Below are 111,891 nucleotides of genomic sequence, written 5' to 3'. Positions count from 1 at the left end.
CGAGATGAGTGTTCTGTGGGAGGTGTTCGTGCGGCCGCGGCGGGGGCTGGCGCACGCGCACGTCGGATCGCTGCACGCCGCGGATGCGGAGACCGCTCTGCGCAACGCCCGGGACGTCTACACCCGGCGTAGCGAAGGGGTGTCGCTGTGGGTCGTGCCCGCCTCGATGATCACCGCGAGCAGCCCGGACGAGCAGGACTCGTTCTTCGAACCCGCCGGGGACAAGGTCTACCGGCACCCGACGTTCTACGAGGTGCCGGATGCCGTCGACCAGATGTGAGGACGGGCCCGACGCCGGGACGGCCGGTGCCGCGGCGTCCGACCGGATCTACCTGCTGGGCCTGGCCGACGACGCCCTGATCGCCAGCCACCGGCTCTCGGAGTGGGTGGCCCGGGCGCCCGATCTCGAGGAGGACATCGCCCTGGCCAACATCGCGCTGGACCTGCTCGGACAGGCCCGGATGCTGCTCGGCTACGCCGGCGAGCTGACCGACCCGGTGCTGACCGAGGACGACCTCGCCTACCTCCGGCCGGCCGACGAGTTCCGGAACGCGGTGCTGGTCGAGCGGCCGAACGGGGACTTCGCGGTGACGATCGTCCGACTGCTGCTCCTCGCGGCGTACCAGTACGAGCTGTACGCCGGGTTGCGCACCGCCGCCGACGCGAGGCTGGCGGCGATCGCCGCGAAGTCCGTCAAGGAGGTCGCCTACCACCGCGACCACGCCCGGCTCTGGACGCTCCGGCTCGGCAGCGGTACCGCGGAGTCGAGGCGTCGGATGGAGACCGCCCTGGCCGCCGAGTGGCCGTGGTTCTGCGCCCTCCTCGGTGACGATCGGGCCGACCGGTCCTGCCGGCACTGGGTCGCCGAGGTGCTCGGTACGGCGACCCTGGAGCTCCCCGAGGACCGCGTCGCCACCCCGTCCGGGCGCGACGGCGTGCACACCCCCGACCTCGACGCGATCCTCGCCGAGATGCGCGAGGTCACCGCCGCCCACCCCGGAGCGACCTGGTGAGCGCCGCCGAGATCAGGGAGCGGGTGGCCGCGGTCCTCGACCCGGAGCTGCCGATGGTCACGATCGCCGACCTCGGCATCCTGCGCGCGGTCGAGGTCGACGGCGGGGCCGCCACCGTCCGGATCACGCCGACGTACGCGGGCTGCCCGGCGATGGAGGCGATCGCGGACGACATCGTGGCCGCGCTTGCGCCGATGCCGGTCCGGGTCGAGGTCGTGCTCGCTCCGGCCTGGACGACGGACTGGATCACCGCTGCCGGGCGGGCCGCGCTCGACGCCGCCGGGATCGCGCCGCCGGGACCCGTCGCCCAGGTGTCGCTGGAGCTGGCCGTCCGGTGCCCGAACTGCGGCTCGCTGGAGACCCGGGAGCTGTCCCGGTTCTCGTCGACGGCCTGCAAGGCGCTGCGCGTCTGTACGACGTGCCGCGAGCCGTTCGACCAGGTCAAGCCGCTGTGAGGCCGGACTTCCACCCGCTCCGGATCGCCGCGCTCGACGAGCTGACCGAGGACGCGGTGGCGGTGACCTTCGAGGTGCCCGACGACCTGCGGGACGTGTTCGCCCACCAGGCCGGCCAGCACGTCGCGATCCGGGTCCCCGGGGAGCGGGAGCGCCGGTCGTACTCGATCTGCACGCCGCCCGGCGGTGCCCTGCGGATCGGCGTACGGCGGCTGCCGGGCGGTGCGTTCTCCGACCGGGTGCTCCCGGGCCTGCGCCCCGGCGACGAGCTCGAGGTGCTGACCCCGACCGGCCGGTTCGGAGCGGGGCTCGCCGGGCTGCGCCGGCCGGCGTTCGTCGCCGCCGGCTCGGGGATCACGCCGATCCTGGCGATGGTGGCCGCGGCGCTGGCCGATCCCGCGGTCGAGCTGGTCAGCCTGGTCGACTGCAACCGGTCCCAGCGCGAGGTGATGTTCCTCGACGAGATCGCCGACCTGAAGAACCGCTGGCCGGACCGCCTCCAGGTCGTGCACGTGCTCACCCGCGAGGCTCAGGAGAGTCCGTTGCTGTCCTCGCGGCTGGATCCCGAGCGGCTCGGCGTGCTGCGCTCGACGGTCCTGGGGGAGTGCGACGGCTGGTTCCTCTGCGGGCCGTTCGACCTGGTCACCACGCTGGCCGCGGCACTGGTCGCGGACGGGGTGCCGTCGACCGCTGTCCACACCGAGCTGTTCCACGCGGAGGCCGCGCCGACCGTGACGACCGCCGGTGCCGCGTCGCCGGCGGCTGCGGTCGTCGTACGGCTCGGGGGGCTGGAGTCGCGCTTCACCCTGGAGCCGGGCGAGGCCGTCCTGGACGGGTTGCTGCGGGTGCGGGCCGATGCGCCGTACGCGTGCCAGGGCGGGGTCTGCGGGACCTGCCGCGCCCGACTGTTCGACGGCGAGGTGACGATGGCGGCGACCTGGGCGCTGGAGCCCGACGAGCTCGCCCGCGGCGACGTGCTCACCTGCCAGGCGCGGCCGACCTCAGGTCAGCTCGCCCTCGACTTCGACGTTTAGCCCGTCGACCAGGTCGAGGCGGGCCTCGGCGCCGCAGAGCACGACGCTGGCCGCCACGCTGACCACGAACGCCGCCACCGCGACCGGCCACCAGCCGTCCCGGACCTGGTCGTTGAAGAGCGCGATGCCGACGACCGCCGGGATCGCGGTCTGCAACAGGATCTGCGGGGAGGTCGCCGCGGTGACCGAGGTCCGGTTGAGGGCGACCGAGTACAGCAGGAAGCCCAGGGATCCGAAGAGGCCGATGCTGATCGCCGTGGCCAGGGTGTCCGGGCTGTAGGTGAAGTCGACCAGGGCCCGGGTAGCGATCGGGGAAAGGCCGTACGCCACCCCGGCGAGGGTGGCGATCACGACGCCGCTGTACCGGTGCGTCCAGCGGAAGGCCGTCCAGCCGAGCAGGCTGGTCACCGCGAGGACGGTGTACAGGGCGATCGTGGTGCGGTCGGTGAAGGAGGACGTGCCGATCTCCCCGGCCGCGGTCGCCAGCACGCCCAGGCCGACCACCATCGCGCCGACCGCGACCCAGTGCTCGCGACGCAGCGGCTCGCCCAGCACGAACGAGGCGATCAGCGCGGTCACCACCAGGGAGGCGCCGACCCCGACCTGGGCCAGGTAGAGCGGGAGCTCGGCGATCGCGACCAGGTGCAGCAGCCAGCCGACGAGGTAGGCGACGAGCACGCCGAGCATCGGCTTGGAGAGCAGACCGTGCCGGCGGATCACCGAGGCCTGGATCGCGGCGATCGCTCCGAACAGCGCTGCGGCCAGCAGGGCCGCGGTCATCCCGACGATCACTCCCGGAGTCTGCCACGCTCCTCCGACAGGCGCGCGGACATTACGGCGGCGCTCCCGCCAGCAGCACCGCGACGCAGGTAGGTTGACCTCCATGCAGAGCTACCTCGACCTGGTCCAGCGAATCCTGGACGAAGGCGTCGAGAAGTCCGACCGCACCGGCACCGGCACTCTCTCGGTCTTCGGCCACCAGCTGCGGTTCGACCTGGCCGCCGGCTTCCCGCTGGTCACCACGAAGAAGATCCACACGCGCTCCGTCTTCGCCGAGCTGCTCTGGTTCCTGCGCGGCGACACCAACGTGAAGTGGCTGCAGGACCGCGGCGTGACGATCTGGGACGAGTGGGCCGACGAGAACGGCGACCTCGGCCCGGTCTACGGCTACCAGTGGCGCTCCTGGCCGACCCCGGACGGCCGGCACGTCGACCAGATCGCCCAGGTCGTCGAGCAGCTCCGCAGCAACCCGGACTCGCGCCGGCACATCGTCTCCGCCTGGAACGTCGCGGACATCCCGGAGATGGCGCTGGCGCCCTGCCACACGATGTTCCAGTTCTACGTCGCCGACGGGAAGCTCTCCTGCCAGCTCTACCAGCGCTCGGCGGACGTCTTCCTCGGGGTGCCGTTCAACATCGCGTCGTACGCGCTGCTCACCCAGATGGTGGCCCAGGTCTGCGAGCTCGAGGTCGGTGACTTCGTGCACACCCTCGGCGACGCGCACCTCTACACCAACCACCTGGAGCAGGCCCGGTTGCAGCTGACCCGGGACGTCCGTCCGCTGCCGACGCTGCGCCTGGACCCGTCGGTGTCGGCGCTGGACGCGTTCGACCTCGAGCACATCACGATCGAGGGTTACGACCCGCACCCGGGGATCAAAGCCCCCATTGCGGTGTGAGAGCGGCATTGTGACGCTCACCCTGGTCGCTGCCGTCGCGCGCAACGGCGTGATCGGCGCCGACGGCGACATCCCGTGGCGGATCCCCGCCGATTTCGCGCACTTCAAGGCGCTCACCCTGGGGCACGTCCTGGTGATGGGGCGGGCGACGTACGAGTCGATCGGGCGGCCGCTGCCGGGCCGGACCACGATCGTGCTGACCCGCGACCCGGGCTGGTCCGCCGAGGGCGTGCTGGTCGCCGGCGACCTGGAGGCGGCACTGCGGCTGGCCGAGGAGATCGATCCCGAGGTGTTCGTCGTCGGGGGAGCGAGCGTGTACGCCGAGGCGCTGGCGGTGGCCGACGCCCAGGTGCTGACCGAGGTGCACCTCGCACCCGAGGGAGACACCCGCTACCCGGAGTTCAGCCCGGACGACTGGGTCGAGGAGCGCCGGGAGCCGCACCTCGACGGCGAGACCGGCTACGAGTTCGTCTGGTACCGGCGGGCCTAGAGCCGGCCCAGGCTCTCGGTCGCGATCCGCTCGAAGACGTCGTACGGCGCTGCGAAGTCGCTGTCCGGGATCGGCCAGTGGACGACGATCTCGTCGAACCCGAGATCGCGGTGCCGGCCGGCGAAGTCGACGAACCGCTCGAACGACTGCAACGGTTCGTTGGCCTCCGGGGTGAACCCGGTCAGCAGCACCTTCCGGATCGACGCGGGGTCGCGGTCGATCTCGGCGCAGGCGGCACCCAGCCGCTGGATCTGGCTCGCCAGGGCGGCGTCCGACTCGGCGGCGGTGCCGTTCTCGTAGAGCTTGTCGTCGCCGGTGGTCACCCAGGCCTGGCCGTACCGGGCGGCGAGCGCCAGGCCGCGCGGACCGGTGGCCGCGACCGCGAAGGGGAGGCGCGGCTGCTGCACGCAGCCGGGGATGTTGCGGGCCTCGTGCGCGACGTAGTGCGCCCCGGCGGCGGAGACGTCCGCGTCGGTGAGCAACCGGTCGAGCAGGGCGAGGAACTCGGCGAACCGGTCGGCCCGCTCCTTCGGCGTCCACGCTTCCTGACCCAGCACGGTCGCGTCGAACCCGGAGGTGCCGGCGCCGATGCCGAGGGTGATCCGGCCGCCGGAGATGTCGTCGAGGCTGATCAGCTCCTTGGCGAGCGTCACCGGGTGCCGGAAGTTCGGGTTGGTGACCAGGGTGCCGAGCCGGAGCGTCGAGGTCGCCGTCGCAGCAGCGGTCAGCGTCGGGATCGCGCCGAACCACGGGCCGTCCCGGAAGGTCCGCCAGGACAGGTGGTCGTAGGTGTACGCCGTGTCCAGCCCGAGCGCCTCGGCCCGCCGCCACTCCTCGCGGGCGCCCTCGTGCCAGCGCTGGTGCGGAAGGATGACGGTGCTGAGGGCGAGAGCGTTCATCCCCCGAGGCTACGAGGTCGCGCGGATCAGGCCTTCTCGGCGACCAGCTTCAGCGTGTCGACCACCATCGCCTCGACCTTCTCGGCCGAGAGCCCGGCGCCCTGGATCACGGTGACCTGGACCAGGATGTTGCCGACGTGGACCAGGCCGCCGCCCTGCTGGCTGGAGCCGCCCATCGCCGTACCGGTCTTGACGTAGGCCTCCTCGCCGATGCCGTCGACCGGACCGCCGCCGGTGCCGTCGAGCGTCGCCGAGACACCGGAGATCGCGGCGTCGAACCCGCCGGTGCTCTCGTCGTACGGCGTGGTGTTCAGCGAGATGCCCGCGGCGCGGAGGTCCTCCTGGTTGAAGGTGCAGCCACCGCCGGGGATCTCCTCGCGGGTGATCGGCGCGCCTACGATCGCCTCGATCTCGTCGTCGGTGACGGCCGCGCAGATGTCGCTGGTCGAGGAGTCGGTCTCGTCGGTCTTGTCGTCGGTCGGGGCCACCGTCCCGGTGTTGGGCTTCCCGGAGTCGCTCGACTTGTCGTCGGAGCCGCAGCCGGTGAGCCCGGTCGTCACGGCGGCGAGGAGGGCGAGGGTGGTCAGGGTGCGGTTCGCGCGCATGGCGGCCTCATCAGGGTCGGTGGTGCGCCGGAGCGCAGAACCTCTGACGCTAGGAGGTCGCGGGGTTCGGCGACAGTAGGGTTTCTGCTGGTTCGGGTGCTAGGCGGACCGGGCGGCGAGCGTGAGCAGGCTGACCACCAGCGCCCGGACCTTCGCCCGGGGGAGGCCGGCGCTCTGCGCCACCGTCACGTTGACGAGGCGGTCGCCGACCCGGACCGCGCCGGCGCCCTGGAGGTCGGTGCCGCCGAACGCGGTGCCGGTCACGACGAAGGCGGCGTCGCCGATCCCGGTCAGGTCGACCGGCTCGCCCTCGACCGAGGAGGTCGCGCCGGTCTTCGCGCCGTCCATGCCGCCGGGTGTCCCGGCGAACGAGGTCTCGGCGAAGCTCGCCGCCGGGGCGCTGGGGTTCTTCCGGTTGAAGGCGCAGCCCTTCGGGGGCATCGCCGAACCCGTGACCGCGCCGCCGAGGATCGCGGCGACCTCGCCGGCGTCCAGATCGGCGCAGATCCCGCCGCCATCGGCTGCCGGGGTGTCGTCGCCCTCGCCGTCCCCGTTGCCCTCCGCGGGCCTGGTCGGTGTCCGGGTCGGCTTCGGCTTCCGCGTCGGAGTCGGCGTCGGGGTGGCGGTCGGGGTCGGTGAGGAGCTCACGGTCGGCGTGGTCGGGTCGGCGGCGACCGGATCCTTCTCGGCGTCCTTGCCGCAGCCGGTGAGCACGAGAGTGCCCAGGACGAGGGCGGCCAGGGAGCGCGATGTCGCAGTGATCCTCACCTGCGCGAAGGTACCCGGACGGGCCGGCAGGGTGGGGGATCCGGGCCGGTGTCGGCGTGAACGGGGCAATCGGGTGAGCCGGTGAGGTGGATGACCACTAACCTAGGCCTATGAGTCTTCCCGCAGCCCCGCTCGGTCGTGTGCTCACCGCGATGGTGACGCCCTTCAAGGACGACGGGTCGGTCGATCTCGACGGCGTCGCCCGCGTCGCCGAGTACCTGGTGGCCAACGGCAACGACGGCATCGTGGTCAGCGGCACCACCGGTGAGGCGCCGACCACCTCCGTCGCCGAGGACGGCGAGATCCTGCGCGCGGTGATCGACGCCGTCGGCGACCGCGCGACCGTCGTCGCCGGGATCGGCACCAACCACACCGAGCACTCCATCGAGCTCAACGAGCAGGCCGCCAAGGCCGGGGCCGACGGGGTGCTGCTGGTCTCGCCGTACTACAACAAGCCGACCCAGGCCGGCATCGCCGCCCACTTCGAGGCGGTCGCGGCGGCCAGCGAGCTGCCGATCATGCTCTACGACATCCCCGGGCGCACCGGGGTCACGATTGCGCCGGAGACCTTCGCCCGGGTGGCCGCCAACGAGAAGTTCGTCGCGGTCAAGGACGCCGTCGGCGACCTCTTCCGGGGCACCCAGATCATGGCCGAGACCGGACTGGCCTACTACTCCGGCGACGACGTGCTCAACCTCGGCTGGCTGACCCACGGCGGCTGCGGCGTCGTCTCGGTCGTCGGCCACGTGGCCGGCAACCAGTACGCCGAGATGGTGGCCGCCGTCGACGCCGGCGACCTGGACCGGGCGTTGCGGCTCTACAACGACGTCGCACCGGTGGTCGACGCGATCATGAACCACGCCCCCGGGGTGATGACCGCCAAGGCGGCGATCCAGCTCCTCGGCGTGCACGGCAACCGGACCGTGCGGCTGCCGCTGGTCGAGGCGGACGACCAGCTGGTCGGCGCCGTCCACGAGGCCCTGGCGAACGCCGGCCTCCTCCCGATCACGCCGACCAACTGAAGAGGCTGAGCACCTGATGAGTCACGCGCACCCGGAGCTGTCCGCTCCTGCCCCGCTGCCGAAGGGGGGCCTCCGGGTGATCGCCCTGGGCGGCCTCGGCGAGGTCGGTCGCAACATGACCGTCTTCGAGTACGACGACCGGCTGCTGATCGTCGACTGCGGGGTGCTCTTCCCGGAGGAGAACCACCCGGGCGTCGACCTGATCCTCCCCGACTTCGAGGCGATCCGGGACCGGCTCGACAAGGTCGAGGCCCTGGTCCTGACCCACGGCCACGAGGACCACATCGGCGCGACGCCGTACCTGCTCCGCGAGCGCCACGACATCCCGCTGGTCGGCTCGCAGCTGACCCTGGCGCTGCTGGACTCCAAGCTCCGCGAGCACCGGATCAAGGACACCGTCCGGCACATCGTGGCCGAGGGGGAGACGATCGCCTTCGGGCCGTTCGAGCTCGAGTTCGTCGCCGTCAACCACTCGATCCCGGACGCGCTCGCGGTGGCGATCAAGACCGGTGCGGGCGTCGCGCTGCACACCGGCGACTTCAAGATGGACCAGCTGCCCCTGGACGGCCGGATCACCGACCTGCGGGCGTTCGCCCGGCTCGGCGAGGCTGGCGTCGACCTGTTCCTCACCGACTCGACCAACGCCGAGGTACCCGGGTTCACCACCGCGGAGAAGAACATCGCGCCGGTGCTCGACCGGGTCTTCCACACCCGGCAGAACCAGCGGATCATCGTGGCCTGCTTCGCCTCGCACGTGCACCGGGTGCAGCAGATCCTCGACGCGGCGGCCGAGCACGGCCGCAAGGTCGCGTACGTCGGCCGCTCGATGGTCCGCAACATGGGGATCGCGCGCGACCTGGGCTACCTCAACGTGCCGCCGGACCTGCTGGTCGACCCGAAGGAGCTGGCGACGCTGCCGCCCGGCAAGGTCGTGATGATCTCGACCGGGTCGCAGGGCGAGCCGATGTCGGCGCTGAGCCGGATCGCGCAGCGCAACCACAACTTCGTGACCATCGAGGAGGGCGACTGCGTCGTGCTCGCCTCCTCGCTGATCCCGGGCAACGAGAACTCGGTCTACCGGGTGATCAACGGCCTGACCGCGCTCGGAGCCAACGTCGTCCACAAGGGCAACGCCCTGGTGCACGTCTCCGGCCACGCCAGCGCCGGGGAGCTGCTCTACTGCTACAACATCGTGAAGCCGAAGAACGTGCTGCCGGTGCACGGCGAGATCCGGCACATGCACGCCAACGCGGAGCTGGCCCGGATGACCGGGGTCCCGGCCGACCGGGTCGTGGTGGCCCAGGACGGCTTCGTGGTCGACCTGGTCGACGGCAAGGCCTCGATCACCGGCAAGGTCGACTGCGGGTACGTCTTCGTCGACGGCAGCTCGATCGGCGACATCACCGAGAGCGACCTCAAGGACCGCCGGATCCTCGGCGAGGAGGGCTTCATCTCGGTGATCGTGGTGATCGACTCGCAGACCGGAAAGGTGCTCAGCGGCCCGGAGATCCACGCCCGCGGCTTCGCCGAGGACGACGAGATCTTCGACCAGATCCGCGGCCCGATCGTCGACGCCCTCGACAAGGCGATCAGCGAGGGCGTCAACGACACCTACCAGCTCCAGCAGAACATCCGCCGCGTCGTCGGCCGCTGGGTCTCCGGCAAGCACCGGCGTCGGCCGATGATCATCCCGGTCGTGCTGGAGGCCTGAGATGCCGATGGACGAGGAGGAGTTCGTCTCCTACGAGCAGTGGGGACTGGACTTCTTCGCCGAGGCGGTCAGCCAGGAGCGGATCCTGGGGGCGGTCAACAACATCGCCGGTCAGCCGATCGACTTCGGCCCGATCGGCGTCGGCCCGGGCAAGATCGCGAAGGTCCGCGCGTTCGGCGAGATCGGCGAGGCCAGCGCCGTACGACTGACCGGGCCGCAGATCTCCTACCGCGTCGAGCTGCCGGTGACGCTGACCTTCGAGGTCAACCTCCAGGTCGAGACGCACACCTTCCACGCCGAGCTGCTGGTCCCGCTGACGCTCACCGCCCGCGCGCTGGACGGGGTCCGGATCTTCATCAGCATCGACCCGCCGCGCAGCTCCGACGTCCAGGTCAAGGTCCAGGCCGAGGGCATCCGCGCCACGATCATGCAGCGAGTGGTGAACATCGAGGGCGAGCTGCGCACCTTCGTCGCCAAGTACGTCGCCCGGGAGACCACCAAGCCGCACATCGAGGCCGCCCGGCTGATCGACGTCTCCGCGGCGATCGACAAGGCCTGGGGATCGATCGCCCCGGGGCCGGCCAAGACCACCGTCACCGACGACTTCAACGAGGCTCTCGAGGCCGAGATCCGCGAGAACGAGGACACCTTCCTCGAGATGTGAGCACGATCGTGTATCACCGAGCGGTGCGGGTGCTCTGGGGAGCCATGAGCATCCTGCACTCGTACGTCGAGGCCGCCGTCCGTCGTGACCTGACCCGGGCCCGCCTGCTTCTCACCGCCGGCGCGCGGCTGAGCACGGTACGCCGGCGCGCCATCGCCGAGCACCTGGTCTGGTTGTGCGGCCTCACCGAGCTCGGGACCGCGCTGATCAGCCCGGCAGCGGTCGGGCTCCGGGAGGCGGCCGTGGTCTTCGGTGACACCGGGATGGCGCCGGACCGGGACGACCTGATCAAGCGGCTCGACGTCTTCCTGCGGGTCACCGCGGCGCACCCGGGCAGCTGGACCGCCCCGGACGCGGCCAGGATCGCCTGCCGGAACCTGCCCTGGGTGCTGGACGCCCTCGTGGTCCGCGGGGGACCGGGCCTGGTGCTGCCGCGCATCGAGGCGCCGGAGGTCGCGCGCACCCGGGCAGCGGAGTACCGGCGGAAGCGGTCGATGCTCTGGGGGCCGGTGGCGCTGGCGTCGCCGGAGACGCTCGACGGCGTACCGGGCTGAGCCGACACGCCGGGCGCTCTCCCGGCGTGGGACACGTGGGACTGGTGGGGTTTTCCCGTACATTGCGGACCATGGCGACCCGTACGTCTTCCCCGTCGGCGTCGCGTAGCAGGAGCACCGCTAAGAAGGGCGCTTCGACTTCGCGATCCCGGCCGTCCGGTAGCCAGGGCAAGCGCAAGCCTGCTGCACGGAAGTCCGCCGCTTCGAAGAAGCGGCCGGCCCCGCGAGCAGTCCGCAACGGTCCTGGCCCCATCTCGCGTACCTTCGGCGCGCTCGGCCACGGCGTCGCGGCGGTCTGGCTGGGGGTGGCCGGCGCGATCGGTTCCGGCGCCCGCCGGGTCGGTCAGGGCGCCCGCGACCTGGATCCCGAGCACCGCCGCGACGGCGCCGGGCTGTTCCTGGTCGCGATCGCGGTCGTGGTCGCCGCCTCGGTCTGGTGGCAGGTCCCGGGCGGTGTCTTCGACGCGACCCGGGCCGCGGTCGCCGGCTCGGTCGGCCTGGTCGGCTGGTTCGTCCCGCTGATGCTCGTCTACATCGCCTGGCGCAACCTGCGCGACCCGGAGGCGAACGGCCCGGTCGGTCGCCAGGTGGTCGGCTGGGGAGCGCTGCTGTTCGGCGTGCTCGGCATCATCCACATCGCCAACGGCTCGCCGAAGCCCGCGCTCGGCGACACCACGGATCTGCAGCAGGCCGGCGGCGCCCTCGGGTTCGTCGTCGCCAAGCTGCTCACCGACCTGCTGAGCACGCCGTACGTGGTCGTACCGCTGCTGGTGCTGCTCTCCGTCTTCGGCGTCCTGGTGGTGACCGCGACGCCGGTCTACCAGGTCCCGGCCCGGCTGCGGCTGCTGCGCGACCGGATGCTCGGCCGCACGATCGAGCCCGAGGTCGAGGAGTCGCCGAAGAAGACCCGGCGCAGCCGCAAGGACCTCGTCGAGGACGGCATCGACCCGGACATGGGCGACGTCGCCTACGACAGCCCGGTCCTGGAGGAACGCGAGGTCGCCAAGCGCGGCCGCGCCAAGGAGGTCGAGCCCGAGGTCGAGGAGAAGGTCGAGCTCGAGCCCCCGCCGCACACCCCGCTGCCGGTGCGGGTCGAGCAGCTCAGCCTCTCCGGCGACATCACCTACACGCTGCCCGAGAGCGACATCCTCAAGCCGGGAAGCGCGCACAAGGCCCGGACGCCCGCGTCCGACGCCGTCGTCGAGCGCCTCACCGGCGTCTTCGACGAGTTCGACATCGACGCCACCGTCACCGGCTACACCCGCGGCCCGACGGTGACCCGGTACGTCGTCGAGCTCGGCCCGGCGGTCAAGGTCGAGAAGATCACCAACATCGCCAAGAACATCGCCTACGCGGTGGCCTCGGCCGACATCCGGATCCTCTCGCCGATCCCGGGCAAGTCCGCGGTCGGCGTGGAGATCCCGAACACCGACAAGGAGATCGTCTCCCTCGGCGACGTGCTCCGCTCCAACACGGCTCGCAACGACCACCACCCGATGGTGGCCGGACTCGGCAAGGACGTCGAGGGCGGATTCGTGGTCGCCAACCTCGCGAAGATGCCGCACCTGCTGGTGGCCGGCGCCACCGGATCGGGTAAGTCGAGCTTCATCAACTCGATGATCACCTCGATCCTGATGCGGGCCACGCCCGACGAGGTCCGGATGATCATGGTCGACCCCAAGCGGGTGGAGCTGAACGCCTACGAGGGCGTCCCGCACCTGATCACGCCGATCATCACCAACCCGAAGAAGGCTTCCGAGGCACTGCAGTGGGTCGTCCGCGAGATGGACATGCGGTACGACGACCTGGCGAACTTCGGGTTCCGGCACATCGACGACTTCAACAAGGCGGTCCGGGCCGGGAAGGTGCAGGTGCCGGCCGGCAGCGAGCGCCAGCTGGCGCCGTACCCGTACCTGCTGGTGATCGTCGACGAGCTCGCCGACCTGATGATGGTCGCACCGCGCGACGTCGAGGACGCGATCGTCCGGATCACCCAGCTCGCCCGTGCCGCCGGCATCCACCTGGTGCTCGCGACGCAGCGGCCGTCGGTCGACGTGGTGACCGGTCTGATCAAGGCGAACGTGCCCTCGCGGCTCGCGTTCGCGACCTCCTCGCTGGCCGACAGCCGGGTCATCCTCGACCAGCCCGGTGCCGAGAAGCTGGTCGGCCAGGGTGACGGGCTGTTCCTGCCGATGGGCGCCTCCAAGGCCGTCCGGGTGCAGGGGAGCTGGGTGACCGAGGCCGAGATCCACCAGGTCGTCCGCAAGTGCAAGGACCAGCTGGAGCCGAGCTACCGCGAGGACGTCACGGCCCCGGCCGCCTCCAAGCGCGAGCTCGACGACGACATCGGCGACGACCTCGACCTGGTCGTCCAGGCCGTCGAGCTGGTCGTCTCCACCCAGTTCGGCTCCACCTCGATGCTGCAGCGCAAGCTGCGGGTCGGGTTCGCCAAGGCCGGCCGCCTGATGGACATCATGGAGAGCCGCGGAGTGGTCGGACCGAGCGAGGGCTCGAAGGCCCGGGACGTGCTGATCAAGCCCGATGACCTCGACGCGGTCATCGCGACCTTGCAGGGGGAGCTGTGAGCGACACCGAGACCGACGCGGTCCACGAGCTCGAGCACGACGAGAACCTGCTGGCCGTGCACCGCAACGTCCTGCTCTCCGGCGTGGTCGGCGGGCTGGCGCTGGTGCTCGGGCTGGGCTACCTGATCCGGGGCTCCTCGTTCTTCGACGCGCTCATCGGCCTGCTCCTGCTCGCCGTGGCCGCGCTGAACCTGCCGGCCGTGGTGGCGGCCCGGACGCCGGTCCTGGTCGTCGACGACCAGGGCATCCGGTTCCGGATCGGCTTCAGCTGGCGCGGTCTGCCCTGGCAGGACGTGCGCCAGGTCGTCGTCGAGAGCCCGGAGACGCTGCTGCGCGAGGGACGCCTGGTGATCGTGCCGCGGGACCGCTCGGCGACCGCCGACTACCAGGGCCCGGTCGCGCAGGCGCACCTGCGCTGGAACCAGTACTGGTACGGCGCCCCGGTGGCGCTGCCGCTCGGCATGACCACGGTCACCGACAGCATCGACCTGGCGGCCGACCTCGACGTGCTCGCCGCCGGCCGTACCGAGGTGGTCGGGGTGCAGGGGCGTCAGCTCGCTCCGCTCGACGAGGTCCAGCCGCGACCTGCTGCCGACCCGGTGGCAGTGGCGTCGGCGTACGGTGCCGAGACGGTCGAGGCGCCGGTCCCCGAGGAGCCGGCGCTGCCCGGCCCGGTCCTGCCGCTGCGCGACCTGCACCGGCCGGCCCGAGTAGAGGCGCGACTGGAGGCCCCGGAAGAAGCCCCGGAAGAGGTGCCCGAGGACGAGCCGGTCGTGCCCGACCAGGCTGACGCGGTCCTCGATCCGTCCGCCGAGGACACCGGCCCGGTGGTGCTGGCCATCCCGGAGCAGCGCGGTCCCGATCAGTACGCGCCGGAGCAGCACGTCCCGGAGCCGGTGATCGGCCAGAAGGTGCGGCACGCCCGCGAGATGCTCGACATGAGCATCGACGAGCTCAGCCAGCGCACCCGGATCCGCCCGCACGTGCTCGAGGCGATCGAGCTGGACGACTTCGCCCCCTGCGGCGGCGACTTCTACGCCCGCGGCCACCTGACTGCCGTCTCCCGGGTGCTCGGCCTCAGCCTGGAGCCGCTGATGAAGCTCTACGACGAGCGCTACGCGCAGGCACCGATCAACGCCCGCCGGGTCTTCGAGGCCGAGCTCTCCACTGGGTTGTCCGGAGGCATGCGCGCCACGCTCGGCGGCCCCCGCTGGAGCCTGGTGATCGGAGCGGTGCTCAGCCTGACGATGATCTGGGGACTGGCCCGGATGCTCGCCGGCGACCCGGAGCAGCTCAACGCCGCGCCGGAGGAGACCAGCCAGACCGCGGGGCTCGCGGCCAACCGGACGCCGATCACCTCGGCCCGGATGAAGACCAGCACGATGACGGTCAAGGCGGTGTACGCCGGGACCCGGGTCGTAGTCCGGGACCGCACCGGCAAGATCCTCTGGTCCGGCGACCTGGCGATCCGCAAGCAGCGCAAGATCGTCGGCCTGGCGCCGTTCAAGGTCTCCGCCGACAACGCCGGTGCCGTCGAGGTGACCGTCAAGGGCAAGGCGCTCGGGACCGTGGGGACGGCCGGCGCGGCAGGGTCCAAGACCTTTCGCTGACCGGCGCGGGTTCGCGGGTTCGCTCTGGGTTCGCTCTGGGGCCGTCCGGCCCGTCATACTCGACCCGAGATGACTGCCTCCACCGACGCCACCGAACGCCACACCGTAGCCCTGGTGACCCTGGGCTGCGCCCGCAACGAGGTCGACTCCGAGGAGCTGGCCGGCCAGCTCGAGGCCGGTGGCTTCCTGCTCGTCGAGGACCCCGCCGACGCCGAGACCGTGGTGGTGAACACCTGCGGCTTCGTCGAGGCCGCCAAGAAGGACTCGGTCGACACGCTGCTGGCCGCCGCCGACCTCAAGGAGACCGGCTCGACCAAGTCCGTCGTCGCGGTCGGCTGCCTCTCCGAGCGGTACGGCGCGGAGCTCGCCGAGTCGCTTCCCGAGGCCGACGCCGTCCTCGGCTTCGACGCCTACCCGGACATCGCGGACCGGCTGCGCTCGATCCTGGCCGGCGACCAGCAGCACGCCCACACCCCGTCGGACCGGCGCAAGCTGCTGCCGATCACCCCGACCGAGCGGATCGACATCGACGTGGTGGTCCCCGGTCACAGCTTCGAGGTGGCTGCGCCGACCGATCTCACCGACATCGGCGCCGGTGCGCCGGCGACCGGGCCGCGCTCGGTCCGCCGCCGTCTGGACGGCGGCCCGATGGCCCCGCTCAAGCTCGCGTCGGGCTGCGACCGGCGGTGCGCGTTCTGCGCGATCCCCAGCTTCCGCGGCTCGTTCGTCTCCCGGCGCCCGGCCGACGTCCTCGCGGAGGCCCGCTGGCTGGGCGAGCAGGGCGTCAAGGAGCTCTTCCTGGTCTCGGAGAACTCGACGTCGTACGGCAAGGACCTCGGCGACATCCGGCTGCTGGAGACGATGCTGCCCACGCTGGCCGCCGTCGACGGCATCGAGCGGGTCCGGGTGTCCTACCTGCAGCCGGCCGAGACCCGTCCCGGGCTGGTCGAGGCGATCGCGCGCACCGACGGCGTCGCGGAGTACTTCGACCTGTCCTTCCAGCACGCCTCGGCCGGGGTGCTCCGGGCGATGCGCCGGTTCGGCGACCCGGACTCGTTCCTCACGCTGCTCGCCGACGTACGCCGGAACGCCCCGGAAGCCGGGGTCCGCTCCAATTTCATCGTCGGCTTCCCGGGGGAGACCGACGAGGACTTCGCCACCCTGTGCGACTTCGTGAGCGAGGCCCGGCTCGACGCGGTCGGCGTCTTCGGGTACTCCGACGAGGACGGCACCGAGGCCGAGACGTACGCCGACAAGCTCGACCAGGACACCATCGACGAGCGTGTCGAGCACCTCAGCGCGCTGGCCGACGAGCTGACCGCGCAACGCGCCGAGGAGCGGATCGGCGAGCGGGTGGTGGTGCTGGTGGAGTCGCTCGACGTCGAGGACGGGGCCGCCGAGGGCCGGGCCGCCTGCCAGGGCCCGGAGGTCGACGGGTCCACCACCCTGACCGGGCTGTCCGGCGACTTCGCGGTGGGTGACATGATCGAGGCGACCGTGATCGGTACCGAAGGCGTCGACCTGATCGCCCGACCGGTCTGATCCGTCGGACCTGAGCAGCGAGAGGGGCAGGATGAGCGACCAGAAGCCGAGCAATTGGAACGTGCCGAACGCGCTGACCACGCTCCGGATCGTGATGGTCCCGTTCTTCGGTTTCGCCCTGCTGCACGACGGCGGCGACTCGACCGGGTGGCGCTGGGTCGCCTACGGCCTGTTCGCCGTCGCGATGATCACCGACAAGATCGACGGTGACCTCGCCCGCAAGCACAACCTGATCACGAACTTCGGCAAGATCGCCGACCCGATCGCCGACAAGGCGATCACCGGGATGGCCTTCATCGGGCTGTCGATCATCTACCCGGTGCTCTGGTGGGTGACCGTGCCGGTGCTGGTCCGCGAGTGGGCGGTCACCTTCGCACGGCTCTCGATCGCCAAGCAGGTGGTGATGCCGGCGAACCAGAGCGGCAAGATCAAGACGATGGCCCAGGCGCTGGCGCTCGGCGGTCTGGTCGGTCCGTTCCACTACCTCACCGGGTTCTGGGACGTTCCCGGCGAGATCCTCTGGTGGGCGGCGATCGTGCTGATGGGCGTGGCCGTCGTGCTCACGATGACCTCGGGCTACGAGTTCGCCCGCGACGTCGTCCGACACCGCCGTACGGCGAACGCGCCCGCGCAGGCCTGAGCCGCTAGACCCGGGAGCGCTCGATCACCCGGGCCGCCTGGATCAGCGCCAGGTGGCTGAACGCCTGCGGGAAGTTGCCGGCCATCCGGTCGCCGGTGACGTCGTACTCCTCGCTGAGCAGGCCGACGTCGTTGCTCAGCGCGACCAGGCGCGTCATCAGCGCCTCCGCCTCGGCCGTCCGCCCGACCCGGGCGTAGACCGCCGCCAGCCAGAACGAGCAGGCCAGGAACGGGTGCTCGTCGCCGCTGAGCCCGTCGACGCCGGAGCCGGTCCGGTAGCGCATCAGCAGCCCGTCGCGGAGCAGGTCCTCCTCGATCCGGGCGAGCGTGCCCAGCATCCGCGGATCGCCGGCCTCGACGAACCCGACCAGCGGGAGGAGCAGCAGCGAGGCGTCCACCTCGGTGGTGGCGTCGTGCTGGGTGAAGGTGCCGCGGTCGGCGTCGTACCCGCTGTCCAGGACGGCCGACCGGATCTCGTCGCGGACCCGGCGCCACTCGTCGACCGGTCCGCGGAGCCCGTGCCGCTCGACGCCGCGGATCATCCGGTCCAGGCCGGCCCACATCATCACCCGGCTGTGGGTGAAGTGCCGCTGCGGCCCGCGGATCTCCCAGATGCCGTTGTCGGGGAGGTGCCACGACTCCGCGATCCCGTTCGCCAGGGTGCGTTGCAGGCTCCAGCTGTCGGTGGTCTCGGTGAGGCCGAGGTCGCGCGCGGCGGCGAGGGCGACCAGCACCTCGCCGATCACGTCGCCCTGGCGCTGGCCGACGGCTCCGTTCCCGATCCGGACCGGCCGCGAGCCGGCGTACCCGGCGAGGTGGTCCAGCTCGGTCTCGGGCAGGTGCCGGCTGCCGTCGACGGCGTACATCACCTGCAGGTCCTCCGGGTCGCCGGCGATCGCGCGCAGCAGCCAGTCGCGCCAGGGGCGGGCGCGCTCGGGGTGGTCGTCGCCGATCATCGCCTCGACGGTCAGCGCCGCGTCGCGGAGCCAGGAGTACCGGTAGTCCCAGTTCCGGACGCCGCCGAAGTCCTCGGGCAGCGAGGTGGTCGGCGCGGCGACGATGCCGCCGGTGTCCTCGTCGGTGAGCGCGTAGAGGGTGAGCAGGCTCCGGTTCACGGCGGCGGCGAACGGACCCTGGTCGGGCGCGGCGGCCAGCCAGTCCCGCTGCTCGGCGAGGGTGGACGCGATCCGGCTGTCGAGGTCGAGGCGCGGCGGGACGTCCCGGTGCGACGGTACCCAGGTGAGCGAGAAGTCGAGCACCTCGCCGGCGGAGACCTCGAACTCGTCCTGGTGGTGGCCGCCCACCGCGTCGGGCAGCCGGGGCCCGGCCAGGATCACCTTGTCCGGGCCGGCGACCGCGACGATGACCAGGCCGTCGCCGGTGTCGACCCGGTGCACCCACGGGCGGATCCGGCCGTAGTCGAACCGGATCGTGAACTCGTGCCGGACCCGGACCGTGCCGCGGACCCCGGTGATCCGGCGGACGACGTCGGCGCGGCGGTCGCCGGTCGGCATCAGGTCGAGGACCTGGACCTCGCCGGTCGCGGTGGTGTGCGTGGTCTCCAGGACGTTGGTGCCGTCGAGGTAGCGGCGGGTCGAGGTGTGCTCGCCGGCAGGGCCGAGCAGCCAGCGGGAGGAGTCCGGGTCGCCGAGCAGCCGGGAGAAGCACGAGGCGGAGTCGAAACGGGGGAGGCAGAGCCAGTCCACGGAGCCGTCGAGGCCGATCAGTGCCGCGGTGTGCCGGTCCCCGATGATCCCGTAGTCCTCGATCGGCCCCATGGCCTGACAGTAGCCTTCACCGCATGACCTCTGAGGACCTCGCCGCCCGGGTGCACCAGGCGCTGCTCGCTCGCGGTGAGACGGTGGGCTGTGCGGAGTCGTTGACCGGAGGCGGCCTGGCCGACCTGCTCAGCGGCACCCCGGGTGCCTCGGCGACCTTCGCGGGCGGGGTGGTCAGCTATGCGACCCGGGTCAAGCGCCAGGTGCTCGGCGTGACCGCGGCCCAGGTGGTCTCGGCGGACTGCGCCTCGCAGATGGCCCGCGGTGCCCAGGAGCTGCTCGGCGTCGACTGGGCGCTGGCGACGACCGGGGTCGCCGGACCGGAGAAGCAGGACGACAAACCGGTCGGCACCGTGTACGTCGGTCTGGCCGGGCCGCACGGGGTGACCGTGCACCGGCTGGCGCTGGACGGCGACCGGGGCGCCGTCCGGGACGGTGCGGCGCACGCCGCGTTGGAGGCGCTGCTCGATGTCCTCGGCTGAGCTGCTGGCGCTGGCCGACCGGCTGTACGGCGAGCCGGTGGGTGCCTTCACCGCCGCCCGGGACGCCGCCGCGAAGGCGTCCGGCTCGAAGGAGGCGGCGGCCAGGATCAAGGCGTTGAAGAAGCCGTCGCTGGCGGCCTGGGCGGTCAACCTGCTGGTACGGCGGGAGGCCGAGCAGATCGACCAGGTCCTGGAGCTCGCCGCCTCGCTGCGCGCGGCCGCGGAGTCGCTGGACGGCGAGGAGCTGCGCACCCTGACCCGGCAGCGCCGTCAGCTCACCGCCGCGCTGACCACGACCGCCTCCCGGCTGGCCCGTGAGCACGAGGCCCGGTTGACGTCCGCCGTCGCGGACCAGGTCGAGGGGATGCTGACCGCGGCGATGCTGGACCCGGTGGCCGCCGACGTGGTCCGGTCCGGGCTGGTCGTCACCGCGTTCACCTCGACCGGGGTCTCCGACCTGGACGTGGCCGCGGTCTGCGCGCTGCCCGATGCGCTGGGGTACCGCGCGGAGGTGGTGGAGCCGGCGCCGCCGGTGCTGCACGTCGTACCGGACGACGGGATCCGGCTGGAGGCGGCGCAGGAGAAGGTCGACGAGGCGGTCCTCGCCGTCGCGGCGGCCGACGAGCAGGTGCAGCACGCGACGGCGCGCGAGGAGAAGCTTCAGGCGCGCCGCTTGCAGCTCGGCGGGGAGATCGACGAGCTCCGCCGCCGGCTGGCCGGAATCGAGGACGACGTGGATCGCCTGGACGAGGACATCGAGGAAGCCGAAGCAGAACTCGAGGAGCTCACCGAAGCCCGAGCCGAGGCGGAGCAGGCGCTGGACGAGGCGAAGCAGGCCCTGGCGAAGCTCCGGTGAATCGGGTTCAGGCCCAGTTCTTGGCGCGCTCGACGGCCTTGAGCCAGAGGGCGTAGGCGGCGGCGGTCCGGTCGGCGGCGCGGGGGTCGGGTGCGAACGCGCGGTCGAGCTGCCAGGTCTCGCGCAGGGCGTCGGTGCTGTCCCAGACCCCGGTGCCGAGGCCGGCCATGAAGGCGGCCCCGAGTGCGGTGGTCTCGACGATCCTCGGCCGCTCGACCGGTACGCCGAGCAGGTCGGCCTGGAGCTGGCAGAGCAGGTCGTTCGCGGCGGCGCCGCCGTCCACCGCGACCGAGGTCAGCGCGGGCATCGTGTCGATGACGTCGCGCACCTCGTAGGTGATCGCCTCCAGGGTCGCCCGGACGATGTGCGCCCGGGTCGTGCCGCGGGTCAGGCCCAGGATCGCCCCGCGCGCGTGCGGGTCCCAGTGCGGGGCGCCGAGGCCGGTCAGCGCCGGGACGAACACGACCCCGTCGGTCGAGTCGACGGTGGCGGCGATCGCGGCCGTCTCCGCCGCCGTACCGACGATCTGGAGGCCGTCGCGCAGCCACTGCACGGCCGCTCCGGTCACGAAGATCGCGCCCTCGAGCGCGTAGGTGATCCGGCCGTCGGGGGAGCGCCAGCCGGCCGTCGAGAGCAGCCCGGCGTCCGAGCGGGCGACCTCGTGACCGGTGTTGGTGAGGATGAACGAACCCGTCCCGTAGGTGCACTTGGAGTCGCCGACGTCGAAGCAGGTCTGGCCGAAGAGCGCCGACTGCTGGTCACCGGCGATGCCCGCGATCGGCAGGTCCAGGTCGAGGAACGAGCGCGGGTCGGTGCGCGCCAGCTCGCCCCAGTTGTCGACCACCTCCGGCAGCGCGTCGCGGGGGACGCCGAAGAGCGCGCAGAGCTCGTCGGACCAGGCGCCGCGCTCCAGGTCGAAGAGGAGCGTGCGGGACGCGTTGGAGACGTCGGTGACGTGCCAGGTGCCGCGGGTCATCCGGGCGATCAGGTAGGAGTCGACCGTCCCGATCGCGTACCGGCCGGACTCCACCAGTGCCCAGGTGTTCGGCTCGTGCTCGGCGAGCCAGGCCAGCTTGGTCCCGGAGAAGTAGGGGTCCAGCCGCAGCCCGGTCAGCTCGGCCACCCGCTCCTCGTGGCCGGCGGCCTTGAGGCGCTCGCAGATCTCGGTCGTACGCCGGTCCTGCCAGACGATCGCTCGCCGCGGCGAGCCGAGCGTCTCGCGGTCCCAGAGCAGCACCGTCTCGCGCTGGTTGGTGATCCCGATGCCGGCGAGGTCGGCGGGCTTTCCGCCCCAGGCCCGCAGCGCGGCGCGGGTGGACTCGATGGTCGCCTGCCAGATCTCCTCGGGGGAGTGCTCGACCCAGCCGGGGCGCGGGAAGTGCTGCGCGAACTCCTGGTAGCCCTTGGCCGCGATCGTGCCCTCGGCGGTCACGATCACCGCGGTCACGCCGGTGGTGCCCGCGTCGATGGACAGCACGCTCTTGCTCATGGCGGCATCCTGTCAGTCGGTGGCACCCGGGCGGTGCTCCCGGAGGAGGTCGAGCACGCGCGTGTCGATCCAACTGCCGTCCTCGGCGACCCGCATCTCGTAGTTCTCGGTGCCGACCCACGCGGCCAGGTTCGGGTGCCCCGCGGCCGCGACCAGGGCGGCGATCTCGGACTCCAGCTCCGGGGTGACCGGGACGCGCTCCTCCTCGGTGGAGGCGGTCAGGTAGAGGTCGTTGAGGTCGAGGAGCCGGCCCAGCTCGGTGATCGGCTCGGGGTGGTCGTCGACCCGGAGGTCGGTCGCGACGTCGTCCATACCGCCGTACCCGGCTCCGTCACTGACCACCAGGAGCGCGGCGGACTGGCGGCCGCGCTTGTCGCCACCGGCGGCGTCGCCCGCGGCCAGCGCGGCCAGCAGGCGCCTGCTCAGCTGCTCGCCGGCGCCGGCGTCCCAGGCGACCTTCATCGCCTCGACCACCTCGGGGCCGGTCAGGATGTTGCCCTGGATCGCGACGCCGTCGCCGACGATCCCGCCCGCCCAGTCGAAGCAGGCGCTGCCGGTGTGGGACGCGGCACCGCCGTCGACGTCGACGATCCCGAGCTGGCGGTGGTCGCGCTTGTCGTCCTCCTCGAGCATCCGGTCCAGTGCCACCTCGGCGGTGGCGCCCTCGTCGAGCAGGGCGAGCCCGATGCCCTTCCAGGCGACGTTGGCGTCGGCCTGGGTGGCGAGCGCGCCGACACCCGCGACGGCGGCCGGTACGGCGTTGCCGACGGCGAGGAACTTGGAGGCGACCGCGACACCCCAGCTGGTGCCGTCGCGGCCGACGATCGAGAAGGTCATGGCCAGACCCTAGCGACCTTGGCTAGTGTGGCCAGCGTCACTTGAACGATCCAATGAGGGAGTCAGATGCGCGTCGGAGTACTCACCGGAGGCGGCGACTGCCCCGGGCTCAACGCTGTGATCAGGGCCGTCGTACGGAAGGGCGTGAAGGAGTACGGCGACGAGTTCGTCGGCTTCCGCGACGGCTGGAAGGGCCCGCTCGAGGGGCTGACGATGCCGCTGGGGATCGACCAGGTCCGCGGGATCTTGCCGCGCGGCGGGACCATCCTCGGATCGTCGCGGACCAACCCGTTCTCGATCGAGGGGGGTGTCGAGCAGATCAAGGCGAACCTGGCCGCGGCCGGGGTGGACGCCCTGATCGCGATCGGCGGCGAGGACACCCTCGGGGTGGCGACCAAGCTGCACGACCTCGGCGTGAAGGTGGTCGGGGTCCCGAAGACGATCGACAACGACCTGTCCGGCACCGACTTCACCTTCGGCTTCGACACCGCGGTGAACATCGCCTCCGAGGCGATCGACCGGCTGCACACCACCGCGGAGTCGCACCACCGGGTCCTGGTGGTCGAGGTGATGGGGCGGCACGCCGGCTGGATCGCGCTGCACGCCGGGATCGCCGGGGGAGCGAACGTGGTGCTGATCCCGGAGCGGCCCTTCGACATCGAGGAGGTCTGCCGGTACGTCGAGACCCGGTTCGAGACGAAGTACGCGGTGATCATGGTCGTCTCCGAGGGTGCGGTGCCGATCGAGGCCGAGGACGACAGCGGCATGACGCTGCTGACGGGGGAGAAGGACGCCTTCGGGCACGTCCGGCTCGGCGGGATCGGCGAGCGGCTGGCGAACGAGATCGAGGCCCGCACCGGCAAGGAGGCGCGGGCCGTCGTCCTCGGGCACATCCAGCGCGGCGGGACGCCGACCGCGTTCGACCGGTGGCTGGCGACCCGTTTCGGCCTCCAGGCGATCGGGGCGGTCCACGACGGGGATTTCGGCACGATGATGGCGTTGCGCGGGACGAGCATCGTCCGGGTGCCGCTGAGCGAGGGGACCGCCGAGCTGAAGCTCGTGTCGCCGGAGGAGTACGCCGAAGCCGAAGTCTTCTTCGGCTGAGCCCGCCCCTGTCCAACGGGGCGCGGATCACGGTAGAACGGAGTACCGCACTCGTCACGCCACCGCACGCCGAGGAGGCACCCTTTGTCCACGACCGCCGATGACCAGGACGTGAACGGACCGGAGTCGGACCTCAAGCGGGTGATCGGCCCGGGCCTGCTGCTGCTCTTCATCGTCGGCGACATCCTGGGCGCCGCCGTGTACGCGGTCACCGGGCGGCTGGCGGGACAGGTCGGCGGCATTGCCTGGCTCCCGTTCCTGGTGGCGTTCGCGGTCGCGACGCTGACCGCCTGCTCCTACCTGGAGCTCGTCTGCAAGCACCCGCAGGCGGCCGGGGCGGCGCTCTACGCCCACAAGGCCTTCGGGGTGCACTTCGTGACGTTCCTGGTGGCGTTCACCGTGGTCTGCTCGGGCATCACCAGCGCGGCGACGTCCTCGGGCCTGCTGGCCAGCAACCTCCTGCTCGGCCTGAACGAAGGCATCGACAGCGTGCCGACCGGGGACGGGGCGACGATGGCGGTCGCGCTCGGGTTCATGGTGGTGCTCGCGCTGATCAACCTGCGCGGTGTCGGCGAGAGCGTGAAGTTCAACGTCGTCCTCACCCTGATCGAGATCTCGGCGCTGGCGATCGTGATCGTGATCGGGTTCGTGGCGATCGCGAACGGGAACGGCGACCTCGACCGGATCACCGTCTTCGAGAGCCCTCACGACAAGGGCCTGTTCGCCGCGGTCACCGTCGCGACCGCGATCGCGTTCTTCGCGATGGTCGGCTTCGAGGACTCGGTCAACATGGTCGAGGAGACCAAGGACCCGGGCCGGATCTTCCCGCGGGCGATGTTCACCGGCCTCGGCATCGCGGTGATCATCTACATGCTGGTCGCGGTCTCGGTGGTCGCGGTGATCCCGGCCGGCGAGATCCTGACGCCCAAGGACCCGGAGGCCGGGATCCTGCTCGACGTCGTCCGGATCGGGGCGCCGGACATCCCGATCGACAAGATCTTCCCGTTCATGACGGTGTTCGCGGTCGCGAACACCGCGCTGATCAACATGCTGATGGCGAGCCGGCTCGTCTACGGGATGGCCAACCAGGGGGTGCTCCCGCGCGGGCTCGGCAAGGTGCTTCCGGCGCGCCGCTCGCCGTGGACCGCGATCGTCTTCACCACCACGCTCGCGCTCGCGCTGATCGTGGTGGTCCGGCTCCAGGCCGAGAACAGCGTCGTCGGCGCGCTCTCCGGTACGACGGCGCTGCTGCTGCTCGCCGTGTTCGCGGTCGTGAACGTCGCCCTGCTGGTGCTCCGGCGCGACCCGCCCGCTCCCGGCGGGTTCGTGGCACCGAGGTTCGCCCCGTACGTCGGCGCGGTTGCCTGCCTCTACCTGCTCGGCCCGTGGGCGCGGCTCGAAGCGGACATGATCCAGTACAAGATCGCTGCCGGCATGCTCGGCGTCGGGGTGCTGCTCTGGCTGGTCACGTTCGTGCTGAACCGGGCGGCCGGGGAGACCAGCGAATTCGAGGACGTCAGCAACCTGGGGGACTGACGCCTACGGCAGCAGCACGACCTTGCCGTCGGCGCGTCCCGCCGCCAGGAGCCGGTGCGCCTCGGCGACCTCGGTCAGCGGGTACGTCGCCCCGACCTGGACGAGCAGCGTGCCCTCGCCGGCGAGCCGCGCCAGCTCGGGGCGGGCGTTCGCACGGACCTCGGTCCCCGGGTCGGCGCCCGGGCCGCCGCCGAGGACCTTGACGCCCGCGGTCGGCGCGGACCCGAAGTTCGCGATCGTCGCGATCCGGTCCCGGTCGGCGACCAGCGCCAGCGACGTCTCCAGGGCCTCGTCGGTGCCGATCAGGTCGAGAGCGACATCGATGCCCTCGGGAGCCATCGCCTGCAGGCGTTCGAGCAGTCCGTCGCCGTAGGTCACCGGCTCGGCGCCGAGGCTCTCCAGGGCGGCGTGCCGGCGGGGGCTGGCGGTCGCGATCACCCGGGCGCCGCGCAGGGCCGCGAGCTGGATCGCCATCAGGCCGACCCCGCCTGAACCGCCGTGCACGAGCACGGTGTCGCCGTCGCCGACCGCGGTAGCGGTGAGCAGGTGCACGGCGGTCGCGCCGGTCAGCATCAGCCCGCCGGCCTCGGCCCAGCCCAGCGACGCCGGCTTCGGTACGACGGCAGTGGCCGGAACGACGACCTCGCTGGCGTAGGCACCGCTGATCCGGAACGCGATCACCTCGTCGCCGACGTTCTGATCGACTCCTGGGCCGATCTCGGTGATCACCCCGGCGGCTTCGAACCCGAGCCGCATCGGCAGGTTCGCCGGATCGGCTCCCATGGCGCCGCCGTACACCTTCAGGTCGATGGGGTTGACCCCGGCGGCGCGGACCTCGACCCGGACCTCGCCGGGGCCAGGAGCAGCCGGCTCGACCTCCGCAGTCGTCAGGTTCTCCGGTCCGCCGAACGCGATTGCTTGCACGATGGTCGCCATGGGCCGTTGAACCCCGGCGTGTCGGGTGCTATTCCCGGTGTGTCGCGGCGATGAGTCCCCTCGGCCGCCGATTGTGGGTGCCACCGCCCGGGGACGTAGGCTTGTCCGGTGGTTGACCCCTTGAACCCCGCGATCCCTGATCTTGCGGCCCTGCACGCCCTCGGTGCGGCGCAGCAGCCGTCGTACCCGGACGCCGCAGCGGTGGACGCCGCCGTCGCCCGGCTGCGCTCCTACCCGCCGCTGGTCTTCGCCGGCGAGTGCGACCGGTTGACCGACAAGCTCGCTGCGGTGACCCGGGGCGAGGCCTTTCTGCTCCAGGGTGGCGACTGCGCCGAGACCTTCGACGGGGTCACCGCGGACAACGTGCGCAACAAGCTCCGGGTGCTGCTGCAGATGGCGGTCGTGCTGACCTACGCCGCGTCGGTGCCGGTCGTGAAGCTCGGCCGGTTCGCCGGCCAGTACGCCAAGCCGCGGTCCTCGGACTTCGAGACCCGCGACGGCGTGACCCTGCCGGCGTACCGGGGCGACGCGGTCAACGGCTTCGAGTTCACCGAAGCGGCCCGGATCCCCGACCCGCAGCGGCTGGTGGACGTCTACCACTCGTCGGCCTCCACGCTGAACCTGGTGCGCGCCTTCACCACCGGCGGGTACGCCGACCTGCGCCAGGTGCACGCCTGGAACACCGACTTCGTCCAGGGGTCGGCCGTCGGCAGCCGCTACGAGGCGGTGGCCAACGAGATCGACCGGGCGCTGACCTTCATGAAGGCGATCGGTGCCGACCCGGACGAGTTCCACCGGGTCGAGATGCACTCCAGCCACGAGGCGCTGGTGCTCGAGTACGAGCACGCGATGACGAGGATCGACTCCCGCACCGACCTCCCGTACGACGTCTCCAGCCACTTCGTCTGGATCGGTGAGCGCACCCGCCAGCTCGACGGCGCGCACGTCGAGCTGCTCAGCAAGATCCGCAACCCGATCGGCGTGAAGCTCGGCCCGACGACCAGCGCGGACGACGCGATCGCGCTCTCGGAGAAGCTGAACCCGGAGAACACCCCGGGGCGGCTCACCTTCATCACCCGGATGGGTGCCGGCAAGATCCGCGACCTGCTGCCGCCGCTGGTGGAGAAGGTCGAGGCGGCCGGGCTGCAGGTGGCGTGGGTCTCCGACCCGATGCACGGCAACACCTACGAGGCGTCCTCCGGCTACAAGACCCGGAGCCTCGCGGACGTGACCGACGAGGTCCAGGGCTTCTTCGACGTGCACCGCTCGCTGGGCACCTGGCCCGGCGGCATCCACGTCGAGCTCACCGGCGACGACGTCACCGAGTGCGTCGGCGGGCTCGAGGACCTGGCCGAGATGGATCTGGGCAACCGCTACGAGTCGGTCTGCGACCCGCGGCTGAACCGGGTGCAGTCGCTCGAGCTGGCGTTCCTGGTCGCAGAAATGCTCCGAAAGGCCTGACAGGATGAGCGCATGATCGACCTGCGCTCCGACACCCTGACCAAACCCTCGCCCGGCATGCGGCAGGCGATGGCGAGCGCCGAGGTCGGCGACGACGTGTACGGCGAGGACCCGACGGTGACCGCGCTCGAGGCGCGGGTGGCGGCGATGTTCGGCAAGGAAGCCGGTCTGTTCACGCCGACCGGCTCGATGGCCAACGTGCTCGCGGTGGCGGCCCTGGTCAGCCCGGGCCAGGAGATCCTCTGCGAGTCGCGGGCGCACATCGTCCGGGCCGAGCTCGGCGCGCACGGCGCGTTCACCGGTATCACCAGCCGCACCTGGGTGGAGCCGGACGGGCAGCTCGACCTGCCGACGATCCAGGACCTGTACGCCCCCGACATGGGCACCTACTTCGTCCGAACGGCAGCGGTCTCGGTCGAGAACACCCACAACTTCGCCGGCGGCACGGTGCTGCCGCTCGACGACCTGCGCGCTCTCCGGACCTGGGCCGACGAGGTCGGCTGCGCGATCCACCTGGACGGTGCCCGGATCTGGAACGCGCACGTAGCCACCGGGACCGCCCTGTCGGAGTACGGCGCGATCGCGGACACGATGGCGGTCTGCCTCTCCAAGGGCTTGGGGGCTCCGGTCGGCTCGGTGGTGCTCGGCTCGGCGGAGGCGATCGAGCAGGCCCGGATCCGCCGCAAGCGGCTCGGCGGCGGGATGCGCCAGGTCGGGATCCTCGCGGCGGCCGGTCAGTACGCCCTGGACCACAACATCGACCGCCTCGCCGAGGACCACGCGAACGCGCGCCTGATCGCCGCGGCCTGCGGGGTGGACCCGAGCACGGTGCCGACGAACATCGTGGTGCTGGACGTCCCGTCGGCGCCCGAGGTGGTCGCCGCGGCGGCCGAGCGCGGCGTCCGGATCGGTGCCGTGGGTCCGCGCCGGGTCCGGTTGCTCACGCACCTCGACGTGAGTCGCGAGGACGCCGAGCGTGCCGGAGCGATTCTGGCCGAGGTCCTGGCCTAGTCAGCTCTTCCGGTGCCCGGCTCCGGCGTCCTACGATGCAGAACCAGCCGGTTTCGCTAGTCGCCGGCCCCACCCCTCCCAGGTCTCAGGTGGTCTCGATGAAGTCTCGGCTGCTCGGCTCCGTTCTCACTGCCCTGCTCGCCGGCGTGGTGCTGGCGTTCCCGTTCGGCTCACCGGCGGTCGCCGCCCCGGCCCCACTGGTGATCACGTCGAGCACGCTGCCGACGGCTCCGGTGCTGGCGCCGTACACGGCCACGCTGAAGGCGACCGGTGGCAACTTCGGCCGGGTCTGGTCGCTGGTCAGCGGCACCCTGCCGAGCGGGCTGAAGCTGAGCGCGCAGGGCAGGATCACCGGCACTCCGACCCAGGAGGGCCCGGCGGTCTTCACCGTCGGGGTGCACGACACCGCGAACCCGCGGCAGTCGGCGACCGCGGTGATCGACCTCGCCGTCGGCCCGATGCAGATCACCACGACCACGATCCCGAGCACGATCTACCAGGGGAAGACCTACCCGGTCACCCAGCTCAAGGTGGCCGGCGGCAAGAAGCCGTACACCTGGTCGATCGTCCAGGGCAGCCTGCCGTTCTTCAAGACCATCACCCAGGACGGCAAGATCGGCGGCGCGGTGGCGTTGTTCCCGGGCACCCGCACCTTCACGGTGCAGGTCGCCGACTCGACCGGGCGGACTGCGGTCCGGCAGTACCAGATCGAGGTGCGGACGATGGAGATCACCACCGCGACGCTGCCGCAGGCCAAGCGCAACGCCTACTACTCGGCTCCGGTGAAGGTCGCCGGCGGAATCGGCAAGGTCACCTGGACGATCGACGAGGGAGCGCTCCCTCCGGGCCTGAAGCTGTCGGCTAGCGGCGTCATCTCCGGTGTCCCGAAGCAGAGCGGCTCCTGGACGTTCACGGTGATGGCCTCGCACGACTTCTTCGACGCGGGGGGCACCGACCGGCACACCTACACGCTGGTCGTGAGCTGATTCAGCGGCGTACGCGCTCGCCAGCGTCGACCCGGCCCACGACCGGCGGGATGGTCCGGACGGCCTGAGCCAGTTCGCGCAGCTCGGTGCCGAGCAGCGCCTGCGGTCCGTCGCAGAGCGCGTTCTCCGGGTCGGGGTGCACGTCGACGATGACACCGTCCGCGCCGACGCCGATCGCGGCCCGGGAGAGCGGGACCACCAGGTCCTTGCGCCCGCCCGCGTGCGAGGGGTCGACGATGATCGGCAGGTGGCTGATGCTCTGCACCACCGGCACCGCGGAGATGTCCAGGGTGTTGCGGGTGCTCGGCTCGAAGGTCCGGATCCCGCGCTCGCAGAGCACCACGTCGAGGTTGCCGCGCTGGGCGACGTACTCGGCCGCCATCAACCACTCCTCGATGGTCGCGGTCATCCCGCGCTTGAGGAGGACCGGCTTGCCGGCGTCGCCGACGGCCTGCAGGAGGCCGAAGTTCGCCATGTTGCGGGTGCCGATCTGGAGCATGTCGGCGTGCTCGGCGACCACCGGCACGTCGCGGGCGTCGACGACCTCGGTCACGATCGGCAGGCCGGTCGTCTCCCGGACGTCGGCCAGGATCTCCAGGCCCTTGATGCCCAGGCCCTGGAACGCGTACGGCGACGTCCGCGGCTTGAACGCGCCGCCGCGGAGCAGGGTCGCGCCGGCGGCCTTGGCCATCTCGGCGGCCTCGAGCGTCTGGCCCGGGGTCTCGACGGCGCAGGGGCCGGCGATGAACGTGAAGGTGTCCGGGCCGATCGGGACCTGGCTGCCGATCCGCCCGACCCAGACCGTGGACCGGTCCGGATGGTGCTGCCGGCTGACCAGCTTGAACGGGTCGGAGATCCGGTGCACGTCGGCGACGCCGGCCATGCTGCGCAGGTTCAGGCCGTGGAAGGACTCGATGTCGCCGACCAGGCCGATGATGGTGCGGACGACACCGCGGCTCACGAACGCCTGACCGCCGACGCCTTCGACGCGTTGCGTGACGTGCGCGATCTGTTCGTCGGTGGCCCCTGGAGCCATCACCACAACCATGGTCAGAGCGTAGTTCCAGCGTCCAATCGGCGGACAGTGATTTCGGTTGGCGAGACGGAGGTCAGCTGCAGTTGAAGCTGAAGGAGGTGTCGGTGCTGGTGCTGGTGCAGCTGTCCGGGAAGGCCAGGATCACCACCACGATGGCGATGATGGCCAGGATGCCGAGGATCGTCCCGATGATCCCCATGATGTAGCCGGCGTTCGCCATCGAGCGACCGCCGAGCTGGCCCTGGGACGCGTCGATCTGCTTCACCGCGTTCCGGCCGACGATCCAGGCCGGGATCGACAGGATGAGCGGGCACATGATCAGCCCGGCGATGCCGAGGACCAGGGCTGCGGTCGCATTGCCCGGAGTCGGGGGCGGCATCTGGTAGCCGGGCTGCGGTTGGTACTGGCCGGGCTGGGGCGGGTACTGGCCGGGCTGGGGCGGGTACTGGCCGCCGTACTGCGGGGGCGGCACCTGCCACGGTTCCTGCGGCGGCTGCGGTCCGGGGTCCTGCGGCGGCTGTTCGCTCATGGTGCCCTCCTGAGTCGGTGATCGAGTATCCCAGCGACAGCGCCGGAAGGGGAGCACCGACGCACGATTCAACGGACCGGAAGGGCCCACTCAACGGGCGAAAAGGGCCTACTCAGCGGAGGACGGCGGGGAGGTAGGCGGCGCCGGGGGACGGGGACGCCGTACCGGCGATGTCGGAGGGGTTCGAGAACGCGCAGCGCTGCAGCGAGAGGCAGCCGCAGCCGATGCAGCTGTCCAGCCCGTCGCGGAGCCGTTCGAGCGCGGCGATCCGGTCGTCCAGCCGGGTGCGCCAGTGCCGGGAGATCCGCTGCCAGTCCGCCTTGTTCGGGGTGCGGGAGCGGGGGAGGGTGTCCAGCTCCTCGCGGATCTCCTGCAGGCTCAGGCCGATGTTCACCGCCGCCCGGATGAAGGCGAGCCGCCGGAGCACGCTGCGCTCGTAGCGCCGCTGGCCGCCGGCGCTGCGGTGCGCCTCGATCAGGCCCTGGTCCTCGTAGTAGCGCAGCGCGGAGGCGGCGAACCCGCTGCGCCGGGCCACCTCGCTGACGGCGAGCACGTCGTGACGATCCATCGCAATCTCCAGAAAGGCCTTGACTTCAAGTTGACTTGAACTTGAACGATGTCACGACAGAGCCCATCCATCAAGGAGCAGAAATGCCTGTCGCACTCGTCACCGGAGGGTCCGCCGGACTCGGCCGCGCCCTCTCCCACGCCCTGGCCGACAACGGCTGGACCGTCATCGTCGACGGCCGGGACCCGGATCGCCTGGCGGCCGCGGCCGATCGTCCCGGGATCCTCGCCGTTCCCGGCGACATCACCGATACCGAGCACCGGCTCCGCCTGGTCGCCGCCGTGCGGCTGCACGGGCACCTGGACCTGCTGGTGCACAACGCCAGCACGCTCGGTCCGGTCTCCGGCAGCACCCCGCTGCCGGCGCTGGCCCACGTGACCGTCGACGACCTGCAGCACGTCTGGCGGCACAACATCGGCGCACCGCTGGTGCTCACCACCCAGCTGCTCGACGACCTGGTCGCCGGCGAGGGCATCCTGGTCGGGATCTCCTCGGACGCCGCCGTCGAGCATTACCCCGGGTGGGGCCTGTACGGCGCCTCGAAGGCGGGCCTCGACCACGTCGTGCTGACCTTCGGTGCCGAGAATCCGGCGATCACGGCGTACGCGGTGGATCCCGGGGACATGCGGACGCAGATGCACGCCGACGCGTTCCCCGACGAGGACATCTCCGACCGGCCCGAGCCCGAGTCCGTCGTACCGCACCTGCTGGCGCTGCTCGCGACGCGCCCGGCGTCGGGCCGCTACCGCGCGGCCGACGTACCGGTGCCGGCGGCGGTGTGAGATGCGGATCCTCGATGAGCATCCCAGCACCGTGTTCTCCAGCCCCGCCGACGCCACCGCGCCCGCGCCGCCCGAATCGCGAGGGCTGGAGCGAGACGCGGTCCGCCTTCTGGTGGCCGGCCCGGACGGGGTGAGCCATGCCCGGGTGCGCGACCTGGCGTCGTACCTGGAGCCCGGGGACCTGGTGGTGGTCAACGACTCGGCGACCGTCGCCGGCGAGCTGGACGCCGAGCGGCTCGGCGCCGGCCCCGTGGTGCTGCACCTGGCCACGCCGCTCGATGACGGCACCTGGGTGGTCGAGGTGCGCACCGCACCGTCGGCCGAGCGGGCGATCCTCGACGCGGCGCCGGGGGACCGTTTCCTGGCGGGCTCGGTGGTGGTAGACCTGGTGGCGCCGTACCCGCGCACGGGGTCGTCGCCGACCGGCCACGGCAACCGCCTCTGGCGGGCGTCGGTGAGCGGACCGCTGCCGGACCGGCTGGCCGCGCACGGCCGCCCGATCGCCTACGGCTACCTGCCGCGCCGGTACCCGTTGAGTGCCTACCAGACCATCTTCGGGACCAGGCCGGGCAGCGCGGAGATGCCGTCCGCGGGGCGCCCGTTCACGCCGCGGGTGGTCACCGACCTGGTGGCCCGCGGCGTGACGATCGCCCCGGTGACCCTGCACACGGGGGTGTCCAGCCAGGAGGCCGGCGAGGCACCGCAGGCCGAGCGGTACCAGGTGCCGGAGACGACGGCGCGGCTGGTCAACACGGTCCGGGCCGGCGGCGGACGGATCGTCGCCGTTGGTACGACGGTGACCCGGGCCCTGGAGTCCGCGGTCGAGGGCGATCGGGTGGTCGCGAGGTCGGGGTGGACCGACCGGGTGGTGACGCCGCTGCACCCGCCGCGGATCGTGACCGGGCTGGTCACCGGCTGGCACGACCCGCAGGCCTCGCACCTGCTGCTCGTCGAGGCCGTCGCCGGCCGGGAGCTCAGCCAGCGGGCCTACGACGAGGCGGTGGCGCACGGGTACCAGTGGCACGAGTTCGGCGACACCGCGCTGCTGCTGCCGTGAAGGTCGGTCAGGAGTTGAAGTTGCTCCGCGGGGCCGCCTCGACGTTGACCGAGAGCGAGACCTCGGGGCCGTTGGTCTCCTGGGTCAGGCCGGCGAAGAACCGGTAGCCGTACTTCTCGGTGGCGGGTGCGCCGCCGTAGCCGGTGCTGCTGCTGGACCCGTTCTCCAGGGGGTTCAGCGACTTGACGCACCGTGCGGTCAGGGCGTCGGCGTCCGGGAGCTCGGCGCCGTCGTCCACCACGCCGCCGGGCAGCTGGCCGCCTGTCTTCCGCACCCAGGCGGTCGCCTCCGCGCAGCGCTGCTCCTCGGAGCCTGGCTTGACCACGACCTGCCAGGTCGCCAGGTAGGCGGGGTCCTCGTCGTCGACGCCGTCCTGGTCGTAGTCGCGGACCTTCCAGATCCCGTCGTCGCGCTCGATGCCGTCCGCGAAGACGTCCACCCGCTTGCCGCCGGGCGACCAGCCGGCGGCGGGCGCCTCGGCCTTCGCCACCACCCGGCGGGCCTCGGCGGGGTCGGTGCCGCAGCCGGCGAGGGTCGCGGTCGCGGCCAGGGCGACGGCGACCAGGGTGGCCTTCCGGGAGGTGTGCATGGCGGCCATCCTGCACCGTGCTGGCGGGCCTGTCAGCAGGGCGCGCTGCTACACCGTGAGGTGGGTGACTTCCCCTTCGATCTTCCGTCGCGGGACCAGCTCGACGATCAGCATCGCGGCGAGCACCATCGACCCGCCGCCGAGCATCCGCAGCGTCAGCGACTCGCCGCCGAGCAGGATCGCGAAGAAGCTCGCGAAGACCGGCTCCATGCTCATGATGATCGCGCTGCGGGTGGGGGCCAGGTGCGCCTGCGCCCAGGTCTGGCCGAACAGCGCCGCGGCACCCGCGAAGAGCGCCATGTAGACGACCGCGATCCAGTCCCCGGTCCGGTCCGGAAGGGTGATCCCGCCCGGCGCCGCGGCGATCAGGCAGATCACCGAGATCACCAGGCACTGCAGGATCGACATCCCGAGCGCGTCCGACGGCTTCGACCAGGCGCCGAGGCCGACGATGTGCAGCGCGTAGAGCGCGGCGGCCAGCAGGGTCAGCCCCTCGCCGTACCCGATGCTGAGGCCTTGAAGGGTGAGCACGCCCAGGCCGCAGACCGCGAGCAGGACGGCGGCCCAGGTGACCGCGGTGATCCGGGTGCGCAGGATCGCGGCAGCCAGCAGCGGCGTGAAGACCACGTACATCCCGGTGATGAAGCCGGAGACGCTGGCGGCGGTGTGCGCGAGGCCGACCGTCTGCAGGATCTGGGCGCCGCCGTACAGGCAGCCGAGGACGAGGGCGTGGCGGCGCACCTCGGGGGAGAGCCGGCCGATCGCCCGGGGTGCGATCAGCAGCATCGCCGCGCTCGCGATCGCGAACCGGACGGCCAGGAAGTCCGCCGCCGGGACCCGGTCCATCAGGTCCTTGATCAGGTAGAACGTCGAGCCCCAGCACGCGGTCATCGCGAGCAGGGTCAGCGTCGCCAGCAGCGCCAGCCGGTTGCTCTTCCCGGGCTCCCCGCGGACCTGGGTCACCGCGTCGCCTCGCGCTCGCGCCGTCCCTTGCCGACCCGGACGCGGGTGCCGATCGGTCGGGAGGTGCGCTGGTGCATCACGCCAGCCTACGGGCGGGTTCGGTGCGGAGTTCGGCGGCATCCCGGACAGGGGCCGGTGTCAGTGCGATCCTGTCGCCATGGGAATCCTGCTGTTCTACGTGGCGTCGTTGATCCTCAGTGCGCTCGCGCTGTACTGGATCATCCGGCTGGCCGTGCGCGACGCGATCCTGGACGCGCGTGAGCAGGTCCCCGGCCACGACACCGGCCACGCCAGGACGCAGCCGGACCCGGACTGAGGTCCGCCGTTCGACCGGCTCCGGTGAGGGTCAGCCGACCTTCAGCCCGTCCATCACGATCCGCAGGATCCGCTCGGTCTGGTCGCGGTCGAAGTTCGGCATCATCGTGCAGCCGCCGACGAGCCGGAGCACGTCCGGCGAGGTGACGTCGGCACGGATCTCGCCGGCCTGCTGGGCCGCCACCACCAACGTCTCGGCGGTTCCGTAGATCACCCCGCGGGAGTGGGTCATCAGCTCGGACTCCCGGCCGACGGCCTCGACGAGCTCGGTGAAGATGTGCCGCTTGGTGGCGGCGTAGTCCACGAAGGCGACCAGCCAGAGCTCGAGCGCCTCGACGGGGGTGTGGTTCGGGATCACCTTCTCGGCGGTCTCCCGGAGCACGTCGACCTCGTCCCGGTAGACCGCCTCGAGCAGGTCCAGCCGGGTGGGGAAGTGCCGGTAGAGGGTGCCGATGCCGACACCGGCGGCCTTGGCGATCTGGTCGAGGGACGCCTCGCCGCCGACCTCGGTGAAGACCTCCCGGGCGGTGGTGACGAGCTTGGCGCGGTTGCGCGCGGCGTCGGCGCGGAGCTTGGGGGCCCCCTCGCTCGAAGCACCCGCGTCGATGCGTACGTCGTCAGCCATCACAACAATCCTCTTGCCTAACCGGAGGCACCCTCCGTATAGTAAGTGGAGGCGCCCTCCACATGTTACAGCTATCGGCTGGTTCAGCCCAGCCGGAACGGAGCACAATCCCGTGTCCGACCAACTTATCGCCGACACCCCGGCGGTTGCCCGTCCTCCGGTCGCGCCACGCCACGAGCGTCGCGGACTGGTTCTCGCGGTGATCCTCACCGCGCAATTGATGGTGGTGCTCGACATGAGCATCGTGAACGTCGCCCTGCCCGACATGCAGACCGCGCTCGGCTTCAGCCCGACCGGGCTGTCCTGGGTGCTCAACGCCTACAGCCTGGCCTTCGGGGGCCTGCTCCTCCTGGGAGCGAGGACCGGAGACCTGCTCGGTCGCCGGCCGACCTTCCTGGTCGGGATCACCCTCTTCACCCTCGCCTCGCTCGCCGGCGGGTTCGCCGCCGACGGCACCGCGCTGATCGTCTCCCGTGCGATCCAGGGGATCGGTGCCGCCTTCGCCGCACCGGCGACCTTGTCGTTGCTCACCACGATGTTCCCGGAAGGGCGTGAGCGCACCCGCGCCCTCGGCCTCTACACGGCCGTCTCGGTCGGCGGCGTCTCGTTCGGCCTGGTGGCCGGTGGCATCCTCACCGAGCTCGCGTCCTGGCGCTGGGTGATGCTGGTTAACGTCCCGATCGGGATCGCGGTCGCGACGATGGCCTGGCTCGCGGTGCCGCACACGCCTCGCCGGCACGGCCGGTTCGACCTCGGCGGCGCGATCAGCTCCACGCTCGGCGTCTCCGGCGTCGTGTACGGCTTCGTGCACGCGGCGGGCCACGGCTGGTCGAACCCGGTCACCCTGGTCACGATCGTCGGCGGCATCGCGTTGCTGGCCGCCTTCGTCGCGCTCGAGCGCACCGCGGCGGAGCCGATCACCCCGCTGTCGCTGTTCAACAGCCGGATCCGCAGCGGGGCCCTGCTCGCCCGGATGTTCCTGATCGCCGGCGCGATGGGGGCGTTCTTCTTCCTGACCCAGTACCTCCAGGACGTGCTCGGCTTCAGCCCGATCCAGGCCGGCCTGGCGTTCCTGCCGATGACGGCGGGCGTCTTCCTCGCCTCGCAGTCGAGCTCGCGGTTCCTGATCGACCGGTTCGGCGAACGAGCCGTGATGATCGTCGGCGCCGTGCTCAGCCTGCTGTCGCTGCTCTGGCTGACCCGGCTGGACGTCGGCAGCGGGTACGGCGACGTGGTGGTCTCGCTGGTCCTGCTCGGCCTCGGCAACGGGCTGGCGTTCGTGCCGCTGACCTCGTCGGCGCTGCACGACGTCGCGCCGCACGAGGCCGGCGCGGCGGCGGGCCTGGTGAACGTCGCGCAGCAGCTCGGCTCCGCCCTCGGGCTCGCCGGCCTGGTGACGGTCTCCGGGCACGCGAGCCGGGCACTCGACCTCGGACCCGGCCTGGACGCCGTACGGCGGGCGCACGAGACGTTCCTGACCGGCGCGCACGCGGCGTTCGAGGCGGCCTCGGTCACCGTGGTCGTCACGCTGGTCCTGGTCACGTTCGTGGTCCGGCGCGAGCAGGAGGCGGCCGACCGAGGCTGAGCGATGTCGTCGGCCGGGCCCTCGGGGGTCCGGCCGACGGCGTTCAGACGATGTTGAGCGTGACGGTGCTGCCGCGCGGTGCGAGCTCGCCCTGGTTGGGGTCGCAGTCGACCACGATGTTGAGGCCGGCGTAGAGCGCGGTGCGGTTGACCGCCACCTTGAACCCGAGCTCGGTGAGGGTCTCGGCGGCGTCGTCCGTCCTGGCGCCCCGGACGTTCGGGATCTGGACCAGCTCCGGGCCCTTCGAGACGACCAGCCTGATCGTGTCGTTCTTGAACCCGGTCCCCGAGGTGGGCGTCTGCGAGATCACCCTCCCGGCCTTGACCGTGTCGCTGAAGTCCTCGCTGAGGGTCACCTTGAAGCCGAGCTTCTTCAGCGCCTTCTCGGCCGCCTTCGCGGGCTTGCCGGTCTGGTCCGGGATCGCGATCGGCTTCGCGCCCTTGCTCACCACGATGTCGACGGCGGCATCGCGCTTGAGCATCTCGCCGGCCGCCGGCGTCGTCCCGATCACCCGGCCCTCGGGCACCGTCTCGTGGTACTTCTGGGTGATCGTGCCGACGGTGAGGTTGGCGTCCTTGATCAGGGTCTGGACCTGGTCGAGGGTCTTCCCCTTCGTGGACGGCACGCTGTGCAGATCCGGTCCCTGGGACAGGATCACCGTGACCTCGCTGCCCTTCGCTACCCGCGCGCCCTGCTCCGGGTCGGTGCGGACCACGGAGCCGTCCAGGACGGTGTCGGAGTAGACCGGGTCGCCGTAGGTGACCTTGAAGCCGGCCTTGGTCAGCTTGGCGGCGGCGACCGACTTCTCCAGCTTGATCACCGAGGGCAGCGTCGTGTAGCGGCCGAGCTGCCAGGCGCCGATGCCGACGACCAGGGCGGTCAGCAGCAGGCCGATCAGCAGGTACAGGCCGCGCCGGGAGCGTCGCGGCGGGTCGTAGCCGCGGGGCGGCTCGGCGGCGACCGGCTGCTTCCGGGGTGCGGGAGGCGGGGGTGGCGGCTGCCTGCGTACCGGCTCGTCCTGGGGGATCTGCGCGGTGAAGTCGAGTCCGGCGTCGGCGTCGCGCTCGTAGTCGTACGGCGCCTCGAGGGGGACCACCTCGCGCGGCAGGGCGAGGTCGTCGGTGGACTCGGTCTCGGGGGTCCGGGCCCGGCTCGGCATCAGGTCGGCCACCAGCTCGGGGTCGTCGACGATGCCGTGGTCGAGCGCCTGGCGGACCCGGCGCACCTGGTGCAGCAGCACCCGGGCGTCCGACGGGCGCAGGTCGCGGTCGCGAGCGGTGGCACGGGCGACCAGCGCGTCGACGTACGCCGGCAGCCCGGGGACCCGCAGCGACGGCGCGGGCACGTCCTCGTGGACGTGCTTGTAGGCGACCTGGATCGGGCTCTCGGCCTGGTGCGGCTTCTGGCCGGTGAGCATCTCGTAGATCAGCACGCCGGCCGCGTAGACGTCGGAGCGCGCGTCCGCCTTGCCGTCGACGACGAGCTCGGGGGAGAGGTAGGAGACGGTGCCGATCAGCACGCCCCCGGTGGCGGTGTGCTGGGTCTCGGCGTTGACCGCCCGGGCGAGGCCGAAGTCGGCCACCTTGACCCGGCCGTCGCCGGCGAGCAGGACGTTCTCGGGCTTCACGTCACGGTGGATCATCCCGGCCCCGTGCGCGGCGGCGAGGGCGGCCAGGACCGGCTCGATCAGGCCGAGCGCCTTGACCGGGTCCATCGGCGCGTCGTTGCGGATCTCGTCGCGCAGCGTCAGGCCGGGGACGTACTCCATCACCAGGAACAGGGTGCCGTCGTCGTCGCCCTGGTCGAAGACGGCGACGACGTTGTGGTGCGAGAGCCGGGCCGCCGAACGGGCCTCGCGCTCGAAGCGGGCCACGAACTCGGGGTCGTCGCCCATGCCCGGGTGCATCACCTTGACCGCGACGGTGCGGTCCAGGCGGACGTCGTGGGCCGAGTAGACGGTCGCCATCCCGCCGCGTGCGATCTTGGCGTCGACCCGGTACCGGCCGTCGAGGACGCGGCCGATCAGCGGGTCGTCGCTCCGACCCACGTCCGTGCGCTCCACAACGTCCTCCATGCCCGATCGGTGGGGAAGTGTCCGATCAAGGGCTGAGTTTAGTTGCACGGGCCCCGGAATCGCGGCAGGCGGGCTCGGGCTGGCACGATGGGTCTCGTGACTGACGACTCCGCCGCGCCTGAGCCGGACCTCGGCACCCTGATCTCCGACTGGCTCGACTGGAAGGCCGCCGGCGACGCGCTCGGGGTCTCGGTGAACAAGGTCCGGACGTACATCCGGGAGCACCAGCTGGCCGCGGTGGTGCCGACGCCCGGCTCCGGCCAGAAGGTGCCGGCCGAGCTGATCATGGACGGCGAGATCGTCAAGGGCGTGCCGGGTCTGCTGACCGTCTTCCACGACGGCGGGTACGACGACCGGGAGATCCTGGCGTGGCTCTTCACCGTCGACGAGACCCTGCCCGGGCGGCCGATCGACGCGCTGCGCGAGAACCGTGGCTCCGAGGTCAAGCGCCGCGCCCAGGCGATGTCGCTCTGAGGATCGCGCGATGAACCAGCGCACCCGTGGCGTGCTCGCCCTGATCGGGCTGGTGGTCGTGGTGGTGGCGCTGATCTGGGCGCGCGGCAACGGGCCCGACCTCGGGAGCGGCGGTGATGCCGGAGCCCGGCCCACCAGCGCCGCGTCGGAGACCACGACCCCGGTGGGTTCCGGGCAGGTCGGGCTGTCGACCTTGCCACGCGACGCCCGCGCCACCGTCGCGCTGATCGACCGCGGCGGGCCGTTCCCGTACGCCCGCGACGGGATCACGTTCCGCAACGCCGAGCGGCTGCTGCCGCGGCAGCCGACCGGCTACTACCGCGAGTACACCGTGCCGACGCCCGGGTCGTCGGACCGCGGGGCTCGTCGGATCGTTGCCGGCGAGGACGGCACGCTCTACTACACCGACGACCACTACCGGTCCTTCCGCGAGATCGTGAGGACCTCATGAGCGGTCTGGCGGGGCTCCTGGCCGGGCGCGGCGTGCAGGGGGTCTACACCTGGCACGCGGCCTTCGGCGCTGACGAGGTGCGTCGTACGGTCGAGCACGCCGGGGCGATGTTCGGGTACGTCGACGGATGGACCCACCAGACCAAGGCCGAGTTTCTCGCCGAGGCTGCGGAGACGCTGCACTTCCCGGACTGGTTCGGCCAGAACCTGGATGCCTTCGCCGACTGCCTGGACGACCTCGACATCGTCCCGGTGGTGCTGCTGTGGGACGGCTGGGGGACGCTCGCGCGTGCTGATCGGGAGGCTTTCGACCTGATCGTCGAGATCGCGGCCGGGCGTGCCCGGACCGTGACGCCGCCGTTCAGCCTGCTGCTGCGCGGGGCCGGGCCTGAGCTGGACATTCCGGCGCTCGACGGTTAGCCGTCCACAGGTGGGTCTTGGTGGTGGGTTGTCCACAGTCTTCGAGCCCGCCTTGCATCGAACAGATGTTCGAATGACGATGGGTGCATGACCTCGACCCTCGTGCACCTCGATCCGGCAGCGGAGCTCCATGCCTGCCTGGACCGGGTCGACGCGGTCGACGTCGAGGCGCTGGACCATGAGGGCACGGCCGACCTCCTGCGCGCGTTGACCCGCGCCGAGGCTCGGGTGGCGGCGAAGAAGCTTCAGCTCCTCGCTTGTGCGGAGCGGCGCCGTACGGCGTCGCGCTCGGGTGCCGCGTCGACCGGGCAGTGGGCTGCCCGGCTGGCGAACGCGGACCAGGTGGTCGCGCAGCGTCAGGTCAGCCTCGCGACCGGCCTCGAGCGCCGTGGCGCGACCCGGCGGGCACTGTCTGCTGGTGAGATCTCTGCCGAGCACGCCGCCGTGATCGTGCACGCCGACCGACAGCTCCCGGCCCGGGTCACCCTCGAGCAGCGGGTCGTCGTCGAACGAGCGTTGGTCGAGAAGGCCCGGGTGCTCTCACCCGGATCCTTGCGCAAGGCAGCGCGGCGGGCTCTGGCCGCGGTCGAGGCCGATGTCGCCGTGGTCGATGCGCACGAGCACCAGATCGTCTCCGACCAGGAGGCCCACGCCCGGGCCCGGACCCGGTTGAGCCTGCACGACAACGACGACGGGACCGTGACCGGGCACTTCACGATCCCGGTGCTGCAAGGCCACCTGCTCCGCAAGATCCTCGAGACCATCACCGCTCCCCGCCGAGCTCGAGTCGGCGCGACCCGGGCTCAGTCCGGGCACTCCGCCGTGCGCTCGCTCGGAGCCGACTGGGACCGCGCCCGCGGCGAGGCGTTCTGCGAGCTCCTCGAACACCTCCCTACCGACCACCTCCACCCGAAGACCGCCGCGACCCTGGTCGTCACCGTCGGTCTCGACACCCTGCGCGGCACCCTCAAGGTCGCCCGCCTCGACACCGACGAGACCATCACCGCCGGCGAGGCCCGCCGGTTGGCGTGCAACTCCCGCCTCCTTCCCGTCGTCCTCGGCGGCGCCTCGCTCCCGCTCGACCTCGGTCGTTCAGCGCGACTCTTCACCGAAGCCCAACGCACTGCGCTGGGGACCAGACACACGACCTGCGCTGCCGACGGCTGCGAAAGACCCTTCGCCTGGACCGAGCTCCATCACCGAGAACCCTGGACCCGGCACGGGCCCACCGACCTCGACAACGCGATCCCGCTATGTCGCTTCCACCACCAGCGCATCCACGACCAGCACTACGAACACGCTGAGACATCCGACGGCTCGATCGCGTTCCGGGAGAGGTGCTGACGTGCCGAGCTGCGGAGGTGCGCGTTCGCGGTCAGCTGCCGTCGTCGCCGGGCCGGTGCCGTCGTCGAGGAGCCTCGGGCAACGGGGTCGGCGGGAGGATCGGCGCGGTCGGGATGATGTCGTCGTCGAGCCAGCCGTCGTACTTGTCGATCAGGAGCTCCAGGACCACCGGCGGAGCGTCGGTGGCCACGGACCAGGGGTGATCCTCGTCGTCGTCCTCGCCGGCGAACGGCTCCCGGGTCACGGTGACCTCGAAGCCGTCGGCGGCCAGCTGCCGCTCGACCTCGCGAGCAGCGTCCTCGTCGAAGAAGATCCCGCGCATCGGCCGGCTCTCAGACCGTCCGCTGGGTGGCGGCCGCGGCGAGCTCGCGGAGCACGGCCCTGGCGTCGTCGCGGATGTCGGCGCTCGCGAGGGCCTCCAGTGCCTGGGCGGTGAGGCGCGTGATCATCTCCTCGACCTCGTCGCGGGCCCCGCTGCCGTCGATCAGGGTGCGGAGGTCGGCGACCTCGGCCGCGGTCAGGGGATTGCCCAGGCTGGTGTCCAGGTGCTTGCGGTCCGCCGGGCCCAAGGCGGCCAGGGCCAGTGCGATCAGCACGGTCCGCTTGCCCTCGACGAGGTCGTCGCCGGCCGGCTTGCCGGTGACCTCGGGGTCGCCGAAGACGCCGAGCAGGTCGTCGCGGAGCTGGAACGCCTCGCCGAGCGGAAGTCCGAACCCGGTGAGCTGGTCGATCACGGCGGGGCTGGCGCCGGCGAGGGCGGCACCGAGGTGCAACGGCCGCTCGATCGAGTACTTCGCGGACTTGTAGCGGAGCACGGTCATCGCGAGATCGACGTCGGTGGTCCCGCGGGCTTGGGCGGAGACGTCCAGGAACTGACCGGCCACCACCTCGGTGCGGGTCAGGTCGAAGAAGCCGAGCGCGTCCAGGACCCGGTCGGATGGCAGGCCCGACGTGCGGAGGAGCTCGTCGGACCAGGAGAGGAGGAGGTCGCCGAGGAGGATCGCTGCGGAGGCGCCGTATTGGGCGGGGCTGGCGTTCCAGCCCTGCTGGAGGTGCAGCGCCTCGAACGCGCGGTGGGTGGCGGGCCGGCCGCGCCGGGTGTCGGAGGCATCCATGTAGTCGTCGTGGACCAGGGCGCTGGCGTGCAGCAGCTCCAGCGAGGCGCAGGCGCGGAGCAGGGCATCGCGGTCGAGCGGCTCGGCGACGGCGAGGTGGCCCCACCAGCAGAACGACGCGCGGAACCGCTTGCCTCCCGACACGCTGATCCGGGCATGCTCGACCAGGCGGCGGGCGTCCTCGCCGAGGTCGGCCAGCCAGGCGGCCTGGCCGTCGATGAAGCCCTGCAGGGTCGACTCGATCCCGGCCCGGAATGCGTCGTCGTCCCAGGGAGTGCTCCCGGAGGGCGAGATCCGTCCGCCCGAGGTTGACCCGACTTCTGGATACTCAGTCACGCGGCGAGCGTATCGCCGTATCCTCGGCGCCATGGTCACGGGACAGCCAACGAGCATCGCGACGCTGCTGGCAGCAGGCGAGCGCTCGTTCTCCTTCGAGTTCTTTCCTCCCAAGGACGCCGCCGGCGAGGAGGTGCTGTGGCGCTCGCTCGGCGAGCTCGAGTCCCTGAAGCCGACCTTCGTCTCGGTGACCTACGGCGCCGGTGGCAGCACCCGCGACCGCACCATCGAGATCACCGGGCGGATCGCCCGGGAGACCACGATGACGCCGATGGCGCACCTGACCTGTGTCGGGCACACCGTCGACGAGCTCGGCGACATCCTCGACTCGCTCTCCGCGGCCGGCGTCCGGAACGTGCTGGCGCTGCGCGGCGACCCGCCGGGAGGCCCCGGGACCGAGTGGATCCGCACTGACGGGGGAGTCGACTACGCCGCCGACCTGGTCTCGCTGGTCCGCGCCCGTGACGAGTTCTCGATCGGGGTGGCGGTCTTCCCCGAGGGGCACCGCGACTCGACCTCGCTGGACGCCGATGTCGCCGTGATGAAGGCCAAGCACGACGCGGGCGCCGAGTTCGGTGTGACCGAGATGGTGCTGCGTGCCTCGGACTACTTCGGCCTGGTCGAGCGCTGCCGCGCGGCCGGCGTCGACATGCCGATCATTCCGGGCATCATGCCGATCCTGGCGATCGGCTCGATGAAGAAGATGGTCGAGCTGTCCGGCCGGGAGATGCCCGACGAGGTGCTCGCCCGGATCGAGCCGCTGGCCGAGGACCCCGAGGCGGTGCGCGCCGAGGGCATCCGGATCGCCACCGAGCTCTGCGACGACCTGCTCGCCGGCGGCGCGCCGGGGCTGCACTTCTACACGCTGAACCGGAGCAAGGCGACTCGCGAGATCTACGCGGCGCTGGCGGTCAACGCCTAGGCAGGACCGACATGCCTAGGCCGGACCGACGCGCCTAGGCCGGGCCCACCAACTGCGCGACCAGGGCGGCCGACAGGCCGACGCTGGGGAGCCCTCCTCCGGGCGCCGCGTGCGCTCCGGCGCAGTAGACCCCGCCCACCGGCGTGCTGGTGCCGATCCGGTTCTTCACGGTGCCGCGTCCCTGCCAGAGCACTCCCTGGGGGGACCCGTTCCAGTCCTCGACCAGGTCGCGGGGGGAGCGGTCGACCCGGACCTCGACTTGGTCGCGGACCCGGATCCCGCGGCGCTGCAACGAGGTGACGATGTCCTCGGCGAGCTGTCCGCGGCCGAGCACCGTCCAGGCGTGCGCGCCGTCCGGAGCGGCGCCGTTGGTACGCAGGATCAGCGTCGGCTCCTTGGTCGGGTCGCCGTGCAGGACGACCTCGTGCGGGAGCTCCGGGACGTCACCGACGACCCCGATGTGACTGACCACCGGCGGGATCACCGGCATCGTCCGCTCGACCAGCTTGGCCAGGGTGGGCAGGCGACGGGGGTCGATCGCGACGACCACGACGTCGGCCGGGAGATCGGTCTCGACCTCGGCGATCGTGGCGCGGACGGCGGTGACCTTGTTGGTGACCACGTCGACGACCAGGTCGTCGGCCTCGGCCTCGGTGATCACCGTGACGCCGCGCGTCCTCAGTCGCTCGGTGAGGACCCCGGTCAGCTGCCCCATCCCGCCGGGCAGGGTCCAGGACCCGAAGTTCTGCTCGATGTAGGACCACATCCCCACCCACGCCGGGACGTTGCGCGGCTCGTGGCCCTCGAAGCGCGCCTGGTGCAGCGCGAGGGTGCGCAGGTGCTTGTTCTTGAACTCCTTCTCCACCAGCTTGTGCAGGGTGAACTTGGTGTCGAGCAGTGCCTTGGTCTCCTTCGAGGCGTGCTCGCGGGAGTACGGCCGCTCGAAGTAGTCCTTGCGCAGGGCCTCCCACACCTCGGCGAAGTCGTCGCAGTAGCTGGCCCAGCGGCCGCCCTCGCCGGCGCCCAGTGCCGCGTCGATCGCTTCCAGCTGGGCGGCGCGACTGCCGCTCGGCAGGTCCAGGACGGTGTCCTCGTCGAAGCGGTGCTGCCGGGCCGGCTCGACCGGAACCAGGTCGATCTCCTTCTCGGCGGCCCGGCCCGACTTGCGGAAGAAGTCCCGGATCACCGCTGGGAGCAGCGTGCTGGTCGGGCCGGCGTCCCAGCGGAAGCCGTCCTTCTCGACGTACCCGAGGGCGCCGCCCAGCGAGGCGTTGGCCTCGAGGAGGGTGACCTCGTGCCCGAGCTTCGCCAAGCGTGCGGCGCTCGCGAGCCCACCGAAACCGCCACCGATCACCACTACGCGCGCCATGCGCACACCCTAGGGTGTGCCGCGCCCCGGGAGGTGCGTCAGGCAGCTGGTTCCGGACGCCCTTTCCAGCGCCGCCAGCCGCGGCGGACCACCTTGAGGAGCAGGCGCAGCAGGACCGCCCCGATGATCAGCAGCACCAGGCAGATGGTTCCGGCGATCCACGGGTGCCGGATCGCGAGCAGGACGACGCCGACCACGGCGATGTCCTCGCCGACACTGGCGACCACGTTCGTGAACGGCTCCGGGGAGGTGTTGATCGCGAGTCGCCCGCCCGCCTTGACCGCGTGGCTGGCCAGGGCCGTCCCGCCGCCGAGGACGGCGTACCCGGCCTGCTCGACCGAGGTCGCGTCGCCGGAGACGAGCAGGGCGAGGGCGGTGCCGATCGCGGGCCGGATCACCGTGGAGATCGCGTCCCAGGTCGAGTCGACGTACGGGACCTTGTCGGCGACGAACTCGATCACCGCCATCACCGTCGCGATCAGCAGCACGTCGGTACGGCCGAGCGCGTCCGGCAGCTCGCTGAAGGACCCGAACCGCTCGGACAGCCCCAGGACGAGGACGGCCAGGTAGGCGTTGACGCCGCTGGCCCAGCCGCTCGAGAACACCAAGGGGATGAGGTCCATGTGGTGAGGCTACGCGCAAACCCGTTGGCCGACCCGGCTCCGGCACGCGTACCGTCGAGGAGTGGATACCTGGACCGAGATCACCGACCTCGAGTCCCTGGTGGCGCTGATCGGCGAGCCGCTCGCGCGCACCCGGGACAAGGCGCGCCCGGCGCTGACCGACCTGGACCGGGACTGGCTGGCGGCCTCGCCGTTCTGCGTGATGGCGACCTCGTCGGCGGACGGTGCCTGCGACGCCTCGCCGAAGGGCGACCCGGCCGGTGACCTGGTGCACGTGATCGACGAGGTCACGATCGCGATCGCGGAGCGCCCCGGCAACCGGCGGGCCGACGGCTACAAGAACATCCTGGAGAACCCGCACGTCGGCCTGAACTTCTTCATCCCCGGACGGGGCGACACGCTCCGCGTCAACGGGCGCGCCCGGCTGGTCGCGGACGCTCCGTTCTTCGACGCGATGGTGGTCAAGGGGCACCGGCCGGTGCTGGCGGTCGTCGTCGAGATCGACGAGCTCTTCCACCACTGCGCCAAGGCGTTCCTGCGCTCGGGGTTGTGGGATCCGGAGACCTGGGACCCGGAGGGCAGGGTGCCGCGCCGGGCGGTGATCGCCAAGGAGCTGGACGCAGCCGAGCTCAGTCTCGACGAGCTGGACGCGTACTACGGCGAGCAGTACTCGAAGGGGCTGTACGGCGCGCCGTAGAGCAGCGGCCCCTGAGCAGGAACCGCGTTCAGCCCTCGCGCCGGACGACGTCGGCGAGCGTCTCCGCGTCGCGGGCGATCACCGTGGTGCCGTCGGTGGCGGTGATGATCGGGCGTTGGATCGTCGCCGGCGCCGCCACCATGGCCGCGATCCAGTCGTCGCGATGGGCGGCGTCCTTCGGCAGGTCGATCCCGGCGGCCCGGGTCTCGGCGGGGCGGGCCACGTCCCACGGCTCCAGGCGCATCCGGTCCAGTACGTCGGCGAGCTCGGCCACGGTCGGCGGGTCGTCGAGGTAGCGGCGGACGGTGTAGGCGATCCCGGCCGCGTCGAGTTCGGCGGTCGCGGTCCGGCACTTGCTGCACGCCGGATTGACCCAGATCTCCAGGTCGCGGGGTGCGGACGCCGAGCTCATCAGTTGACCTCGATCTCGGTGGCGTCGGTCATCGCCAGCAGCTCGGCGTAGGTCGCGGAGAAGACCGCGGCGGGGTGGCCGGCTGCCGCCCAGATCACGTCGTACTGGCGCAGCGTCGGGTCCAGGTAGGTGCGGATCGGAGCCGGGTGCGCGAACGGCGAGACGCCGCCGATGACCTGGCCGGTCTTCTCCTTGACGAACTCCGGCTTGGCGCGGCGCAGCTGGCCGACCCCGATCGTGGCCGCGACCTTCTCGAGGTCGACGCGATGCGCGCCCGAGGTGAGGATCAGGATCGGCTCGTCGGTACCGCCGTCGTCCTGGCGGGCGGCGAACAGCAGGCTGTTCGCGATCGCGCCGACCTCGCAGCCCAGCGCCTCGGCCGCCAGCGCGGCGGTGTGCACCGAATCCGGGAGTACGACGATCCGCCCGGCCCCGCCCAGGGCGGTCAAGGTGGTCCGGAAGTGGGCGATCGACGGATGCTCGCTGTCCATGACGCCGAACGTATCGGGTCTCCCTCTTGACGTCGTGTCGGGGGAGCGGTGTACCTTGGACTTATTCGAACACCTGTTCGAATACCGCCCTGGTGGGGGATGGCTTCGACCCCGATCCTCCACCAGGGCACCGACAGTCGGCGACGGCGGTCGGACCCGGACGACGAGCGTGGGAGGAGTGGAGGAGTGCGGACTTACGACGACCTGGTGGAGGTGCGGAAGGGCCCGGTGGCCGGCTTCGGTGCCGACGGCCCCGAGTCGCGCGCGGGCGAGGGCCCGGAGCTGCGCCTCGATGTCCTCCCGGAGGACGGACCTCAGCAATTCCTGTGGCGCGGGCGGCTCTGGCAGGTCCGCGAGATCGTGGCCCACTGGGTGGAGGTCGGCGCCTGGTGGCTCCGGCGCCCGGAGGAGCGGCCCGGTCGCTCCGAGCTCATCCGGGAGCGCGAGGTCTGGCGGGTCACCGCCGCCCGCGGGCGCGCGGTCTCGACGGCCGGGGATCCCGGTTTCGGCGTCTTCGACCTGGCCTTCGACGGGGCCGAGGGCGTCTGGCGCCTGGCCGGATCGCTGGACTGACGCGATGGTCGACAACATCCACCTCCCGGCAGCGACCCACTCCTACCTCGAGCGGGCGGCCGCGTCGCTGCGCGAGGCGATCATGAGCACGGACGTGCCGCAGCGTTACGCGTTCGCGCACGTCTCCGCGCTCCGGGCGACGGCAGCGCTCCTCGCCGCCCGGGCGCAGCCGATGCCGGTGGCGCGACGGCGGCAGAAGAACGCCTGGGTGCTGCTGACCGAGGTGGCGCCGGAGTTCACCGAGTGGGCCGCCTTCTTCTCGGCCGGGGCCCAGAAGCGCTCGGCAGCGGAGGCCGGCTCGCGTCGCGCGGTGACCGAGCGCGAGGCGGACGACCTGGTCCGCGACGCCGACCGCTTCCTCGCCCTGGTCGAGACCTCGCTGGGGTTGGTGGAGCACCAGGCGATTCGAGTGGCGTAGAGCCGTGGGCGCAGCACTAGGGTTAGTCCCATGGAGCGACCTCTCGAGCGCCGGGCCTCGGTTCGCACTGCCGTCGTCTGGGAGGCGTGTGCCGCGCGGTTGGCCGCAACCGGCCCGCAGAACGTCCTCGACGTCGGGGGTGGCACGGGAGGCTTCGCAGTCCGGGTCGCCGAGTCCGGGCACCAGGTCACCGTGGTCGATCCGAGCCCGGACGCCTTGGCCGCCCTCGGGCGGCGCGCCGCCGAGCGCGGGGTCGCCGATCGCGTGGTGGCGCAGCAGGGCGATCTGGCCGGTCTGGCCGAGCTGGTCCCGGCGGGCAGTGTCGACTTCGTCCTCTGCCACGACGTCCTCGGACTCGTGGACGACCCGGCGGCCGCCCTCGGCGCCATCTCCGGAGTCCTGCGTCCCGGGGGAGTGCTCAGCCTGGTCGTCAACCAGCGGCACGCCGCGGTGGTCGCGCGGGCGATGGCCGGCCACTTCGTGCAGGCCCGCGAGGTCCTCGACGGGGACCTCCCCGGGGAGCGCCGGTTCACCGCGGACGAGGCCGTCGCACTGCTCGACGCCAGCGGGTTCACCGTCGCCGAGACCCAGGGGGTGCGCGTCTTCGCCGACCTGGTGCCGTCCACCTTGTTGGACCTCGAGCCCGGAGCGGTCGCCGGTCTGCTCGACCTCGAGCGCGCGGTGGCGTCCCGGCCGGAGTACCGCACCATCGCTGCGCAGCTGCACCTGCTCGCCACGACCTAGCAACCCCGGGAGTCCCGGGTGACCGACGATGGTTCCTCCGTCTGTCCGATCCTCCACGTCGACATGGACGCCTTCTACGCGTCGGTGATGCTGCGCGACCGGCCCGAGCTGCGGGATGTCCCGGTGGTGATCGGCGGCGGTCACCGCGGCGTGGTCCTGGCGGCGAACTACCCGGCTCGCGCCTTCGGCGTCCGATCGGGGATGTCCGGCACCGACGCCCGGCGGCTCTGTCCGCAGGCGGTGCGCCTGGCCCCGGACTACGTCGACTTCGAGGCGGTCTCGCGGTCGGTGATGGAGACCTTCCGGCAGGTGACGCCGCTGGTCGAGGCGTACTCGCTCGACGAGGCCTTCCTCGACGTCCGCGCGGTCCGCCGGTCCCAAGGCACGCCGCTGCAGGTGGCCGAGTGGCTCCGCGCGACGATCTTCGACGAGCAGCGGATCACCTGCTCGGTGGGTCTCGCCGGCACCGTCTCGGTCGCCAAGCTCGCCAGCAGGCGGGCCAAGCCCGACGGCGTGCTGATGGTGCCGCCGGACCGGGTGGTCGACTACCTGCACCCACTGGACGTCGGCGAGCTCTTCGGCGTCGGGCCGAAGACCCGGGCCAAGCTGCTGCGCATCGGCCTGGTCACCGTGGGCGACGTCGCCCGGATCCCGCTGCCGACCCTGCAGCAGATGCTCGGGTCGGCGACCGGCCGCCACCTGCACGAGCTCGCCTGGGGGACCGACCGGAGCACGCTCACGCCCCGGCGGTCCGACGACGACCCGGAGCGCAGCATGGGTGCCGAGGAGACGTTCTCCCGCGACACCGCCGATCCGGCCGTGATCAGCCGGGAGCTGCTCCGGCTGTCCGGCAAGGTCACCGCGCGGATGCGTGCCGCAGGTCTGGCCGGCCGGACGGTCGCGATCCGGATCCGGTACTCGAACTTCGAGACCATCACCCGGTCCCGCTCGCTGCCGGACCCGACCGACGTCAGCACCGTGGTGCACACCGAGGCGGTCCGGCTCTTCACAGCTCTGGGCACCCAGCGCCGGATCCGGCTGGTCGGGGTTCGGGTGGAGGGCCTGCGCAGCCGGGTCGGCGTCGACCGGCAGCTGGCCCTCGGCGAGCGCGACCGCGGTTGGCGCGAGGCGGACCGGGCCGTCGACCAGGCCGGTCGCAGGTTCGGCCGCGGCACCGTGCGCCCGGCGACCCTGATCCGGTCCGACCGGCCGTGATCCGGGCTGATCCGGAGGTACGACGGGTCGGAACACGGGTAATTCTAGATCTCGGGTACCGAGTTCGGGCCAGCCTGCCTAGACTTGGGACAGCGGACGGCGTACGTCGTCCGGGAATCGTCTGGAGGATGTCGTGCCACTGTCGGAAGAGGAGCTTCGCCTGCTTGAGCAGATGGAGCGAGCCCTCGCCGCGGAGGACCCGAAGTTCGTCTCCGCGCTTCAGGGTCGGACGCTGCGTCACGTCGCCCGGATGCGCACCCTGATCGCCGGTGTCGTCCTGCTGGCCGGGATGGCCCTGCTGATCGGTGCGGCGATGACCGGGGGAGCCGTCGGCACCGCCCTCGGCGTGCTGGCGTTCCTGGTGATGCTCGCTGCCGCCATGGTCGGCCTCGCCGCCTGGCGCGGTCACAAGGTCCCCGAGGAGCGGCCGTCCCCGGACGCGCTCTTCGACTTCGACGACCACCCGCACCGCTTCGAGGTGATCGACGGCGGCCGCGCTTCCAAGCCGAAGCGGCAGCGCCCGCAGCGAGCCCCGCGCCAGCGCAAGCAGGGCACGTTCATGCAGCGGATGGAACAGCGCTGGCAGCACCGCCGGGACCAGGGCTTCTAAGAGGCTCCCCGGCGTCTAGCCGACCAGTTCGCGGACCGGCTCGTCCGCGACCCGCGAGCGGTCCAGCACCGAGCGCGGCAGCACCTTCGCGAACCGTGCCCGTCGGCGCGGGACCGACTCGGTGAGCAGCCCCGACCAGATCGTGACGGTCGCGAGCGCCGCCGCACGCTCCGCCTCGTCCAGGGCGAACTCCCGGCTGTAGCGGGCGCGCTCGACCAGGGCCGCGAGCTGCTCCAGCCCGACGACGTCCGCACGCTGCGCCGTGGTCCGGCCGAGCAGCCACGCGACGACCACGCGCACCGAGCGTCCGTCGGGCCAGGGCAGCTTCAGGTCGATCGCAGTGGCACGGAGCTCGGCCCAGGCGGCCAGCACGGTGTTGCGGGTCTCCGTACTCGGAGCGAGCCGGCGACGTCGCTGCGCCCGCCGAAGCAGGGCCGGTGTCGCGATCACGAACGGGACGGCGATCAGCAGGGCGACCAGGACCAGCGGCCACGGCGACCAGGAACCCTCGTCGGCGACCGTGGTGGTCTCCTCGACCGGCTTCGGCTGTGCGCTCGGTACCGGCAGCGCCGTCGTCGGGGTCGCGGTCGGCCGGCTCGGGTCGGGTGCCTCGATCTGGTCGGAGGTCCACGACGGCGCCGTACCGGTGCGGGACGAGGGCGTCGGCTCGAAGCGGACCCAGCCGGCACCGGAGAAGTAGATCTCGGGCCAGGCATGCAGGTCGTCGGTCGTGTACCGGTAGGTCTTGCCGCCGGTGAACCTGACGCTGGGGTTGAGGAAGCCGACCACCACCCGGGCGGGGATGTCCAGCGCCCGCGCCATCACGGCCATTGCAGCGGCGAACTGCTCGCAGTACCCGGACTTCTCGGTGGTGATGAACCGCTCGAGCTGGCGCATCCCGGCGCCGGATCCCGTCGCCAGCGAGTACTCGAAGCCGCCGGTGCTGCGGAACCAGTCCTGGAGGAGGACGGCCTTGGCGTAGTCGGTGTCCCCGGTGGCGGTGACGTCCTTGGCGATCTCGGTGATCGAATCGAGCAGCTCGGGAACGCGGGTCATCGGCTCCTGGATGTCGAGCGGGGCCCGCGGAGCGCTGTTGAGCTGGGTGGCGTCGTACGTCAGCGGGGTGGCGGTCAGGTCGTACCCGACTCCGGCGGGCGGCTTGGTCTCGGCGCTGGCGACGTCCATCGTGTTCGGGCTGTAGCGCCACTCGCCGGTGTCGATGGTGATCGCCTCGGTCACGTACGGCGTCGGCAACCAGCTGGTCTTGAACCGGGGCGTGGTGTTCAGGGTCCACTCGTAGGAGGGCCGCGCGACGGCCGCCACTCCGGGCGGCGCGGGCAGCTCGCCGGCCGCCCGTCGGGAGGCGCTGAGGTCGCGGCTCGCCGGCTGCCACGCCTTTCCGGTGAACCGGTCCAGCACGCTGGTCCGCAGGTACGACGGGTCGGGAGCATCGGTGCGGACGTCGAGGAGCGGCAGGTGGTCGTTCCTGACCAGGTCGCGGCGCAGGTCGACCAGCGGGTTGCTCAGCACCACTGAGTTCCCGTTGCTGCCGCCCCCGCCGCCGTCGTCCTTGTCGCCGCCGAGCACCCCGGAGCCGACCGGCACCAGGATCGGCAGGACCAGTGCGCCGACGGCGGTGACCATCGCGATCCGCAGCGCCGCCACGGTGATCGAGGTCCGGCCGGGACGGGCGTCCGGGGTGTCGGCACGCCGGTCCGCGTCGAGGTCCTGACCCCAGGCCAGTACCCGATCGGTCTCGGCGGTGGCGAGCAGCAGTGCGAACAGGACGCCGACGAGCAGGAAGACCAGGGCGGGCAACCCGTTGTCGAGAACGCTGATCGGCACGGTCAGCGCGACGATCACCGGCAGTCCGGACCAGGGTGCCCGGCGCAGGCCGGCCGCGATCAGGTCGACACCGAGGATCAGCAGCACCGCCACCGCCAGCAGGTAGACCGGCGCGTCCGTGCGGCTGACGTCGACCGGCGCGGTGTAGCGGTTGACCTGGGAGGCCCCGGACTGCACCTGGTCGAGCAGCCCGCTGATGCCGTCCGGTGTCGGCACCCAGCCGCCGAACCGGGACTCGGTCCCTTGGCGGTGCTGGAGCCAGGTGCCGAGGACGACCACCTGGGCGAGCAGGGCGACCGGCCACGGTGCCCGGGTGCTCCGGATGCCGGCACCGACGAGCACCACCAGCACCGCGCCGAAGAGCGCCGGCCAGACGAACCGCGACGGCTGCTCGACCAGACCGCTCCAGGACCAGACGGCCACCCAGGCCATCGCCGCGGCGACCGCGGCCACGGCGAAGCGGGACCCGATCCGCTGCCTCATCGGCCGAGCTCCTGCCAGGCGACCGGCAGCGAGCCGGACCGGGTCAGGTCGGTGGCCTTCCAGCCGTGGTGCTGCAACCACGACGTGCTCGACGTCGCCGGGGCGGCCGGTCCGGCGGGCTCGGCCGGGTCGCGGGTCCGGGCTGCCCAGGTCTCCACGTCCAGTGCCATCGCGTAGGAGGCGGCTCCGTGGTTCTGCAGTCGGCCGAGCAGTGCCCGGTCGTGCTGGCTGAGTGCTCCGAAGACGCCGATGAACAAGCCGGTCGACCCGGTCTCGGTGACCCAGGAGTCCGGCAGCTGCACGGCTCCGGTGGTCGGTAGCGCGGCCAGGCGTTCCAGCACCGGTCGCACCTGGGCCACCGCGTCGCTGTCGTGCCAGCCGTGCTCGCGGAACTCGTCGAGGTCGGCCTCGCCGTCGGCACTGATCAGCCGGACCTGGAAGCCGGAGTGGGCCAGGTGCACCGCGATCGAGGCGATGGCGGTGATCGCGCGCTCCAGCGACGAGTCCGGCCCGCTGCCCCGGTGGGCCACACCGCGGTTGTCGACGAACAGGGTGCAGCGGGACTGCCAGGGCTGCTCCTCGCGGCGGACCATCAGCTCGCCGGTCCGCGCGGTGCTGCGCCAGTGCACCCGGCGGAGGTCGTCGCCAATCCGGTACTCGCGGACGGTCACGTCCGCGGTGCCTCCGGAGGAGAACGGCCGGGGACGGTTCTCACCGCTCCCGGTCCAGGCGCCGGAGAGCCGGATCGAGGGGAGCGGCTCGGCCGCCGGCACGACCACCAGCGTCGAGACCTGGGTGAAGCTGCGGTGCAGCGAGAGCATCCCGAACGGGTCCGCGACCCGCAGCTGCACCGGACCGATGTCGTAGGTGCCGCGGACCTCGGCCCGGACCGGGAACTCGACCTCGCGGTGCCAGCCGTAGGGGATCGCGTCGACCACGAACCGCGGCCGGTGCCCGAGCGCCCACGGCACCTGGTCCTCGACCAGCAGCAGCCCGGTGCGGGCACCGTGGTTGGTCAGGTCCAGGCGCACCGTCGCGGTCTGGTCGACCTCCACCTGGGTGGGGGAGAGCGAGCGGTTCAGGCTCAGGTGCTGTCCCGTCCGGGCCACGAAGGCGACGGTGAGCAGCGGTAGCAGCCCGATCAGGGCGCCGATCCTGACGATGTCGCGTTCGCCGAGGACCAGGCCGCAGACCACGGCGGTGACCCCGCCGGCGATGAAGGCACGACCGCGGGTGGTCAGGGCGCGCAGGCCCGTGCGGAACCCGTCCACGGCGTCTACTGGTCGGGGACCGCGACCGCGGCCAGGATGCCGCTGAGGATCTCGGCCGGCCCTCGTCCGCTCATCGAGGCCTCGACGGTCGGGAGCAGCCGGTGGGCGAGCACCGCGGGCGCCAGGGTGGCGATGTCGTCCGGGACGACGTAGTCCCGGCCGGCCATCGCGGCGGCGGCCTTGGCGGCGCGGACCAGGTGCAGGGTGGCGCGTGGCGACGCTCCCAGCCGGAGGTCGGGGGAGGTCCGGGTCGCGGTGATCAGGGCGACCGTGTAGCGCTGCACCGAGGCGGCGACGTGCACGCCGCCGACGATCGAGATCAGCTTGCGGATCTCGGCGGCGTCGGTGACCGGCTCGAGCTCGTCGATCGGGCTGGTCGTCTCCCGGGCGGACAGCATCGCGATCTCCGCGGCCATCACCGGGTAGCCCATCGAGACCCGGGCCAGGAACCGGTCCCGCTGCGCCTCGGGGAGGGCGTAGGTGCCCTCCATCTCGAGCGGGTTCTGGGTGGCGACCACCATGAACGGGGCGTCGAGCAGGAACGTCTGGTTGTCGACGGTCACCTGCCCTTCCTCCATGCACTCGAGCATCGCCGCCTGGGTCTTGGGGGAGGCCCGGTTGATCTCGTCGCCGATCACGATGTTGGCGAAGATGCCGCCGGGACGGAACTCGAACTCCCGGGTGTCCTGGTTGAAGATCGACACCCCGGTCACGTCCGAGGGCAGCAGGTCCGGAGTGAACTGGATCCGGCGGACGGTCAGGTCGATCGACCGGGCCAGCGCCTTGCTCAGCATCGTCTTGCCGACGCCGGGGACGTCCTCGATCAGCAGGTGCCCCTCGGCGAGGAGGACCACCAGCGCGGTCCGTGCGACCTCGGGCTTCCCCTCGATCACCTTCTCGATGTTGGCCTGCACCCGGTCGGTCACCGACCGCAGCGCGTCCAGGCCGTTGGCGGGTACCCCGCGCCCGATCTCCGTCTCCCAAGCCTCCATGCCCCTAGTCAACCTCATCGGTCGTAGCCGGTCCCGCCGTCGGCGAAACCGCCACGGATCCGTGACCGAAAAGCGGTCCGGGCGAATCCGTGGCCACAAGGGGTGAGAAAGGGAGCAGATGTGGTTGACGGTGGAGCAATGTGGAGTATGGTGGGGGAAAGTGGAGGAAGAGAGGGATGAGGTGGCGCGATGTTCTCCGGCACCTTCACCCCGAAGCTCGATGACAAAGGGCGGCTCTTCCTCCCCGCGAAATTCCGAGAGGCGATGGGGGACGGGCTGGTGATCACCCGAGGTCAGGAGCGCTCGATCGACATGCGCACCAAGGCCGACTTCGACGTGTTCGCCGAGAAGTTCCAGAACGCGTCGCAGACCGACGCCCGGCTCCGCGGCTATGGCCGGATGCTGTTCGCGCTCGCCTCGGAGCAGACCCCGGACAAGCAGGGCCGGTTCACGGTCACTCCCGAGCTGCGGGCGTACGCCGGGCTCGAGAAGGACTGCGTCGTGATCGGCATCTACAACCGGATCGAGATCTGGGAACCGCAGGCCTGGGCCGACTACACGGCCGCGCAGGAGCAGGCGTTCTCGGACGTCTCGGAAGAGATCTTCCCGGGCTTCTAGTCCGGGGCAGCACCCGCACAAGTCAACAACGGTGATCGCAGGACGAGGTTCGTGTCCGCTCCTTCTCACGTGCCGTCTGTCGCACCTTCCCCGGTGACAGAAGGCCGCTTCCCGAGCGGTGAGCGGACCCGAACCTGGTCAGGCGATCACCACCCGTCACCAACCACACCAGGGGTCGAGCCATGCAGGTTGTACGCGAGTCGGTCACACCGGCTCGACGCGTGCGCCACGACGTACGCGACGGGCTCGCCGTGATGGCGTTCTCGGCGGCCGTCAGCATCGGACTCGCGCTGACCTTCACGCTGCTCGTCGGACTCGGGAAGTAGAGCCCCGATGAGCGCCCCCCTCCACGTCCCGGTCCTGCTCGACCGGGTCGTCGCCCTGGTGGCTCCGGCCCTGGCCGAGCCCGGCAGCGTCCTGATCGACGCCACCCTCGGCCTCGGCGGCCACACCGAGGCGGTCCTGACCCGCTGCCCGAACGCGCACGTCCTCGGCATCGACCGCGACGTGCACGCCCTCGAGCTGGCCGGGAAGCGCCTGGAGCCGTTCGCCGGCCGTACCACCCTGGTGCACGCCGTGTACGACGAGATCCCCGACGTCCTGGAACGGCTCGGGATGGGCCCGGTGCAGGGCATCCTCTTCGACCTCGGCGTCTCCTCGATGCAGCTCGACGTCCGCGAGCGCGGCTTCGCCTACGCGGAGGACGCCCCGCTGGACATGCGGATGAACGACACCACCGGACTCACCGCTGCCGACGTGCTCAACACCTACAGCGGCGCCGACCTGGCCCGGATCCTGAAGTCGTACGGCGAGGAGAAGTTCGCGCGCCAGATCGCCCGGGCCGTCGTACGGGAGCGGGAGACGGAACCGTTCTCCTCCTCGGGCCGGCTCGTCGAGCTGCTCTACGACACCATCCCGGCGCCGGCGCGGCGTACCGGCGGGCACCCGGCCAAGCGCACCTTCCAGGCGCTGCGGATCGAGGTCAACGACGAGCTCGGCGTGCTGCGCCGGGCGATCCCGGCGGCGCTCGACTCGATCGCCGTCGGCGGCCGGGTCGTGGTGATGAGCTACCACTCCCTGGAGGACCGGATGGTCAAGGAGACCTTCGTCGACCGGACCCGCTCGAAGGCGCCGGTGGACCTGCCCGTCGTCCCGGAGGAGTTCCAGCCGGAGCTGCGCCTGATCACCCGCGGTGCCGAGAAGGTCACCGAGGCCGAGATCGCCGAGAACTCGCGGGCCGCGTCGGTGCGGCTCCGCGCCGTGGAACGAGTGAGGGCAGCGGCATGAGCAGTCTCGTCAACCCCGGTCGCGTCCGCGTCCCCCGGCAGGCGCCGTCGGCGATCGAACGGGCCCGGCTCGCTCTGGTCCCGACCCGGACGGTCCGCGCCCCGCGGGCACCGTTCGCGGTCCTGGTCGCCCTGCTGCTCGGTGCCGGCGTGGTCGGCCTGCTGATGTTCAACACCCACATGCAGCAGGCGTCGTTCTACGCCACCTCGCTGCAGCAGCGCGCCGACGCACTGGCCGCCAAGCGGCAGGCGCTGGAGATGGAGGTCGCCCGGCTGCGCGACCCGCAGCAGCTGGCGGCGGCCGGCCGGAAGCTCGGCATGGTGGTGCCGCCGGTGCCCGCGTTCATCGACCTGCGTACCGGCAAGATCAGCGGCATCCCGACGCCGGCGACCAGCGAGGACACGATGCGGATCACCTCGTTGCCGGCCGGTCTGCCGGAGGAGTTCAACAAGAAGCCGCGCTACATCAAGCTCCCGCCGCCACCCGCTGGAAATTCAGTACAAACCCAGGCGGACGACGGCCCCGCCTCCGCAGGCGGAACCCCCGCCGGCGGTAGGAATAACTCAGCAACCGCCCGATAGGGAGCACCTCGTTGAACCAGCGCAGCCGACCGGCCGTCCGCCCCCGGGCCACCACCGGTTCGCGCACCCTGCGCGGAGCACCCGAGATGCGGCTCCGGGTCGGTCTGATCGTGATCGCGATGGTGCTCTCGGTCTTCGGCGTCCGGTTGGTCCAGCTGCAGGGCCTGGACCCGAAGGCGTACGCCGCCCGGGCCGACGCCGCCGGCCTGGTGAAGTTGCCGCTGCCCGCGACCCGCGGCGAGATCACCGACCGCAACGGGGTGCCGCTGGCCGAGAGCGTCAGCGGCCTGATGATCTTCGCCGACCCGCAGCGGACCCGGCCGAACGCCGAGAAGATCGCCCGGATCCTCGCGAACCGGCTGGAGCTGGACTACTTCGACGTGCTCGACGCGCTGCGGAAGAGCAACGGTGCCGGCAAGCCCGACCTGCGCTTCGCCTACGTCGCCCGCCGGGTGCCGGAGGCGACCGCGCTCGCGGCGGTCGCGGCCGTCAAGAAGGCCGGCTTCCAGGGCGTCGACACCCGCCCGGACCCGGTGCGCTTCTACCCGGCCAAGGACGTCGGCGCGAACCTGCTCGGCTTCCTCGGCGCCGACGGCAAGCCGCTGGCCGGCCTGGAGATGATGTTCGAGAAGCAGCTCGCCGGCAAGGACGGCAGCGAGAGCTACGAGGTCGGCGGCGGCAACCGGATCCCGCTCGGCGAGAACACCGAGGTGAAGCCGGTCAACGGCAAGGACCTCACCCTGACCATCGACCGGGACGTCCAGTTCTACGCCCAGCGGGTGCTGCGCACCACGGTGCAGAACTCCCGCGCCGAGTCCGGCGCCGCGATCGCGATCGACACCAAGACCGGGGACATCCTGGCGCTCGCCGACTACCCGTCCTACGACGCCAACGACGCCGGTGCCGCCCCCAAGGCGGACCGGGGCAGCCGGGCGCTGAGCAACGTCTACGAGCCGGGCTCGGTGGAGAAGGTCCTGACCACCTCCGCGCTGATCGACGCCGGCAAGGTGACCCCGCGGACCCGGATCCGGGTGCCGGCGAACCTGCCGATCGGCAGCGACGTGATCAACGACTACTTCGAGCACTCGCTGATCAAGCTGACCCTGGCCGGGGTGATCGCGAAGTCCTCCAACATCGGCACGGTGCTGGCCACCCGCCAGTTCAAGCCCGAGCAGCTCTGGGGCTACCTGGACAAGTTCGGACTCGGTCACCGGGCCGGTATCGGCCTGGCTGGCGAGACCCGCGGCCTGCTGCCGAAGCCGGCCGACTGGACCGAGCTGACCCAGGCCACGATCTCCTTCGGGCAGGGCCTCTCGGTCAACGCCCTGCAGATGGCGACGGCGATCAACGCGGTCGCGAACGGCGGCGAGCTGATCTCGCCGAGCCTGATCAAGGGCCGGGCCACCACGGGGAGCGGCGTCGAGGTCGGCTCGGACGTCGCGACCCGGCACCGGGTGATCAGCCCGCAGGCAGCCTCGGCGGCCGCCAAGATGATGGAGATGGTCGTCACCCAGGGAGCAGGCACGGCGCCGGGTGCGGGCATCCCCGGCTACCGGGTGGCCGGCAAGACCGGTACGGCGCAGCAGGTCGGCAAGACCTGCAAGTGCTACGACGGCTCGCTGGCGGTCTCCTTCGCCGGGTTCGCTCCGGCCGACGACCCGCGGTTCACCGTGTACGTCGTGATCCAGAAGCCCAAGAACGGCGGCAGCGGTGGTGGCACCGCGGGACCGGTGTTCCGCAAGGTCATGTCCTACCTGTTGCAGAAGTACGCCGTACCGCCGACGAACACCCCGCCCGCGGCACTGCCGGTGGAGTGGTGAACCGATAGGTTCGCCACGTGGCCGTTTCTGACTCGAGCATGCGGCGACCGGGACTGACCCGCCCGGCCGCGCCGCGCGCGACCACGCTCACCGACGTGGCGTCCTGGGTCGGCGCCGAGGTGGTCGGCGACCCCGGGCAGCGGGTCGTCACCGGTCTGAGCCTGAGCTCCCAGCGGGTCTTCCCGGGTGACCTGTATGCCGCGCTGCCGGGCGCACGCGCGCACGGAGCCGCCTATGCGGACGAAGCGGTCGCGGCCGGTGCGGTGGCGGTGCTGACCGACCCGGCGGGCGCGGCCCGGCTGACCAGCACGCCGGTGCCGGTGCTCGTGCTCGACGACCCGCGGCCCGCGCTCGGCGGCCTGGCGGCCCGGATCTACGGCGACCCTGCGGCGGACCTGACGCTGATGGCGGTCACCGGCACCCAGGGCAAGACCACCACCACCCGGCTCCTGGAGGCCGGGCTGGAGCAGGTCGGCATCCCGGCCGCGGTGGTGGGCACCGTCGGCACCCGGATCGCCGGCCAGGACGTGAAGACGGCGCTGACCACGCCCGAGGCGCCGGACCTGCACGCGCTGTTCGCGGTGATGCGCGAGCACCAGGTCCGCGGCTGCGCGATGGAGGTCTCCAGCCACGCACTGGTGATGGGCAGGGTCGACGGGGTGGTCTTCGACGTCGCCGCCTTCGTCAACCTCGGCCGCGACCACCTCGACTTCCACGCCGACCTCGAGGACTACTTCCAGGCGAAGGCGTCGCTGTTCACGCCGGCGCGGGCCCGGGTCGGGCTGACCAACGTCGACGACGAGTTCGGGCGGCGGCTGCTGGACGCGGAGATCCCGGTGCGGACCTTCTCGCCGTCCGGGGCTGAGGCCGACTGGCGAGCCGTCGACGTCGAGCTTCGCCCCGAGGGCTCCCGGTTCACGATCGTCGGACCCGACGGCGTGCGGATCCCGGCCGGGGTGCCGCTGACCGGCGCCTTCAACGTCGCCAACGCGTTGTGCGCGGTCGCGCTCGCCGCCGAGGCAGGCTTCGACGCGGCCCTGGTCGCCGGCGGGATCGCCGCCTCCGGGGGAGTGCCGGGTCGGCTGGAGCGGATCGACGCCGGCCAGCAGTTCCTGGTCGTCGTCGACTACGCCCACAAGCCCGACGCGCTGGACGCGGCGCTGGCCGCGCTGCGTCCGCTGACCACCGGCCGGCTGATCCTGGTCCTCGGGGCCGGCGGCGACCGGGACACCGGCAAGCGCCCGCTGATGGGGGCGATCGGTGCTCGCGAGGCCGACGTCTTCGTGGTCACCGACGACAACCCGCGTTCCGAGGACCCGGCAGCGATCCGGGCGGCGGTGCTGGCGGGTGCCGACGAGGTGCCGCCCCCGCAGCGCGGCGAGGTGCTCGAGGTCGGCGACCGGCGGCAGGCGATCCGGCAGGCGATCGCGCTGGCGGGTCCCGGCGACACCGTGCTGATCGCCGGCAAGGGCCACGAGACGGGTCAGGAGGCAGCCGGGGTGACGCAGCCGTTCGACGACCGCGACGAGGCCCGGGACGCACTGGCGGGGGACAGCCGATGATCGCGATGACGCTGGCCGAGATCGCGGCGGTCGTCGACGGGTCGGTCGATGCGGGCGACGCGGACGTCCGGGTGCTCGGCCCGGCGTTCCTCGACAGCCGCGACCCGGTCCCGGACGGACTCTTCCTGGCGATCGCGGGGGAGCACGTGGACGGGCACGACTTCGCCGTCGCGGCCGTCGAGGGCGGTGCCGCGGCGGTGCTCGGTAGCCGTCCGACCGGGGTGCCGACCGTGGTGGTCGGCGACGTCGAGGCGGGGGTCCAGCGCCTGGCCGCGCACGTGCTGCGCGCGCTGCGCCGGGCCGACCCGGAGCTGCGGGTGCTGGCGGTCACGGGGTCCCAGGGCAAGACCGGGGTCAAGGACATGCTCGGCGCGGTGCTGGCCGAGGTCGCGCCGACGGTGGCGACGTACGGGTCCTTCAACAACGAGCTCGGCCTGCCGCTCACGGTGCTCCGGGCCGAGCCGGGGACCAGGTTCCTGGTACTGGAGATGGGTGCCCGCGGGATCGGGCACCTGGCGGTGCTCTGCGGGATCGCCCCGCCGGACGTCAGCGTGGTGCTCAACGTCGGTACCGCGCACCTCGGTGAGTTTGGGTCGCAGGCGGCGATCGCCCAGGCCAAGGGTGAGCTGGTCGAGGCCCTCGGCCCGGACGGGGTCGCGGTGCTGAACCTCGACGACCCGGCGGTCGCCGCGATGGCACCGCGCACCCGTGGCCGGGTGCAGACCTTCGGCCGCGACCCCGGAGCTGCGGTGCGGCTGTCGGACATCGAGCTCGACGACCTCGGGCGGCCGTCGTTCGACCTGCAGCACGGCACCCAGCGGGTGCACGTCAAGCTCCAGCTGCTCGGCGAGCACCAGGCGATCAATGCGGCCGCCGTCACCGCGGCGGCGCTGGCGGTCGGCGCCGGTCTCGCCGGGATCGGTACGGCGCTGGGCACGATCCGCGCGCTCTCCCGGTGGCGGATGGAGCTGCACGAGCGCGCCGACGGGCTGATCGTGGTCAACGACGCCTACAACGCGAACCCGGAGTCGATGGGTGCCGCACTGCGGACCCTGGCCGAGATCGGCCGCCGGTCCGGCCGGCCGACGGTGGCCGTGGTCGGGGAGATGCGCGAGCTCGGCGAGGCCAGTGCCGCCGAGCACGCCGGGATCGGCCGGCTCGCCCGGGAGCTCGGGATCGACCAGGTTTTCGTGGTGGGCAACGGGGCACGAGAGATCAGTCACGCCGATCAATCCGCCTCGTTCCACGAGTCGGTGGCCGATGCGATCGTCGCCGTACGGAACAATGTGGTCGGCACCTCGGTGGTGCTGGTGAAGGCGTCGCGGGCGGTCGGGCTCGAGCGGGTCGCCGACGCGTTGCTGACTGAAGCGGAGGGATGAGCGGGTGAAGGCGATCTTGTTGGCCGGGGGGCTCTCCCTCGTGCTCACCCTGATCGGGACCCGCTACGCGATCCGGATCTTCGCCGCCAAGGGCTACGGCCAGCTGATCCGCGACGACGGTCCGACGACGCACCACACCAAGCGGGGCACCCCCACCATGGGCGGCCTGGTGATCGTGCTGGCCACCGTGCTCGCCTACTTCCTGGCCAAGCTGCTCACCGGCTCGGAACCCTCGATCTCGGCGCTGCTGCTGCTCTTCCTCTTCGTCGGTCTCGGCACGGTCGGGTTCCTGGACGACTTCATCAAGATCTACAAGCAGCGCAACCTCGGCCTGCGCAGCAAGGCCAAGTTCATCGGCCAGACCCTGATCGCGGTGATCTTCGGGTGGCTGGTGCTCTGGCGCGTCGACCCGATCGAGGACGAGCGCGGCCTGACCCCGGCCGGTCACGCGATCTCCTTCACCCGCGACATCGAGCGGTTCGCGCTGCCGACCGCCGTGCTGGTGCTCTTCATCGTGCTGATGATCGCCGGGGCGAGCAACGCGGTGAACCTCACCGACGGCCTCGACGGGCTGGCCGCCGGCGCCTCGATGATGGTCTTCGGCGCCTACACCCTGATGAACATCTGGCAGAACAACCAGTCCTGCTCCGGCACCCGGGTGGCGGTCTCCGGCGCGGTCGGCTCCTGCTACGAGGTGCGTGACCCGCTCGACCTGGCCGTGGTCGCGGCGGCGATCACCGGCGCCTGCTTCGGCTTCCTCTGGTACAACGCCTCGCCGGCCCAGATCTTCATGGGGGACACCGGATCGCTCGCCCTCGGCGGCGCGGTCGCCGGGATGGCGGTGCTGACCCGGACCGAGCTGCTGCTGGCGCTGCTCGGCGGCCTGTTCGTGGTCCAGACGATGTCGGTGATCCTGCAGGTCGGCTGGTTCAAGGCGACCAAGGGCAAACGCCTGTTCCGGATGGCGCCGCTGCACCACCACTTCGAGCTGCTCGGCTGGGAGGAGATCACCGTCGTGATCCGGTTCTGGCTGATCGGCGCGGTGTTCGTCGCCGCCGGGCTCGGTGTCTTCTACGCCGAATGGGTGGTCGGCGGGTGAGCACGCGTCTCGACGGTCTGGGTCGGGAGAGCTCCTGGGAGGGCATCAATGCGGTCGTCGCCGGCATGGGCGTCTCCGGCTTCGCCGCCGCGGACAGCCTCAACCACCTCGGCGCCTCGGTGACCGCGCTCGACGAGGCCGACGACGAGGCGCGCGGGGAGAAGGCCACCCTGCTGGAGATCCTCGGCGCCACGATCCGGCTGGGTGCGGGCAGCACGGCCGTCCTCCCCGAGAACGTCGACGTGCTGGTCACCTCGCCCGGCTGGCGGCCGGACGCCCCGCTGCTGGCCCAGGCCGCCGCGCGCGGGATCCCGATCTGGGGCGAGGTCGAGCTCGCCTGGAGGTTGCGCGACCTGCACCGCCCGGCGCCCTGGCTGGCGATCACCGGGACCAACGGCAAGACCACCACGGTGCAGATGCTCGAGCAGATGCTGCTCGCCGGCGGCCTGCGCACGGTCGCGGCCGGCAACGTCGGGCTGCCGATCGTCGAGGCCGTGATGACCGAGGACGAGAACGGCGCGTCGCCGTACGACGTGCTGGCGGTCGAGCTCTCCAGCTTCCAGCTGCACTACACCTCCTCGATGCGGGCCCGTTCGGCCGCGGTGCTCAACGTGGCCGCGGACCACCTGGACTGGTACTCGACGGCGGGAGGCGACCCGATGGACGCCTACACCGCGGACAAGGGCCGGATCTACGCCGGCGTCGAGACCGCCTGCGTCTACAACCTCGCCGACCCGGTCACCGAGCAGCTGGTCCGCGACGCCGACGTCGCCGAGGGGGCCCGGGCGATCGGGTTCACCCTGGGGATGCCGGGTGTCGGGATGCTCGGCGTGGTCGAGGACGTGCTCGCCGACCGGGCGTTCGTGGAGGACCGGCGGAATGCGGCCGCCGAGCTGTGCACGATCGCCGACCTGGCCACGCCGGCACCGCACTTCGTCCAGAACGCGCTCGCCGCGGCCGCCCTGGCCCGCTCCTTCGGGGTCGAGCCGGTCGCGATCCGGGACGCGCTGCGCGGCTTCGTCCCCGGCGACCACCGGATCGCCGAGGTGGCCGTGCTCGACGGCGTCACCTGGGTGGACGACTCCAAGGCCACCAACCCGCCGGCAGCGCTGGCGTCGCTGCAGGCCTACGACCCGGTGGTCTGGATCGCCGGCGGCCTGGCCAAGGGATCCCGGTTCGAGGACCTCGTCGAACGGGTGCGGGACCGGCTGCGCGCGGTGGTGCTGATCGGTGCTGATGCTGAAGTGATTGGTGAGGCGTTGGCCCGACACGCGCCGGATGTCCCCGTCTTCCGTCTGCCGCCCGGCGAGACTTCTCCTATGGACAGCGTCGTGGCGCAAGCCGCGGCGTTCGCCCGACCCGGGGACACCGTGCTTCTGGCCCCGGGCTGTGCGTCCATGGACATGTTCACCAACTACGGCGCACGCGGCGATGCCTTCGCCGCGGCCGTGCGCCGCAGGCGGGGGACGCAGGAGTAGTCACGACGAGGAGGACGAGTGAGCGCCACCGCGCATCCGGGCGAGCGGACCTTCGGTGAGGACGCCGGGATCCGTGGCTGGGTCGCCACGATGCGACGCCACCTGGACCGCCCGCTGACGCCGTACTACCTGCTCCTCGGCGCGACCGCGCTGCTGCTCGCGATCGGCCTGGTGATGGTGCTGAGCGCCTCCAGCGTCGACGGCTTCGAGAAGCACGGCAACTCCTACTACTGGGCGCTCAAGCAGCTGATGTGGGTGGTGGTCGCGTTCCCGTGCGCGTGGGTCGCGACCAAGATCCCGCTCCGGACGCTGCGCTTCCTGGCGTGGCCGGGTCTGCTGGTCGCCGTGGTGATGCTGGCCCTGACCCAGACCGGCCTCGGTGTCGAGGTCAACGGCAACAAGAACTGGCTGGGTCTCGGCCCGTTCCAGGTGCAGCCGTCCGAGGTGGCGAAGTTCGCGATGGTGCTCTGGTGCGCCGATGTCTACGCCCGCAAGGACAAGCTGCTCGGCTCCTGGTGGCACCTGATGATCCCGGTGATCCCGGTCGCCGGCCTGATCACCGGACTGGTGCTGGTCGGTGGTGACCTCGGCACCGCGCTGGTGATGTTCGCGATCACTCTCGGCATGCTCTGGGTGATCGGCGTCCCGGCCCGGCTCTTCGTCGGCGCGGTCAGCCTGGTCTCGGTCGCGGCGCTGTACCTCGCGGCGAGCAGCGACGAGCGCCTCAACCGGATCACCAGCTTCGCCGACCCCTTCAAGGACTTCCAGAGCTCCGGCTGGCAGGCCGGCCACGGCATCCTCGGCATGGCCAGCGGCGGCCTCTTCGGCAAGGGCATCGGCGCCAGCCAGCAGAAGTGGGGCAACCTGCCCGAGGCGCACACCGACTTCATCTTCGCGGTCCTCGGCGAGGAGCTCGGCCTCGCCGGCACGCTGCTGGTCCTGGTGCTGTTCCTGACCATCGCGTACGCCGGCCTGCGGGTCGCCATGCAGGCCGAGAACCTCTTCGTCCGCTACGCCACCGCCGGGATCGTGATCTGGCTGACCGCGCACGCGATCATCAACATCGGGATGGTGCTGGCGCTGCTGCCGGTGATCGGCATCCCGCTGCCGCTGGTCTCGTACGGCGGCTCGTCGCTGGTGCCGGAGCTGGTCGCGCTCGGCCTGGTGATCGGCTTCGCCCGCTCGGAGCCGAACGCGGCCGGCGAGCTGCGCCGGCGCCGGAGCGCCCGCAAGACCCAGCGTGCGGTGAACGCGGGCGCGGTCCCGAGGCGCTGGTCGTGAAGCGCATCCTGCTCGCGGGGGGTGGCACTGCGGGCCACACCTCGCCGCTGCTGGCCACCGCGGACGCGCTGCGCCGCCGGCACCCCGACCTGGAGATCACCTGCCTCGGCACGGCTCGCGGGCTGGAGACCACGGTGATCCCGGCGGCGGGCTACCCGCTCGAGCTGGTCTCGCCGGTACCGCTGTCGCGGAAGCTCAACGCCGACCTGCTCCGGACCCCCGGCCGGCTGCGGGCGTCGGTCAACGAGGCGGTCGCCGTCCTCGACCGGATCCGCCCCGACGTGGTGGTCGGCTTCGGTGGCTACGTCTCGGTGCCGGCGTACCTGGCGTCGCGCCGGCGGAAGCTGCCGCTGGTGGTCCACGAGGGCAACGCCCTGCCCGGGATCGCGAACAAGCTCGGTGCCCGGATCACGCCGTACGTCGCGACCAGCTTCCCGGGGACCGCGCTGCCGCACGCCGTCTGCACGGGGCTGCCGATCCGCAGGATGATCGCCACCCTGGACCGCGGCGCGCTGCGCGCGGAGGCGCGGGAGTTCTTCGGCCTGGACGCCGAGCTGCCGACGCTGCTGGTCACCGGCGGCTCGCAGGGCGCCCGGCGGATCAACGACTCGGTCTCGGCCGCGGCGGACGCGTTCGCCGCCGGCGGCGTCCAGGTGCTGCACATCGTCGGACCGAAGGGCGAGGTCGGCGACGTCGCCACCGGGACGCCGTACGTCGTGGAGCGGTACGTCGACCGGATGGACCTGGCCTACGCGGCCGCGGACCTGGTCGTCTGCCGGGCCGGTTCCAACACCGTCACCGAGGTCTCCGGGGTCGGGCTGCCGGCAGTCTTCGTGCCGCTGCCGATCGGCAACGGCGAGCAGGCGCTCAACGCCCGCCCGGTGGTCGACGCCGGTGGCGGCCTGCTGGTGGCGGATGCCGCCTTCACCCCGGAGTGGGTCCGGTCGACCCTGCCCGGCCTCGTCGCCGACCGGGAGCGCCGCGAGACGATGGGCCGCGCTGCCTCCGGGGTGATCCCGTTGGACGCCGACGAGAAGCTGGCGGACCTGATCGAGCAGGCAGCGGGAGGGAACCGATGAAGGTCCCGGTCCCCTCCGAGCTGCTCCCGGCCGAAGCCCTGGGCCGGGTGCACTTCGTCGGCATCGGCGGTGCCGGTCTCTCCGGGATCGCCCGGATCATGCTCGCCCGGGGGATCGAGGTCTCCGGCAGCGACGCCAAGCCGTCGGCCACGATCGAGGCGCTGCGCGCACTGGGAGCGGAGTGCTTCGTCGGGCACGCCGCGGAGCAGGTCGCGGGCGCCGACACCGTGGTCGTCTCCACGGCGGTCCGCGCCGACAACCCGGAGGTGGTCGAGGCCGGCCGTCTCGGTCTCCGGCTGCTGCCGCGGTCGGCCGCGCTGGAGGCGGTGATGCAGGGCCGCCGGGTGGTTGCGGTCGCCGGGACGCACGGCAAGACCACCACCACCTCGATGCTCACCGTCGCGTTGCAGCACTGCGGGGCGGACCCGTCGTTCGCGATCGGCGGCGACCTGAACGAGTCCGGGTCGAACGCCCACGACGGCACCGGCGACCTCTTCGTCGCCGAGGCCGACGAGAGCGACGGCGCCTTCCTGGTCTACTCGCCGTACGCCGCGCTGGTCACCAACGTCGAGGCCGACCACCTCGACAACTACGGCACCGAGGAGGCCTACCGGGCCGCCTTCACCGAGTTCCTCGGCCGGATCGACCCGGCCGGTTTCCTGGTGGCGTGCACCGACGACCCGGGGGCCGCGGCGCTGGTCGCGGACGCGGCGGAGCGCGGCCTGCGCACGATCGGGGTCGGCATCGGTGCCGACGCCGAGGTGCGCGCGGAGAACTTGCGCCAGGTCGGCGCCACCTCGACGTTCGACGTGGTCGACCGGGGCCGGAGGCTCGGCGAGGTCCGGTTGCAGGTGCCCGGTCAGCACTACGTGCTCGACGCCCTGGCGGCGCTGGCGTCCGGGCTGCGGCTCGGCTTCGGGTTCGCGGACCTGGCCCGCGGGCTCGGCGCGTACTCCGGCACCCGGCGGCGGATGGAGCTCAAGGGCGAGGTCGGCGGCATCCGGGTCTACGACAGCTACGCCCACCACCCCAAGGAGATCAGCGGCGACCTGGAGGCGGCCCGGTCGCTGGCCGGTCCGGGGCGGATCGTGGTCGCCTTCCAGCCGCACATGGTCTCGCGCACCCGGATCTTCGGCGCTGAGATGGGCCAGGCCCTGGGCGCTGCCGACGAAGTCGTGGTGATGGACATCTACGTCGCCCGCGAGGACCCGGAACCCGGGGTGACGGCGGCGCTGGTCGCCGACGCCGTGCCGCTGCCGGCCGAGCAGGTGGTGCTGGAGCCGTCCTGGTCGGCGACCGCCGAGCACCTGGTGGATCGGGCACTGCCCGGCGACGTGATCCTGACCCTGGGCGCCGGCGACGTGACGCTGCTCGGTCCTTCGGTGCTGGCGCTGCTGACCCAGCGGGCCAAGGAGGCCCCGGAGGAGACCCCGGATGACGATGGCTGACGAGGAGGTCGAGCCGACCGACGTCACGGTGATGGTGGCCGGCCCGGACTTCGCCCGCCGGCGGTTGCGCGCCCGGCTGCGGCGCTGGCGGCCGTTCCTGATCACCGGCCTCGTCGTCGTGCTGGTCGCCACCGCCGTCTGGCTGATCTGGTTCTCCTCGGTCGTCACCGTGCGCGACGTCGAGGTCACCGGCAACAGCGCCGTCGGCACGGCCCGGATCGAACGGGTCGCGCAGGTGCCGCTCGACCGCCAGCTCGTCCGGGTCGACCTCGGCGCGATCCAGGCCCGGGTGGAGGCGATCCCGGCGATCCGGACGGTCGCGGTCTCCCGGTCCTGGCCGCACGGGATCAAGATCGAGGTCACCGAGCGGGTGCCGATCGCGGTCGTCAGCCGCGGCACCGGGTTGCAGGCGGTGGACGACGACGGGGTGCTGTTCGGCAGCTACGCCCGGCCGCCGGCCGACCTGCCGCTGGTCCGGACCGATCCGAACGTGAAAGCGGCGGCGCTGGCCGAGGCGGCCCGGGTGATCCGGTCGCTGCGGTCCGACATCGCGGCCTCGGTGGAGGACGTCGACGTCGCCTCGATCGACAAGATCTCGCTGCGGCTGACCGGCGGCATCACGGTGGTCTGGGGGAGCGCGGACTCGTCCGCGGCGAAGGCGGAGGTGCTGGCGGTCCTGCTGCGCACCGCGAAGAAGGACCGTGGTCCGAACGGCGGGATCTCCGAGATCGACGTCAGCGTTCCCGGTCGGCCGACGACCCGCTGATCCGCACCCGGGTCAAGGAATTCTCCGCCGCGTGGGCGTGTTGCCGCGGATTGGCCGCGGCCCGCGCCTACCTTGTTCTCACGGCCTCAGGTTGACATAACATTAACCTTCTACTGGAGGGTTAGGGTTCCCGGTCCGAGGCGGACAGCTGAACAAGATCCGGAGCCGCTCTGCAGTCGGGCAGGGCGACCAGCAGAAATGCAACCTGCATCAGGAAGGGCACCGCCATGGCAGCACCACAGAACTACCTGGCCGTCATCAAGGTCGTGGGTATCGGTGGAGGTGGAGTCAATGCCGTCAACCGGATGATCGAGGTCGGGCTGCGGGGCGTTGAGTTCATCGCCATCAACACCGATGCGCAGGCACTGCTGATGAGCGACGCCGATGTGAAGCTCGACATCGGCCGCGAGCTCACCCGCGGGCTCGGCGCCGGCGCGAACCCCGACGTGGGTGCCCGCGCCGCCGAGGACCACGCGGACGAGATCGAAGAGGTCATCAAGGGGGCCGACATGGTCTTCGTGACGGCCGGCGAGGGCGGCGGCACCGGCACCGGCGGCGCGCCCGTCGTGGCCAAGATCGCCCGCTCCCTGGGCGCGCTGACGATCGGCGTCGTGACCCGCCCGTTCGCCTTCGAGGGCCGCCGTCGCTCGACCTCGGCCGAAGAGGGCATCGCCAACCTCCGCGAGGAGGTCGACACCCTGATCGTGATCCCGAACGACAAGCTGCTCTCGATCGCCGACCGCAACGTCAGCATGCTGGACGCGTTCAAGCAGGCAGACCAGGTGCTGCTCCAGGGCGTCTCGGGCATCACCGACCTGATCACCACCCCCGGTCTGATCAACCTCGACTTCGCCGACGTGAAGTCGGTGATGTCGAACGCCGGCTCGGCGCTGATGGGCATCGGCTCGGCGCGCGGTGAGAACCGGGCCGTCGAGGCGGCCGAGCTGGCCGTCTCCTCGCCGCTCCTCGAGGAGTCCATCGACGGAGCCCAGGGCGTGCTGCTCTCGATCGCCGGCGGATCCGACCTCGGCCTCTTCGAGATCAACGAGGCCGCGGCGATGGTCGCCGACGCGGTGCACCCGGAGGCGAACATCATCTTCGGTGCCACCATCGACGACGCGCTCGGCGATGAGGTGCGGGTGACCGTGATCGCCGCCGGCTTCGAGGGCGGTCGGCCGAAGCGCCGCGAGGAGGCTCCGGGTCTTCGTCGTCCGGCGCCGACCCAGCAGCCCCAGACCCAGGAGGAGACCCGGGCCGCCGCGAAGGCGCTCGTCGAGGAGCGACGTGCCGCCTCGACGCCGGTGCAGCGCAAGGAGCCGGTCCCGGTCGGCGTCACCAACCCCGCGGTGAACCGGGCGCCCGACTTCGACGACGACCTCGACGTCCCCGACTTCCTGAAGTAGGGGACCTCCTCACCGAGTCCTCGTGTACCTCCATCGCTCCACGCTCGGCCCCGTCGACCTGGCCTTCACCGACCGGTACGGCGGGGTCAGCGGCGTCCCCTACGCGGAGCTGAACCTGGCGCAGGACGACGCCGACGACGCGTCCGCGCGCTCGGAGAACCTGCGCCGGGTCGTCACCGACTTCGCCCCGGACCTGGTTGCCCGACCGGACGCCGGCGTCGCGCTGCCGGTCGCGCAGATGAGGCAGGTCCACGGGACCGTCGTCGACCTGGTCGAGGACCGGCGTTCCCCCGGACTCCCGGAGGCCGATGCGATGGTCACCGCGCGGCCCGGCGTCGTGCTGCTCGTCCGCGCGGCGGACTGCGTCCCGGTCGTGCTCGCCGACCCGGAGCACCAGGTGATCGCCGTCGCCCATGCGGGTCGCCGGGGGATGGTCGACGGCATCGCGGCCGCGACGGTGTCCCGGATGCGCGACAGCGGAGCATCCTCGATCCGCGCGTGGATCGGGCCCTCCATCTGCGGCGCCTGCTACGAGGTGCCGGCCGCGATGCAGGCCGAGGTCGGGGCGCTCGTCCCGGCAGCGGTGTCGACGACCTCCTGGGGGACGCCGGCCCTGGACATCGGCGCCGGGGTCCGCGCCCAGCTGGAGGCGGCCGGCGTCACCGTGGTCGACGTGGCCACCTGCACCCGCGAGTCGGCGGACCTGTACTCCTACCGGCGCGACGGCGCCGCGGCCGGTCGTCATGCCGGCCTGATCCGGCTGCACCCGAAGGGAACCCGATGACCCGCCGCGACGAGCTCGCCGCCAACCTTGCCGCCGTACGGGCTCGGATCGATGCCGCCTGCACGGCTGCCGGCCGCGCCCCGGGGGAGGTCGGCCTGGTGGTGGTGACGAAGTACTTCCCGGCCGCCGACGTACGCCTGCTCGCCGACCTGGGCGTCGGCGAGGTCGGCGAGAACAAGCACCAGGAGGCGTCGGCGAAGGCGGCCGAGTGCGCCGACCTCGGCCTCTCCTGGCACTTCATCGGCTCGATCCAGAGCAACAAGGCCGCGGCCGTCGCCCGGTACGCCGACGTCGTCGAGTCGGTCGACCGGGTCAAGCTCGTCCACGGCCTCAGCCGGGGTGCCGAGGAGTCCGGCCGGGTGGTCGACTGCCTGGTCCAGGTGAGCCTGGACGCCGGGGCTGATTCTGGCCCCTCGCACGGTCGGGGCGGTGCCGACCCGGCCGAGGTCGGCGCGCTGGCCGACGCGATCGCCGCGGCTCCGGCGCTCCGCCTGGCCGGGCTGATGGCGGTCGCGCCGCTCGGTGAGCCGGCCGCCCCGGCCTTCGCACGGCTGGCCGAGATCGCCAGCAGGCTCCGAGCGGACCATCCCGGGGCGACCGTGCTGTCCGCCGGGATGAGCGGCGACCTGGAGGACGCCGTGAAATTCGGCGCGACACACGTGCGTGTCGGCTCTGCGGTCCTCGGTCCGAGGCCTTTGGTCCAGTAATGTCCCCAAGTAGGCAGCAGCAGGATTCCAGACCCCCGTCCGGGGTCCGAACAGGCGTAGAGGAAGAGGATTCATGAGCGGCGCGATGCGGAAGATGGGCGTCTACCTCGGACTGCTCGAGGACGCCGAAGGTGAGTACGCCGAGCTCGACAACGCGTACGACGAGCCGACCCGTCGCCAGGCCGAGCCGGCGACCCGCTCGGTCTCCAACATCGCCGAGCGTCGCCGCCCGGCGCCCGCAGCTCCCGCCCAGGCCGCTCCGGCCCGTGCGGCCTCGCCGCTCTCCCGGATCACCACGCTGCACCCGCGGACGTACAACGAGGCCCGGGTGATCGGTGAGAACTTCCGTGACGGCATCCCGGTGATCATGAACCTCAGCGAGATGACCGAGTCGGACGCGAAGCGCCTGGTCGACTTCGCCGCCGGACTGGTTTTTGCCACGCGTGGCACCATCGAACGCGTGACGAGCAAGGTCTTCCTGCTGTCCCCGCCGAACGTCGAGGTAGCTGCCGAGGAGAAGGAGCTCATCGCCGAGGGCGGCTTCTTCAACCAGAGCTGAGCGTGTCTTGACCAACCCCGTGGGCATCGGCATCGACCTTGCCCTGAAGATCTTCATCGGTTTCCTGCTGGTCCGGCTCGTCGTGGACTGGATCCAGGTGTTCGCCCGTTCGTGGTCGCCGCACGGCCCTGTGCTGGTGGTTCTGGAAGCCGTCTACTCGGTGACCGACCCGCCGATCCAGGCGTTCCGCAAGGTGTTCAAGCCGCTCCGCATCGGGGGAGTGGCCCTCGACTTCAGCTTCCTGGCCGTCATGCTGATCTGTTTCCTGCTGCTCAACGTCAACGGCGCGCTCTGGCCCTGAGGACCGGGAATGCCGCTCTTGTCCGAGAACGGCTATTGTTCAATCCGCACTGTGTTCGATTCAGTACGAGTTTTGTCCGACTAACGAAGAATGGGTGAGGTCAATGCCGCTGACGCCTGAGGACGTGAGCAACAAGCGCTTTACTCCGGTCCGGCTCCGTGAGGGCTACGACATGGGCGAAGTAGACCAGTTCCTCGACGAGGTCGAGGCCGAGCTGGATCGCCTGAACAAGGAGAACGACGACCTCCGGACGAAGCTCAGCGCCGCCCAGCGCGGTGGTGGCGACTCGACCCCGGCCCCCGCGCCGGTCTTCGAGAAGGCCCCCGAGCCGGTCGCACCGCCCGCGCCTGTCGCGGTCCCCACGCCCGCCCCGGCCGCAGCGGCGCCGGTCCAGGAGTTCCGGGTCAGCACGGTGGCGGACGCCTCCAGCGCTGCCGCGAAGCTGCTCGAGATCGCCACCCGCAACGCCGACGAGCTCGTCGACGGGGCCAAGAACGAGGCCGACCAGATCATCGGTGCCGCCAAGACCAAGGCCGAGCGCCTCGAGGCCGAGACCAAGACCAAGACCGACCGCCTCGAGTCCGACGCCCGCACCCGCGCGGCGATGCTCGACTCCGAGACCGAGGCCCGCCGCAAGGAGATCTTCGGCAACCTCGAGAAGGAGAAGGACTCCCTCAACGGTGAGATCGAGGGGCTCCGCTCCTTCGAGCGCGAGTACCGCAGCCGGTTGAAGAGCTACTTCAGCCAGCAGCTCGAGGCGCTCGACGGATCGACCGCGACCTCGGCCAGCCTGCCCGTCGGCCAGGAGCACGCGCCCAAGCGGTTGAGGAGCATCCTCGGCGAAGACGCCGGCGACGCGTAGTCACCTGCAACACGAAGGGCCCCTCTCCTAGGAGAGGGGCCCTTCGTCGTTACCTCAGACGCGGAACACGTTGAACGCGAAGCCGACCTCATCGTCCGAGAACTCCAGGTCCGCCGGGGAGTCCGACTCCGCCATCGACGCCGCCAGTACCTCGTCGGCGATCAGGCCGCTGTGCTCGGCGAACGCCGCCGCCGTCGCGTCGCTCGCCGACCAGGTCAGGGCGATCCGGTCGGAGACGTCGAACCCGCTGTTCTTCCGCGCCTCCTGGATCATCCGGATGATGTCGCGGGCCAGTCCTGCCCGGCGCAGCTCGTCGGTCAGCTCCAGGTCCAGCGCCACCGTCTCGCCCTGCTCGTTGGCCACCGCCCAGCCCTCGCGCGGGCGCTCGGAGACGATCACCTCGTCGGCGAGCACCTCGACCTCCTGGCCGTCGAGCAGCACCGTCGCCCGGCCGTCGGCTGCCAGGGCGGCCGCCAGCACGGTCGGATCGGCGTCGGCGATCGCGGCGGCGACCCGGGGGGTCTCCTTCGCGAACCGCCTGCCGAGGGCGCGGAAGTTGCCCTTGGCGGAGTGGTCGACCAGGTCGGCGCCGGCGGCGCTGATCGGCTCGATGCCGCCGAGGTTCAGCTCGTCGGCGATCTCGGCGCGGAGCTCGTCGCTGAGCTGCTCGTACGCCGAGGTGCCGACGAGGGCACGCCGCAGCGGCTGCCGGGTGCGCACCTTCGCGTCGGCCCGGGCCGCCCGGCCCAGCTCGACCAGGCGGCGGGCGATCGACATCTGAGCACCGAGGCCCTCGTCGACCAGGGACCCGTCGACCTCCGGCCAGGCTGCCAGGTGCACCGACTCGGGCAGCTCCGCGGAGGTGGAGCGGAACACGTCCTGCCAGACCCGCTCGGTGATGAACGGGGTCAGCGGCGCCATCAGCAGCGTGACGACGTACAGGCACTCGTGCAGGGTGGCCAGCGCGGCCGGGTCGCCGTTCCAGAACCGCCGGCGCGAGCGCCGCACGTACCAGTTCGACAGGTCGTCCACGTACGCCGACAGCAGGGACCCGGCGCGCTGGGTGTCGAAGGCATCCAGCGCCGCCGTGACCTCGCGGGCGAGCAGGTGCGCCTCGGAGAGGGCCCAGCGGTCCATCACGGAGCGCTTGGCCACGGCCGGGGCCGGTGAGCCGGGGGCCCAGTCGGAGGTGCCGGCGTACAGGACCTGGAAGGCGACCGTGTTCCAGTAGGTCAGCAGCACCTTCCGGACGGTCTCCTGGATCGTCGTGTGCCCGACCCGACGGGCCGACCACGGCGAACCGCCGCAGGCCATGAACCAGCGCACCGCGTCGGCGCCGTGCTCCTCCATCAGCGGGATCGGCTCCAGGATGTTGCCCAGGTGCTTGCTCATCTTCCGGCCGTCCTCGGCCAGGATGTGGCCCAGGCAGAGCACGTTCTTGTACGACGACCGGTCGAACACCGTGGTGCCGACGGCCATCAGCGTGTAGAACCAGCCGCGGGTCTGGTCGATCGCCTCGCAGATGAAGTCGGCCGGGTAGGCGGCCTCGAACTTCTCCTTCGAGCCCTCGACGTGCGGGTAGCCCCACTGGGCGAACGGCATCGAGCCGGAGTCGAACCAGGCGTCGATGACCTCGGGGACCCGGGTCGCGACCTCGGCGCAGTTCTCGGCCGGGCAGCCGAACGTCACCTCGTCGATGAACGGCCGGTGCGGGTCGAGGCCGGACTGGTCGGTCCCGGTGAGCTCGGAGAGCTCCGCGAGCGACCCCACGCAGGTCTGGTGGCCCGCGGTGCAGCGCCAGATCGGCAGCGGCGTGCCCCAGTACCGGCTGCGGGAGAGCGCCCAGTCGATGTTGTTGTTGAGCCAGTCGCCGTACCGGCCCTCCTTGATCGTCTCCGGGAACCAGTTGGTCTGCTCGTTCTCGCGGAGCAGGGCGTCCTTCACCGCGGTGGTGCGGACGTACCAGGACGGCTGCGCGTAGTAGAGGAGCGCGGTGTGGCAGCGCCAGCAGTGCGGGTAGCTGTGCTCGTAGGGCACGTGCTTGAAGAGCAGGTCGCGCTGCTCCAGGTCCGCGGTGAGGTCGGCGTTGGCGTGCCGGAAGAACTGCCCGCCGACCAGCGGCACGTCGTCGGCGAAGTGGCCGTCCGGCTTGACCGGGTTGACCACCGGCAGGCCGTAGGCCTTGCAGACCGCCATGTCGTCCGCGCCGAACGCGGGGGACTGGTGCACCAGGCCGGTGCCGTCCTCGGTGGTGACGTAGTCGGCGAGGACGACGAAGTGGCTCTCGGTGCCCTCGGGGAATGCCACCAGCTCGAACGGCCGCTGGTAGCTCCAGCGCTCCATCTCGGCGCCGGCGACGGAGGCGACCTCGGAGTGCTCGTCGCCCAGCACGGCGTCGAGCAGCGGGCGGGCGACGACGACGCGCTTGCCCTGGTGCTCGGCAAGGACGTAGTCCACCGTCGGGTTCACGGCGACCGCGGTGTTCGAGACCAGTGTCCACGGGGTGGTCGTCCAGACCAGGAGGTCGGCCCCTTCCCAGGGGCCGCTGGTCAGCGGGAACCTCACGTACACGGACGGGTCGGTGACGGTCTCGTACCCCTGGGCGAGCTCGTGGTCCGAGAGCCCGGTGCCGCAGCGCGGGCAGTACGGCGCCACCCGGTAGTCCTCGACCAGCAGGCCCTTGGTGTGGATCTGCTGGAGCGCCCACCAGACCGACTCGATGTAGGCCGAGTCCATCGTCCGGTACGGGTTCTCGGTGTCGACCCAGTACCCCATCCGCTCGGTCATCTGCTCGAAGGCACCGACGTGGCGCTGCACCGACTCCCGGCAGCGCTCGTTGAACTCGGCGACGCCGAACGCCTCGATGTCGCCCTTGCCGGAGAAGCCGAGCTCCTTCTCCACGGCCAGCTCGACCGGCAGGCCGTGGCAGTCCCAGCCGCCCTTGCGGACGACGTACCGGCCGCGCATCGTGTGGAACCGCGGGAACAGGTCCTTGAAGACCCGGGCCTCGATGTGGTGGGTGCCGGGCATGCCGTTGGCCGTGGGCGGGCCTTCGAAGAACGTCCACGGCTCGCCGTCGCGGGTCAGCTCGACCGACTTGTCGAAGGTCTGCTGCTCCTTCCACAGGGCGAGGACGTCGCGCTCGAGCGCGGGCAGGTCGACCTGCGGGGGGACGGGGCGGTAGCCGGAGCTGCTGGTGTTCACGGTGTTCCTTCGGGTCATTGCGGAGGTTCAGCTTGGAGAAACCCGAAGGGACGAGGGCCATTTTCCGGCTCCCGCGGTACCACCCTCCTTGGCCGGCGCCCGGTACGGCGGCGCCTGCCCACTCACGATTCGCTGCTGCCGGTTCTAGTCCGTTTCGAGCATTCCGAGACGTTTCTTCCGGCGACTCCGGGGTGATGGCCCCATCAATGCCTGTGCAGCGGAACCAAGTGTGCCAGAGGGAACTGTTCATCTTCATCCCGGTATTGGCACGTCGCCGGACGGAATGGCGAGTTGAAGGGGCCCGCGTATGGGCCTATTGTCGCGGCCACGGTTATGACTTAGGTCATATTTCCTCTAGCCCGATGGGGGCGCGCTACCGATGGCAACGACCGGTAAGAAATCCCTGGTGAGCCGCGCAGGTGCTGCCGCGCGCAAAGTAGTCGGCAAGAAGGCGGCACCGGCGAAGAAGGCGGCGCCCGCCAAGAAGGCTCCGGCGAAGAAGGCGGCGCCGGCCAAGAAGGCGGCGCCCGAGAAGAAGGCCGCACCCGCCAAGAAGGCGGCGCCCGCGAAGAAGGCGGCGCCCGCGAAGAAGGCCGCACCGGCCAAGAAGGCGGCACCGGCCAAGAAGGCGGCACCGGCGAAGAAGGCTCCGGCCAAGAAGGCTCCGGCGAAGAAGGCGGCACCCGCGAAGAAGGCGGCGCCCGCGAAGAAGGCGGCGCCCGCGAAGAAGGCGGCACCGGCGAAGAAGGCTCCGGCTAAGAAGGCTCCGGCGAAGAAGGCGGCACCCGCGAAGAAGGCTCCGGCCAAGAAGGTCGCGCCGGCCAAGAAGGCTCCGGCGAAGAAGGTCGCGCCGGCCAAGAAGGCTCCGGCCAAGAAGGCCGCACCCGCCAAAAAGCCCACCCCGGCGAGCAAGCCCGCGACTACGCCGAAGCCGCCGTCAGCCAAGTTGGACGCACCTGTCAAAGTTGCCCCCGTGACCGCGACTCCCGCACCCAGCACCGCCAAGAAAACAGCTGCTCCGATCAAGGCCGCCACCAGCTCGAAGCTGGTCGTTCTCGAGGCCGAGGACCCGTGGACTAAGACCGAGCTCAACGAGGTGCGCACGCAGCTGCGCGCCGACGTGAAGCGCCTCCGGGCCGAGCTCGACGTCGTCGAGGGCGACCTCGCCCACCTGATGCGCGACGCCGGTGAAGGCGCCGGGAACGACACCGCCGACGTCGGCTCCGCGACCTTCGAGCGCGACCAGGAGATGACGATCGTCAACAACGCCCGGGACATGCTGGAGCAGTCCGAGCACGCCCTGGACCGGATCGCCGCCCGTACCTACGGCCGGTGCGAGGTCTGCGGCAACCCGATCGGCAAGAATCGTTTGATGGCGTTCCCGCGTGCCACAATGTGCATGACATGCAAGCAGCGCGAGGAGCGTCGCTGACCAGCGACTCCCACCCCACCAGGAGCAGGTCCCGTCTCGGGTGGGTTCTCGGTATCGCCGTCGCGGCCTGGGCCGTCGACCTCGGCACCAAGACCCTCGCCGTGCACCGTCTCTCCGACGGTGAGCAGGTCAACGTCATCGGCTCGCTGCTGAAGTTCCAGCTCACTTTCAACTCCGGGGCGGCGTTCAGCACCGGGACCGGTCTGACGCAGTGGATCAGCACCTTCGCGATCATCGCGTTCGTGGTGGTCCTGGTGGTCGCCCGCCGGGTCGGCACCCTCGGCTGGGCGTGGGCGATCGGACTGCTGCTGGCCGGGATCGCCGGCAACCTCACCGACCGGCTGTTCCGGGACCCCAGCCCCCTGCGCGGCCACGTGGTCGACTTCCTGGCCCTGCCGAACTGGCCGATCTTCAACGTGGCCGACATCTGCATCAACATCGCCGCCGGCCTGATCATCCTGTTCTCCTTCCGGGGGATCCCGCTCTCCGGCCAGCCGGCGACCGCCGAGGAGTCCGCCGAGGAGCCCAAGGAGTCCGGGCCCGCATGACGACCCCGACGAGCGACGAGCGCGCCCTGCTGGTGCCGGACGGCCTCGCCGGCGAGCGGGTCGACGTCGGGCTGGCCCGGATGTTCGGCATCTCCCGCTCCAAGGCCGCCGACCTGGTCCGCCAGGGGCTCGTGGCCCTGGACGGCTCGGCCGCGTCGAAGTCCGACCGGCTGCTGCCCGGCGCCCTGCTCGAGGTGAGCCTGCCCCCGGTCGCGAACCCGCTGGAGATCAACGCCGAAGAGGTCGAGGGCATCACCGTCATCCACGACGACGAGTCGATCGTGGTGATCGACAAGCCGGTCGGCGTCGCCGTGCACCCGTCGATGGGCTGGACCGGTCCGACGGTGGTCGGGCACCTGGTCGCCGCCGGCTACCGGATCGCGACCAGCGGAGCGCCCGAGCGGCAGGGCATCGTCCAGCGCCTCGACGTCGGCACCTCCGGCGTGATGGTGATCTGCAAGGGCGAGCGCGCCTACTCGGTTCTCAAGAACGCCTTCCGCAACCGGGAGATCGACAAGACCTACCACGCCCTCGTCCAGGGCCACCCGGATCCGCTGGAGGGCACCATCGACGCCCCGATCGGCCGGGCGCCGAAGTCGGACTGGAAGTTCGCGGTCCGCGAGGACGGCAAGCACAGCGTCACCCACTACGAGACGCTCGAGGCGCACCGCTTCGCCAGCCTGCTCGAGATCCAGCTGGAGACCGGGCGCACCCACCAGATCCGGGTGCACATGGCGGCGTTGAAGCACCCCTGCGTCGGCGACCTGACCTACGGCGCCGACCCGACCCTGGCGAAGCGGCTAGGCCTGGAGCGGCAGTGGCTGCACGCCGTACGGCTCGGCTTCACGCACCCGGACTCGGGGGAGTACGTCGAGTTCACCTCGCCCTACCCCGACGACCTGGCCCGCGCCCTGGAGAAGATCCGTGACGCCGATTGAGAGCGACGCCGACGTCCTGATCCGGCCCGGGACAGCCGAGGACCTGGCCGAGATCGCCGAGCTGTTCATCGCGACCCGGCGGGACGCGGTGCCGCAGATGCCACCGGTGGTCAGCGACGACGACGCGATCCGGCAGTGGTTCGCCGACCACTGCGACACCCACGAGTACTGGGTCGCCGAGGACGGCGAGATCATCGGGTTCGCGATGCTCGACGGCGCCTGGCTGAACTCCCTGTACGTCGGGCCGCCTCGGCAGGGCTCGGGCATCGGCTCGATGCTCCTGGACCTGATCAAGGCGCAGCGCCCCGACGGGTTCGGGCTCTGGGTCTTCGCCAGCAACGCCTCGGCGCGGGGGTTCTACCACCGGCACGGGCTGGTGGAGCTGGAGCACACCGACGGCTCCGCCAACGCGGAGCGCTCGCCCGACGTACGGATGGCCTGGCCCGGTCAGGACCCGATCCGCTACCTGCGGGGCCGGATCGACGACGTCGACGACGAGCTCGCGCTGCTGCTCGCGCGCAGGTTCGCACTCACCGCGACCGTGCAGGGCTACAAGTCCACCCCCGGCCAGCAGGGTCGCGACAGCGCCCGGGAGCGGGCCATTGCCGAGCGGATGGCGGCGCACGCCCCGGGGCTCGGCGCCGACGCGATCGCCCGGATCATGCACGCGGTGATCTCGGAGTCCCTGGACGCCTACGAGTCCCGGGGTCCACGATGAGGTCCGGATCACGTCCGGTCCGCCGGTGCCGGGGAACCCGGCCCGCCCACCGCACGTTGGAGTAGACATGCACAACCATTTCAACGGACTGAAGACGGCCCTCCTCCTCGGCGGGATCTTCGGCCTGCTGCTCGCCATCGGCGGCCTGGTCAGCGCCTCCACCGGCAGCATGGCCTTCATCTGGCTGTTCGCCCTGCTCGGCGTCGGGATGACGGCGTACGGCTACTGGAACTCCGACAAGATCGCGATCAAGGCAATGCGCGCGGTACCGGTCACCGAGGCCGAGCAGCCGGCGATGTACCGGATCGTCCGCGAGCTCTCGATGACCGCGGGCCAGCCGATGCCGGCGCTCTTCGTCTCGCCGACCGACGCCCCGAACGCGTTCGCGACCGGGCGCAACCCCGACCACGCGGCGGTGTGCTGCACCCAGGGCATCCTGACCCTGCTCGACGAGCGCGAGCTGCGCGGCGTCCTCGGCCACGAGCTGATGCACGTCTACAACCGCGACATCCTGACCTCCTCGGTGGCCGCTGCTCTCGCCGGGGTGATCACCTCGGTCGCGCAGATGATGATGTTCGCCTCGATGTTCGGCGGCGGCGGCAACGACGAGGACCGCCCGAACCCGTTCGTGCTGATCCTGATGTCGCTGCTCGCGCCGATCGCCGCCTCGGTGATCCAGATGGCGATCAGTCGCACCCGCGAGTACGACGCCGACGAGGACGGCGCCCGGCTCACCGGCGACCCGATGGCCCTGGCCAGCGCGCTGAACAAGCTGGAGCACGGGGTCGCGGCCCGGCCGCTGCAGGTCACCCCGCAGTTGCAGAACGCCAGCCACCTGATGATTGCGAACCCGTTCCGCGCCCAGGACATGTCCAAGCTGTTCTCGACGCACCCGCCGACCGCCGACCGGATCGCCCGGCTGCAGGCGATGGCCGGACGGGGTCCCGGCGGGTTCTGAGCCCCGGATCTCCCAGCCGCCCGGCGTGTCGTCACCGACGCGCCGGGCGTCCCTTTCGGCCAGCCGTCCCGGCCGTCGGAATGTCGGCCGTGCCTGACACAATCGCGGTCATCGGGGACGTAGGCTGACAGCCTTCCCCAGGCAGTTCCGAGACGCTTCGGCGTCCCCACCCACAGACCCCTCGGGAAGGTGATCCCCGCTCCATGCCGAACGGTTCCGGTGACGACTTCGTCCACCTGCACGTGCACACCGAGTACTCGATGCTCGACGGCGCCTCGCTGCTGGACGGCCTGTTCTCCCGGGTGAACGACCTCGGGATGACGTCGATCGCGATGACCGACCACGGCAACCTGCACGGGGCCTTCGACTTCTACTCCAAGGCGAAGAAGTACGGCGTCAAGCCGATCATCGGGATCGAGGCGTACGTGACGCCCGGGACGCAGCGCTCCGAGCGCCGCCGGGTCCGCTGGGGTCGCGGCGACGCCGCCGAGGAGGGTGGCGACGACGTAGCAGGCGGTGGCGCGTACACCCACATGACGATGTGGTCGGAGTCGACCGAGGGGATGCACAACCTCTTCCGGCTCTCCTCGCTCTCCAGCCTCGAGGGCTACTACTTCAAGCCGCGGATGGACAAGGAGATTCTGCAGGCGCACAGCAAGGGCCTGATCGTCTCGACGGGCTGCCCGAGCGGCGCGATCCAGACGCGTCTGCGCCTGGGTCAGTGGGAAGAGGCGGTCCAGGAGGCCGGCGAGCTCCAGGACATCTTCGGCCGGGAGAACGTCTTCCTCGAGCTGATGGACCACGGCATCTCGATCGAGAAGCGGGTCCGCGACGACCTGCTCAAGCTGGGCAAGCAGCTCGGCATCCCGCCGATCGCCACGAACGACTCGCACTACAACAACCCCGAGGACGCGGACGCCCACGACGCCCTGATCTGCGTCGCCTCCGGCAAGCGGCTCTCGGACACCAACCGGCTCAAGTTCGACGGCGGCGGCTACTACATCAAGTCGGCCGCCGAGATGCGCGCGCTCTGGGCCGACGGCTTCGGGATGCCCGAGGCGTGCGACAACACCCTGGCGATCGCCGAGCGCTGCCAGGTCGAGTTCACCGAGTCGACCGGCGGCTACATGGCACGTGCCGACGTACCGGCCGGCGAGACCGAGGAGTCCTGGTTCCGCAAGGAGGTCTGGCGCGGCATCGAGGCCCGCTACCCGGGGGACCGGCTCACCGAGGCGGTCCGCGAGCGCGTCGAGATGGAGCTCGGGATCATCTCGCAGAAGGGCTACTGCGGGTACTACCTCGTGGTCGCCGACTTCATCGGCTGGTCCAAGGACAACGGCATCCGGGTCGGCCCCGGTCGTGGTTCCGGTGCCGGGTCGATCGCGGCATACGCGCTGCGGATCACCGACCTGTGCCCGCTGGAGCACGGCCTCTTCTTCGAGCGGTTCCTCAACCCCGAGCGCCCCTCGATGCCCGACTTCGACATCGACTTCGACGACGTCCGCCGTGGCGAGGTCATCCAGTACGTCAGCGACAAGTACGGCTCCGAGCGGGTCGCCCAGATCGCGACCTTCGGCCGGCTCAAGGCGAAGGCCGCGATCAAGGACGCGGCCCGGGTGCTCGACCACGGCTTCGCGATCGGCGACAAGATCACCAAGGCGCTGCCGGCCGACGTGATGGGCAAGGGCGTCGCGCTCAAGGACATCTTCAACGCCGAGCACAAGCGGTACAACGAGGGCGGCGAGTTCCGCACCCTGCACGACCAGGACCACGACGTCCGGACGATCTACGGCACCGCGCTCGGTCTCGAGGGCCAGATCCGCAACTGGGGCGTGCACGCGGCCGGCGTGATCATGTCCAGCGAGCCGCTGATCGACATCGTGCCGATCATGGCGCGCCCGCAGGACGGCGCGGTGATCACCCAGTTCGACTACCCGATGTGCGAGTCGCTCGGCCTGGTCAAGATGGACTTCCTGGGCCTCTCCAACCTCCGCACGCTCGAGGACGCGCTGGCCAACATCGAGGCCAACCGCGGCGAGAAGGTGGTCCTGGAGGAGCTGCCGTTCGACGACCGGGCGACCTACGAGCTGATGGGCCGCGGCGACACGCTGGGCGTCTTCCAGCTCGATGGCGGCGGCATGCGGGCGCTGCTGCGCTCGATGCAGCCCGACCAGTTCGCCGACATCACCGCGGTCAGCGCGCTCTACCGTCCCGGCCCGATGGGTGCCGACTCGCACAACAAGTACGCGCACCGCAAGAACGGCCGCCAGCCGATCGAGCCGATCCACCCGGCCCTGGCGGCCGCGCTGGAGCCGGTCCTGGGGGAGACCTACGGCCTGATCGTCTACCAGGAGCAGGTGATGGCGATCGCGCAGGTGCTCGCCGGCTTCTCCCTGGGCGCCGCCGACAACATGCGCCGCGCGATGGGCAAGAAGGACGCCGAGAAGCTCGCCAAGGAGTACGACGGCTTCGAGGCCGGCATGCTCGAGCGCGGCTACCCGCGGGACGCGATCAAGAAGCTCTGGGAGATCCTGGTCCCGTTCGCGGACTACGCGTTCAACAAGTCGCACTCGGCGGCGTACGGGGTCATCACCTACTGGACCGCCTACCTCAAGGCGAACTACCCGACCGAGTACATGGCCGCCCTCCTGACGTCCGTCAAGGACACCAAGGACAAGATGGCGATCTACCTCAACGAGTGCCGCCGGATGAAGATCCAGGTGCTGCCCCCGGACGTGAACGCGTCGGCGCACGACTTCACCGCCGTCGGCAACGACATCCGGTTCGGCCTCACCGCGGTCCGCAACGTCGGGCACAACGTCGTCGACGGCATCGTCACCGCCCGGGGCGAGAAGGGCCGGTACGCCGACTTCAACGACTTCATGGACAAGGTGCCGGCGGTCGTGTGCAACAAGCGGGTCATCGAGTCGCTGGCGAAGGCCGGTGCGTTCGACGACATGAAGCACAAGCGCCGCGCGATCGTCGCCATCCACGAAGCCGCCGTCGACCAGTACGCCGACCTGAAGAAGAACGAGGCGATCGGGCAGGACTCCCTGTTCGCGGGCCTCGACGAGGCCGACGGTGCCGATCCGGGATTCGGGGTCTCGGTCGGCATCCCCGACATCGAGGACTGGGACAAGATGGTCCTGCTCGGGCACGAGCGCGAGATGCTCGGCCTCTACGTGAGCGACCACCCGCTGATCGGCGTCGAGCACATCCTGGCCTCGTCGAGCGACTGCACCATCGGCCAGCTGCTGATGGACGAGGAGCGCGCCGACGGCTCGCCGATCACGGTCTCCGGTCTGATCACCTCGGTCCAGCGGAAGATGACGAAGCGCGGCGACACCTGGGCGATGGTGACGCTCGAGGACCTCGAGGGCGCGATCGACGTCCTGCTCTTCCCGAGTGCCTACCAGCTCGCGGCGACCCTGCTCACCGAGGACGCCATCGTGACGGTCAAGGGCCGGCTGTCCCGGCAGAAGGACCAGCCCGAGCTGCACGGCCAGGAGGTCACCCTCCCGGACCTCAACGACGGCCCCAGCGGCCCGGTCATGATCGCGATGCCCTCGACCCGATGCACCGCCGCGGTGGTGGACCAGCTCAAGGAGATCCTGGCCACCCACCCCGGCACCTCCGAGGTCCGGCTCAAGCTGATGAGCCGGCAGTCGACCAAGGTGATGAAGCTGCCCGACCAGTTGCGGGTGACCCCCAGTCCGGCGCTGGTCGCGGACCTCAAGCAGCTCCTGGGGCCCGGGTGTCTAGGCTAGTGAGGATGAACAGGTTCCCACGTTGAGCGGCCCGGAGGCGCCGGCCGGTCCGTCGTACCCGAACGAGGTCGACGACTTCGACGCGATGCTGCTCCGCAAGGTGCTGCCGCGGCTGGTGGACCTGTCCTTCGTGCTGGCCTGGTTCGTCGTCGCGGGGCTGATCGCGGCCGTGATCTGGTGGCAGGTGACACCGCTGGCCGAGTACACCCGGACCACCGACAACGGCACTATGGACGAGCAGCAGCTGGCGGTGCAGGTCGCGGCCGACGGCTGGTTCTTCGTGGTCGCGGCGGTCGGCGGTGCGGTCAGCGGACTGGCTCTGATGCTGCTGCGCTTCCGCGCCCCGGTGCTGATGGTGGTCTGGATCGTCGCCGGCAGCACCCTGGCGTGGTACCTGACCAAGGAGATCGGCCTGCTCCTCGGGCCCGGCGACCCGAACGCGGCTCTGGCCTCGGTGGCCGTGGGCGACAAGGTGCCGCTGCAGCTCGAGTACGCCTCGAAGGGCCTGGCCTTCGTCTGGCCCACCGCGGCGCTCGCCGGAGCGCTGGTCGGCCTGGTCGGCGGCGAGATGCGGGAGTCGAGCCGTTCGTACCACCAGGCGCTGCAGCAGTACGGCTACGGGACCGACACCGGCCGGAACGGGTAAAGTGCGGCGATCTAACCCGCCCACCGGCTCCTGACGTCCTCGTGCACCCGGCGTCAGCGCACCGCCCGAGCAAGGGATCCGCATGTCTGACACCCACCCTCCCGAGATGCCCGAGGGCACCGAGCCGACGGCCCCGCTCCCGGTCGACGCCGAGCCGACCGCCCAGATCCCGGTAGCGCCCGCACCCGAGGCGGCCGGACGCGGAAAGCGTCGTACGGCGATCATCGCGACGGTGGCCGTCCTGGTCGTAGCCGTGCTCGGTGGCGGCGCGTTCGCCACCTGGAAGGTCTTCTTCGCCGGCGGACCGCAGCCCGCGGAGGCCCTGCCGACCTCGACGATCGCGATCCTCAGCGTCGACCTGAACCCGTCCGCGGGCCAGAAGATCGAGGCGATCAAGGCGATCCGCAAGTTCCCGGCGCTGCGCGAGAACCTCGGCCTGGAGACCCAGGACGACCTGCGGAAGTTCCTCTTCGAGAAGGCGACCGAGGCAGCCGGCTGCAAGGACTTCGACTTCGAGAAGGACGTCGAGCCGTGGATCGGCAAGCGCGCGGCGGTCGCGGCCGTCGACCTCGGTGACGACCTCCCGGTGCCGGCGATCGCGATCCAGGTCACCGACGGGGACAAGGCCCAGGCGGGCTTCGGCAAGGTCGCCCGCTGCGGCGACTTCGGGACCGACTTCGGCTTCGCGGTCGGCGACGACTACCTGATCGCCAGCGACAGCGCCAAGCACGCGCAGCAGATCCTGGACGACGGCGCCAAGAAGCCGCTCGCCGACGACGCCGCCTACCAGCGCTGGACCGACGAGGCCGGGGACCAGGGCGTGCTGAACTTCTACGTCGCGAAGAAGGCGGCGCAGTACCTGGCCGACGGCCTCGACGAGCTCGGCAAGTCGTTCACCGAGGGACTCACCGGCGGCATTGACCCCAGCTCGAGCGGTGGTGGCGGCACCTCCGTGCCGCTGAAGACCGAGTGCAGCGACGACCCGCTCGGCGCGGCCAAGGACCAGCTGGAGAAATTCGACGGCCTCGCCGGGACGGTCCGGTTCGCCGGCGGCGGCATGGAGCTCTCGCTCGCGACCCGCGGCGTCGAGCAGCTCGACTCGTCCGCGGCGGTCGGCGACAAGATCAGCAAGCTCCCGAAGGACACCGCGATCGCGGCCGGCATCGGCATCCCCCAGGGCTACGCGTCGGACCTGTTCACGTCGTTCAAGTGCGGCGCCGGAGCGGAGGCGAACGACTTCCTCAAGGACGCCGAGCGGGAGACCGGGCTGTCGTTCCCCGGCGACCTGGAGACCCTGCTGGGCTCGGCGGTGACGCTCTCGATCGGCGGGGACGCGCCGGCCAAGCTGAACGAGCTGGACGACCCCTCGAACGCGACGATCGGGCTGAGCATCGACGGGGACGCCTCGAAGATCGAGGACCTGATCGGCAAGGTCGAGACCGCCCTGGGCTTCAAGCTCTCCGACATCCCGATCCACCTGAAGACCTCGGACTCGCGGATCGTGGCCAGCCCGTCGGAGGACTACGCCGAGGAGCTGCTGAAGGACGGGTCGCTCGGCGATACCGCGAACTTCAAGAACGCGGTGCCGAACGCCGACAAGGCCGCCGGCGTCTTCTACGTCAACTTCGACTCGGGCTGGCGCGAGACGCTCGTCGAGTTCGCCAAGGAGCTGGGCGCGTCCGACGACGACGTCGAGGTCGCCGACGAGAACAGCAAGCCGCTGAAGTCCTTCGGGGTGAGCTCCTGGACGGAGGGCTCCACCAGCCACGTGCTGATCAAGCTCTCGACCGACTGATCGCTGCGGTGGTGGCCGCTGTCGCCGTGACCAGTGCCGTGGGTTCGACCCCCAGGTCGAGCCCACGGCGTCCGCCACTCACGTAGACGAGCGGGTGGTCGAGTGCGGACGCGTCGACCACGGTGCGCAGCCGCCGCTTCTGGCCGAGCGGGGAGATGCCGCCGACCACGTACCCGGTCACCCGCGCCGCGACCGCCGGGTCGGCCATCGTGGCCTTCTTGGCGCCGACCGCGTGCGCGAGGGACTTCAGGTCCAGCTCCCCGGTCACCGGCACCACGCCGACGACCAGCTCGGCATCGGCGTCGGCCACCAGCGTCTTGAAGACCACCGCGGGATCCAGGCCGAGTGCCTCCGCGGCCTCGATCCCGTAGCCCTCCGGACGGGCACCGCCGACCCGCTTCGCGGACCGGTCCGCCAGGTCGGCGTGCTCGTAGGTGTGCACGGTGAAGGCGATCCCGGCGCGCTCCAGCGCCACCATGGCCGGGGTTCCGGCAGAGGACTTCTTCGCCACCAGCCAGCTCTTTAGTTCGGGGACCAGCGGGTCCGGGCGATCTCGGTCGCGGGCAGGCTGGGCAGGGCACGCATCGCCCGCATCTCCTCGCGCAACGAGTGCCGCACCATCCGCAGCCGGGAGACCGCGTCGGGCGCCTCCAGCATCTCCTGGCGCTCGGCCTGGCTGAGCAGGCAGGTGGCGGCCAGCGAGTAGGACAGGTAGGTCGGGTCGTGCGGCATCGGACCGGCGAGCACCGGGCCGCCGCGGAGGTCCGAGAGCTGGTCGCGGTACTCCTCGAAGGTGGACAGGGTCCGGACTGCCTCGGCCGCCGTGGACGGGTCCTCGTCGGAGTCGGCGACCAGGTCGCACTCGGCGCGGAGGTACTCGCCGTCGCTGTCGACGGCGTTCAGGACGACCCGCTGCCGACCGGTGACCTCGATGTCGAAGCGGCCGTCGTCGTACCGCTCGGACTCGGTGAGCTGGACGAGTGTCCCGGTGCGGTGCATCGACTGCATCCCGTGCTCGCCGACCTCGTAGCCCTCGCGGATCGCGACGATCGCGAAGATCCGGTCCGCCGGGTCGTCGATGGCGAGCAGGTCCCGCATCAGCGCGCGGTAGCGGTCCTCGAAGATGTGCAGGGGAGTGACGACGCCGGGGAAGATCACCGCGTTCAACGGGAACACCGGGAGGGTCGTCACGTGCTCAACGTAGCCCGTGGGTACTTCCGCGTCGGTGACCGAGCGGTGAAATCGGGTCGGAGTCGTGGCCCGCCCCTCCCTAGACTGGACCCATGATTCGCAGGATCGACCTCCGCGGGACCGCTGACGCCTCCCCGGACTACCGCACGGTGGTGCCGCGCGCCGACTTCGACGTCGAGGCCGCCCTGCACGTGGTGCGCCCGATCTGCGACGACGTCCGGGACCGCGGGGTCGCGGCGATCGTGGAGTACTCGGCCCGGTTCGACGGCGTCGACCGCGCCGAGATCACCGTCCCCGCCGAGGCGCTCACCCAGGCACTCGCCGACCTCGACCCGGCCGTGCGCGCAGGTCTGGAGGAGTCGATCCGCCGTCTCCGCGCCACCTGCGAGGCCGAGCTCGAGCGGGACGTCGTCACCGACCTCGGCCCCGGGGCGAGGGTCACCCAGCGGATGATCCCGGTCGACCGCGTCGGCCTGTACGTCCCCGGGGGCGTCGCGCCGCTGGTCTCCAGCGTCGTCATGAACGTCGTTCCGGCCCAGGTCGCCGGCGTCGGCTCGATCGCGCTGACCAGCTCGCCGCAGAAGGACCACGACGGTCTCCCGCACCCGACGATCCTGGCCGCGTGCGCGCTGCTCGGGATCACCGAGGTGTACGCCGTCGGGGGAGCCCAGGCGATCGCGATGCTGGCCTACGGCGCCGGACCGTGCCGCAAGGTCGACCTGGTCACCGGTCCGGGCAACATCTACACCGTCTCCGCGAAGCGACTGCTCAAGGGCGTCGTCGGGATCGACTCCGAGGCCGGCCCGACCGAGATCGCGATCCTGGCCGACGACACCGCCGACGCGACGTACGTGGCGGCCGACCTGATCAGCCAGGCCGAGCACGACCCGATGGCCGCCTCCGTGCTGGTCACCGACTCGCTCCGGCTGGCCGACGAGGTGGAGGCCGAGCTGGACAAGCAGGTCGCCGCCACCCGGCACGTCGAGCGGATCCGTAGCGCGCTGACCGGGGCCCAGTCCGGGATCGTGCTGGTCGACGACGTGGCCCAGGGCCTCGACGTCGTCAACGCGTACGCCGCCGAGCACCTGGAGATCCACACCGCTGAGGCCGGCGCCGTCGCGGCGAAGGTGCGCAACGCCGGGGCGATCTTCGTGGGCGCCTTCGCGCCGGTCTCCCTCGGCGACTACTGCGCCGGGTCGAACCACGTGCTGCCGACGGCGGGCTGCGCCTGCCACTCCTCGGGCCTCTCGGTCCGGGCGTTCCTGCGCGCCGTGCACGTGATCGAGTACTCCCGGGACGCGCTGCTCGAGGTGGCCGACCACGTGACGACGCTCGCCGACGCCGAGGACCTGCCCGGTCACGGCGCCGCCGTCCGGGTACGGGTGGAGGGGTCGGAGCAATGACCTTCCCGCCCCTGCGCGAGGAGCTCCGGGGCGTCGAGCCGTACGGCGCCCCCCAGCTCGACGTGCCCGTCTGCCTCAACGTCAACGAGAACCCGTACGCGCCGTCCGCGAAGGTCGTCGCCGACATCGCCACCGCGGTGGCGGAGGCCGCGGTGACCCTGAACCGCTACCCCGACCGGGAGTTCACCGAGCTCCGGGAGGGGCTGGCGGCCTACCTGAACAGCTCGGGCGGGTCGGGCATCGTGGCCGACCAGGTCTGGGCCGCGAACGGCTCCAACGAGGTGATGCTGCAGCTGCTGCAGGCCTTCGGCGGTCCGGGCCGGACGGCGATCTCGTTCGCGCCGACGTACTCGATGTACCCGGAGTACGCCCGCGACGCCATGACCGGCTGGGTGGCCGGCCGGCGTCACGAGGACTTCTCCTTCGACCTGGAGCACGCGGCGGCGCTGATCGCCGAGCACACCCCGAGCGTGATCCTGCTGCCGTCGCCGAACAACCCGACCGGAACCGCATTGCCGCACGACGTGATCGGCACGCTCTGCGAGCTCGCCGGGGACGCGATCGTGGTGATCGACGAGGCCTACGCCGAGTTCCGTCGCGAGGGCACCCCCTCGGCGCTGGAGCTGCTGCCGGCGTACCGGAACCTGGTGGTCTCCCGGACGATGAGCAAGGCGTTCTCGCTGGCCGGTGCCCGGCTGGGCTACCTCGCGGCGGCACCGGAGATCTGCGACGCGCTGCGCGTGGTCCGGCTGCCGTACCACCTCTCCGCCGTCACCCAGGCGACGGCGAGCGCCGCCCTGCGACACGCCGACGAGCTGCTCGGCGGCGTGGCCGCGCTGCGGTCCGAGCGGGACCGCACGGTCGCGTGGCTGCGGGCCCAGGGGCACCAGGTCGCCGACTCGGACGCGAACTTCTGCCTGTTCGGGGTCTTCGCCGACCGGCACGCGGTATGGCAGGGCCTGCTCGATCGGGGCGTGCTCATCCGGGAGACTGGTCCCGAAGGATGGCTCCGGGTGTCGATCGGCACGCCTGAGGAGATGGCGGCGTTCCAGGACGCTCTCACCGACACGTTGAACCACTTGCTGAAGAAGGAGACCCGATGAGTCGCACGGCACGTCTGGAACGTGAGACCAAGGAGTCGAAGGTCCTGGTCGAGCTCAATCTCGACGGGAGCGGCCGGACGGACATCTCGACCGGGGTCGGGTTCTACGACCACATGCTCACCGCCTTCGGTCGGCACGCCCTGTTCGACCTGACGGTGCAGACCGAGGGCGACACCCACATCGACGCGCACCACACGGTCGAGGACACCGCGATCGTGCTCGGCGACGCGCTCAAGCAGGCGCTCGGCGACAAGTCCGGGATCCGCCGGTTCGGCGACGCCTTGGTGCCGCTCGACGAGGCGCTGGTCCAGTGCGCCGTCGACGTCTCCGGCCGCCCGTACTGCGTGCACACCGGTGAGCCCGAGGGGCAGCAGTTCGTGCTGATCGGCGACGCGTACCTCGGGTCGCTGACCCGGCACGTCTTCGAGACCCTGGCGCACCACGCCAGCCTCGGCCTGCACGTCCGGGTGCTCGGCGGGCGCGACCCGCACCACATCGTCGAGACCCAGTTCAAGGCGGTCGCCCGGGCACTGCGGGACGCGGTCGCCTTCGACCCGCGCGAGACCGGGGTCCCGTCCACCAAGGGAACGCTCTGACCGTGGCGTCTGCGCAATTGCCGACCGTCGTCGTCCTCGACTACGGCTCGGGGAACCTTCGTTCGGCCGTGCGCGCGCTGGAGCGCGCTGGTGCCGCGGTGACGCTGACCTCGGACAAGCAGGCAGCCCTGGACGCGGACGGCCTGGTGGTTCCCGGGGTCGGCGCGTACGCCGCTTGCATGGCCGGGCTGCGCGGGGTCAAGGGCCCCGAGATCATCGGCCGCCGACTGGCCGGCGGGCGGCCGGTGCTGGGCATCTGCGTCGGGATGCAGGTGCTCTTCGCGACCGGTGTCGAGCACGGCATCACCACCGAGGGCTGCGACGAGTGGCCCGGGACGGTCGAGCGGCTGCGGGCCCCGGTCGTGCCGCACATGGGCTGGAACACCGTCGCGGTCCCCGAGGGGAGCCGGCTCTTCGACGGCATCACCGACGAGCGGTTCTACTTCGTGCACTCGTACGGCGTCCGGGAGTGGGAGCTGGTCACCAACGACCGGACCAAGGCGCCGCTGGTGACCTGGGCCGAGACCGGGCCCGATCAGGAGCGGGGCGACCGGTTCGTCGCCGCGGTCGAGAACGGCCCGCTCTGCGCGACCCAGTTCCACCCGGAGAAGTCCGGCGACGCCGGCGCCCGCCTGCTCGCCAACTGGGTCGGCGGCCTGCCGACCCCGCCGTCCTGAGGCCCGGCCGCCTCGTCCGATCCACCCTCGATACAGGAGTCACCGTTGTCCGATCACCTTGAGCTGCTTCCCGCCGTCGACATCGCGGGAGGTCAGGCCGTCCAGCTCGTCCAGGGCGTGGCCGGCTCGGAGAAGCGCTTCGGCGACCCGATCGAGGCGGCGCTGCGCTGGCAGGACGCCGGCGCCGAGTGGCTGCACCTGGTCGACCTCGACGCCGCGTTCGGGCGCGGCAACAACCGTGAGCTGCAGGCCCGGATCGTCGACCGGCTCGACATCAAGGTCGAGATGAGCGGCGGCATCCGGGACGACGAGTCGCTCGCCGCTGCGATGGCGACCGGGTGCCGTCGGGTCAACATCGGCACCGCCGCGCTGGAGCAGCCGGACTGGTGCGCGCAGGCGATCGCCACCTACGGCGACCGGGTCGCGATCGGGCTGGACGTCCGCGGCACCACCCTGGCGGCCCGCGGCTGGACCCGCGACGGCGGCGACCTCTACGAGGTGCTCGCCCGCTTGGACAGCGAGGGCTGCGCCCGGTACGTCGTCACCGACGTGAACAAGGACGGGATGCTCCAGGGGCCGAACCTGCAGCTGCTCACCGACGTCTGCGCGGTCACGGACCGTCCGGTGGTGGCCTCCGGCGGGATCACCGAGCTGCACGACCTGGAGGCGCTGATGGACCTGGTGGGGGTCGGCGTCGAGGGCGCGATCATCGGGACCGCGCTCTACGAGGGCCGGTTCACCCTGGAGGACGCGCTGCACCTGACCTGGCCGGAGCGGTTCGGCTCATGAGCTTGGCGGTGCGCGTCATCCCGTGCCTGGACGTCGACGGCGGCAGGGTGGTGAAGGGGATCAACTTCCAGGAGCTGCGTGACGCAGGCGACCCGGTCGAGCTGGCCAAGGTGTACGACGCCGAGGGTGCCGACGAGCTGACCTTCCTGGACATCTCCGCCTCCCACGAGGGCCGCGCCACCACGATGGAGATCGTCTCCCGGACGGCGGAGCAGGTCTTCATCCCGCTGACCGTCGGCGGGGGAGTCGGCAGCGTCGAGGACGTCGACCGGCTGCTCCGCGCCGGTGCGGACAAGATCGCCGTGAACACCGCCGCGATCCGGCGCCCGGAGCTGGTCGCCGAGATCGCCGACCGGTTCGGCAACCAGGTGCTGGTGCTCTCCGTGGATGCCCGCCGGGCAGCCGGCACCGCCTCGGGGTTCGAGGTCACCACCCACGGCGGCCGCGAGTCCGCCGGCCTCGACGCGATCGAGTGGGCCGTCCGGGCCGCCGAGCTCGGCGCCGGTGAGATCCTGCTCAACGCGATGGACGCCGACGGCACCCAGGACGGCTTCGACCTCGAGCTGATCCGGCTGGTGCGCGCCGAGGTCAGCATCCCGGTGATCGCCAGCGGAGGGGCCGGTCGGCTGGAGCACTTCGCGCCCGCGGTCGACGCCGGCGCGGACGCCGTCCTGGCCGCGACCGTCTTCCACTTCGGCACCCTGCGGATCGGCGAGGTCAAGCAGAGCCTGGCAGCAGCGGGGCACCCGGTTCGCTAATCCCCGGGGGCGCTGGTCAGTCGGGAGTCCAGCACAGGCCGTGTCGCTGCCCGGCTTGCCACTGCGTCTTGGTCGGCCACTCGAAGCTCCAGCGGAGCCGCAGCGACGTGGTCGCGCGGCGCGCCTCCACGTCGCGGCAGGCGGAGTCGGCGGCCTTGCCTGCGGCCTTGCCCAGGTAGCCCGCCTTCGCGGGGAGGGCGATGGTCGCTCGCGCCCGCCAGGCGTGCTTGGCCGAGCAGAGCACCCGGGTGAAGCCGGCCGTGCCGGGGGCGGCGGTGCCGCAGGTTCCGTACCGGTCGAGCGCGCCGCTCCGGTCGAGCAGGCCCCGCGTCTTCCGGGGGAGGTCGCTGAACGCGGTGGCGGTGCCCGAGATCACCAGGTCGCAGCGGAACCAGAGGGCGCCGCGGTCGCTGTCGGCGAGCGTCGGGCTGAACCAGACCGCCTGGACCCGGCTGAGGCGCTGCGTCTCGGTGCTCCCGCCGACGTGGTCGTCGACCGCGGCCCGGCATCGGGCGGCGATCTGGCGCTGCACCGGCGCGGCGTCGATCGCGAGCAGGTGACCGTCGACGACCGGGTCGATCGTCCCCACCATCAGGGTGACCGCGTTGTGCCGCTGCGAGCACCCGACCGGGCGCGCGCTGTTGGTGGCTTCCAGGGCGGCGGCCACGTCGAGGCGGTAGCAGGCGCCGACCCGGGGCGCGGCAGCAGGCGCGGCGGTCGGCGTACCGGGGTCCGCGGGAGCGGCGCCGGGGGAGTCGCTGCGGCACCCGGCCAGCGCGAACGACGCGACCAGGAGCACGGCCAGGAGGACCGACGAGCGACGGGAGCTCATCGGTCCGTCTTCGCCCAGCACACCGAGCGCCGGTTGCCGACCGTCCAGCGGTCCTCGCGGTACCAGGTGTAGCCGAAGTCGTAGTTGGGCGGGTAGTGCATCCAGCCGCCGACGGACTCCTGGCAGAAGTCCCGGGAGCGGACCTGGACGATCCGGTCTCCCGGGTAGGGGTCGCCGGGCTGGCCGACCTTGATCGTGGTCACTGCCCGCCAGGTGTGCTTCTCGGTGCACGGAACCTTGACGCTGTCGGCCACGGTGGGTCCGTCGGCGCAGGTCAGCCAGGCGTCCGGGTTCTCGGTCGCGAGCAACCCCTTGCTGGTCTCCGGCAGGTCGCGGAGCTTGCGGGCGTCGGCCGGTCCGCCGACCAGGTCGCAGCGGTACCAGCGGGCGCCCCGGTCCCAGCCGCGCTCGGACGGCCGGAACCAGGCCCAGCTGAGCTGCGAGCGCATCGCGAGGCTCTCGTCGGCGCCGAGGAACTCGCGGAACGCCTTCTGGCAGGTGTCGTAGACGAACTTGCCGTGCCGCTTGTCCGAGTACGACGACCCGGTGGACTTCGGCAGGTCGCCGATCGCGAAGGTCTGGGCGGTGTGGTCCTTCGAGCACGCGACGGGCTCGGTGGCGTTGCTGGGCGAGGTGAGGTCCTTCGCGGTCAGGTCCCGGCAGGCGCCGAGCTTCGGCGGCGTCAGCTTGTCGGAGTCGTCGTCGCTGTCGCCGCAGGCGCTGAGCAGCAGCCCACCGGCGATCACACCGACCACGACGGCGGCCGAGACTCGTCGCGACACGGTCCCTCCTCAGCCGACAAGCAGTGCCGCGATCGTACCGCCGAGTTCATAGGCCGCCTGCTCGTCGTCCGCAGTCGGCTCGCCGAGGATCTCCAGCACGTCGTACCCCTGGCGCCAGCCGAGGGCACCGGTGATCGCGAGCACCGAGCGGGTCGCCCCGGTGGTGTCGTAGCGACCGTGCACGTACAACCCGAACGGCCGGTTCCGGGTCGAGCCCGCCGGGTCGCCGGCGCCGCCGGACGCGTCGAGCGCGCCGCCGACGGCCAGGAAGGTGCTGTCGAACATGTGCTTGAGGGCGCCGGACATGTAGCCGAAGTTGGCGCTGGTGCCGAGGACGTAGCCGTCGGCGGCGAGCAGGTCGTCGGCCGTCGTGGCCAGCGCCTCCCGGACGACCACCTCGACCCCCGCGAGCTCCGGGTCGTTCGCGCCGGCGACGACCTGCGCCGTCAAGGTCGCCAGGGTCGGCGTCGGGGAGTGGTGGATCACCAGGAGCCGGAGCACGGACCCAGCCTAGGAGAGGCGGTGGTCGGGGTCCGTCCGCACGCGCTATGCTTCTTCCGTCATGTTGATGCGCCAGCTCCTTCTTCGCTGCCGCAGCGAGGTCTGAAACCAGTCGGACCCCCTCGCTGCGGAGGCTTCGCGTACGCCGGCACCCACTTCCAGCGAAGAGATGAATCCATGACTGACAGCAGCATCCGGCTGAGCCGGACCAGCAACACCCAGAAGACCAGCGGCATGCCCTTCGGCCGCTACCAGGCGTTCGAACCCGTGACGGTCCCGGACCGCACCTGGCCCGACCAGAAGATCACGCACGCGCCGCGGTGGCTCTCCACCGACCTGCGCGACGGCAACCAGGCGCTGATCGACCCGATGAGCCCGGAGCGCAAGCACCGGATGTTCGACCTGCTCGTCCGGATGGGCTACAAGGAGATCGAGATCGGGTTCCCGGCCGCGAGCCAGACCGACTTCGACTTCGTCCGCCAGCTGATCGAGGGCGACAAGATCCCGGACGACGTCCGGGTCTCGGTGCTGACCCAGGCCCGCGAGGACCTGATCGAGCGCACCGTCTCCTCGCTCGCCGGTGCGGACAACGCGACTGTCCACCTCTACAACGCCACCGCGCCGATGTTCCAGCGGGTGGTCTTCGGGGTCAGCGAGGCCGAGTGCATCGCGATCGCGACCCGGGGCACCGAGTGGGTGATGAAGTACGCCGAGCAGCTGCTCGAGGGCACCCACTTCGGCTACCAGTACAGCCCGGAGATCTTCACCCAGACCCCGACCGACTTCGCCCTCGAGGTCTGCGAGCGGGTCTCCGACGTCTGGCAGCCCGAGGCCGGGCGCGAGATCATCCTGAACCTGCCGGCGACGGTGGAGATGTCGACGCCGAACACCTACGCGGACCAGATCGAGTACTTCGGCCGGCACCTCACCCGGCGCGAGCACACCGCGATCAGCCTGCACCCGCACAACGACCGCGGTACGGCGGTCGCCGCCACCGAGCTGGCGATGATGGCCGGCGCCGACCGGGTCGAGGGCTGCCTGTTCGGCCACGGCGAGCGGACCGGCAACGTCGACCTGGTGACCCTGGGGATGAACCTGTTCAGCCAGGGGATCGACCCGCAGATCGACTTCAGCGACATCGACGACATCCGCCGTACGGTCGAGTTCTGCACCCAGCTGCCGGTGCACCCGCGGCACCCGTGGGCCGGTGACCTGGTCTACACGGCGTTCTCCGGCTCGCACCAGGACGCGATCAAGAAGGGCCTGGAGGACCTGGACCGGATCGCTGCCGAGCGCGGCATCCCGGTCGGCGAGGTTCCCTGGGAGGCGCCGTACCTGCCGATCGACCCGAAGGACGTCGGCCGCACCTACGAGGCCGTGATCCGGGTGAACAGCCAGTCCGGCAAGGGCGGCGTCGCCTACGTGATGAAGGCCGAGCACAAGCTCGACCTGCCGCGGCGGCTGCAGATCGAGTTCAGCCGGGTGGTCCAGCAGCTGACCGACGGCGAGGGCGGCGAGATGACGCCCGAGGCGATCTGGGCGACGTTCCAGAGCGAGTACCTGACCCGGGAGGCGCCGCTCCGGCTGGACTCGGTGCACAGCTCCTCGGCCGAGGGCGAGAAGGACCAGCTCACCGTCGGCGTGATCGTGGACGGGGAGCCGACGGAGCTGAAGGGCGCCGGGAACGGTCCGATCGCCGCCTTCGTCGAGGCGGTCAACGAGCTGCCGCAGGAGTGGGACGTCCGGGTCCTCGACTACAGCGAGCACGCCCTCTCCTCCGGCGGTGACGCGATCGCGGCGGCGTACGTCGAGTGCGCGGTCCGCGGCGAGATCCTCTGGGGGGTCGGGCTGGACGCGAACATCGTCACCGCCTCCCTGAAGGCGGTCGTCTCGGCGATCAACCGAGCCTGACGTCGAACAGGCCCGTTCTGACGGCCCAGTGGGCCGTCAGAACGGGCCTATTCAACGTGGATTGGGGCCCGTTCAACGGGGTTCGGAGCGGGCATCGTGGCAGGGTTGACCTCATGACGCTCGTCTCCGAACGCATCGGCCAGTTCTTCCACGGCGACCACCGGCTCGAGTACACCGAGTTCGGCTCGGGGGAGCGCTGGGTCGTGCTCGTGCACGGGCAGCTGATGCCGCGCCGGATGCACCAGCCGCTGGCCCGCGCGCTCGCCGCGAGCGGCGCCCACGTGGTCACCCTCGACCTGCTCGGGCACGGCCGCTCGGACCGGCCGACGGACCCGATGCTCTACTCGATGACCGCCTTCGGGGAGCAGGTGGTCGCGCTGCTCGACCACCTCGGCGCGGACCGCGCCGTGCTGGGCGGCACCTCCCTCGGTGCCAACGTCTCGCTGGAGGCGGCGGTGCTGGCTCCCGAACGGGTCCAGGGACTGCTGATCGAGATGCCGGTCCTCGACAACGCCGTGGAGGCCGGGATCCTGGCGTTCGCGCCGCTGCTGTTCGTCTCCCGGTTCGCGCCGCTGGCGGTCTCCGGTGCCCGCCTGCTCAGCCGTGCGGTGCCGCGCCGGATCGTCCCGTTCTGGCCCGGGATCGTGCTCGACACGCTGGATCAGCGCCCGGCCGCGATGGCTGCCACCGTGCACGGCCTGTTCTTCGGGCGGGTCGCCCCCTCGGCGCGGGAGCGGATGGCCATCACGGCGCCGGCACTGGTGATCGGCCACCCCAGCGATCCGATCCACCCGGCCGCCGATGCCGCGATGCTGGCCGAGGAGATCGCCGACTCCCGGTTCGTCGAGGCCCGAAGCATCCTGGAGTGGCGGTTCCGGCCCGAGCGGCTCGACCAGCTCGCGGTCGACTTCGTCACCGGGGTGTGGGCGGCCGGCGAGACCGGCAGGTTGCTGGACGCGTCTTCCTGACGTACCCCTATTGTCCAAGGGCCAGGTGATCGTGAACCCTGGCGACTAGTCTCGAATCGCACCGTTGCCAGGCAGGAGAGGGGCCGACCATGCGTTCCCAGTCGGCCTTCGTGCGTGGCATCCAGCAGCTCCTCGGCCGCGAGCACGCCGATCCGCGGGTGGCGCAGTACCTGTTCCTGATCCCGGTGCTGGTGGACCTGGCCTACGTCCGGCTGCACGGGTCCTCGGCGCTGGGGGACCGGTACCTCGGCGGTCTCTGCGTCGCGGCGGTTGCGACCGTGCTCGCGGTGCTGATCGGGCGGGGCCTCTTCGCCGAGCGCGCCAGCGTGCTGGTCCCGCTGCTCGACATCGCCGCGCTCGGTGTTCTCCGGCTCGATCCGGAGAGCGCGGCCACCGCGCTGCTGGTCTTCCCGGCGATCTGGATGGGACTCCAGTTCGGTCGTCGCGGCATGGGCCTGGTCGCCATCGCCAGCGCGCTCGCCATGATCCTGCCGACGGCGCTGCGCGAGGAGTCCGACATGCTCCGCGCGATGACCGTCCAGCAGGTGGTGGTGGCGTTGCTCTGCGCCCTGGTGGTGACGGTGACCGCCGAGATGTGGCAGAGCAAGGTGACCGAGGCCGCGGACGCGCAGCGGATGCTGGAGCGCGCGGTCGCGGACAGCGCCGACCAGCGCCGGTTCAACGAGGCGATCCTGAACAGCGTCGACGTCGGCCTGGTGGCGCTCGACGCGCGCGGCGCGGTGCACTCGGTGAACCCGCGGCACCAGCGCTTCCTGGAGACCTCCGGGGCGGCCGACGGCCAGCTCGACCAGCTCGGGCGAACCTTCGGGCCGGACGGCTTCAACGCGCTGGCCGCCGAGGAGCTGCCGACCTGGCGGGCGACCCACGGGGAGACCCTGCGCGACTACGTGATCTGGGTCGGCGCCAGCGCCGCGGACCGGCGGGCCTTCGCGGTCTCGGTGTCGCCGTTCTTCACCCAGAACGGGACCTTCGACGGGGCAGTGCTGGCGTACCACGAGATCACCGAGCTGATGACGGCCGCGCGCCTCAAGGACGAGTTCGTGGCCACGGTCAGCCACGAGCTGCGGACGCCGCTCACCTCGATCGTCGGGTACGTCGACGTGCTGCTCGAGGACATCGACGGCATCCCCGTCGAGGCGCGCCCGTTCCTGGAGACGGTCCAGCGCAACGCCCGCCGGCTGCACCGGCTGGTCGACGACCTGCTCTCCGACGCGTTGAAGCTCGGTAAGGCGGAGCTGCACCTCGGCCGGATCTCGCTGGCCGCGGTGGTCCGGGCCTCGGCGGTCGAGGCGGAGAAGACCGCGCACGCGGCCGGACTGGGCTTCGAGGTCGAGATCGGCCGCGCGATCCTCGAGGTCCAGGGCGACGCCGAGCGGCTGGCCCAGGTGATCGACAACGTCTTCAACAACGCCGTGAAGTTCACCCCGCCCGGCGGGACGGTGAGCGGCTTCGTCAAGCGCGACGGCCGGGTCGCGGTGATCCGGATCAGCGACACCGGCCGGGGGATCCCGCCGGAGGAGCTGGAGGACGTCTTCATGAAGTTCTTCCGCTCGCCCGGGGTGCAGCTGGACGCGATCCCCGGGACCGGGCTCGGCCTGGCCATCTCGAAGACGATCATCGAGGCCCACGGGGGCACCATCTCGGTGGACAGCACGGTCGGGCTGGGGACCACCCTGGAGATCAGGCTGCCGCTGGCCGGCCCGCGCGTCGCCCGGTCCAGCTGACCGGCGAGGGGGGAGAATGGTTCCGTGCCCCTCTACACCGACGAAGCGATCGTGCTCCGCACGCGCAAGCTCGCGGAGGCGGACCGGATCATCACCCTGCTGACCCGCCAGCACGGGGTCGTCCGGGCGGTCGCCAAGGGCGTGCGCCGGACCAGCTCGAAGTTCGGGTCGCGGCTGGAGCCGTTCACGCACGTCGACCTGCAGCTGGCCGAGGGGCGCAACCTCGACGTGATCACCCAGGCCGTCACCAAGGCGCCGTACGGTGAGGCGATCAGCGCCGACTACGACCGGTACACGGCGGCGTCGGTGATGCTGGAGACGGCGGAGCGGCTGGTGGCCGAGGAGCGCGAGCCGTCGGTCCAGCAGTACTCGCTGCTGGTCGGCGGGCTGCGGGCGATGGCGGCCGGGGATCACCGGTCCTCGGACGTGATGGACTCGTTCGTCCTGCGCTCGCTGGCGGTCGCCGGCTACGCGCCCTCCTTCGACGGCTGCGCCCGGTGCGGCCTCGAGGGTCCGCACCGGGACTTCCACCCGGCCTCCGGCGGGATGCTCTGCTCGGACTGCCGGATGCCTGGTTCGGCCCGGCCGTCGCCGGGGACGATCATGCTGATGGGCGCGCTGCTGTCCGGGTCCTGGGCCGACGTCGACGCCGCGGCCGACCGGGATCGCCGGGAGGCTCGCGGGCTGGTCTCGGCGTACCTGGCGTGGCACCTGGAGCGAGGGTTGCGCTCGCTGCCCTACGCGACTGGATAAGGTCGTTCCTCGTGCGCAGAAACCGGCGGCAGTTCGCCCATCCTGAGCCGCATCCCAGCGGCGCCACCCCGCCGTCGATCCCGGCCGACCTGGTCCCCGCGCACGTCGCGGTGATCATGGACGGCAACGGCCGCTGGGCCAACCAGCGCGGACTACCCCGTACGGCGGGCCACGAGCGCGGTGAGCAGGCCCTGGTCGAGGTGGTCAAGGGCGCGATCGAGGTCGGCGTGCAGGCGGTCTCGGCGTACGCCTTCTCCACCGAGAACTGGTCGCGCTCGCCCGAGGAGGTCAAGTTCCTGATGGGCTTCAACCGCGACGTCGTCCGCCGCCGTCGCGAGGAGCTGCACGAGCTCGGGGTCCGGGTCCGCTGGGCCGGGCGCGAGCCGCGGCTGTGGAAGTCGGTGATCAAGGAGCTCCGGGTCGCCGAGGAGCTCACCCGGGACAACGACGTGCTCACCCTGACCATGTGCGTGAACTACGGCGGCCGTGCCGAGGTCGCCGACGCCGCCCAGGCGCTCGCCCGGGACGTCGCCGCCGGGAAGGTCAACCCGAACCGGATCGACGAGCGCACCTTCGCGCGCTACCTCTACGTGCCCGAGCTGCCCGAGGCGGACATGGTGTGGCGGACCTCCGGCGAAGAGCGGTTGAGCAACTTCATGCTCTGGCAGGCGGCGTACTCGGAGTTCGTCTTCACCGACGTGCTCTGGCCGGACGTGGACCGGGTCGCGCTCTGGAAGGCGATCGAGGTCTACGCCCAGCGGCACCGCAAGTTCGGCGCCGCCGAGGATCTCCCTAAGAACTGAACGGCTCCGGTGCGTGCCGGGGTCGTTCAGCAGCTGGAGCAGGTGCCGAAGATCTCTAGGGTGTGGCTGATCTCGGTGTAGCCGTGCTCCGCGGCGACCGCGTTCGTCCACCGCTCCACCGCCGGCCCCTCCACCTCGACCGTCCGGCCGCAGCTGCGGCAGACCAGGTGATGGTGGTGGCTGCCGCTGCAGCGCCGGTAGACGGCCTCGCCGGCCTCGGAGCGGAGCATGTCGATCTCACCGGCGTCCGCCATCGCCTGCAGCGCCCGGTACACGGTGGAGAGGCCGACGTTGTCGCCGCCGCTGCGGAGCACCTCGTGGATCTCCTGGGCGCTGCGGAACTCGCCGCTCTCCTCCAGGGCGGCGACGACGGCGCGGCGCTGCCGGGTCGGGCGCAGCCCGGGGGTCTCAGTGCTCGTCATAGTGCCCTCCATGGACGGCGTGCCGGTGCCCGTTGTGGATGTAGTCGACGTGGTCGCCGTGCTCGACCGCGGGGTGGCCGCAGCCAGGCCCGTGCTGGTGCCGGTGCGGTTCCTCGACGCGCTGCTGCTCGGGCTCGGACGGCATCTCGAACGGGACCCGGGCGAGCCGGCGCTTGCCCAGCACCACCCCGATCGGAGCGGTGAGGGCGAAGCCGGCGAGCGCCACCAGCACGATCGTCGAACCGGGAGGAACGTCGACGTACGCCGAGATCACCACGCCGGTGACCGAGGCCAGCAACCCCGCGACCATCGCCGCCAGCATCGTGCTGCGGAAGCCGCGGGCGAACTGCTGCGCGGTGGCCACCGGGATCACCAGCAGGGCGCTGACCAGCAGCAGGCCGACGGTGCGCATCGCGACGCTGACGGTCAGGGCTGCCAGCACCGAGACCAGCACGTTGTAGACCGGGACCGAGAGGCCGGTGGTGCGGGCGTAGTCCTCGTCGTTCGCGACCGAGAAGAACTGGGGGAGCAGGGTCAGGCAGAGCGCGATCACGACGATCGCGAGCGTGCCGCTGACCCAGACGTCCTCGTTCGTCAGCGTGGTGATCGACCCGAAGAGATAGGACTGCAGGGCCAGCGCGCCGTTACCGGCGAACGAGACCAGCATCAGCCCGCCGGCCAGGCCGCCGTAGAAGATCAGTGCCAGCGCGACGTCCCCGGAAGCTCGTCCGGAGGCGCGCAGCGCCTCGATTGCCACCGCGCCGATGATCGCCACGATCACCGCGGTCAGCGTGGGGGAGGTGCCGGTGAGCAGGCCGAGCGCGACCCCGGTGACGCTGATGTGGCCGATGCCGTCGCCCATCAGGGACAGCTTGCGCTGCACCAGGTAGGTGCCGACGGCGGGACTGGCCAGCCCGGTGAGCGCGGCGGCGAAGAGGGCCTTGACCATGAACGGCGCGAACAGGATGTCGAGCATCAGAGGTCCTCTCCCAGGACGCCGGAGATCGGCGCGAGCCGGACCTGGTCCTCGGTGCAGTGGGCTCCCGCGTCGGCCCCGTGCGGGTCGTGCGGGTGGGCGCCCTCGGGCGGGCCGTCGTACGCGATCCGGCCCTCGCGGAGGATCACCGCCCGGTCGATGAACGGTGCGAACGCGCCGAGCTCGTGCAGCACGACGACGATGGTCGCGCCGGCCCGGGCACTGCGCTCCAGGGTGACCGCGATCGCCTGCTGGCTGATCAGGTCGACGCCGGCGTTGGGCTCGTCGAGGACCAGCAGCTCGGGGTCGCCGGCCAGGGTGCGGGCGATCAGGACGCGCTGCTGCTGGCCGCCCGACAGGGTCGAGACCTGGTGCTGAGCGTGGTCGGCGAGGCCGACGGTCTCGAGCGCTTCGCGTACCGCCCGCCGGTCGGCCGCCCGGGCCGGCAGGAACGGACGGCGCCGCGACAGCCGCCCGGCGGAGACCACCTCGGCCACCGTCGACGGCACGCCCTGGGCGATCGTGGAGCGCTGCGGGACGTAGCCGAGGCGCGGCCACTGGTCGAACTCGCGGATGGGCTGACCGAAGAGGCGGACGCTGCCGGCGGAGAGCGGAAGCAGCCCGGTGATCGACTTGACCAGGGTCGACTTGCCGGATCCGTTGGCGCCCAGCAGGGCGACAACATCGCCCGCCTCTACGGTCAGGTCGAGGTCGCGGAGGATCGGCCGGCCACCGAGGGCGACGGCGACTCCGCGCAGCTCGAGGATGCGCTGGTCGGGTGAGCTCATGACTGAACTCTGCACCCATTCGCTTCCTGGAGGCTGACCAGGTTCGACTTCATGATCGAGGCGTAGTCCTCGGAGCTGCCCTTGGCGATGCCCTCGAGGGGGTCGAGCACGGCCGCGCGCAGCCCGAGCTCGTCGGCCAGCGTCTCGGCCATCTTGGGACTGGCGATGGTCTCGCTGAAGACGGTGGTGATGCCGTCCGACTTGATCAGGTCGTGCAGCTCCGCGATCCGGGCCGGGCTGGGCTCGGCGTCCGGGCTCAGCCCGGCGATCGGGGCGAACTCGAGGCCGTAGCGCTTCTGGTAGCCGAACGCGTCGTGGCTGGTCACGACCAGGTTGCGGGCGCAGTCCTTCAGGCCGGCGGTGTACGCCGCATCGAGACCTTCGAGGGTGGTCTTGAGCGCGGCCAGGTTGGTGGCGAACTCGTCGGCGTGGTCCGGCACCGCCTCGGCGAGCCGGGCCTCGACCGCCTCGGCGGCCTTCTCCAGGCGCAGCGGGTCCAGCCAGAAGTGCGGGTTGTCGTCGGTGAGGTCGACGACCTTGCTGACGTCGAGCGCGTCCTTGCCGGCGTTCTGCTCGACGGCCTTGTCGACCGCGGGCGCGAGGCCGTCGGAGTAGACGACCAGGTCAGCACCGCTGATCTCGGAGATCTGCTTGGTCGAGGGGTCCAGGTCGTGCGGCTCGACACCGGGGGCGGTCAGGTTGACCACCCGGACGCGGTCGCCGGCGATCTGGTCGACGACGTACTGGAGCGGGTAGAAGGACGCGACGACGGTCGGGCGGCCATCGTCGTCGGAGGCGGAGCAGGCCGCCAGCGGGATCACCATCAGGGTGGCGATCAGGGTGGCGAGTCGGACACGGACGGAGCGGCGGGGGATGCGGAAGGACATGACAATGATTCTCATTCAAAATGAGAATCATTGTCAAGTCAGGTGATCGCCACCGGCGCGTCGACCGCCTTGACCAGCGTCACCACCGGCTTCGCGGGGACCTCGTCGGCGAGGAACCAGCGGAACGCGATCATGCCGCGCTGGTTGTCCAGGGTGGTGACCGCGTTCGGGTGCGCCAGCTGGCTCCGGGAGATCACGATCGTGACGGTGCCGTCGCTGTTCGGCACCGCGGTGTGGTTGTTCAGCGAGGTCTTGCCGTCCGCGGCGTTGTGGCCGGCCATGTACTCGGTCCACGGCATGAAGTTCCAGAACCGGAAGCTGTTCGGCGGGCGGTAGCTGATCACCAGCGCCTCGTCGGGCTGCAGGTCGTAGGACCCGAAGCAGTACGTCGCATCGGTGGCCGACCAGCCGAAGTTGAAGTCCGGGACCCGGTACGGCTCGGCGACCGTGTTGACGCCGTCCGGGGTCTGGTGGCCCAGCCCGAGCCGAACTTCGTCGGTGCGCTCCTGGATCGACATCGGCACGATCATGAACATCGTCCGCATCCAGCTCAGCGTCGAGCGCAGCGCCTGCGCGGTGGCGGCGTCGGAGCGGACCACCGGGTCCGGCTCGTCGAGGCACTCGATGTGCCACTCCACCGGTTTCCCGGTCAGCGGGTCGGCCTGGTAGTCGCGGGTCAGGGCGGCGGCGGTGTCCGGCGTGAACTCGATCCACGGGCCGTCGTACCCGGCGGGTTTGCGGGCGCCCAGGTAGAACGAGAAGCCGCCGTCGTCGTCGAAGTCCAGGTCGGAGTCGTTCACGACGCCGATCACCTTGTCCGACCAGGCGCCGGGCGACGGCTCGTTGTACACCGTCACCGAGAAGTAGGCGCTGTCGTTGCGGGTGCCCCAGATCCGGTAGGTGCGCTCGGGGTCGAAGACCGTGAACCCGTACGCCGCGTCGGTGTTGTCCCCGCCCCAGCGCCGGTCCCGGCGGAACGGGGTCACCGTGTCCACCCAGACCGGCCGGCTCTTCTCCGGGTAGAGGTAGATGTCCAGCCCGACGCCGAGGATCGTGGCGAGCATCCGGTAGCCGTTCACGACCCCGGTCTCGGTGCTGACGGCGCGGTCGCCCGTCAGGAAGACGTCCTGGAGCTCGCCGAGCCCGGCGAGCAGCTCGTTCCAGGCGGCCGTGGACTCCCAGCGGTTCTCGGGTGCTGCGTTCATGCGGTGACGCCTTCCGTGAGCAGGGCGGTGATCCGGTCGGTCCAGGCGGTTCTCGTCGGTTCCGCGTCCAGGTCGCCGGGGTGCAGCAGCAGCGCGAAGAGCGCGGCGCCGGCGATCAGGTCGAGGAGCGGCTGCTCGATCCCGCCGAGGGCCTCGGAGAACCGGGCGAGCAGGGCGCTGTGCAGGGTGGGGTCGGCGGTGACCGCGGCGACCAGGCCGGGTGCGGCCGCTCTCGCCACCGGGTGCGCGAACGCGCCGAGCGCCCCGGCGACCATCGTGCGCACGTCGGTCGCCGGATCGCCGGTGCGGGGGAACGGTGCGGTCAGGGACTGCGGGAAGGCGGCCTCGTGCACCAGGTGCGCGAGCGAGGGCCACCGGCGGTACAGCGCGGGGCGGGTGGTGCCGGCCCGGGAGGCGACCTTGGCCCAGGTGAGATCGGCGTACCCGACCTCGACCAGCAGCTCCGCGGTCGCGCGGAGGACGGCCTCGTCGATGCGACCGTCACGGGGACGGCCGGAGGCCTGTTCGGGAGCGTCGGTCTGTGTGATCATTGCGATACAGAATGTATCGTAATAGGACCAGGAGCAACAGATGCCCGTCGCGATCCGCCTGACCGACCTCGCCCGGCCCGACTTCACCCCCGACGTCCGGGCGATCTTCGACGTGATGGTCCCGATGGCCGACGGCCTGCTCCTGGAGTCCGACCAGCTGCACCGGATGGCGACCGAGCAGACCGGGCTGACCGACTTCGGGTCGCGCGACTACGAGAGCAGGCTGACCGTCCTGCTGGAGGCCATGAACGCGATCGACGGGCTCAGCCCGGCCGGCCTGCTCGGCTTGCACAGCCAGCTGCTGCAGCTGCTGAAGAACCGGCTGCAGCTGGTCGACCTGCTCCGCCGGCGCCCGGAGATCGCCGAGGTCGAGCTGCTGCCGCCGGTGGTGATCGCCGGGTTGCCGCGCACCGGGACCACGCACCTGCACAACCTGCTCTCCGCCGGCCCGGCCTTCCGGTCGCTGCCGTACTGGGAGAGCATCGAGCCGTTCCCGCCGGCCGACGAGGGCGCCGACGTCGAACCCCGGCGGGAGCGCACCGGGCAGGCGGTCTGGTTCGCGAACGAGGCGATGCCGCACTTCGCCGCGATGCACGAGATGACCACCGACCACGTGCACGAGGAGATCCAGCTGCTGGCCAACGACTTCTCGACGATGTTCTTCGAGACGGTCGGCGAGGTGCCCGGGTGGCGCGACCACTACCTGGAGCACGATCAGACCCCGCACTACGCGCACCTGCGGGTGCAGCTGAAGGCTTTGCAGCACCTCCGCGGCGGACGGCGGTGGGTCCTCAAGTCGCCGCAGCACCTCGAGCAGCTGCCGGTACTTGCCTCGGCATTCCCCGGCGCCACCGTCGTCGTCACCCATCGGGATCCGGTCGCGGTGGTGGTCTCGATGGCGACGATGATCGTCTACACGGCTCGGATGTACCGGACCGAGGTCCCCGTCGAACGCCTGGCCGGCTACTGGGCGGACCGGATCGAGATGATGCTCGGCACCCTGCTCGCCGACCGGGACGCACTGCCCGCCGGGACGTCGATGGACCTGCGCTTCGACGACTTCATGGCCGACGACCTCGCGGCGGCCGCCCGGGTCCACGAGCTCGCCGGGGAGCCGATGACGGTGGCGGACGACGCGGCGATGCGGACGTTCCTGGCGTCCCACCAGCGCGACCGGCACGGGCGGATCGACTACCGGGCCGCGGATCTCGGTCTCGACCCCGAGGAGCTGCGGACCCGGTTCGCGGCCTACGCCGCCCGGTTCCTCGGAACTGAGGCCGACTAACCTCGACTCATGCTCGTCGTGAACCGCTTCCGTGCCGATGCCGACGACGCCGCCTTCCGGGCCGACCTGGAGAAGGCACTCGAGGTGCTGAGCGCGCAACGGGGCTACGAGGACGGGCGGCTCGGTCGCAACGTCGACGACCCCGGCCTGTGGGTGATGGTGACCCGCTGGCGCGACGTCGGCTCCTACCGGCGGGCGCTGTCGTCGTACGACGTCAAGCTGGGGGCCGTGCAGACCCTGAGCCGGGCGATCGAGGAGCCGAGCGCCTACGAGCCGGTCGAGCCGGGGCTCGACGGCGACCTCAATACCGCGGTGCCCCGCGACCTCGGCGCTCGCTAAGATCGTCCCTCGCCCGGCAGCCAGCCGGACGATGACCGGGAATGATCCCAGCAGGAGTTGAACCACCGTGGCCAAGGCGCCCGCTACCACCGTCGACCATGTCGTCTCCCTCGCCAAGCGGCGCGGCTTCGTGTTCCCCTGCGGGGAGATCTACGGCGGCACCCGCTCCGCCTGGGACTACGGCCCGCTCGGCGTCGAGCTCAAGGAGAACATCAAGCGCCAGTGGTGGCGCGCGATGGTGCAGTCGCGCGAGGACGTCGTCGGCCTCGACTCCAGCGTGATCCTGCCGCGGCAGACCTGGGAAGCCTCCGGTCACGTCGCCACCTTCGCCGACCCGCTGACCGAGTGCCAGTCCTGCCACAAGCGCTACCGCGCCGACCACCTGCAGGAGGCGTACGCCGAGAAGAAGGGCATCGACAACCCGGACACCGTCGAGCTCGCCACGTTGGCTTGCCCCAACTGCGGCACCCGTGGCGCCTGGACCGAGCCGCGCAGCTTCTCCGGCCTGCTGAAGACCTACCTCGGCGTCGTCGACGACGAGTCCGGGCTGCACTACCTGCGCCCGGAGACCGCGCAGGGCATCTTCCTCAACTTCGCCAACGTGGTGACCTCGAGCCGGCAGAAGCCGCCGTTCGGCATCGCCCAGATCGGCAAGAGCTTCCGCAACGAGATCACCCCGGGCAACTTCATCTTCCGCACCCGCGAGTTCGAGCAGATGGAGATGGAGTTCTTCGTCAAGCCCGGCGAGGACGAGACCTGGCACCAGTACTGGATCGACCAGCGCACCGCCTGGTACGTCGACCTGGGCATCAAGGCCGAGAACCTGCGGCACTTCGAGCACCTGCCGGAGAAGCTCAGCCACTACTCCAAGCGCACCGTCGACATCGAGTACCGCTTCAACTTCGCCGGCTCCGAGTGGGGCGAGCTCGAGGGC

Annotated in this window: 113 protein-coding genes (1 of these 113 only partly in view); 77 read left to right on the top strand and 36 right to left on the bottom strand. The window is 71.4% G+C overall.

Annotation, left to right across the window (positions count from 1 at the left end; all coding sequences use genetic code 11):
• The 5 genes in view from paaA to EFK50_RS03535 are tightly spaced (each overlapping or abutting the next) and all read left to right on the top strand, a layout consistent with a single transcriptional unit that may run on beyond the window.
• Positions 1–8, top strand: the 3' end of a protein-coding gene (paaA, locus tag EFK50_RS03555; protein WP_221177253.1) for a 1,2-phenylacetyl-CoA epoxidase subunit PaaA. Its footprint begins 904 nt before the window's first position; 8 of the gene's 912 nt are visible here — the last part of the coding sequence; the start codon falls outside the window, past its left edge; the stop codon is at positions 6–8.
• On the top strand, positions 5–280 hold the full coding sequence (gene paaB / locus EFK50_RS03550) for a 1,2-phenylacetyl-CoA epoxidase subunit PaaB (RefSeq protein ID WP_123226165.1): 276 nt from the start codon (positions 5–7) through the stop codon (positions 278–280). Before paaA ends, paaB begins: the two co-directional genes overlap by 4 nt.
• Positions 261–1,013: a 1,2-phenylacetyl-CoA epoxidase subunit PaaC gene (gene paaC, locus EFK50_RS03545; RefSeq protein WP_123226164.1), complete on the top strand. Its 753-nt coding sequence runs from the start codon at positions 261–263 to the stop codon at positions 1,011–1,013. Before paaB ends, paaC begins: the two co-directional genes overlap by 20 nt.
• Positions 1,010–1,468, top strand: a complete 459-nt coding sequence (gene paaD / locus EFK50_RS03540) for a 1,2-phenylacetyl-CoA epoxidase subunit PaaD (RefSeq protein WP_123226163.1) — start codon at positions 1,010–1,012, stop codon at positions 1,466–1,468. The genes paaC and paaD overlap by 4 nt, the downstream gene beginning before the upstream one ends.
• Entirely contained in the window at positions 1,465–2,502 is a 1,038-nt protein-coding gene (locus EFK50_RS03535) for a 2Fe-2S iron-sulfur cluster-binding protein (RefSeq protein WP_123226162.1), read from the top strand. The genes paaD and EFK50_RS03535 overlap by 4 nt, the downstream gene beginning before the upstream one ends.
• Here EFK50_RS03535 and EFK50_RS03530 read toward each other — a convergent pair.
• Entirely contained in the window at positions 2,470–3,294 is an 825-nt protein-coding gene (locus EFK50_RS03530; protein WP_123226161.1) for a hypothetical protein, read from the bottom strand. The genes EFK50_RS03535 and EFK50_RS03530 overlap by 33 nt on opposite strands.
• Before the next feature lie 91 nt (positions 3,295–3,385).
• Between EFK50_RS03530 and EFK50_RS03525 the strand changes: the two genes are divergently transcribed.
• Positions 3,386–4,180 carry a thymidylate synthase gene (locus EFK50_RS03525; protein ID WP_123226160.1) on the top strand — a complete coding sequence of 265 codons (795 nt, stop codon included), beginning with the start codon at positions 3,386–3,388 and terminating at the stop codon, positions 4,178–4,180.
• A gap of 10 nt (positions 4,181–4,190) precedes the next feature.
• Complete coding sequence (locus EFK50_RS03520; protein ID WP_123226159.1) at positions 4,191–4,670, top strand: dihydrofolate reductase; 480 nt, start codon at positions 4,191–4,193, stop codon at positions 4,668–4,670.
• Here EFK50_RS03520 and EFK50_RS03515 read toward each other — a convergent pair.
• The 3 genes from EFK50_RS03515 to EFK50_RS03505 all read right to left on the bottom strand — a co-directional run bounded on the left by EFK50_RS03515 (position 4,667) and on the right by EFK50_RS03505 (position 6,942).
• Positions 4,667–5,569: an LLM class flavin-dependent oxidoreductase gene (locus EFK50_RS03515; protein WP_123226158.1), complete on the bottom strand. Its 903-nt coding sequence runs from the start codon at positions 5,567–5,569 to the stop codon at positions 4,667–4,669. The two genes, EFK50_RS03520 and EFK50_RS03515, sit on opposite strands and share 4 nt — an antisense overlap.
• 26 nt (positions 5,570–5,595) lie before the next feature.
• Complete coding sequence (locus EFK50_RS03510) at positions 5,596–6,174, bottom strand: DUF3558 domain-containing protein (protein WP_123226157.1); 579 nt, start codon at positions 6,172–6,174, stop codon at positions 5,596–5,598.
• A 99-nt stretch (positions 6,175–6,273) separates the two neighbouring features.
• Positions 6,274–6,942: a hypothetical protein gene (locus tag EFK50_RS03505; RefSeq protein WP_148046037.1), complete on the bottom strand. Its 669-nt coding sequence runs from the start codon at positions 6,940–6,942 to the stop codon at positions 6,274–6,276.
• 110 nt (positions 6,943–7,052) lie between these two features.
• Between EFK50_RS03505 and dapA the strand changes: the two genes are divergently transcribed.
• From dapA to pgsA, 8 genes are all read left to right on the top strand, one after another.
• Positions 7,053–7,964 (top strand): 4-hydroxy-tetrahydrodipicolinate synthase, encoded by a 912-nt coding sequence (dapA, locus tag EFK50_RS03500; protein WP_123226155.1) that lies wholly within the window; start codon positions 7,053–7,055, stop codon positions 7,962–7,964.
• A gap of 16 nt (positions 7,965–7,980) precedes the next feature.
• The gene (locus tag EFK50_RS03495; RefSeq protein ID WP_123226154.1) at positions 7,981–9,675 is read left to right on the top strand and encodes a ribonuclease J; all 1,695 of its coding nucleotides are present in this window, start codon (positions 7,981–7,983) and stop codon (positions 9,673–9,675) included.
• A 1-nt stretch (position 9,676) separates the two neighbouring features.
• Positions 9,677–10,339: a hypothetical protein gene (locus EFK50_RS03490; protein ID WP_123226153.1), complete on the top strand. Its 663-nt coding sequence runs from the start codon at positions 9,677–9,679 to the stop codon at positions 10,337–10,339.
• Positions 10,336–10,893: a hypothetical protein gene (locus tag EFK50_RS03485; protein ID WP_123226152.1), complete on the top strand. Its 558-nt coding sequence runs from the start codon at positions 10,336–10,338 to the stop codon at positions 10,891–10,893. The genes EFK50_RS03490 and EFK50_RS03485 overlap by 4 nt, the downstream gene beginning before the upstream one ends.
• A gap of 71 nt (positions 10,894–10,964) precedes the next feature.
• The gene (locus tag EFK50_RS03480; RefSeq protein ID WP_123226151.1) at positions 10,965–13,478 is read left to right on the top strand and encodes an FtsK/SpoIIIE family DNA translocase; all 2,514 of its coding nucleotides are present in this window, start codon (positions 10,965–10,967) and stop codon (positions 13,476–13,478) included.
• The gene (locus EFK50_RS03475; protein WP_123226150.1) at positions 13,475–15,088 is read left to right on the top strand and encodes a helix-turn-helix domain-containing protein; all 1,614 of its coding nucleotides are present in this window, start codon (positions 13,475–13,477) and stop codon (positions 15,086–15,088) included. The genes EFK50_RS03480 and EFK50_RS03475 overlap by 4 nt, the downstream gene beginning before the upstream one ends.
• Positions 15,089–15,157: 69 nt before the next feature.
• Positions 15,158–16,630, top strand: coding sequence for a 30S ribosomal protein S12 methylthiotransferase RimO (gene rimO / locus EFK50_RS03470; RefSeq protein WP_123226149.1), 1,473 nt, complete (start codon positions 15,158–15,160; stop codon positions 16,628–16,630).
• 31 nt (positions 16,631–16,661) lie between these two features.
• On the top strand, positions 16,662–17,270 hold the full coding sequence (gene pgsA, locus EFK50_RS03465) for a CDP-diacylglycerol--glycerol-3-phosphate 3-phosphatidyltransferase (RefSeq protein WP_123226148.1): 609 nt from the start codon (positions 16,662–16,664) through the stop codon (positions 17,268–17,270).
• A gap of 4 nt (positions 17,271–17,274) precedes the next feature.
• Here pgsA and EFK50_RS03460 read toward each other — a convergent pair whose 3' ends face one another.
• On the bottom strand, positions 17,275–19,047 hold the full coding sequence (locus EFK50_RS03460) for a glycoside hydrolase family 15 protein (RefSeq protein WP_123226147.1): 1,773 nt from the start codon (positions 19,045–19,047) through the stop codon (positions 17,275–17,277).
• Between the two features lie 23 nt (positions 19,048–19,070).
• Here EFK50_RS03460 and EFK50_RS03455 point away from each other — a divergent pair, with 23 nt between their 5' ends.
• A complete protein-coding gene (locus EFK50_RS03455; protein WP_123226146.1) occupies positions 19,071–19,529 on the top strand; it encodes a CinA family protein in 459 nt (152 codons plus the stop codon).
• Positions 19,516–20,385, top strand: coding sequence for a hypothetical protein (locus EFK50_RS03450; protein WP_123226145.1), 870 nt, complete (start codon positions 19,516–19,518; stop codon positions 20,383–20,385). Before EFK50_RS03455 ends, EFK50_RS03450 begins: the two co-directional genes overlap by 14 nt.
• Before the next feature lie 7 nt (positions 20,386–20,392).
• Here the strand turns inward: EFK50_RS03450 and glpK are convergent, their stop codons facing one another.
• Entirely contained in the window at positions 20,393–21,874 is a 1,482-nt protein-coding gene (glpK, locus tag EFK50_RS03445) for a glycerol kinase GlpK (protein ID WP_123226144.1), read from the bottom strand.
• A 12-nt stretch (positions 21,875–21,886) separates the two neighbouring features.
• The gene (locus EFK50_RS03440; RefSeq protein WP_123226143.1) at positions 21,887–22,711 is read right to left on the bottom strand and encodes a DUF1028 domain-containing protein; all 825 of its coding nucleotides are present in this window, start codon (positions 22,709–22,711) and stop codon (positions 21,887–21,889) included.
• Positions 22,712–22,777: 66 nt separating this feature from the next.
• Between EFK50_RS03440 and EFK50_RS03435 the strand changes: the two genes are divergently transcribed.
• Together EFK50_RS03435 and EFK50_RS03430 are read left to right on the top strand one after the other, a co-directional pair.
• On the top strand, positions 22,778–23,815 hold the full coding sequence (locus EFK50_RS03435; RefSeq protein ID WP_123226142.1) for a 6-phosphofructokinase: 1,038 nt from the start codon (positions 22,778–22,780) through the stop codon (positions 23,813–23,815).
• Between the two features lie 84 nt (positions 23,816–23,899).
• On the top strand, positions 23,900–25,351 hold the full coding sequence (locus EFK50_RS03430) for an APC family permease (protein ID WP_123226141.1): 1,452 nt from the start codon (positions 23,900–23,902) through the stop codon (positions 25,349–25,351).
• A 3-nt stretch (positions 25,352–25,354) separates the two neighbouring features.
• Here EFK50_RS03430 and EFK50_RS03425 read toward each other — a convergent pair whose 3' ends face one another.
• The gene (locus EFK50_RS03425) at positions 25,355–26,287 is read right to left on the bottom strand and encodes an NADP-dependent oxidoreductase (protein ID WP_123226140.1); all 933 of its coding nucleotides are present in this window, start codon (positions 26,285–26,287) and stop codon (positions 25,355–25,357) included.
• Positions 26,288–26,395: 108 nt separating this feature from the next.
• Between EFK50_RS03425 and EFK50_RS03420 the strand changes: the two genes are divergently transcribed.
• The 3 genes from EFK50_RS03420 (at position 26,396) to EFK50_RS03410 (ending at position 29,745) form a co-directional block, all read left to right on the top strand.
• The gene (locus EFK50_RS03420; RefSeq protein ID WP_246004016.1) at positions 26,396–27,748 is read left to right on the top strand and encodes a class II 3-deoxy-7-phosphoheptulonate synthase; all 1,353 of its coding nucleotides are present in this window, start codon (positions 26,396–26,398) and stop codon (positions 27,746–27,748) included.
• A gap of 12 nt (positions 27,749–27,760) precedes the next feature.
• Positions 27,761–28,759, top strand: coding sequence for a threonine aldolase family protein (locus EFK50_RS03415; RefSeq protein ID WP_123226138.1), 999 nt, complete (start codon positions 27,761–27,763; stop codon positions 28,757–28,759).
• A gap of 98 nt (positions 28,760–28,857) precedes the next feature.
• Positions 28,858–29,745 carry an Ig domain-containing protein gene (locus EFK50_RS03410; protein ID WP_183407676.1) on the top strand — a complete coding sequence of 296 codons (888 nt, stop codon included), beginning with the start codon at positions 28,858–28,860 and terminating at the stop codon, positions 29,743–29,745.
• Position 29,746: 1 nt separating this feature from the next.
• Here the strand turns inward: EFK50_RS03410 and aroF are convergent, their stop codons facing one another.
• The 3 genes from aroF to soxR form a co-directional block, all read right to left on the bottom strand.
• Positions 29,747–30,793 carry a 3-deoxy-7-phosphoheptulonate synthase gene (gene aroF / locus EFK50_RS03405; RefSeq protein ID WP_123226136.1) on the bottom strand — a complete coding sequence of 349 codons (1,047 nt, stop codon included), beginning with the start codon at positions 30,791–30,793 and terminating at the stop codon, positions 29,747–29,749.
• A gap of 61 nt (positions 30,794–30,854) precedes the next feature.
• A complete protein-coding gene (locus EFK50_RS03400; protein ID WP_123226135.1) occupies positions 30,855–31,310 on the bottom strand; it encodes a DUF4190 domain-containing protein in 456 nt (151 codons plus the stop codon).
• A 112-nt stretch (positions 31,311–31,422) separates the two neighbouring features.
• On the bottom strand, positions 31,423–31,878 hold the full coding sequence (gene soxR / locus EFK50_RS03395; protein WP_123226134.1) for a redox-sensitive transcriptional activator SoxR: 456 nt from the start codon (positions 31,876–31,878) through the stop codon (positions 31,423–31,425).
• A gap of 83 nt (positions 31,879–31,961) precedes the next feature.
• On the opposite strand from soxR, the gene EFK50_RS03390 reads away from it, so the two are divergent.
• A complete protein-coding gene (locus EFK50_RS03390; RefSeq protein ID WP_123226133.1) occupies positions 31,962–32,660 on the top strand; it encodes an SDR family NAD(P)-dependent oxidoreductase in 699 nt (232 codons plus the stop codon).
• A 1-nt stretch (position 32,661) separates the two neighbouring features.
• On the top strand, positions 32,662–33,717 hold the full coding sequence (locus EFK50_RS03385) for an S-adenosylmethionine:tRNA ribosyltransferase-isomerase (RefSeq protein WP_123226132.1): 1,056 nt from the start codon (positions 32,662–32,664) through the stop codon (positions 33,715–33,717).
• A 7-nt stretch (positions 33,718–33,724) separates the two neighbouring features.
• On the opposite strand, the gene EFK50_RS03380 is transcribed toward EFK50_RS03385, so the two are convergent.
• Positions 33,725–34,306, bottom strand: coding sequence for a hypothetical protein (locus tag EFK50_RS03380; protein ID WP_123226131.1), 582 nt, complete (start codon positions 34,304–34,306; stop codon positions 33,725–33,727).
• Between the two features lie 48 nt (positions 34,307–34,354).
• Positions 34,355–35,269 carry a DMT family transporter gene (locus EFK50_RS03375; protein WP_246004015.1) on the bottom strand — a complete coding sequence of 305 codons (915 nt, stop codon included), beginning with the start codon at positions 35,267–35,269 and terminating at the stop codon, positions 34,355–34,357.
• A gap of 157 nt (positions 35,270–35,426) precedes the next feature.
• On the opposite strand from EFK50_RS03375, the gene EFK50_RS22050 reads away from it, so the two are divergent.
• Complete coding sequence (locus EFK50_RS22050) at positions 35,427–35,585, top strand: hypothetical protein (RefSeq protein WP_183407675.1); 159 nt, start codon at positions 35,427–35,429, stop codon at positions 35,583–35,585.
• Positions 35,586–35,615: 30 nt separating this feature from the next.
• Here EFK50_RS22050 and EFK50_RS03370 read toward each other — a convergent pair whose 3' ends face one another.
• A complete protein-coding gene (locus EFK50_RS03370; protein ID WP_123226599.1) occupies positions 35,616–36,209 on the bottom strand; it encodes a TetR/AcrR family transcriptional regulator in 594 nt (197 codons plus the stop codon).
• A 112-nt stretch (positions 36,210–36,321) separates the two neighbouring features.
• Between EFK50_RS03370 and EFK50_RS03365 the strand changes: the two genes are divergently transcribed.
• Positions 36,322–37,794, top strand: a complete 1,473-nt coding sequence (locus EFK50_RS03365; RefSeq protein ID WP_183407674.1) for an MFS transporter — start codon at positions 36,322–36,324, stop codon at positions 37,792–37,794.
• Positions 37,795–37,837: 43 nt separating this feature from the next.
• Here EFK50_RS03365 and pknB read toward each other — a convergent pair whose 3' ends face one another.
• A complete protein-coding gene (gene pknB, locus EFK50_RS03360) occupies positions 37,838–39,868 on the bottom strand; it encodes a Stk1 family PASTA domain-containing Ser/Thr kinase (protein WP_123226128.1) in 2,031 nt (676 codons plus the stop codon).
• A 96-nt stretch (positions 39,869–39,964) separates the two neighbouring features.
• Here pknB and EFK50_RS03355 point away from each other — a divergent pair, with 96 nt between their 5' ends.
• From EFK50_RS03355 to EFK50_RS03340, 4 genes are all read left to right on the top strand, one after another.
• The gene (locus EFK50_RS03355) at positions 39,965–40,342 is read left to right on the top strand and encodes an Rv2175c family DNA-binding protein (protein ID WP_246004014.1); all 378 of its coding nucleotides are present in this window, start codon (positions 39,965–39,967) and stop codon (positions 40,340–40,342) included.
• Positions 40,343–40,352: 10 nt separating this feature from the next.
• Positions 40,353–40,793 (top strand): guanyl-specific ribonuclease, encoded by a 441-nt coding sequence (locus EFK50_RS03350; protein ID WP_123226126.1) that lies wholly within the window; start codon positions 40,353–40,355, stop codon positions 40,791–40,793.
• A complete protein-coding gene (locus EFK50_RS03345) occupies positions 40,790–41,212 on the top strand; it encodes a barstar family protein (RefSeq protein ID WP_221177252.1) in 423 nt (140 codons plus the stop codon). Before EFK50_RS03350 ends, EFK50_RS03345 begins: the two co-directional genes overlap by 4 nt.
• Before the next feature lie 87 nt (positions 41,213–41,299).
• Positions 41,300–42,556, top strand: coding sequence for an HNH endonuclease signature motif containing protein (locus EFK50_RS03340; RefSeq protein ID WP_123226125.1), 1,257 nt, complete (start codon positions 41,300–41,302; stop codon positions 42,554–42,556).
• Positions 42,557–42,587: 31 nt separating this feature from the next.
• Here the strand turns inward: EFK50_RS03340 and EFK50_RS03335 are convergent, their stop codons facing one another.
• On the bottom strand, positions 42,588–42,878 hold the full coding sequence (locus EFK50_RS03335) for a hypothetical protein (protein ID WP_123226124.1): 291 nt from the start codon (positions 42,876–42,878) through the stop codon (positions 42,588–42,590).
• A 10-nt stretch (positions 42,879–42,888) separates the two neighbouring features.
• Positions 42,889–44,007: a polyprenyl synthetase family protein gene (locus EFK50_RS03330; RefSeq protein ID WP_246004013.1), complete on the bottom strand. Its 1,119-nt coding sequence runs from the start codon at positions 44,005–44,007 to the stop codon at positions 42,889–42,891.
• 31 nt (positions 44,008–44,038) lie between these two features.
• Here EFK50_RS03330 and metF point away from each other — a divergent pair, with 31 nt between their 5' ends.
• Entirely contained in the window at positions 44,039–44,929 is an 891-nt protein-coding gene (metF, locus tag EFK50_RS03325) for a methylenetetrahydrofolate reductase [NAD(P)H] (protein WP_123226122.1), read from the top strand.
• Positions 44,930–44,963: 34 nt separating this feature from the next.
• On the opposite strand, the gene EFK50_RS03320 is transcribed toward metF, so the two are convergent.
• Positions 44,964–46,298: a phytoene desaturase family protein gene (locus tag EFK50_RS03320; protein WP_123226121.1), complete on the bottom strand. Its 1,335-nt coding sequence runs from the start codon at positions 46,296–46,298 to the stop codon at positions 44,964–44,966.
• Positions 46,299–46,336: 38 nt separating this feature from the next.
• The gene (locus EFK50_RS03315) at positions 46,337–46,921 is read right to left on the bottom strand and encodes a DUF4126 domain-containing protein (protein ID WP_123226120.1); all 585 of its coding nucleotides are present in this window, start codon (positions 46,919–46,921) and stop codon (positions 46,337–46,339) included.
• A 61-nt stretch (positions 46,922–46,982) separates the two neighbouring features.
• Between EFK50_RS03315 and EFK50_RS03310 the strand changes: the two genes are divergently transcribed.
• Positions 46,983–47,618, top strand: coding sequence for a pyridoxamine 5'-phosphate oxidase family protein (locus EFK50_RS03310; protein ID WP_123226119.1), 636 nt, complete (start codon positions 46,983–46,985; stop codon positions 47,616–47,618).
• Positions 47,619–47,646: 28 nt separating this feature from the next.
• On the opposite strand, the gene EFK50_RS03305 is transcribed toward EFK50_RS03310, so the two are convergent.
• Together EFK50_RS03305 and EFK50_RS03300 are read right to left on the bottom strand one after the other, a co-directional pair.
• On the bottom strand, positions 47,647–48,030 hold the full coding sequence (locus tag EFK50_RS03305) for an ArsC/Spx/MgsR family protein (protein WP_246004012.1): 384 nt from the start codon (positions 48,028–48,030) through the stop codon (positions 47,647–47,649).
• Positions 48,030–48,521, bottom strand: a complete 492-nt coding sequence (locus tag EFK50_RS03300; RefSeq protein WP_123226118.1) for a YbaK/EbsC family protein — start codon at positions 48,519–48,521, stop codon at positions 48,030–48,032. Before EFK50_RS03300 ends, EFK50_RS03305 begins: the two co-directional genes overlap by 1 nt.
• Positions 48,522–48,707: 186 nt before the next feature.
• Between EFK50_RS03300 and EFK50_RS03295 the strand changes: the two genes are divergently transcribed.
• The 5 genes from EFK50_RS03295 to EFK50_RS03275 all read left to right on the top strand — a co-directional run bounded on the left by EFK50_RS03295 (position 48,708) and on the right by EFK50_RS03275 (position 52,081).
• A complete protein-coding gene (locus EFK50_RS03295) occupies positions 48,708–49,094 on the top strand; it encodes a DUF6504 family protein (RefSeq protein WP_123226117.1) in 387 nt (128 codons plus the stop codon).
• A gap of 4 nt (positions 49,095–49,098) precedes the next feature.
• Positions 49,099–49,512 carry an SAV_6107 family HEPN domain-containing protein gene (locus EFK50_RS03290; protein ID WP_123226116.1) on the top strand — a complete coding sequence of 138 codons (414 nt, stop codon included), beginning with the start codon at positions 49,099–49,101 and terminating at the stop codon, positions 49,510–49,512.
• Between the two features lie 30 nt (positions 49,513–49,542).
• On the top strand, positions 49,543–50,256 hold the full coding sequence (locus EFK50_RS03285; protein WP_123226115.1) for a methyltransferase domain-containing protein: 714 nt from the start codon (positions 49,543–49,545) through the stop codon (positions 50,254–50,256).
• A gap of 18 nt (positions 50,257–50,274) precedes the next feature.
• Positions 50,275–51,471 carry a DNA polymerase IV gene (gene dinB, locus EFK50_RS03280; protein ID WP_246004011.1) on the top strand — a complete coding sequence of 399 codons (1,197 nt, stop codon included), beginning with the start codon at positions 50,275–50,277 and terminating at the stop codon, positions 51,469–51,471.
• Positions 51,472–51,604: 133 nt separating this feature from the next.
• Positions 51,605–52,081: a DUF3040 domain-containing protein gene (locus EFK50_RS03275; protein ID WP_123226114.1), complete on the top strand. Its 477-nt coding sequence runs from the start codon at positions 51,605–51,607 to the stop codon at positions 52,079–52,081.
• A gap of 15 nt (positions 52,082–52,096) precedes the next feature.
• Here the strand turns inward: EFK50_RS03275 and EFK50_RS03270 are convergent, their stop codons facing one another.
• From EFK50_RS03270 to EFK50_RS03260, 3 genes are read right to left on the bottom strand one after another with little or no spacing between them, the layout of a single operon-like run.
• Positions 52,097–54,409: a transglutaminase TgpA family protein gene (locus EFK50_RS03270; RefSeq protein ID WP_123226113.1), complete on the bottom strand. Its 2,313-nt coding sequence runs from the start codon at positions 54,407–54,409 to the stop codon at positions 52,097–52,099.
• On the bottom strand, positions 54,406–55,680 hold the full coding sequence (locus tag EFK50_RS03265; protein WP_123226112.1) for a DUF58 domain-containing protein: 1,275 nt from the start codon (positions 55,678–55,680) through the stop codon (positions 54,406–54,408). The genes EFK50_RS03270 and EFK50_RS03265 overlap by 4 nt, the downstream gene beginning before the upstream one ends.
• Positions 55,681–55,685: 5 nt before the next feature.
• The gene (locus EFK50_RS03260; RefSeq protein ID WP_123226111.1) at positions 55,686–56,672 is read right to left on the bottom strand and encodes an AAA family ATPase; all 987 of its coding nucleotides are present in this window, start codon (positions 56,670–56,672) and stop codon (positions 55,686–55,688) included.
• 189 nt (positions 56,673–56,861) lie between these two features.
• Between EFK50_RS03260 and mraZ the strand changes: the two genes are divergently transcribed.
• The 18 genes from mraZ to EFK50_RS03170 all read left to right on the top strand — a co-directional run bounded on the left by mraZ (position 56,862) and on the right by EFK50_RS03170 (position 75,686).
• Positions 56,862–57,290 (top strand): division/cell wall cluster transcriptional repressor MraZ, encoded by a 429-nt coding sequence (gene mraZ, locus EFK50_RS03255; RefSeq protein ID WP_123226110.1) that lies wholly within the window; start codon positions 56,862–56,864, stop codon positions 57,288–57,290.
• A 333-nt stretch (positions 57,291–57,623) separates the two neighbouring features.
• Positions 57,624–58,577, top strand: coding sequence for a 16S rRNA (cytosine(1402)-N(4))-methyltransferase RsmH (rsmH, locus tag EFK50_RS03250; protein ID WP_123226109.1), 954 nt, complete (start codon positions 57,624–57,626; stop codon positions 58,575–58,577).
• On the top strand, positions 58,574–59,158 hold the full coding sequence (ftsL, locus tag EFK50_RS03245) for a cell division protein FtsL (protein ID WP_123226108.1): 585 nt from the start codon (positions 58,574–58,576) through the stop codon (positions 59,156–59,158). Before rsmH ends, ftsL begins: the two co-directional genes overlap by 4 nt.
• Positions 59,159–59,169: 11 nt before the next feature.
• Positions 59,170–60,978 carry a peptidoglycan D,D-transpeptidase FtsI family protein gene (locus EFK50_RS03240; RefSeq protein WP_246004009.1) on the top strand — a complete coding sequence of 603 codons (1,809 nt, stop codon included), beginning with the start codon at positions 59,170–59,172 and terminating at the stop codon, positions 60,976–60,978.
• A 17-nt stretch (positions 60,979–60,995) separates the two neighbouring features.
• The gene (locus EFK50_RS03235; RefSeq protein ID WP_246004008.1) at positions 60,996–62,540 is read left to right on the top strand and encodes a UDP-N-acetylmuramoyl-L-alanyl-D-glutamate--2,6-diaminopimelate ligase; all 1,545 of its coding nucleotides are present in this window, start codon (positions 60,996–60,998) and stop codon (positions 62,538–62,540) included.
• Positions 62,537–63,919, top strand: coding sequence for a UDP-N-acetylmuramoyl-tripeptide--D-alanyl-D-alanine ligase (locus EFK50_RS03230; RefSeq protein WP_123226106.1), 1,383 nt, complete (start codon positions 62,537–62,539; stop codon positions 63,917–63,919). The genes EFK50_RS03235 and EFK50_RS03230 overlap by 4 nt, the downstream gene beginning before the upstream one ends.
• A 4-nt stretch (positions 63,920–63,923) precedes the next feature.
• Positions 63,924–65,018, top strand: coding sequence for a phospho-N-acetylmuramoyl-pentapeptide-transferase (gene mraY / locus EFK50_RS03225; RefSeq protein WP_123226105.1), 1,095 nt, complete (start codon positions 63,924–63,926; stop codon positions 65,016–65,018).
• Entirely contained in the window at positions 65,000–66,496 is a 1,497-nt protein-coding gene (gene murD / locus EFK50_RS03220) for a UDP-N-acetylmuramoyl-L-alanine--D-glutamate ligase (RefSeq protein ID WP_123226104.1), read from the top strand. The genes mraY and murD overlap by 19 nt, the downstream gene beginning before the upstream one ends.
• Positions 66,497–66,514: 18 nt before the next feature.
• Positions 66,515–67,777: a putative lipid II flippase FtsW gene (ftsW, locus tag EFK50_RS03215; protein WP_246004007.1), complete on the top strand. Its 1,263-nt coding sequence runs from the start codon at positions 66,515–66,517 to the stop codon at positions 67,775–67,777.
• Entirely contained in the window at positions 67,768–68,856 is a 1,089-nt protein-coding gene (gene murG / locus EFK50_RS03210; RefSeq protein WP_425454373.1) for an undecaprenyldiphospho-muramoylpentapeptide beta-N-acetylglucosaminyltransferase, read from the top strand. The genes ftsW and murG overlap by 10 nt, the downstream gene beginning before the upstream one ends.
• Positions 68,853–70,304, top strand: coding sequence for a UDP-N-acetylmuramate--L-alanine ligase (gene murC / locus EFK50_RS03205; RefSeq protein ID WP_123226102.1), 1,452 nt, complete (start codon positions 68,853–68,855; stop codon positions 70,302–70,304). Before murG ends, murC begins: the two co-directional genes overlap by 4 nt.
• Positions 70,291–71,070: a cell division protein FtsQ/DivIB gene (locus EFK50_RS03200; RefSeq protein ID WP_123226101.1), complete on the top strand. Its 780-nt coding sequence runs from the start codon at positions 70,291–70,293 to the stop codon at positions 71,068–71,070. The genes murC and EFK50_RS03200 overlap by 14 nt, the downstream gene beginning before the upstream one ends.
• 227 nt (positions 71,071–71,297) lie before the next feature.
• On the top strand, positions 71,298–72,473 hold the full coding sequence (gene ftsZ / locus EFK50_RS03195; RefSeq protein WP_123226100.1) for a cell division protein FtsZ: 1,176 nt from the start codon (positions 71,298–71,300) through the stop codon (positions 72,471–72,473).
• 22 nt (positions 72,474–72,495) lie between these two features.
• Positions 72,496–73,257 (top strand): peptidoglycan editing factor PgeF, encoded by a 762-nt coding sequence (pgeF, locus tag EFK50_RS03190; RefSeq protein ID WP_123226099.1) that lies wholly within the window; start codon positions 72,496–72,498, stop codon positions 73,255–73,257.
• Complete coding sequence (locus tag EFK50_RS03185; protein WP_123226098.1) at positions 73,254–73,964, top strand: YggS family pyridoxal phosphate-dependent enzyme; 711 nt, start codon at positions 73,254–73,256, stop codon at positions 73,962–73,964. Before pgeF ends, EFK50_RS03185 begins: the two co-directional genes overlap by 4 nt.
• Before the next feature lie 73 nt (positions 73,965–74,037).
• A complete protein-coding gene (locus EFK50_RS03180; protein ID WP_123226097.1) occupies positions 74,038–74,523 on the top strand; it encodes a cell division protein SepF in 486 nt (161 codons plus the stop codon).
• A 19-nt stretch (positions 74,524–74,542) separates the two neighbouring features.
• Positions 74,543–74,824, top strand: coding sequence for a YggT family protein (locus EFK50_RS03175; RefSeq protein ID WP_246004006.1), 282 nt, complete (start codon positions 74,543–74,545; stop codon positions 74,822–74,824).
• Positions 74,825–74,927: 103 nt separating this feature from the next.
• Positions 74,928–75,686 (top strand): DivIVA domain-containing protein, encoded by a 759-nt coding sequence (locus EFK50_RS03170; RefSeq protein WP_123226096.1) that lies wholly within the window; start codon positions 74,928–74,930, stop codon positions 75,684–75,686.
• A 54-nt stretch (positions 75,687–75,740) separates the two neighbouring features.
• On the opposite strand, the gene ileS is transcribed toward EFK50_RS03170, so the two are convergent.
• Complete coding sequence (gene ileS / locus EFK50_RS03165; RefSeq protein WP_123226095.1) at positions 75,741–78,908, bottom strand: isoleucine--tRNA ligase; 3,168 nt, start codon at positions 78,906–78,908, stop codon at positions 75,741–75,743.
• Between the two features lie 388 nt (positions 78,909–79,296).
• On the opposite strand from ileS, the gene EFK50_RS22900 reads away from it, so the two are divergent.
• From EFK50_RS22900 to EFK50_RS03125, 8 genes are all read left to right on the top strand, one after another.
• The gene (locus EFK50_RS22900; RefSeq protein ID WP_342772364.1) at positions 79,297–80,322 is read left to right on the top strand and encodes a TraR/DksA family transcriptional regulator; all 1,026 of its coding nucleotides are present in this window, start codon (positions 79,297–79,299) and stop codon (positions 80,320–80,322) included.
• Positions 80,295–80,870, top strand: a complete 576-nt coding sequence (gene lspA / locus EFK50_RS03155; protein WP_123226094.1) for a signal peptidase II — start codon at positions 80,295–80,297, stop codon at positions 80,868–80,870. The genes EFK50_RS22900 and lspA overlap by 28 nt, the downstream gene beginning before the upstream one ends.
• Positions 80,867–81,808: an RluA family pseudouridine synthase gene (locus tag EFK50_RS03150; RefSeq protein WP_123226093.1), complete on the top strand. Its 942-nt coding sequence runs from the start codon at positions 80,867–80,869 to the stop codon at positions 81,806–81,808. The genes lspA and EFK50_RS03150 overlap by 4 nt, the downstream gene beginning before the upstream one ends.
• Positions 81,795–82,526, top strand: a complete 732-nt coding sequence (locus tag EFK50_RS03145) for a GNAT family N-acetyltransferase (RefSeq protein WP_123226092.1) — start codon at positions 81,795–81,797, stop codon at positions 82,524–82,526. The genes EFK50_RS03150 and EFK50_RS03145 overlap by 14 nt, the downstream gene beginning before the upstream one ends.
• A gap of 67 nt (positions 82,527–82,593) precedes the next feature.
• Complete coding sequence (gene htpX / locus EFK50_RS03140; RefSeq protein ID WP_123226091.1) at positions 82,594–83,484, top strand: zinc metalloprotease HtpX; 891 nt, start codon at positions 82,594–82,596, stop codon at positions 83,482–83,484.
• A gap of 203 nt (positions 83,485–83,687) precedes the next feature.
• The gene (gene dnaE, locus EFK50_RS03135) at positions 83,688–87,251 is read left to right on the top strand and encodes a DNA polymerase III subunit alpha (RefSeq protein WP_123226090.1); all 3,564 of its coding nucleotides are present in this window, start codon (positions 83,688–83,690) and stop codon (positions 87,249–87,251) included.
• Between the two features lie 22 nt (positions 87,252–87,273).
• A complete protein-coding gene (locus EFK50_RS03130; RefSeq protein ID WP_123226089.1) occupies positions 87,274–87,897 on the top strand; it encodes a hypothetical protein in 624 nt (207 codons plus the stop codon).
• Positions 87,898–87,979: 82 nt separating this feature from the next.
• Complete coding sequence (locus EFK50_RS03125; protein WP_123226088.1) at positions 87,980–89,692, top strand: DUF3352 domain-containing protein; 1,713 nt, start codon at positions 87,980–87,982, stop codon at positions 89,690–89,692.
• On the opposite strand, the gene ybaK is transcribed toward EFK50_RS03125, so the two are convergent.
• Both ybaK and EFK50_RS03115 read right to left on the bottom strand, forming a co-directional pair.
• Positions 89,673–90,206, bottom strand: a complete 534-nt coding sequence (ybaK, locus tag EFK50_RS03120; RefSeq protein ID WP_246004048.1) for a Cys-tRNA(Pro) deacylase — start codon at positions 90,204–90,206, stop codon at positions 89,673–89,675. The genes EFK50_RS03125 and ybaK overlap by 20 nt on opposite strands.
• Positions 90,207–90,214: 8 nt before the next feature.
• On the bottom strand, positions 90,215–90,883 hold the full coding sequence (locus EFK50_RS03115; protein ID WP_123226086.1) for an LON peptidase substrate-binding domain-containing protein: 669 nt from the start codon (positions 90,881–90,883) through the stop codon (positions 90,215–90,217).
• Between the two features lie 92 nt (positions 90,884–90,975).
• Here EFK50_RS03115 and hisD point away from each other — a divergent pair, with 92 nt between their 5' ends.
• The 6 genes from hisD to hisF are packed head-to-tail and all read left to right on the top strand — an operon-like array spanning position 90,976 to position 96,209.
• Complete coding sequence (gene hisD, locus EFK50_RS03110; RefSeq protein ID WP_123226085.1) at positions 90,976–92,286, top strand: histidinol dehydrogenase; 1,311 nt, start codon at positions 90,976–90,978, stop codon at positions 92,284–92,286.
• Entirely contained in the window at positions 92,283–93,389 is a 1,107-nt protein-coding gene (locus EFK50_RS03105) for a histidinol-phosphate transaminase (RefSeq protein ID WP_123226084.1), read from the top strand. The genes hisD and EFK50_RS03105 overlap by 4 nt, the downstream gene beginning before the upstream one ends.
• Positions 93,386–93,985: an imidazoleglycerol-phosphate dehydratase HisB gene (gene hisB, locus EFK50_RS03100; RefSeq protein ID WP_123226083.1), complete on the top strand. Its 600-nt coding sequence runs from the start codon at positions 93,386–93,388 to the stop codon at positions 93,983–93,985. Before EFK50_RS03105 ends, hisB begins: the two co-directional genes overlap by 4 nt.
• A gap of 2 nt (positions 93,986–93,987) precedes the next feature.
• Positions 93,988–94,662, top strand: a complete 675-nt coding sequence (hisH, locus tag EFK50_RS03095; RefSeq protein ID WP_221177249.1) for an imidazole glycerol phosphate synthase subunit HisH — start codon at positions 93,988–93,990, stop codon at positions 94,660–94,662.
• Between the two features lie 45 nt (positions 94,663–94,707).
• Positions 94,708–95,451 carry a bifunctional 1-(5-phosphoribosyl)-5-((5-phosphoribosylamino)methylideneamino)imidazole-4-carboxamide isomerase/phosphoribosylanthranilate isomerase PriA gene (gene priA, locus EFK50_RS03090; protein ID WP_123226081.1) on the top strand — a complete coding sequence of 248 codons (744 nt, stop codon included), beginning with the start codon at positions 94,708–94,710 and terminating at the stop codon, positions 95,449–95,451.
• Positions 95,448–96,209 (top strand): imidazole glycerol phosphate synthase subunit HisF, encoded by a 762-nt coding sequence (hisF, locus tag EFK50_RS03085; protein ID WP_123226080.1) that lies wholly within the window; start codon positions 95,448–95,450, stop codon positions 96,207–96,209. The genes priA and hisF overlap by 4 nt, the downstream gene beginning before the upstream one ends.
• 16 nt (positions 96,210–96,225) lie before the next feature.
• Here hisF and EFK50_RS03080 read toward each other — a convergent pair whose 3' ends face one another.
• From EFK50_RS03080 to EFK50_RS03070, 3 genes are read right to left on the bottom strand one after another with little or no spacing between them, the layout of a single operon-like run.
• Positions 96,226–97,041, bottom strand: coding sequence for a septum formation family protein (locus EFK50_RS03080; RefSeq protein ID WP_148046035.1), 816 nt, complete (start codon positions 97,039–97,041; stop codon positions 96,226–96,228).
• Positions 97,038–97,823 (bottom strand): septum formation family protein, encoded by a 786-nt coding sequence (locus EFK50_RS03075; protein WP_123226078.1) that lies wholly within the window; start codon positions 97,821–97,823, stop codon positions 97,038–97,040. Before EFK50_RS03075 ends, EFK50_RS03080 begins: the two co-directional genes overlap by 4 nt.
• A 9-nt stretch (positions 97,824–97,832) precedes the next feature.
• Positions 97,833–98,324 carry a flavodoxin family protein gene (locus tag EFK50_RS03070; RefSeq protein ID WP_123226077.1) on the bottom strand — a complete coding sequence of 164 codons (492 nt, stop codon included), beginning with the start codon at positions 98,322–98,324 and terminating at the stop codon, positions 97,833–97,835.
• Positions 98,325–98,501: 177 nt separating this feature from the next.
• On the opposite strand from EFK50_RS03070, the gene leuA reads away from it, so the two are divergent.
• The 5 genes from leuA (at position 98,502) to EFK50_RS03045 (ending at position 104,504) form a co-directional block, all read left to right on the top strand.
• Positions 98,502–100,235 (top strand): 2-isopropylmalate synthase, encoded by a 1,734-nt coding sequence (gene leuA / locus EFK50_RS03065; protein ID WP_123226076.1) that lies wholly within the window; start codon positions 98,502–98,504, stop codon positions 100,233–100,235.
• Positions 100,236–100,348: 113 nt separating this feature from the next.
• Positions 100,349–101,203 (top strand): alpha/beta fold hydrolase, encoded by an 855-nt coding sequence (locus tag EFK50_RS03060; protein ID WP_123226075.1) that lies wholly within the window; start codon positions 100,349–100,351, stop codon positions 101,201–101,203.
• An 89-nt stretch (positions 101,204–101,292) separates the two neighbouring features.
• On the top strand, positions 101,293–102,948 hold the full coding sequence (locus EFK50_RS03055) for a sensor histidine kinase (RefSeq protein ID WP_123226074.1): 1,656 nt from the start codon (positions 101,293–101,295) through the stop codon (positions 102,946–102,948).
• Positions 102,949–102,972: 24 nt separating this feature from the next.
• Positions 102,973–103,701: a DNA repair protein RecO gene (gene recO, locus EFK50_RS03050; protein WP_123226073.1), complete on the top strand. Its 729-nt coding sequence runs from the start codon at positions 102,973–102,975 to the stop codon at positions 103,699–103,701.
• 11 nt (positions 103,702–103,712) lie between these two features.
• Positions 103,713–104,504, top strand: a complete 792-nt coding sequence (locus EFK50_RS03045; RefSeq protein ID WP_123226072.1) for an isoprenyl transferase — start codon at positions 103,713–103,715, stop codon at positions 104,502–104,504.
• A 26-nt stretch (positions 104,505–104,530) separates the two neighbouring features.
• Here the strand turns inward: EFK50_RS03045 and EFK50_RS03040 are convergent, their stop codons facing one another.
• Genes EFK50_RS03040 through EFK50_RS03015 form a run of 6 tightly spaced genes read right to left on the bottom strand, consistent with a single transcriptional unit; the run spans position 104,531 to position 109,333 of the window.
• Positions 104,531–104,926 carry a Fur family transcriptional regulator gene (locus tag EFK50_RS03040; RefSeq protein WP_123226071.1) on the bottom strand — a complete coding sequence of 132 codons (396 nt, stop codon included), beginning with the start codon at positions 104,924–104,926 and terminating at the stop codon, positions 104,531–104,533.
• The gene (locus EFK50_RS03035) at positions 104,913–105,902 is read right to left on the bottom strand and encodes a metal ABC transporter permease (protein ID WP_123226070.1); all 990 of its coding nucleotides are present in this window, start codon (positions 105,900–105,902) and stop codon (positions 104,913–104,915) included. Before EFK50_RS03035 ends, EFK50_RS03040 begins: the two co-directional genes overlap by 14 nt.
• The gene (locus EFK50_RS03030; RefSeq protein ID WP_123226069.1) at positions 105,902–106,690 is read right to left on the bottom strand and encodes a metal ABC transporter ATP-binding protein; all 789 of its coding nucleotides are present in this window, start codon (positions 106,688–106,690) and stop codon (positions 105,902–105,904) included. The genes EFK50_RS03035 and EFK50_RS03030 overlap by 1 nt, the downstream gene beginning before the upstream one ends.
• Entirely contained in the window at positions 106,687–107,577 is an 891-nt protein-coding gene (locus EFK50_RS03025) for a metal ABC transporter substrate-binding protein (protein WP_123226068.1), read from the bottom strand. Before EFK50_RS03025 ends, EFK50_RS03030 begins: the two co-directional genes overlap by 4 nt.
• Positions 107,578–107,615: 38 nt before the next feature.
• Positions 107,616–108,782, bottom strand: a complete 1,167-nt coding sequence (locus tag EFK50_RS03020; protein WP_123226067.1) for a DUF1214 domain-containing protein — start codon at positions 108,780–108,782, stop codon at positions 107,616–107,618.
• A complete protein-coding gene (locus tag EFK50_RS03015) occupies positions 108,779–109,333 on the bottom strand; it encodes a TetR/AcrR family transcriptional regulator (protein ID WP_123226066.1) in 555 nt (184 codons plus the stop codon). The genes EFK50_RS03020 and EFK50_RS03015 overlap by 4 nt, the downstream gene beginning before the upstream one ends.
• Before the next feature lie 40 nt (positions 109,334–109,373).
• Here EFK50_RS03015 and EFK50_RS03010 point away from each other — a divergent pair, with 40 nt between their 5' ends.
• The 3 genes from EFK50_RS03010 to EFK50_RS22595 form a co-directional block, all read left to right on the top strand.
• Positions 109,374–110,618, top strand: coding sequence for a sulfotransferase family protein (locus EFK50_RS03010; protein WP_123226065.1), 1,245 nt, complete (start codon positions 109,374–109,376; stop codon positions 110,616–110,618).
• 9 nt (positions 110,619–110,627) lie between these two features.
• Complete coding sequence (locus tag EFK50_RS03005; RefSeq protein ID WP_123226064.1) at positions 110,628–110,957, top strand: antibiotic biosynthesis monooxygenase family protein; 330 nt, start codon at positions 110,628–110,630, stop codon at positions 110,955–110,957.
• Between the two features lie 67 nt (positions 110,958–111,024).
• Positions 111,025–111,891: glycine--tRNA ligase (locus tag EFK50_RS22595; protein WP_246004005.1), on the top strand; the 867-nt coding region annotated here is incomplete at its 3' end.

Origin of the sequence: Nocardioides marmoriginsengisoli (assembly GCF_003725695.1) — a bacterium.
Lineage (GTDB): Bacteria > Actinomycetota > Actinomycetes > Propionibacteriales > Nocardioidaceae > Marmoricola > Marmoricola marmoriginsengisoli.
Note: the sequence above shows the minus strand (reverse complement) of the source record. Positions and strands in the feature narration are given on the sequence as shown.

Bases quoted from the DNA above. Each gene is read 5' to 3' on its own strand.
- EFK50_RS03005 (WP_123226064.1), top strand. From the start codon at position 110,628: ATGCTCGTCGTGAACCGCTTCCGTGCCGATGCCGACGACGCCGCCTTC.
- EFK50_RS03335 (WP_123226124.1), bottom strand. From the start codon at position 42,878: ATGCGCGGGATCTTCTTCGACGAGGACGCTGCTCGCGAGGTCGAGCGG.
- EFK50_RS03320 (WP_123226121.1), bottom strand. From the start codon at position 46,298: ATGGCGCGCGTAGTGGTGATCGGTGGCGGTTTCGGTGGGCTCGCGAGC.
- paaC (WP_123226164.1), top strand. From the start codon at position 261: ATGCCGTCGACCAGATGTGAGGACGGGCCCGACGCCGGGACGGCCGGT.
- EFK50_RS03060 (WP_123226075.1), top strand. From the start codon at position 100,349: ATGACGCTCGTCTCCGAACGCATCGGCCAGTTCTTCCACGGCGACCAC.
- EFK50_RS03460 (WP_123226147.1), bottom strand. From the start codon at position 19,047: ATGGGGCCGATCGAGGACTACGGGATCATCGGGGACCGGCACACCGCG.
- rsmH (WP_123226109.1), top strand. From the start codon at position 57,624: ATGAGCGCCCCCCTCCACGTCCCGGTCCTGCTCGACCGGGTCGTCGCC.
- htpX (WP_123226091.1), top strand. From the start codon at position 82,594: ATGCACAACCATTTCAACGGACTGAAGACGGCCCTCCTCCTCGGCGGG.
- EFK50_RS03285 (WP_123226115.1), top strand. From the start codon at position 49,543: ATGGAGCGACCTCTCGAGCGCCGGGCCTCGGTTCGCACTGCCGTCGTC.
- glpK (WP_123226144.1), bottom strand. From the start codon at position 21,874: ATGAGCAAGAGCGTGCTGTCCATCGACGCGGGCACCACCGGCGTGACC.
- EFK50_RS03480 (WP_123226151.1), top strand. From the start codon at position 10,965: ATGGCGACCCGTACGTCTTCCCCGTCGGCGTCGCGTAGCAGGAGCACC.
- EFK50_RS03200 (WP_123226101.1), top strand. From the start codon at position 70,291: ATGACGATGGCTGACGAGGAGGTCGAGCCGACCGACGTCACGGTGATG.
- EFK50_RS03400 (WP_123226135.1), bottom strand. From the start codon at position 31,310: ATGAGCGAACAGCCGCCGCAGGACCCCGGACCGCAGCCGCCGCAGGAA.
- EFK50_RS03415 (WP_123226138.1), top strand. From the start codon at position 27,761: ATGATCGACCTGCGCTCCGACACCCTGACCAAACCCTCGCCCGGCATG.
- EFK50_RS03305 (WP_246004012.1), bottom strand. From the start codon at position 48,030: ATGAGCTCGGCGTCCGCACCCCGCGACCTGGAGATCTGGGTCAATCCG.
- aroF (WP_123226136.1), bottom strand. From the start codon at position 30,793: ATGGTTGTGGTGATGGCTCCAGGGGCCACCGACGAACAGATCGCGCAC.
- EFK50_RS03380 (WP_123226131.1), bottom strand. From the start codon at position 34,306: ATGCACACCTCCCGGAAGGCCACCCTGGTCGCCGTCGCCCTGGCCGCG.
- leuA (WP_123226076.1), top strand. From the start codon at position 98,502: ATGACTGACAGCAGCATCCGGCTGAGCCGGACCAGCAACACCCAGAAG.
- metF (WP_123226122.1), top strand. From the start codon at position 44,039: ATGGTCACGGGACAGCCAACGAGCATCGCGACGCTGCTGGCAGCAGGC.
- EFK50_RS03290 (WP_123226116.1), top strand. From the start codon at position 49,099: ATGGTCGACAACATCCACCTCCCGGCAGCGACCCACTCCTACCTCGAG.
- EFK50_RS03495 (WP_123226154.1), top strand. From the start codon at position 7,981: ATGAGTCACGCGCACCCGGAGCTGTCCGCTCCTGCCCCGCTGCCGAAG.
- murD (WP_123226104.1), top strand. From the start codon at position 65,000: ATGGGTGGTCGGCGGGTGAGCACGCGTCTCGACGGTCTGGGTCGGGAG.
- pknB (WP_123226128.1), bottom strand. From the start codon at position 39,868: ATGGAGGACGTTGTGGAGCGCACGGACGTGGGTCGGAGCGACGACCCG.
- murC (WP_123226102.1), top strand. From the start codon at position 68,853: ATGAAGGTCCCGGTCCCCTCCGAGCTGCTCCCGGCCGAAGCCCTGGGC.
- EFK50_RS03040 (WP_123226071.1), bottom strand. From the start codon at position 104,926: ATGACGAGCACTGAGACCCCCGGGCTGCGCCCGACCCGGCAGCGCCGC.
- EFK50_RS03030 (WP_123226069.1), bottom strand. From the start codon at position 106,690: ATGAGCTCACCCGACCAGCGCATCCTCGAGCTGCGCGGAGTCGCCGTC.
- mraZ (WP_123226110.1), top strand. From the start codon at position 56,862: ATGTTCTCCGGCACCTTCACCCCGAAGCTCGATGACAAAGGGCGGCTC.
- EFK50_RS03080 (WP_148046035.1), bottom strand. From the start codon at position 97,041: ATGAGCTCCCGTCGCTCGTCGGTCCTCCTGGCCGTGCTCCTGGTCGCG.
- ftsZ (WP_123226100.1), top strand. From the start codon at position 71,298: ATGGCAGCACCACAGAACTACCTGGCCGTCATCAAGGTCGTGGGTATC.
- soxR (WP_123226134.1), bottom strand. From the start codon at position 31,878: ATGGATCGTCACGACGTGCTCGCCGTCAGCGAGGTGGCCCGGCGCAGC.
- EFK50_RS03385 (WP_123226132.1), top strand. From the start codon at position 32,662: ATGCGGATCCTCGATGAGCATCCCAGCACCGTGTTCTCCAGCCCCGCC.
- EFK50_RS03515 (WP_123226158.1), bottom strand. From the start codon at position 5,569: ATGAACGCTCTCGCCCTCAGCACCGTCATCCTTCCGCACCAGCGCTGG.
- EFK50_RS03270 (WP_123226113.1), bottom strand. From the start codon at position 54,409: ATGAGGCAGCGGATCGGGTCCCGCTTCGCCGTGGCCGCGGTCGCCGCG.
- EFK50_RS03410 (WP_183407676.1), top strand. From the start codon at position 28,858: ATGAAGTCTCGGCTGCTCGGCTCCGTTCTCACTGCCCTGCTCGCCGGC.
- EFK50_RS03390 (WP_123226133.1), top strand. From the start codon at position 31,962: ATGCCTGTCGCACTCGTCACCGGAGGGTCCGCCGGACTCGGCCGCGCC.
- EFK50_RS03150 (WP_123226093.1), top strand. From the start codon at position 80,867: ATGACGACCCCGACGAGCGACGAGCGCGCCCTGCTGGTGCCGGACGGC.
- EFK50_RS03455 (WP_123226146.1), top strand. From the start codon at position 19,071: ATGACCTCTGAGGACCTCGCCGCCCGGGTGCACCAGGCGCTGCTCGCT.
- EFK50_RS03440 (WP_123226143.1), bottom strand. From the start codon at position 22,711: ATGACCTTCTCGATCGTCGGCCGCGACGGCACCAGCTGGGGTGTCGCG.
- hisB (WP_123226083.1), top strand. From the start codon at position 93,386: ATGAGTCGCACGGCACGTCTGGAACGTGAGACCAAGGAGTCGAAGGTC.
- EFK50_RS03180 (WP_123226097.1), top strand. From the start codon at position 74,038: ATGAGCGGCGCGATGCGGAAGATGGGCGTCTACCTCGGACTGCTCGAG.
- EFK50_RS03490 (WP_123226153.1), top strand. From the start codon at position 9,677: ATGCCGATGGACGAGGAGGAGTTCGTCTCCTACGAGCAGTGGGGACTG.
- EFK50_RS03425 (WP_123226140.1), bottom strand. From the start codon at position 26,287: ATGGCGACCATCGTGCAAGCAATCGCGTTCGGCGGACCGGAGAACCTG.
- EFK50_RS03010 (WP_123226065.1), top strand. From the start codon at position 109,374: ATGCCCGTCGCGATCCGCCTGACCGACCTCGCCCGGCCCGACTTCACC.
- EFK50_RS03055 (WP_123226074.1), top strand. From the start codon at position 101,293: ATGCGTTCCCAGTCGGCCTTCGTGCGTGGCATCCAGCAGCTCCTCGGC.
- EFK50_RS03450 (WP_123226145.1), top strand. From the start codon at position 19,516: ATGTCCTCGGCTGAGCTGCTGGCGCTGGCCGACCGGCTGTACGGCGAG.
- dnaE (WP_123226090.1), top strand. From the start codon at position 83,688: ATGCCGAACGGTTCCGGTGACGACTTCGTCCACCTGCACGTGCACACC.
- ileS (WP_123226095.1), bottom strand. From the start codon at position 78,908: ATGACCCGAAGGAACACCGTGAACACCAGCAGCTCCGGCTACCGCCCC.
- EFK50_RS03185 (WP_123226098.1), top strand. From the start codon at position 73,254: ATGACCCGCCGCGACGAGCTCGCCGCCAACCTTGCCGCCGTACGGGCT.
- ftsL (WP_123226108.1), top strand. From the start codon at position 58,574: ATGAGCAGTCTCGTCAACCCCGGTCGCGTCCGCGTCCCCCGGCAGGCG.
- EFK50_RS03315 (WP_123226120.1), bottom strand. From the start codon at position 46,921: ATGGACCTCATCCCCTTGGTGTTCTCGAGCGGCTGGGCCAGCGGCGTC.
- rimO (WP_123226149.1), top strand. From the start codon at position 15,158: ATGACTGCCTCCACCGACGCCACCGAACGCCACACCGTAGCCCTGGTG.
- dapA (WP_123226155.1), top strand. From the start codon at position 7,053: ATGAGTCTTCCCGCAGCCCCGCTCGGTCGTGTGCTCACCGCGATGGTG.
- EFK50_RS03025 (WP_123226068.1), bottom strand. From the start codon at position 107,577: ATGTCCTTCCGCATCCCCCGCCGCTCCGTCCGTGTCCGACTCGCCACC.
- paaB (WP_123226165.1), top strand. From the start codon at position 5: ATGAGTGTTCTGTGGGAGGTGTTCGTGCGGCCGCGGCGGGGGCTGGCG.
- EFK50_RS03370 (WP_123226599.1), bottom strand. From the start codon at position 36,209: ATGGCTGACGACGTACGCATCGACGCGGGTGCTTCGAGCGAGGGGGCC.
- EFK50_RS03350 (WP_123226126.1), top strand. From the start codon at position 40,353: ATGAACCAGCGCACCCGTGGCGTGCTCGCCCTGATCGGGCTGGTGGTC.
- EFK50_RS03340 (WP_123226125.1), top strand. From the start codon at position 41,300: ATGACCTCGACCCTCGTGCACCTCGATCCGGCAGCGGAGCTCCATGCC.
- EFK50_RS03260 (WP_123226111.1), bottom strand. From the start codon at position 56,672: ATGGAGGCTTGGGAGACGGAGATCGGGCGCGGGGTACCCGCCAACGGC.
- EFK50_RS03300 (WP_123226118.1), bottom strand. From the start codon at position 48,521: ATGGACAGCGAGCATCCGTCGATCGCCCACTTCCGGACCACCTTGACC.
- EFK50_RS22050 (WP_183407675.1), top strand. From the start codon at position 35,427: ATGGGAATCCTGCTGTTCTACGTGGCGTCGTTGATCCTCAGTGCGCTC.
- lspA (WP_123226094.1), top strand. From the start codon at position 80,295: ATGCAAGCAGCGCGAGGAGCGTCGCTGACCAGCGACTCCCACCCCACC.
- EFK50_RS03345 (WP_221177252.1), top strand. From the start codon at position 40,790: ATGAGCGGTCTGGCGGGGCTCCTGGCCGGGCGCGGCGTGCAGGGGGTC.
- pgsA (WP_123226148.1), top strand. From the start codon at position 16,662: ATGAGCGACCAGAAGCCGAGCAATTGGAACGTGCCGAACGCGCTGACC.
- EFK50_RS03105 (WP_123226084.1), top strand. From the start codon at position 92,283: ATGACCTTCCCGCCCCTGCGCGAGGAGCTCCGGGGCGTCGAGCCGTAC.
- EFK50_RS03020 (WP_123226067.1), bottom strand. From the start codon at position 108,782: ATGAACGCAGCACCCGAGAACCGCTGGGAGTCCACGGCCGCCTGGAAC.
- EFK50_RS03035 (WP_123226070.1), bottom strand. From the start codon at position 105,902: ATGCTCGACATCCTGTTCGCGCCGTTCATGGTCAAGGCCCTCTTCGCC.
- EFK50_RS03435 (WP_123226142.1), top strand. From the start codon at position 22,778: ATGCGCGTCGGAGTACTCACCGGAGGCGGCGACTGCCCCGGGCTCAAC.
- EFK50_RS03230 (WP_123226106.1), top strand. From the start codon at position 62,537: ATGATCGCGATGACGCTGGCCGAGATCGCGGCGGTCGTCGACGGGTCG.
- EFK50_RS03510 (WP_123226157.1), bottom strand. From the start codon at position 6,174: ATGCGCGCGAACCGCACCCTGACCACCCTCGCCCTCCTCGCCGCCGTG.
- hisF (WP_123226080.1), top strand. From the start codon at position 95,448: ATGAGCTTGGCGGTGCGCGTCATCCCGTGCCTGGACGTCGACGGCGGC.
- EFK50_RS03525 (WP_123226160.1), top strand. From the start codon at position 3,386: ATGCAGAGCTACCTCGACCTGGTCCAGCGAATCCTGGACGAAGGCGTC.
- hisD (WP_123226085.1), top strand. From the start codon at position 90,976: ATGATTCGCAGGATCGACCTCCGCGGGACCGCTGACGCCTCCCCGGAC.
- EFK50_RS03125 (WP_123226088.1), top strand. From the start codon at position 87,980: ATGTCTGACACCCACCCTCCCGAGATGCCCGAGGGCACCGAGCCGACG.
- EFK50_RS03170 (WP_123226096.1), top strand. From the start codon at position 74,928: ATGCCGCTGACGCCTGAGGACGTGAGCAACAAGCGCTTTACTCCGGTC.
- EFK50_RS03015 (WP_123226066.1), bottom strand. From the start codon at position 109,333: ATGATCACACAGACCGACGCTCCCGAACAGGCCTCCGGCCGTCCCCGT.